This is a genomic window from Amycolatopsis granulosa, from assembly GCF_011758745.1.
GTDB classification, from domain to species: domain Bacteria; phylum Actinomycetota; class Actinomycetes; order Mycobacteriales; family Pseudonocardiaceae; genus Amycolatopsis_E; species Amycolatopsis_E granulosa.
Genome location: NZ_JAANOV010000001.1, coordinates 2,190,472 through 2,305,814 on the forward strand (window position 1 = coordinate 2,190,472; position 115,343 = coordinate 2,305,814).

The 115,343-nt window shown below is 69.8% G+C and carries 101 protein-coding genes, 2 tRNA genes and 3 rRNA genes (1 of these 106 running past the window's edge); 31 read left to right on the forward strand and 75 right to left on the reverse strand.

Features of this window, described 5'->3' with window-relative positions:
- A protein-coding gene (locus FHX45_RS10570) for a response regulator transcription factor (protein WP_167099445.1) crosses the window boundary here: on the forward strand, positions 1-221 show its end. It extends 424 nt beyond the left edge of the window; 221 of the gene's 645 nt are visible here — the last part of the coding sequence; its start codon lies beyond the left edge, outside the window; its stop codon occupies positions 219-221.
- Positions 222-225: 4 nt separating this feature from the next.
- On the opposite strand, the gene FHX45_RS10575 is transcribed toward FHX45_RS10570, so the two are convergent.
- A complete protein-coding gene (locus FHX45_RS10575; protein ID WP_167099448.1) occupies positions 226-597 on the reverse strand; it encodes a cupin domain-containing protein in 372 nt (123 codons plus the stop codon).
- A gap of 78 nt (positions 598-675) precedes the next feature.
- Between FHX45_RS10575 and FHX45_RS10580 the strand changes: the two genes are divergently transcribed.
- The 3 genes from FHX45_RS10580 to FHX45_RS10590 all read left to right on the forward strand — a co-directional run bounded on the left by FHX45_RS10580 (position 676) and on the right by FHX45_RS10590 (position 2,825).
- Entirely contained in the window at positions 676-1,131 is a 456-nt protein-coding gene (locus tag FHX45_RS10580; protein ID WP_167099451.1) for a MarR family winged helix-turn-helix transcriptional regulator, read from the forward strand.
- Between the two features lie 94 nt (positions 1,132-1,225).
- Positions 1,226-1,444 (forward strand): hypothetical protein, encoded by a 219-nt coding sequence (locus FHX45_RS10585; protein ID WP_167099454.1) that lies wholly within the window; start codon positions 1,226-1,228, stop codon positions 1,442-1,444.
- Positions 1,445-1,541: 97 nt separating this feature from the next.
- Complete coding sequence (locus FHX45_RS10590) at positions 1,542-2,825, forward strand: acyltransferase family protein (protein ID WP_167099457.1); 1,284 nt, start codon at positions 1,542-1,544, stop codon at positions 2,823-2,825.
- Here the strand turns inward: FHX45_RS10590 and FHX45_RS10595 are convergent.
- From FHX45_RS10595 to FHX45_RS10625, 7 genes are all read right to left on the reverse strand, one after another.
- Positions 2,815-3,705 carry an amidohydrolase family protein gene (locus FHX45_RS10595; protein WP_167099460.1) on the reverse strand — a complete coding sequence of 297 codons (891 nt, stop codon included), beginning with the start codon at positions 3,703-3,705 and terminating at the stop codon, positions 2,815-2,817. The two genes, FHX45_RS10590 and FHX45_RS10595, sit on opposite strands and share 11 nt — an antisense overlap.
- A complete protein-coding gene (gene smpB / locus FHX45_RS10600; protein WP_167099463.1) occupies positions 3,706-4,182 on the reverse strand; it encodes an SsrA-binding protein SmpB in 477 nt (158 codons plus the stop codon).
- A 40-nt stretch (positions 4,183-4,222) separates the two neighbouring features.
- Positions 4,223-5,119: a permease-like cell division protein FtsX gene (gene ftsX / locus FHX45_RS10605; RefSeq protein WP_167099466.1), complete on the reverse strand. Its 897-nt coding sequence runs from the start codon at positions 5,117-5,119 to the stop codon at positions 4,223-4,225.
- 46 nt (positions 5,120-5,165) lie between these two features.
- On the reverse strand, positions 5,166-5,855 hold the full coding sequence (gene ftsE / locus FHX45_RS10610; RefSeq protein WP_167099469.1) for a cell division ATP-binding protein FtsE: 690 nt from the start codon (positions 5,853-5,855) through the stop codon (positions 5,166-5,168).
- A 63-nt stretch (positions 5,856-5,918) separates the two neighbouring features.
- Positions 5,919-7,022, reverse strand: coding sequence for a peptide chain release factor 2 (prfB, locus tag FHX45_RS10615; protein WP_167099472.1), 1,104 nt, complete (start codon positions 7,020-7,022; stop codon positions 5,919-5,921).
- Between the two features lie 79 nt (positions 7,023-7,101).
- Positions 7,102-7,602, reverse strand: a complete 501-nt coding sequence (locus FHX45_RS10620; protein WP_167099475.1) for a helix-turn-helix transcriptional regulator — start codon at positions 7,600-7,602, stop codon at positions 7,102-7,104.
- Between the two features lie 150 nt (positions 7,603-7,752).
- Positions 7,753-7,829 (reverse strand) — tRNA-Met (locus FHX45_RS10625).
- A 339-nt stretch (positions 7,830-8,168) separates the two neighbouring features.
- On the opposite strand from FHX45_RS10625, the gene FHX45_RS10630 reads away from it, so the two are divergent.
- The 4 genes from FHX45_RS10630 (at position 8,169) to FHX45_RS10645 (ending at position 12,941) form a co-directional block, all read left to right on the forward strand.
- Positions 8,169-8,948 (forward strand): glucose 1-dehydrogenase, encoded by a 780-nt coding sequence (locus FHX45_RS10630; protein ID WP_167099477.1) that lies wholly within the window; start codon positions 8,169-8,171, stop codon positions 8,946-8,948.
- A gap of 45 nt (positions 8,949-8,993) precedes the next feature.
- The gene (locus tag FHX45_RS10635; protein ID WP_167099480.1) at positions 8,994-10,535 is read left to right on the forward strand and encodes a sugar ABC transporter ATP-binding protein; all 1,542 of its coding nucleotides are present in this window, start codon (positions 8,994-8,996) and stop codon (positions 10,533-10,535) included.
- A complete protein-coding gene (gene mmsB / locus FHX45_RS10640; protein ID WP_208405875.1) occupies positions 10,532-11,767 on the forward strand; it encodes a multiple monosaccharide ABC transporter permease in 1,236 nt (411 codons plus the stop codon). The genes FHX45_RS10635 and mmsB overlap by 4 nt, the downstream gene beginning before the upstream one ends.
- A 73-nt stretch (positions 11,768-11,840) precedes the next feature.
- A complete protein-coding gene (locus tag FHX45_RS10645; protein WP_208405876.1) occupies positions 11,841-12,941 on the forward strand; it encodes a substrate-binding domain-containing protein in 1,101 nt (366 codons plus the stop codon).
- A gap of 71 nt (positions 12,942-13,012) precedes the next feature.
- Here the strand turns inward: FHX45_RS10645 and FHX45_RS10650 are convergent, their stop codons facing one another.
- Genes FHX45_RS10650 through FHX45_RS10665 form a run of 4 tightly spaced genes read right to left on the reverse strand, consistent with a single transcriptional unit; the run spans position 13,013 to position 18,721 of the window.
- Positions 13,013-13,750, reverse strand: a complete 738-nt coding sequence (locus FHX45_RS10650; protein ID WP_167099483.1) for a lipoate--protein ligase family protein — start codon at positions 13,748-13,750, stop codon at positions 13,013-13,015.
- 53 nt (positions 13,751-13,803) lie between these two features.
- Positions 13,804-15,171 (reverse strand): dihydrolipoyl dehydrogenase, encoded by a 1,368-nt coding sequence (gene lpdA, locus FHX45_RS10655; RefSeq protein ID WP_167099486.1) that lies wholly within the window; start codon positions 15,169-15,171, stop codon positions 13,804-13,806.
- A 40-nt stretch (positions 15,172-15,211) separates the two neighbouring features.
- Positions 15,212-16,498: a dihydrolipoamide acetyltransferase family protein gene (locus FHX45_RS10660; RefSeq protein WP_167099489.1), complete on the reverse strand. Its 1,287-nt coding sequence runs from the start codon at positions 16,496-16,498 to the stop codon at positions 15,212-15,214.
- A 42-nt stretch (positions 16,499-16,540) separates the two neighbouring features.
- Positions 16,541-18,721 (reverse strand): alpha-ketoacid dehydrogenase subunit alpha/beta, encoded by a 2,181-nt coding sequence (locus FHX45_RS10665; protein WP_167099492.1) that lies wholly within the window; start codon positions 18,719-18,721, stop codon positions 16,541-16,543.
- Between the two features lie 113 nt (positions 18,722-18,834).
- Between FHX45_RS10665 and FHX45_RS10670 the strand changes: the two genes are divergently transcribed.
- On the forward strand, positions 18,835-19,344 hold the full coding sequence (locus tag FHX45_RS10670) for a VOC family protein (RefSeq protein ID WP_167099495.1): 510 nt from the start codon (positions 18,835-18,837) through the stop codon (positions 19,342-19,344).
- Between the two features lie 15 nt (positions 19,345-19,359).
- Positions 19,360-20,043: an FCD domain-containing protein gene (locus FHX45_RS10675; protein ID WP_167099498.1), complete on the forward strand. Its 684-nt coding sequence runs from the start codon at positions 19,360-19,362 to the stop codon at positions 20,041-20,043.
- 64 nt (positions 20,044-20,107) lie between these two features.
- Here the strand turns inward: FHX45_RS10675 and FHX45_RS10680 are convergent, their stop codons facing one another.
- The 13 genes from FHX45_RS10680 to FHX45_RS10740 form a co-directional block, all read right to left on the reverse strand.
- A complete protein-coding gene (locus FHX45_RS10680; protein WP_167099501.1) occupies positions 20,108-20,950 on the reverse strand; it encodes a mycofactocin-coupled SDR family oxidoreductase in 843 nt (280 codons plus the stop codon).
- A complete protein-coding gene (locus FHX45_RS10685; RefSeq protein ID WP_208405877.1) occupies positions 20,950-21,864 on the reverse strand; it encodes a TIM barrel protein in 915 nt (304 codons plus the stop codon). The genes FHX45_RS10680 and FHX45_RS10685 overlap by 1 nt, the downstream gene beginning before the upstream one ends.
- Positions 21,861-23,321 (reverse strand): NAD-dependent succinate-semialdehyde dehydrogenase, encoded by a 1,461-nt coding sequence (locus FHX45_RS10690; protein ID WP_341771422.1) that lies wholly within the window; start codon positions 23,319-23,321, stop codon positions 21,861-21,863. Before FHX45_RS10690 ends, FHX45_RS10685 begins: the two co-directional genes overlap by 4 nt.
- A gap of 52 nt (positions 23,322-23,373) precedes the next feature.
- A complete protein-coding gene (locus tag FHX45_RS28595; RefSeq protein ID WP_208405878.1) occupies positions 23,374-24,624 on the reverse strand; it encodes a M24 family metallopeptidase in 1,251 nt (416 codons plus the stop codon).
- Positions 24,625-24,634: 10 nt separating this feature from the next.
- Positions 24,635-25,606: a zinc-dependent alcohol dehydrogenase gene (locus FHX45_RS10700; RefSeq protein ID WP_167099504.1), complete on the reverse strand. Its 972-nt coding sequence runs from the start codon at positions 25,604-25,606 to the stop codon at positions 24,635-24,637.
- Positions 25,607-25,653: 47 nt separating this feature from the next.
- Positions 25,654-26,541 carry an NAD(P)-dependent oxidoreductase gene (locus tag FHX45_RS10705; RefSeq protein WP_167099506.1) on the reverse strand — a complete coding sequence of 296 codons (888 nt, stop codon included), beginning with the start codon at positions 26,539-26,541 and terminating at the stop codon, positions 25,654-25,656.
- Positions 26,538-27,635, reverse strand: a complete 1,098-nt coding sequence (locus FHX45_RS10710; protein WP_167099509.1) for a zinc-dependent alcohol dehydrogenase — start codon at positions 27,633-27,635, stop codon at positions 26,538-26,540. The genes FHX45_RS10705 and FHX45_RS10710 overlap by 4 nt, the downstream gene beginning before the upstream one ends.
- Before the next feature lie 114 nt (positions 27,636-27,749).
- Positions 27,750-28,487 (reverse strand): glucose 1-dehydrogenase, encoded by a 738-nt coding sequence (locus FHX45_RS10715; protein WP_167099526.1) that lies wholly within the window; start codon positions 28,485-28,487, stop codon positions 27,750-27,752.
- Between the two features lie 62 nt (positions 28,488-28,549).
- On the reverse strand, positions 28,550-29,347 hold the full coding sequence (locus FHX45_RS10720; protein ID WP_167099528.1) for a glucose 1-dehydrogenase: 798 nt from the start codon (positions 29,345-29,347) through the stop codon (positions 28,550-28,552).
- Positions 29,348-29,392: 45 nt separating this feature from the next.
- Entirely contained in the window at positions 29,393-30,388 is a 996-nt protein-coding gene (locus FHX45_RS10725) for an ABC transporter permease (RefSeq protein ID WP_167099530.1), read from the reverse strand.
- On the reverse strand, positions 30,385-31,449 hold the full coding sequence (locus tag FHX45_RS10730) for an ABC transporter permease (protein ID WP_167099533.1): 1,065 nt from the start codon (positions 31,447-31,449) through the stop codon (positions 30,385-30,387). The genes FHX45_RS10725 and FHX45_RS10730 overlap by 4 nt, the downstream gene beginning before the upstream one ends.
- Positions 31,446-32,942, reverse strand: coding sequence for a sugar ABC transporter ATP-binding protein (locus tag FHX45_RS10735; protein ID WP_167099536.1), 1,497 nt, complete (start codon positions 32,940-32,942; stop codon positions 31,446-31,448). Before FHX45_RS10735 ends, FHX45_RS10730 begins: the two co-directional genes overlap by 4 nt.
- A gap of 122 nt (positions 32,943-33,064) precedes the next feature.
- Complete coding sequence (locus FHX45_RS10740) at positions 33,065-34,159, reverse strand: substrate-binding domain-containing protein (protein WP_167099539.1); 1,095 nt, start codon at positions 34,157-34,159, stop codon at positions 33,065-33,067.
- A gap of 529 nt (positions 34,160-34,688) precedes the next feature.
- Between FHX45_RS10740 and FHX45_RS10745 the strand changes: the two genes are divergently transcribed.
- Complete coding sequence (locus FHX45_RS10745) at positions 34,689-35,720, forward strand: LacI family DNA-binding transcriptional regulator (protein WP_167099542.1); 1,032 nt, start codon at positions 34,689-34,691, stop codon at positions 35,718-35,720.
- A gap of 102 nt (positions 35,721-35,822) precedes the next feature.
- On the opposite strand, the gene FHX45_RS10750 is transcribed toward FHX45_RS10745, so the two are convergent.
- Together FHX45_RS10750 and FHX45_RS10755 are read right to left on the reverse strand one after the other, a co-directional pair.
- Positions 35,823-35,899 (reverse strand) — tRNA-Met (locus tag FHX45_RS10750).
- Between the two features lie 81 nt (positions 35,900-35,980).
- Positions 35,981-38,959 carry a UPF0182 family protein gene (locus FHX45_RS10755; RefSeq protein ID WP_341771424.1) on the reverse strand — a complete coding sequence of 993 codons (2,979 nt, stop codon included), beginning with the start codon at positions 38,957-38,959 and terminating at the stop codon, positions 35,981-35,983.
- 163 nt (positions 38,960-39,122) lie between these two features.
- Here FHX45_RS10755 and FHX45_RS10760 point away from each other — a divergent pair, with 163 nt between their 5' ends.
- On the forward strand, positions 39,123-39,680 hold the full coding sequence (locus FHX45_RS10760; RefSeq protein WP_167099548.1) for a PPA1309 family protein: 558 nt from the start codon (positions 39,123-39,125) through the stop codon (positions 39,678-39,680).
- Between the two features lie 110 nt (positions 39,681-39,790).
- On the opposite strand, the gene FHX45_RS10765 is transcribed toward FHX45_RS10760, so the two are convergent.
- Positions 39,791-40,798, reverse strand: a complete 1,008-nt coding sequence (locus FHX45_RS10765) for a YlbL family protein (RefSeq protein ID WP_424923833.1) — start codon at positions 40,796-40,798, stop codon at positions 39,791-39,793.
- A 251-nt stretch (positions 40,799-41,049) separates the two neighbouring features.
- Between FHX45_RS10765 and FHX45_RS10770 the strand changes: the two genes are divergently transcribed.
- Positions 41,050-42,432 (forward strand): zinc-dependent metalloprotease, encoded by a 1,383-nt coding sequence (locus FHX45_RS10770; protein WP_167099554.1) that lies wholly within the window; start codon positions 41,050-41,052, stop codon positions 42,430-42,432.
- Positions 42,433-43,163: 731 nt separating this feature from the next.
- Here the strand turns inward: FHX45_RS10770 and FHX45_RS10775 are convergent.
- Positions 43,164-43,733 carry a M48 metallopeptidase family protein gene (locus tag FHX45_RS10775; protein WP_208406886.1) on the reverse strand — a complete coding sequence of 190 codons (570 nt, stop codon included), beginning with the start codon at positions 43,731-43,733 and terminating at the stop codon, positions 43,164-43,166.
- A 166-nt stretch (positions 43,734-43,899) separates the two neighbouring features.
- Here FHX45_RS10775 and FHX45_RS10780 point away from each other — a divergent pair, with 166 nt between their 5' ends.
- The 3 genes from FHX45_RS10780 (at position 43,900) to FHX45_RS10790 (ending at position 47,745) form a co-directional block, all read left to right on the forward strand.
- Positions 43,900-45,012 (forward strand): TOMM precursor leader peptide-binding protein, encoded by a 1,113-nt coding sequence (locus tag FHX45_RS10780; RefSeq protein ID WP_167099559.1) that lies wholly within the window; start codon positions 43,900-43,902, stop codon positions 45,010-45,012.
- On the forward strand, positions 45,009-46,355 hold the full coding sequence (locus tag FHX45_RS10785) for an AarF/UbiB family protein (protein WP_167099562.1): 1,347 nt from the start codon (positions 45,009-45,011) through the stop codon (positions 46,353-46,355). Before FHX45_RS10780 ends, FHX45_RS10785 begins: the two co-directional genes overlap by 4 nt.
- A gap of 448 nt (positions 46,356-46,803) precedes the next feature.
- Entirely contained in the window at positions 46,804-47,745 is a 942-nt protein-coding gene (locus tag FHX45_RS10790) for a hypothetical protein (RefSeq protein WP_243868987.1), read from the forward strand.
- A 183-nt stretch (positions 47,746-47,928) separates the two neighbouring features.
- Here the strand turns inward: FHX45_RS10790 and FHX45_RS10800 are convergent, their stop codons facing one another.
- From FHX45_RS10800 to FHX45_RS10820, 5 genes are all read right to left on the reverse strand, one after another.
- Positions 47,929-49,011 carry a methyltransferase domain-containing protein gene (locus FHX45_RS10800; RefSeq protein ID WP_167099567.1) on the reverse strand — a complete coding sequence of 361 codons (1,083 nt, stop codon included), beginning with the start codon at positions 49,009-49,011 and terminating at the stop codon, positions 47,929-47,931.
- 483 nt (positions 49,012-49,494) lie between these two features.
- Entirely contained in the window at positions 49,495-49,644 is a 150-nt protein-coding gene (locus FHX45_RS10805) for a hypothetical protein (RefSeq protein WP_167099569.1), read from the reverse strand.
- Between the two features lie 503 nt (positions 49,645-50,147).
- The gene (locus tag FHX45_RS10810; RefSeq protein WP_167099572.1) at positions 50,148-50,549 is read right to left on the reverse strand and encodes a WhiB family transcriptional regulator; all 402 of its coding nucleotides are present in this window, start codon (positions 50,547-50,549) and stop codon (positions 50,148-50,150) included.
- Positions 50,550-50,658: 109 nt separating this feature from the next.
- On the reverse strand, positions 50,659-50,895 hold the full coding sequence (locus FHX45_RS10815) for a hypothetical protein (RefSeq protein WP_167099574.1): 237 nt from the start codon (positions 50,893-50,895) through the stop codon (positions 50,659-50,661).
- A 482-nt stretch (positions 50,896-51,377) separates the two neighbouring features.
- Complete coding sequence (locus tag FHX45_RS10820) at positions 51,378-53,441, reverse strand: UvrD-helicase domain-containing protein (protein WP_167108733.1); 2,064 nt, start codon at positions 53,439-53,441, stop codon at positions 51,378-51,380.
- An 80-nt stretch (positions 53,442-53,521) separates the two neighbouring features.
- Between FHX45_RS10820 and FHX45_RS10825 the strand changes: the two genes are divergently transcribed.
- Positions 53,522-54,253, forward strand: a complete 732-nt coding sequence (locus tag FHX45_RS10825) for a DUF4191 domain-containing protein (RefSeq protein ID WP_167099577.1) — start codon at positions 53,522-53,524, stop codon at positions 54,251-54,253.
- A gap of 49 nt (positions 54,254-54,302) precedes the next feature.
- Here the strand turns inward: FHX45_RS10825 and FHX45_RS10830 are convergent, their stop codons facing one another.
- Positions 54,303-54,782, reverse strand: coding sequence for an RDD family protein (locus FHX45_RS10830; protein WP_167099579.1), 480 nt, complete (start codon positions 54,780-54,782; stop codon positions 54,303-54,305).
- Between the two features lie 162 nt (positions 54,783-54,944).
- On the opposite strand from FHX45_RS10830, the gene glnA reads away from it, so the two are divergent.
- Positions 54,945-56,369: a type I glutamate--ammonia ligase gene (glnA, locus tag FHX45_RS10835; RefSeq protein WP_167099582.1), complete on the forward strand. Its 1,425-nt coding sequence runs from the start codon at positions 54,945-54,947 to the stop codon at positions 56,367-56,369.
- Between the two features lie 187 nt (positions 56,370-56,556).
- Here the strand turns inward: glnA and FHX45_RS28600 are convergent, their stop codons facing one another.
- From FHX45_RS28600 to FHX45_RS10885, 10 genes are all read right to left on the reverse strand, one after another.
- A complete protein-coding gene (locus tag FHX45_RS28600; protein ID WP_208405879.1) occupies positions 56,557-57,156 on the reverse strand; it encodes an HAD-IA family hydrolase in 600 nt (199 codons plus the stop codon).
- A gap of 226 nt (positions 57,157-57,382) precedes the next feature.
- Positions 57,383-58,291: an NAD-dependent epimerase/dehydratase family protein gene (locus tag FHX45_RS10845; RefSeq protein ID WP_167099588.1), complete on the reverse strand. Its 909-nt coding sequence runs from the start codon at positions 58,289-58,291 to the stop codon at positions 57,383-57,385.
- A 19-nt stretch (positions 58,292-58,310) separates the two neighbouring features.
- Positions 58,311-59,162: a class I fructose-bisphosphate aldolase gene (locus tag FHX45_RS10850; protein ID WP_167099590.1), complete on the reverse strand. Its 852-nt coding sequence runs from the start codon at positions 59,160-59,162 to the stop codon at positions 58,311-58,313.
- Position 59,163: 1 nt separating this feature from the next.
- Complete coding sequence (gene dhaL, locus FHX45_RS10855) at positions 59,164-60,369, reverse strand: dihydroxyacetone kinase subunit DhaL (protein ID WP_167099592.1); 1,206 nt, start codon at positions 60,367-60,369, stop codon at positions 59,164-59,166.
- Positions 60,366-61,367, reverse strand: a complete 1,002-nt coding sequence (locus tag FHX45_RS10860; protein WP_167099594.1) for a dihydroxyacetone kinase subunit DhaK — start codon at positions 61,365-61,367, stop codon at positions 60,366-60,368. Before FHX45_RS10860 ends, dhaL begins: the two co-directional genes overlap by 4 nt.
- 21 nt (positions 61,368-61,388) lie before the next feature.
- The gene (locus tag FHX45_RS10865; protein ID WP_167099596.1) at positions 61,389-62,375 is read right to left on the reverse strand and encodes a sugar ABC transporter substrate-binding protein; all 987 of its coding nucleotides are present in this window, start codon (positions 62,373-62,375) and stop codon (positions 61,389-61,391) included.
- A gap of 24 nt (positions 62,376-62,399) precedes the next feature.
- A complete protein-coding gene (locus FHX45_RS10870) occupies positions 62,400-63,365 on the reverse strand; it encodes an ABC transporter permease subunit (RefSeq protein ID WP_208405880.1) in 966 nt (321 codons plus the stop codon).
- 68 nt (positions 63,366-63,433) lie between these two features.
- Positions 63,434-64,990, reverse strand: a complete 1,557-nt coding sequence (locus tag FHX45_RS10875) for a sugar ABC transporter ATP-binding protein (protein WP_167099600.1) — start codon at positions 64,988-64,990, stop codon at positions 63,434-63,436.
- A 158-nt stretch (positions 64,991-65,148) separates the two neighbouring features.
- The gene (locus FHX45_RS10880) at positions 65,149-65,868 is read right to left on the reverse strand and encodes a helix-turn-helix domain-containing protein (RefSeq protein ID WP_167099602.1); all 720 of its coding nucleotides are present in this window, start codon (positions 65,866-65,868) and stop codon (positions 65,149-65,151) included.
- A 38-nt stretch (positions 65,869-65,906) separates the two neighbouring features.
- Entirely contained in the window at positions 65,907-67,031 is a 1,125-nt protein-coding gene (locus FHX45_RS10885; RefSeq protein ID WP_167099604.1) for a substrate-binding domain-containing protein, read from the reverse strand.
- 224 nt (positions 67,032-67,255) lie between these two features.
- Here FHX45_RS10885 and FHX45_RS10890 point away from each other — a divergent pair, with 224 nt between their 5' ends.
- A complete protein-coding gene (locus FHX45_RS10890) occupies positions 67,256-68,233 on the forward strand; it encodes a substrate-binding domain-containing protein (RefSeq protein WP_167099605.1) in 978 nt (325 codons plus the stop codon).
- Positions 68,234-68,257: 24 nt separating this feature from the next.
- Positions 68,258-68,659, forward strand: a complete 402-nt coding sequence (locus FHX45_RS10895) for a nuclear transport factor 2 family protein (protein WP_167099607.1) — start codon at positions 68,258-68,260, stop codon at positions 68,657-68,659.
- A gap of 100 nt (positions 68,660-68,759) precedes the next feature.
- Here FHX45_RS10895 and FHX45_RS10900 read toward each other — a convergent pair whose 3' ends face one another.
- From FHX45_RS10900 to FHX45_RS10935, 8 genes are all read right to left on the reverse strand, one after another.
- A complete protein-coding gene (locus FHX45_RS10900) occupies positions 68,760-69,185 on the reverse strand; it encodes a thioesterase family protein (RefSeq protein WP_167099609.1) in 426 nt (141 codons plus the stop codon).
- 57 nt (positions 69,186-69,242) lie between these two features.
- Positions 69,243-72,221: a bifunctional [glutamine synthetase] adenylyltransferase/[glutamine synthetase]-adenylyl-L-tyrosine phosphorylase gene (locus FHX45_RS10905; RefSeq protein ID WP_167099612.1), complete on the reverse strand. Its 2,979-nt coding sequence runs from the start codon at positions 72,219-72,221 to the stop codon at positions 69,243-69,245.
- Between the two features lie 39 nt (positions 72,222-72,260).
- The gene (locus FHX45_RS10910) at positions 72,261-73,010 is read right to left on the reverse strand and encodes a type 1 glutamine amidotransferase (RefSeq protein WP_167099615.1); all 750 of its coding nucleotides are present in this window, start codon (positions 73,008-73,010) and stop codon (positions 72,261-72,263) included.
- 87 nt (positions 73,011-73,097) lie between these two features.
- Positions 73,098-73,214: ribosomal RNA gene (gene rrf / locus FHX45_RS10915) — 5S ribosomal RNA — on the reverse strand.
- Positions 73,215-73,284: 70 nt separating this feature from the next.
- A 23S ribosomal RNA gene (locus FHX45_RS10920) occupies positions 73,285-76,403 on the reverse strand.
- 286 nt (positions 76,404-76,689) lie between these two features.
- A 16S ribosomal RNA gene (locus FHX45_RS10925) occupies positions 76,690-78,214 on the reverse strand.
- Together the 16S, 23S and 5S rRNA genes form the textbook arrangement of a ribosomal RNA operon.
- A gap of 375 nt (positions 78,215-78,589) precedes the next feature.
- Positions 78,590-79,933 (reverse strand): glutamine synthetase family protein, encoded by a 1,344-nt coding sequence (locus tag FHX45_RS10930; RefSeq protein WP_167099618.1) that lies wholly within the window; start codon positions 79,931-79,933, stop codon positions 78,590-78,592.
- A gap of 9 nt (positions 79,934-79,942) precedes the next feature.
- A complete protein-coding gene (locus tag FHX45_RS10935) occupies positions 79,943-81,301 on the reverse strand; it encodes an MFS transporter (RefSeq protein WP_167099621.1) in 1,359 nt (452 codons plus the stop codon).
- On the opposite strand from FHX45_RS10935, the gene FHX45_RS10940 reads away from it, so the two are divergent.
- Positions 81,300-82,250 carry a GlxA family transcriptional regulator gene (locus tag FHX45_RS10940; RefSeq protein ID WP_167099624.1) on the forward strand — a complete coding sequence of 317 codons (951 nt, stop codon included), beginning with the start codon at positions 81,300-81,302 and terminating at the stop codon, positions 82,248-82,250. The genes FHX45_RS10935 and FHX45_RS10940 overlap by 2 nt on opposite strands.
- Positions 82,251-82,267: 17 nt before the next feature.
- Positions 82,268-82,960, forward strand: a complete 693-nt coding sequence (locus FHX45_RS10945) for an LppX_LprAFG lipoprotein (protein ID WP_167099628.1) — start codon at positions 82,268-82,270, stop codon at positions 82,958-82,960.
- Here the strand turns inward: FHX45_RS10945 and FHX45_RS10950 are convergent.
- Both FHX45_RS10950 and FHX45_RS10955 read right to left on the reverse strand, forming a co-directional pair.
- The gene (locus FHX45_RS10950; RefSeq protein WP_167099630.1) at positions 82,957-84,510 is read right to left on the reverse strand and encodes an alpha/beta fold hydrolase; all 1,554 of its coding nucleotides are present in this window, start codon (positions 84,508-84,510) and stop codon (positions 82,957-82,959) included. The two genes, FHX45_RS10945 and FHX45_RS10950, sit on opposite strands and share 4 nt — an antisense overlap.
- Before the next feature lie 22 nt (positions 84,511-84,532).
- On the reverse strand, positions 84,533-86,089 hold the full coding sequence (locus FHX45_RS10955) for an alpha/beta hydrolase (RefSeq protein WP_167108736.1): 1,557 nt from the start codon (positions 86,087-86,089) through the stop codon (positions 84,533-84,535).
- 156 nt (positions 86,090-86,245) lie between these two features.
- Here FHX45_RS10955 and secA2 point away from each other — a divergent pair, with 156 nt between their 5' ends.
- Together secA2 and FHX45_RS10965 are read left to right on the forward strand one after the other, a co-directional pair.
- Positions 86,246-88,567, forward strand: coding sequence for an accessory Sec system translocase SecA2 (gene secA2 / locus FHX45_RS10960; protein WP_167099634.1), 2,322 nt, complete (start codon positions 86,246-86,248; stop codon positions 88,565-88,567).
- Between the two features lie 115 nt (positions 88,568-88,682).
- A complete protein-coding gene (locus tag FHX45_RS10965; RefSeq protein ID WP_167099637.1) occupies positions 88,683-89,261 on the forward strand; it encodes a DinB family protein in 579 nt (192 codons plus the stop codon).
- Between the two features lie 70 nt (positions 89,262-89,331).
- Here the strand turns inward: FHX45_RS10965 and FHX45_RS10970 are convergent, their stop codons facing one another.
- On the reverse strand, positions 89,332-89,865 hold the full coding sequence (locus FHX45_RS10970; RefSeq protein ID WP_167099639.1) for a methylated-DNA--[protein]-cysteine S-methyltransferase: 534 nt from the start codon (positions 89,863-89,865) through the stop codon (positions 89,332-89,334).
- A complete protein-coding gene (locus FHX45_RS10975) occupies positions 89,862-90,275 on the reverse strand; it encodes an SRPBCC family protein (RefSeq protein WP_167099642.1) in 414 nt (137 codons plus the stop codon). Before FHX45_RS10975 ends, FHX45_RS10970 begins: the two co-directional genes overlap by 4 nt.
- Before the next feature lie 72 nt (positions 90,276-90,347).
- Between FHX45_RS10975 and FHX45_RS10980 the strand changes: the two genes are divergently transcribed.
- The 3 genes from FHX45_RS10980 (at position 90,348) to panB (ending at position 93,299) form a co-directional block, all read left to right on the forward strand.
- On the forward strand, positions 90,348-91,055 hold the full coding sequence (locus FHX45_RS10980) for a maleate cis-trans isomerase family protein (RefSeq protein WP_167099645.1): 708 nt from the start codon (positions 90,348-90,350) through the stop codon (positions 91,053-91,055).
- Positions 91,056-91,219: 164 nt separating this feature from the next.
- The gene (locus FHX45_RS28025) at positions 91,220-92,329 is read left to right on the forward strand and encodes a helix-turn-helix domain-containing protein (protein WP_243868996.1); all 1,110 of its coding nucleotides are present in this window, start codon (positions 91,220-91,222) and stop codon (positions 92,327-92,329) included.
- Positions 92,330-92,438: 109 nt separating this feature from the next.
- Positions 92,439-93,299 carry a 3-methyl-2-oxobutanoate hydroxymethyltransferase gene (gene panB, locus FHX45_RS10990; RefSeq protein ID WP_167099648.1) on the forward strand — a complete coding sequence of 287 codons (861 nt, stop codon included), beginning with the start codon at positions 92,439-92,441 and terminating at the stop codon, positions 93,297-93,299.
- 72 nt (positions 93,300-93,371) lie between these two features.
- Here panB and FHX45_RS10995 read toward each other — a convergent pair whose 3' ends face one another.
- The 7 genes from FHX45_RS10995 to FHX45_RS11025 form a co-directional block, all read right to left on the reverse strand.
- Positions 93,372-94,247, reverse strand: a complete 876-nt coding sequence (locus tag FHX45_RS10995; protein ID WP_167099651.1) for a cytochrome c oxidase assembly protein — start codon at positions 94,245-94,247, stop codon at positions 93,372-93,374.
- Positions 94,244-95,197, reverse strand: coding sequence for an undecaprenyl-diphosphate phosphatase (locus FHX45_RS11000; protein WP_167099654.1), 954 nt, complete (start codon positions 95,195-95,197; stop codon positions 94,244-94,246). The genes FHX45_RS10995 and FHX45_RS11000 overlap by 4 nt, the downstream gene beginning before the upstream one ends.
- 51 nt (positions 95,198-95,248) lie before the next feature.
- On the reverse strand, positions 95,249-96,055 hold the full coding sequence (locus FHX45_RS11005; RefSeq protein ID WP_167099656.1) for an ABC transporter permease: 807 nt from the start codon (positions 96,053-96,055) through the stop codon (positions 95,249-95,251).
- Between the two features lie 10 nt (positions 96,056-96,065).
- Complete coding sequence (locus FHX45_RS11010; RefSeq protein WP_167099659.1) at positions 96,066-96,923, reverse strand: ABC transporter permease; 858 nt, start codon at positions 96,921-96,923, stop codon at positions 96,066-96,068.
- Between the two features lies 1 nt (position 96,924).
- Complete coding sequence (locus FHX45_RS11015; protein ID WP_167099663.1) at positions 96,925-98,130, reverse strand: ABC transporter substrate-binding protein; 1,206 nt, start codon at positions 98,128-98,130, stop codon at positions 96,925-96,927.
- 64 nt (positions 98,131-98,194) lie between these two features.
- Complete coding sequence (locus FHX45_RS11020; protein WP_208405881.1) at positions 98,195-99,271, reverse strand: ABC transporter ATP-binding protein; 1,077 nt, start codon at positions 99,269-99,271, stop codon at positions 98,195-98,197.
- Positions 99,272-99,276: 5 nt separating this feature from the next.
- Entirely contained in the window at positions 99,277-100,698 is a 1,422-nt protein-coding gene (locus FHX45_RS11025) for an aminobutyraldehyde dehydrogenase (RefSeq protein ID WP_167099666.1), read from the reverse strand.
- Positions 100,699-100,829: 131 nt separating this feature from the next.
- Here FHX45_RS11025 and FHX45_RS11030 point away from each other — a divergent pair, with 131 nt between their 5' ends.
- Together FHX45_RS11030 and FHX45_RS11035 are read left to right on the forward strand one after the other, a co-directional pair.
- Entirely contained in the window at positions 100,830-101,573 is a 744-nt protein-coding gene (locus FHX45_RS11030) for a FadR/GntR family transcriptional regulator (RefSeq protein ID WP_167099669.1), read from the forward strand.
- Between the two features lie 34 nt (positions 101,574-101,607).
- Positions 101,608-102,336, forward strand: coding sequence for a cache domain-containing protein (locus FHX45_RS11035; protein ID WP_167099671.1), 729 nt, complete (start codon positions 101,608-101,610; stop codon positions 102,334-102,336).
- Here FHX45_RS11035 and FHX45_RS11040 read toward each other — a convergent pair.
- Genes FHX45_RS11040 through FHX45_RS11050 form a run of 3 tightly spaced genes read right to left on the reverse strand, consistent with a single transcriptional unit; the run spans position 102,323 to position 104,870 of the window.
- Entirely contained in the window at positions 102,323-103,096 is a 774-nt protein-coding gene (locus FHX45_RS11040; RefSeq protein ID WP_167099673.1) for a helical backbone metal receptor, read from the reverse strand. The genes FHX45_RS11035 and FHX45_RS11040 overlap by 14 nt on opposite strands.
- A complete protein-coding gene (locus FHX45_RS11045; RefSeq protein ID WP_167099675.1) occupies positions 103,093-103,470 on the reverse strand; it encodes a DUF4326 domain-containing protein in 378 nt (125 codons plus the stop codon). Before FHX45_RS11045 ends, FHX45_RS11040 begins: the two co-directional genes overlap by 4 nt.
- Positions 103,467-104,870 carry an RNB domain-containing ribonuclease gene (locus FHX45_RS11050; protein WP_167099677.1) on the reverse strand — a complete coding sequence of 468 codons (1,404 nt, stop codon included), beginning with the start codon at positions 104,868-104,870 and terminating at the stop codon, positions 103,467-103,469. The genes FHX45_RS11045 and FHX45_RS11050 overlap by 4 nt, the downstream gene beginning before the upstream one ends.
- A 124-nt stretch (positions 104,871-104,994) precedes the next feature.
- On the opposite strand from FHX45_RS11050, the gene FHX45_RS11055 reads away from it, so the two are divergent.
- Positions 104,995-105,957, forward strand: coding sequence for a nucleotide-binding protein (locus FHX45_RS11055; RefSeq protein ID WP_167099679.1), 963 nt, complete (start codon positions 104,995-104,997; stop codon positions 105,955-105,957).
- 20 nt (positions 105,958-105,977) lie between these two features.
- On the forward strand, positions 105,978-106,370 hold the full coding sequence (locus FHX45_RS11060; protein ID WP_167099681.1) for an SCO5389 family protein: 393 nt from the start codon (positions 105,978-105,980) through the stop codon (positions 106,368-106,370).
- Positions 106,371-106,414: 44 nt separating this feature from the next.
- On the opposite strand, the gene FHX45_RS11065 is transcribed toward FHX45_RS11060, so the two are convergent.
- From FHX45_RS11065 to FHX45_RS11100, 8 genes are read right to left on the reverse strand one after another with little or no spacing between them, the layout of a single operon-like run.
- Positions 106,415-106,612 carry a hypothetical protein gene (locus tag FHX45_RS11065; protein WP_167099683.1) on the reverse strand — a complete coding sequence of 66 codons (198 nt, stop codon included), beginning with the start codon at positions 106,610-106,612 and terminating at the stop codon, positions 106,415-106,417.
- A gap of 39 nt (positions 106,613-106,651) precedes the next feature.
- Positions 106,652-107,626 (reverse strand): hypothetical protein, encoded by a 975-nt coding sequence (locus tag FHX45_RS11070; protein WP_167099686.1) that lies wholly within the window; start codon positions 107,624-107,626, stop codon positions 106,652-106,654.
- 13 nt (positions 107,627-107,639) lie between these two features.
- Complete coding sequence (locus tag FHX45_RS11075) at positions 107,640-108,638, reverse strand: C40 family peptidase (RefSeq protein ID WP_167099688.1); 999 nt, start codon at positions 108,636-108,638, stop codon at positions 107,640-107,642.
- 3 nt (positions 108,639-108,641) lie between these two features.
- Entirely contained in the window at positions 108,642-109,238 is a 597-nt protein-coding gene (locus FHX45_RS11080; protein ID WP_167099691.1) for a hypothetical protein, read from the reverse strand.
- A gap of 5 nt (positions 109,239-109,243) precedes the next feature.
- The gene (locus FHX45_RS11085) at positions 109,244-111,304 is read right to left on the reverse strand and encodes a magnesium transporter (RefSeq protein WP_167099694.1); all 2,061 of its coding nucleotides are present in this window, start codon (positions 111,302-111,304) and stop codon (positions 109,244-109,246) included.
- Complete coding sequence (locus FHX45_RS11090) at positions 111,301-114,180, reverse strand: ATP-binding protein (RefSeq protein ID WP_167099697.1); 2,880 nt, start codon at positions 114,178-114,180, stop codon at positions 111,301-111,303. Before FHX45_RS11090 ends, FHX45_RS11085 begins: the two co-directional genes overlap by 4 nt.
- Before the next feature lie 10 nt (positions 114,181-114,190).
- Positions 114,191-114,646: a hypothetical protein gene (locus FHX45_RS11095; protein WP_167099700.1), complete on the reverse strand. Its 456-nt coding sequence runs from the start codon at positions 114,644-114,646 to the stop codon at positions 114,191-114,193.
- Between the two features lie 18 nt (positions 114,647-114,664).
- On the reverse strand, positions 114,665-114,931 hold the full coding sequence (locus tag FHX45_RS11100) for a hypothetical protein (protein ID WP_167099703.1): 267 nt from the start codon (positions 114,929-114,931) through the stop codon (positions 114,665-114,667).
- Positions 114,932-115,343: the final 412 nt, after the last annotated feature.

Here is a 115,343-nt window from a genome sequence, read left to right on the forward strand (position 1 = left end):
GACGGAAGAACCCGCTGGACGCGCTCACCGCGCGGGAATCCGAGGTGCTCGGGCTGATGGCGCAGGGCCTGTCGAACTCGGCGATCGCCGCCGCGCTGGTCGTCTCACACGGCGCCGTGGAGAAGCACATCGGCAACATCTTCGCCAAGCTCGGGCTGGAAGCCAGCGCCGAGGAGCACCGCCGGGTCCGCGCCGTCCTCACCTACCTCGGCCGGGCCTGACCGCTCAGCTCGCCCACGGCGGCACGACCGTGGTGCCGCCGACCCGGCCGACCATTCCCGCCGACGTGCACACGATGGCGCACGCCGGTTCCGCGCCGGGGTTGTCCAGCCGGAACAGGGTGTCCGGGGGCACGATCATCGCATCCCCCGGCGTGAGCCGGTGCGTCTCGCCGCCGAGGACCACCTCCAGCGCGCCGGAGTGGAGTACGAAGACCTCCTCGCGGCTCACCGAATGCTCCTCACCGGTAACGCCCGCGGCGAGCTCCAGCGACCAGACAGCCAGCTGGACGGCTCCGCGGCTGGGCACGGCGAGCGGCCGGAACACCGCGCCCGCGCGCTCGAACCGGGGCGCTTCCGCCAACGCGGCAACAGGCATCACGACCTCCAAGTAGTCAAGTAGCTTTACCAGCCATAAGGTAAAGCAGCTTGACCGTATAGTCAAGGAGGTTGACCATTGACCGCCGGGGACATGCCGGGGCTGCTCGCGCTCACGTTCCGCGCGCTGATGGACGAGATCCACGCGCACCTCGCCGAGGAGGGATTCGCCGACGTCCGGCCCGCACACGGGTTCGCTTTCCACTTCCTGTCCCACCGCCCCGCCACCGCCGTCGAGCTGGGCGAGCACCTCGGTATCACCAAGCAGGCCGCCGTCCAGCTGGTCGACGAGCTCGCCGCCCGCGGGTACGTCGAGCGCCGCCCGCACCCGACCGACCGGCGCAGCCGTCTCGTCGTCCTCGCTCCCCGGGGCCGGCAGTGCGTCGATCGGGTGGTGGCGTTGTCGCAGGCCGCCGAAGCGCGGTGGGTGGACCTGATCGGCGCCGACGCGTTCGCCCGGCTGCACCAGGGGTTGTCCGCGTTCGCGACGGAGATGGCGCGGCATCGGAGCGTCACCGTGCGCCCGGTGTGGTGAACCGCTCCTCACCCGTTCTGACGGCGGCGCCGGGTGGGCACCCTCACCTACCATGGGCGGACATCGCCGTCGTTTCCCCGATGAGGAGGGCTCCATGGCCGAAGAGAACGTCCGGTTCTTCGGCGGGCCCCTCGACGGCCGGGTGCAGACGCTGGACGACCCGGTGAGCGGCACGATCGTGCGGCACGTCCACCTGCACGAGGGCCCCAAGATCGAGACCTTCTACCAGCTCGGCTACACCCCGGAGTCCGGTTGGGAGTACCGGCTGTGCGGCCTGCCGGCCACCGAGGTCGGCGAGGCCCGCGAGCGGTAGGTGGGGCCTGCCCCACCACGATCCTGCACCTGACCCCCCGAAGAAGACGGCGGTCTGCCCGGCTGTGCCGGAAACCCGTGCCGACCAGGCTTTACCCATGCGACAGAGCCTGCGGCAGGCCCCAGCGGGAGCCCGCGACACCTTCCTCGACGTGGTCCGCGCGACCGCGATCCTCGCGGTCATCGGACAGCACTGGCTCATGCCGGTGCTCAGCTACGACCACGGCACCCTGGCCACCGGGAACGCCCTCGCCACCCCGGGCTGGTGGGCGCTGACCTGGCTCTCGCAGGTGATGCCGATGGTGTTCTTCGCCGGTGGCGCGGCGAACCTGTTGTCCCTGCGGCGCGCCGCGTCGACCCGGGACTGGCTGTCCACGCGGCTGAAGCGGCTGCTGATCCCGGTCCTGCCGCTGTTCGCGGTGTGGCTGCTCGCCCCGGACCTGTTGCGTGATCTCGGTGCACCGGAGCAGCCGGTGCAGATCGCCGGTGCGATCGCCGGGCAGCTGCTGTGGTTCCTGGCCGTCTACCTGATCACCGTCGCCGCGACGCCGCTCATGCTGGCCGCGCACCGGCGCTGGGGGCTGGGCGTCCCGCTGGCGCTGACCGGGCTCGCGGTGATCGTCGACATCGGACGGTTCGAGGTGTTCGGCCCGCTCGGGTACGCCAACGCCGTGTTCGTGTGGCTCGCCGTGCACCAGCTCGGCTTCCACTACGCCGAGGGCCGGCTCGCGACGCTGAGCCGGCGGGGCGCGGCGCGGCTGGCCGTCGCCGGGTTGGGCGTGACCGCGCTGGCCGTCGCGTTCGGTCCGTATCCGGGAAGCATGATCGGCATGCCGGGGGCGCCGGTGTCGAACATGAGCCCGCCGACGGCGGTGCTGATGAGCCTCGCGGTCGGGCAGATCGGGTTCTGGCTCGCGCTCAAACCGACCCTGACCACGCTCGCCGAGCGCCCGGCGGTCGCCGCCGTGCTGCGCTGGAGCGGCCCGCGGTTCATGAGCCTGTACCTGTGGCACATGCCGGCGCTGGTCGTCGTCGCGGGTGTCGCGGTGCTGGGCTTCGGCTACGCGACACCGGAGCCGGGCAGCACCGGCTGGTTCGCCGTCGCTCCGATGTGGGTGGGCGCGGCCGCCGTGGTGCTCGCCGGACTGCTGAAGGCGTTCGGCCGCTTCGAGACCCGGCCGTCCCCCGGCAGTGCGGTCGCCACCGGGCAGCTCGCGGCCGCGACCGCGCTGGCCTCCGGCGGGCTGCTCGGCCTGGCCGCACACGGGTTCACCCCGCCCGCGCACGGCGGCTCGCTCGCCGGCCCGCTGCCCTGGGTCGCACTGGTGCTGGCCGCGCTGCTGCTGGTGAGCAAGCCGGTGCGGGTGGCCGTCAGAGGTTGAGCAGTTTCGCGGGAGTGTCGTGCAGGACGGCCCGCAGGAAGTCGTCCCCGAGGCGGTCGTCGGCAGCCCAGCCGGCGACCGCCCGCAGCTGGGTGGCGTAGGAGTACGGGATGTTCGGGAAGTCGGTGCCCAGCACGACCCGGTCGGCGATGTCCACCAGCCGGTCCGTCCAGTGCGGCGGCAGCGGCATCAGCGACTCGGTGAACGGGACGCCGACCATGGTGGTGTCCAGGTGGACGCGCGGGTACCGCTCGACCAGCGCGAGCGCCTCGTCGTACTCGGGCATGCCGGCGTGCGCGAGCACCGCGGTCAGGCGGGGGTGCTTCGCCAGCACCTCGCCGAACACGTCGAGCCCGGTGTGGGCGCCGCGATGGGGACCGTGCCCGGCGTGCACGACGACCGGCACCCCGGACTCGGCGAGCGCACCCCACGCCGGGTCCAGGAGCTCGTCGCGCGGGTCGTAGGCACCCACCTGGACGTGCGCCTTGAAACAGCGGACGCCGCCTCGCAACGCCTCGGCGACGTAGCCGGCCGCCGACGGTTCGGGGTAGAACGTGGCGGTGGGCACCGCGGCCGGCACGCGTTCGGCGAACTCGCGCAGCCACCCGTTGAGCCATTCCGCCATGCCCGGCTTGTGCGGGTAGGCCAGCGGCGCGTACCGCAGGACGCCGAACGACTCCAGCAGGGCGACGCGTTCGTCCTCGGACACCCGGTACCGGATGGGCCAGTCGTAGCCGGTGCGCTCCCGCATGGTGTCGAAGTACGCCCAGACCTTGACCAGCATCCGCTCGGGCAGGAAATGCAGGTGCAGGTCGACGAGCCCGTCCAGGCCGAGGCCGCGCACCCAGGCCGGGATGTCCTCGTCGCGCTCCGGGCCCACCTAGCGGCGGCCCTTCAAGGCGCGGCCCACGGCCCGGCTGATCTCCCGCTGGGCATCCCGCTTGGCCAGGTCCTGGCGCTTGTCGTAGGCCTTCTTGCCCTTGGCGAGCGCGAGCTCGACCTTGACCTTGCCGTCCTTGAAGTACATCGACAACGGGACGAGCGACAGCCCGCCCTCCTTGGTCTTGCCGATCAGCTTCTCGATCTCGCCACGGTGCAGCAGCAGCTTCCGCTTGCGCCGCGACTCGTGGTTGGTCCACGTGCCGTGCTCGTACTCGGGGATGTGGACGTTGCGCAGCCACACCTCACCGTCGTCGACGGTGGCGAACGCGTCGACCAGCGAGGCGCGGCCCGCGCGCAGGCTCTTCACCTCGGTGCCCACCAGCGCGATCCCGGCCTCATAGGTGTCCAGCACCGCGTAGTCGTGCCGCGCGCGGCGGTTCGACGCGATCACCTTGGAGCCTCGTTCCTTGGGCATAGTTCCAGGTTATCCCACACGTCCTGGCCCGGGCACGGCGTTAATGCCGGACGTAGAGCCGCAGCGTGACGTAGCCGGTGGTGGCCGAGATGATGATCGACGCGAGCAGCAGCCACGGCGCCACCACGATCACGTCGAGCACCTGGACGTTCGGGATGATGCCGCCGGTCACCGACAGGATGCGGTCGACGAACGCGAACTTCGCCGCGATCAGGCCGCCCACCGCGATCGCCCAGCCGACGACCCCGGTGACGACCGCCTCCAGCAGGAACGGCAGCTGGGTGTACCAGCGCGTGGCGCCGACCAGCCGCATGATGCCGACCTCCTTGCGGCGCGTGAACGCCGAGATCTGCACCGTGTTGGAGATCAGCAGCAACGCCGCGAGGGCCTGGATCAGGGCGACGACGAACACCCCGTCGCGGACGCCGCCGAGGACGCCGAAGAAGCGGTCCAGGAACTGCTTCTGGTCGTCCACCCGGGACACCCCGGGCCGTGCGCCGTACTCCTGCGTGATGACGTCGCTGCGGCTCGGGTCCTTCAGCTTGACCTGCAGCGAGGCCGGCAGCGCCTCGGGGCGGGCCGACTGCACCAGGATCGGGTTGTCCTGGAACAGCCGCTTGAACCGCTCGTACGCCTGGTCGCGGTTTTCGAACACGACGGACTCGACGGCCGGATTGCTGTTCAGGTCGGCCCGCAGTCCGCGGCAGGGGTCCTGGGTGCAGGTCTTGTCGTTGGCGCTGACGTCCTGCGTCAGGTACAGCGACACCTCGACGTCGGCCATGTAGTTGACCTGCATCTTGTCGATCGTCCGCACGATCAGCAACCCGCCGCCGAGCATGCCGAGCGAGATGGCCGTGGTGATGATCATCGCGATGGTCATCGTGATGTTGCGGCGCAGGCCGGTGAAGACCTCGCTGAACACGAAACTGGCACGCATCGGGGGGTTGGTTCCTCAGGTCGGGGGCAGGCGGGGGTGGGAGCGACTAGCGGCCGACGCCGTACACGCCCCGGGCGTCGTCACGGATCACCTTGCCGAGCTGGAGCTCGACGACCCGGCGTCGCATGGAGTCCACGATGGAGTGGTCGTGCGTGGCCATCAGGACGGTGGTGCCGGTGCGGTTGATCCGCTCCAGCAACAGCATGATGTCCTGGCTGGTGTCGGGGTCGAGGTTCCCGGTGGGCTCGTCGGCCAGCAGCACCAGCGGCCGGTTGACGAACGCGCGGGCGATCGCCACGCGCTGCTGCTCACCGCCGGAGAGCTCGTGCGGCATCCGGTCGGCCTTCCCTTCCAGCCCGACCAGTTCGAGGACCTCCGGCACCACCTTCTTGATGGTGTGCTTCGGCTTGCCGATGACCTCGAGCGCGAACGCGACGTTCTCCGCGACGGTCTTGTTCCCGAGCAGCCGGAAGTCCTGGAAGACGCACCCGATGGTCTGCCGCAGCCGGGGGACGCGGCGGCGGGCCATCTTGGCCACGTCGAAGTTGGACACGAAGACCCGGCCCTTGCTGGGGACCTCCTCGCGCAGCAGCAGGCGCAGGAACGTCGACTTGCCGGACCCGGAGGGCCCGATCAGGAAGACGAACTCGCCCTTGTCCACGTCGACCGACACGTTCTCGAGCGCGGGACGTGTCGATGTCTTGTAGACCTTGGAGACACTGTCGAGCCGAATCACGGTGCGCCATCCTACCCATCGGCCCCGTCAAGCCCCGGTTGGCCTATTGCCACGGCGTGGCGATCACGCAGCGTTGACCTGCTTGCGCCACCGGATCCCGGCCTCGAGGAAGTCGTCGATCTCGCCGTCCAGCACGGAGCTGGGGTTTCCGACCTCGTGCTCGGTCCGCAGGTCCTTCACCATCTGGTACGGGTGCAGAACGTAGTTGCGCATCTGGTTGCCCCAGCTGGAGCCGGAGTCCTTGAGCGCGTCGAGCTCCGCGCGCTCCTCCTCCTTCTTCTTCAGCAGCAGCTTGGCCTGGAGGACCTTGAGCGCGGCGGCCTTGTTCTGCAGCTGCGACTTCTCGTTCTGGCAGGACACGACGATGCCGGTGGGCAGGTGCGTGATGCGGACGGCGGAGTCGGTGGTGTTGACGCTCTGCCCGCCGGGGCCGGAGGAGCGGAACACGTCGACCCGGATGTCCTTCTCCGGGATCTCGACGTGGTCGACCTCCTCGACCTCGGGCAGCACCTCGACGTGGGCGAACGACGTCTGGCGGCGGCCCTGGTTGTCGAACGGCGAGATGCGGACGAGCCGGTGGGTGCCCTGTTCGACGGAGAGGGTGCCGTAGATGTAGGGGGCCGCGACCTTGAAGGTGGCCGACTTGATGCCGGCCTCTTCGGCGTAGGAGATGTCGTAGACGTCGGTCGGGTAGCCGTGGCGCTCGGCCCAGCGCAGGTACATGCGCAGGAGCATCTCGGCCCAGTCGGCCGCGTCGACCCCGCCGGCCTCGGCGCGGATGGTGACCACCGCGTTGCGGTCGTCGTACTCGCCGGAGAGCAGGGTGCGGACCTCGAGGGCGTCCACCTCGCGCGCGAGGCGGGTCAGCTCGGAGTCGGCCTCGGCCTTGCTGGCGTTGTCACCCTCGGCCTCGGCGAGCTCGTGGAGCACCTCGAGGTCGTCCAGACGCTGGCGCAGGTCGGTGACCCGGCGCAGCTCGGCCTGCCGGTGGGACAGCTGGCTGGTGACCTTCTGCGCGGCCTCCGGGTCGTCCCACAGGTTGGGGTTGGACGCCTGCTGTTCCAGGTCAGCCACCTGGGCGCGCAGGCCGTCGAGGTCCATGACGGACTCGACCTGCGTCAGCTTGCCGGCGAGGTCCTTCAGGTCGGCTGCGAAGTCACCACTCACAACCTTCAAGGTTACGGCACGAGGCGCGGCCGGTTACGGGAACCGGCCGCTAGGACCTCGTGGGCGCCGGTCAGAGGGCTCAGAGGGCGTTGACCGCGTCGACCAGCTTCAGCGCCCCGCGGACGCACTGCTGGCGGTACTCGGCGGTCGCCTTGCTGAGGGGGTCGTCGGCCGCCTTGACGGCGGCCCTGGCGTCGTCGAGTTCCGCCTGGTAGGCAGCCCTCGCCGTGTCGATCAGGGCGCCGCGCTGCTTGGCGGTGAGCGAGCCGGCGTGGACGAGGCGCAGGATCAGCGGGCTGCGGAAGTGGTCGGGGCCGGCCTCCGAGGCCAGCCACGCCTTGAACGCCTTCTTCCCGGCGGCCGTGATCACGTACTGCTGACTGGAGCGCGGACCCTGCTTGCCGAGCCGGACGAGCCCTTCCTGGGCGAGGGCGGGCAGCTCACGGTAGACCTGGCTGCGGGTGACGCTGAAGAACGCCCCGAACCGCTCCTCCGCCGCCGCAACCAGCTGCCCCCCGGTGGCCGGACCGTCCTGGAGCAGGCCGAGCAGTGCCGCTGCTGTTGCATTGAGTTCAGACACCCCTCCACGGTGCCACTCTTCCGCGGATCTGTCCACTGTGGTCAAGGACAATGTCCACAAAGGCCATTACCTTCCCCCGTCCGGCGCAACCGGCGGTCGCCCAGGCGCACGAAAAACGGCCCGGTTCAGATGAACCGGGCCGTTCTCCACTGGTAGCGGGGACAGGATTTGAACCTGCGACCTCTGGGTTATGAGCCCAGCGAGCTACCGAGCTGCTCCACCCCGCGTCGTAGACACCACTATACACACCCCGGGCACCCCCTTCGCGCCACCCCCGACGATCCCGAGTGGACGCCTCCGGCACCGTGCGGCCGCACCGTGCCCGAGCGCCGCCGCCGGACGGGAGCGGCGCACCGGCCATTCCTCGCCGCGACCCGCGGCTGGTCCGGGTCTGGACCCTGCAACCGATTGCAAGGCGGTCTCGCCAAGCGCTGTCGCACACCTCGCGCGTCGGAGCATGCGCGCTGAGTTGACGGGCTCTTGTGACGCTTGACGCACCATCAGACGCCCGCTTATGGTTCTGCAACCGATTGCAAGCAACATCGACGAAACACAAGGAGACCGCAGTGACTGCTCGTCTGACGGATCGCACCATCGTGGTGACCGGAGCCGCCCGTGGCATCGGCGCCGGTATCGCGCACGCGATGGCGGCCGAGGGCGCGAACATCGTCGTGGTGGACCTCCTGGCCGAGGAGGCCGCGGAGACCGCCGAGCGCATCGTCAAGGACGGCGGGAAGGCGGTCTCCATCGCCGCCGACGTCACCAACCGCGAGCAGGTGCGCGCCGCGATCGACCTCGCCGTGTCGGAGTTCGGCCGGCTCGACGCCATGTTCAACAACGCCGGCGTCAACGACCCGCGCAACTGGCTCGACATCGACAAGGACAACTGGGACTTCATCACGGGCATCAACGGCTGGGGTGTCGTCGTCGGAACCCAGGAGGCGGCGAAGCAGTTCATCGCGCAGGGCAGCCCCGGCAAGATCATCAACACGGCCTCCATCGCCGGCCGCCAGGGTTACGCCGCCATCGGCCCCTACTGCGCGTCGAAGGCCGCGGTGATCTCCCTGACCCAGTCCGCCGCCCGCGCGCTGGCCCCGCACGACATCACCGTGAACGGGTTCGCCCCCGGCGTCGTCGACACCCCGCTGTGGGTCGAGCTCGACAAGGCCCTGGACAACATCGGCAAGCCGGAGCTCAAGTTCGCGGGCATGGCCGCCGACATCCTCCTCGGCCGGCCGAGCCAGCCCGCCGACATCGCGCCGACCGCCATCTTCCTCGCCGGCCCGGACTCGGACTACATCACCGGCCAGATCATCCCCATCGACGGCGGCATGATCCTCGTCTGACGAGGACGTCCGGCCCCACTTCTCGCCTTCGGAAACGGACAGTCCATGACCACCTCACCACGGCCCGTGCTCGAGATGCGGGGCATCACCAAAGCGTTCGGCAGCGCCCTCGCGCTCGGCGGCGTGTCCTTCGACGTGCTGCCCGGCGAAGTGCACGCGCTCTGCGGCGAGAACGGCGCCGGCAAGTCCACCCTGATGAAGGTCCTGAGCGGGGTCTACCCGCACGGGACCTACGACGGCGAGATCTGGTTCGAGGGCGAGCTCCTCCAGCTCAAGGACCTGCGCGACAGCGAGCGCCACGGCATCGTCATCATCCACCAGGAGCTGGCGCTGAGCCCGCACATGTCCGTCGCCGAGAACATCTTCCTCGGCAATGAGCTGCGCGGGCGGTTCGGCCTGATCGACTGGAACAGGACCAAACGCGAAGCCGCGGCTCTCCTCGATCGGGTGGGTCTGCGCGAGGACGTCAGCGCTCCCGTCTCCGGACTCGGCGTCGGGAAGCAGCAGCTGGTCGAGATCGCCAAGGCGCTGTCGAAGGAGGTCAAGCTCCTCATCCTCGACGAGCCGACCGCAGCACTGAACGACGAGGACTCCCAGCACCTGCTGAACCTGGTCGTCGAGCTGAAGAGACAAGGCATCGCGTCGGTCATCATCAGCCACAAGCTGAACGAGATCGAGCAGATCGCCGACCGGGTGACCGTCATCCGGGACGGCCGGGTCGTCGAGACGCTCGACGCCGCGGACGTCACCGAGGACCGCATCATCGTCGGGATGGTGGGGCGCGACATGGAGCACCGTTATCCGGAGCGCCCCGCCAAGCAACTCGGGCCGTGCGTACTGCGCGTCGAGGACTGGACGGTGTACGACACCGTGGACCCCACCCGGAAGGTCATCGACTCGGCCAGTTTCGAGGTACGGGCCGGCGAGATCCTCGGCGTCTGCGGCCTGGTCGGATCCGGGCGCACCGAGCTCGCCATGAGCCTGTTCGGTCACGCGTTCGGCAGCAACATCACCGGCCGAACGTGGGTCAACGGCCGCGAGGTCACGATGAAGACCGTTCGCCAGGCCATCGACCACGGCCTGGCCTACGCGACCGAGGATCGCAAGGCGCTCGGCCTCAACATGATCGACGACATCCGCCGCAACATCACCCTCGCGTCCTTGAACAAGGTTACCACACGCGGACTCCTCGACGAGCGCAAGGAAATCGGGGTGGCCAAGGGTTTCCGGGACTCCATGAACATCAAGGCCCCCTCGGTGTTCGCGGAAGCCGGCCACCTCAGCGGCGGCAACCAGCAGAAGGTCGTCCTCAGCAAGTGGATCTTCGCCGATCCCGACGTCCTCATCCTCGACGAGCCGACCCGCGGGATCGACGTCGGCGCCAAGTACGAGATCTACAACATCATCCACGAGCTGGCCCGCAACGGTAAGGCGATCCTCGTCGTCTCCTCCGAACTCCCGGAGCTTCTCGGAATCGCAGACCGAATCATGGCCGTATGTGAAGGCCGCATCACCGGCGACCTCCCTGTCGAAAGCGCAAACCCGGAAAGCCTGATGCGGCTCATGACCCTGGAGAAAGCACGATGAGCGCGACCCTGTCCAAAGACGAGCAGAGCACGCCGGCGCCCCTGGTGGGCCTCGAGGAGCGCCGGCGCGTGAACCCGCTCGTCGCCGCCCTGTCACGCAACAGCATGTTCGTGGCCCTGGCCGCGGTGATCGTGGTGTTCACCCTCACGACTGACGGCGTCATCGTGCGGAACCAGAACGTCTCCAACGTCATCGTCCAGAACGGCTACATCCTCATCCTCGCCATCGGCATGGTGATGGTGATCGTCGGCGGGCACATCGACCTGTCCGTCGGCTCCCTGGCCGGATTCGTCGGCTCGGTGTCCGCGGTCCTGATGGTGAACCACCACGTGCACTGGGGACTCGCGGTCGTCCTATCCCTGGTCATCGGCGCGGCCGCGGGAGCGTTCCAGGGGTTCTGGATCGCCTACGTGGGCGTCCCGTCCTTCATCGTCACCCTGGCCGGGATGCTCACCTTCCGCGGCCTGACGCTCATGGTCATCGGCCCGACGAACATCGGGTCGTTCCCGGCGGGCTTCACGAAGTTCGGCTCCGGCTACCTGGGCAACCCGCACCCGGGCAAGGGCGTCGACCTGCTGACCGTCATCCTCACCGTGCTCCTCGTGGCCGCCATCGTCGTGACCCGCGTCCGCGGGCGCATGGGGAAGAAGTCGCACGGCGAGCCCGTCGGTTCCCCGATCCCGTTCGCCCTCGGTCTGATCGCGCTCAGCGCGGCCGTCTTCGCCCTCGGCTGGGCACTGGCGAGCTACCGCGGTACCCCGATGGTCCTGGTCATCCTCCTCGTGCTGGCCGCGGTGTACACCCTCATCGCCAAGCGGACCTCGCTGGGCCGGTACATCTACGCCGTCGGCGGCAACCGCCGCGCGGCCGAGCTGAGCGGGATCAACGCGAAGCGGATCGTCTTCTTCCTCTTCGTGAACATGGGCTTGCTGGCCGCGCTCGCCGGCCTCGCGTTCACCGCCCGGCTGAACCTGGCGTCCTCCGCAGGCGGCTCCGGGTTCGAACTCGAGGCCATCGCCGCGGCCTTCGTCGGCGGCGCCGCCGTCCAGGGCGGCATCGGCACCATCAGCGGAGCCATCATCGGTGGCCTCACCATCGGTGTGATCAACAACGGCATGTCGATCATGGGCCTGGGTGCCCAGTGGCAGCAGGCCGTCCTCGGGCTGGTTCTTCTCGTCGTCGTCGCCTTCGACTTCTGGAACAAGAAGCGGCGCGGTCGCCAGAGCGTCTGAGCCCGCCTCCACCCGCTGCCGTTCGGGGGCGGCGCGCAGCCCTCGCTGCAAACGATTGAAAGGTACAAGGCCCGTGAAAAAGATCCTTCTGGCCGTCCTCGGCCTGGCGCTCACCGCAGCGCTCGCCGCGTGTGGCGGGGGCGCGTCCGGCTCCGGTGGCAGCGGAACCATCGGCATCCTGATGCCCAGCACCACCAACGCCCGCTGGCAGATCGAAGCCAACCAGATGACCGCCACCCTCAAGGAGCGCGGTTACGACACCTCGGTCCAATTCGCCAACGACGACGCGCCGACCCAGGTGTCCCAGCTCGAGGACATGGTCACCAAGGGCGTCAAGGCCCTCATCGTGGTCGCGGTCGACGGCAAGGCTCTCAGCGGCCCGCTTGCCGACGCCAAGGCGAGCAACATCCCGGTGGTCGCCTACACCCGGCTCCTGCAGAACACCGACGCCGCCGACTTCTACACGACGTTCGACTACAAGAAATACGGCGCGCTCAGCGGCACCGCCATCCTCCAGCGCCTGGGCATCCAGGACAAGGACGGCAAGGACACCGGCAACAAGGGCCCGTTCAACATCGAGATCGTCAACGGCAGCCCGACCGACTCGGTGGCCTACGACATGTGGGAAGGCTACAAGGCGACCCTCCAGCCCTACGTCGACAACGGCACCCTGCGCGTCCTCTCCGGACAGACCACCTTCGACCAGTCCGCCACGCTGAACTGGAACCCGGAAACCGCCCAGAGGCGCATGGAGAACATCGTCACCAAGACCTACTCCGGCGGCGCCAAGCTCGACGCCGTCTGGGTGCCCTACGACGGTCTCACCCGCGGCGTCATCTCGGCCCTCACCGGCTCCGGCTTCAGCCCCGGCAGCGACCGCTGGCCGCTGCTGACCGGTGGCGACGCCGAGGTGGACTCGGTCAAGGCGATCCTCGCGGGCCAGCAGTACTCGACCGTGTACCTGGACTACAAGGCACTGGCCAAGGGCACCGCCGACCTCGTCGCCGACAAGCTCGAGGGCAAGGGCTTCCCGAAGGCCGACACCGAGTACGACAACGGGACCACGAAGGTGCCGACCAAGCTCTTCGACCTGAGCCTGGTGCGCAAGGACGACGTGAAACCGGTCCTGGTCGACCGGGGCTTCTACACGGCCGACCAGATCGGCCTCAGGTAAAGGTCAGCAATCCGGTTGTGGGCCGTCGGCGAAGCGTCCGGCGGCCCACAACCTTGTGCGCGTTCCCAGGGTCACACGAGGTGCCGCGGCAGCTGGTGTTCCGCGGCCGCGAGGGTGCTGCTCTCGAACGGGGTCGCCGGGAGCGAGCCCCCGCCGTACGCGGCCCGGATCCGGTGCTCGACCTCGGCCACTCCGCAGCCGGGCACCTCGTCCGCGACCGAGCCGACGGTACCCGGATCGAACGGCAGGTCGAGAGCGGCGTAGACGTCGCTCAGCACGCGCCGGAGGGGCTCGGCGTCGTCGATGACGATCAGCGCGCTGAACAGCCACCCGTTGCGCACGACACGCTGCGCCGTGCCGACGAGCTTCACGACCGAACGGGCGTTGACGCTGTGCTCGCCCGCGCAGTACTCACCGGGGACGGGACCGACCCGGGCATCGACACCCAGCTCGCGGAGAGCGGTGGCGTAGCGGGCACCGAAGCGCGCGAACCGGTCGTTCAGGCCCGCCGCGGCAGGCACCTGCTGCCGCACGTGGTCGATCACGAGGGCGTTCCCGGTGTAGGCCACGGCCCGGCCGCCGACACCGCGGACGCTCGTCTCGAACCCCGCCGCGGCGGCCGACTCGACCGCGGCCCGGAACCCGGGACGGTGCGTGTCCCGGCGGCCGAACACGACGGCCGGGCCGGCGGGGCGGTAGATGCGGAGCGTCTCCGGGACCTCACCGGCAGCGGCCTGCCGCAGCAGGGCGGAAGTGACAGCGAGCTCCGCGGCCTCCGAAGCACCGGCCCTGCCGGTATGCAACCGCATACCACCCTGCCTACCAGATGATCAGGGCCAGGACACGCACCGGGCCGGGGGCCTCATCCATGGGCGTGCAGGGGCTTCCCGGACAGCGCGAGAGCGGCTTCGCCGAGCGCTTCGTTCTGCGTGGGGTGGGCGTGCACGAAACGGGCGACGTCGCCGGGGAGCGCTTCCCAGTTGACCATCAGCGCCGCCTCGCCGACCTGCTCGCTCATCCGGGCGCCGATCATGTGCACGCCGACGATCGGGCCGTCCGGCTCGCGGACCAGCTTCACGAACCCGCTGGTGCCGAGCATCTGGCTCTTGCCGTTGCCGGTCAGGCCGTACTCGAGGGTTTCGACCTCGCCGAACCGCTCACGCGCCTGGGACTCGGTGAGACCGACGGACGCGATTTCGGGTTCGCAGTAGGTGACGCGCGGGATGGTGTGGTCCTCGACCGGCGGCGGGTTCAGTCCGGCGATCTCCTCGGCCACGAAGATGCCGTGCGCGAAGCCCCGGTGCGCCAGCTGGAGACCGGCGACCAGGTCGCCGACCGCATACACGTGCGGCACCGAGGTGCGCAGCCGCTCGTCGGTCACCACCCAGCCTCGATCCAGCTCGATGCCGTTCTCCTCGTACCCCAGCCCGGCCGACACCGGCCCGCGGCCCACCGCGACGAGGACGAGATCGGCGGGGATGGTGTCGCCGTTCTCCAGGCTCACCAGCACACCGTCGCCGGTCTGCTTGACGCCGCTGAAGCGGGTGCCGGTGCGGAAGGCGATGCCACGCTTGCGGAACGCGCGCTGGAGCTGCCTGCCGATGGCCGGGTCCTCCAGCGGGACCAGCGACGGAAGTGCCTCGATGATCGTGACCTCGGCGCCGAAGGACCGCCACACGGACGCGAACTCGACGCCGATGACGCTGCCGCCGATGATGACGACGCTGGCGGGGACCTCGGTGAGCCGGAGCGCGTCGTCGCTGGTGATGACGCGGCCGCCGATCTCCAGACCGGGCAGGGTGCGTGCGGTGGAACCGGTCGCGAGCACGAGATCGGTGGCGGTGTAGCGCTCCCCGCCCACGTCCACTGTGGTCGGACCGGCCAGCTTCCCCTCCCCGGGGACCAGGGTGATCCCGCCCGCCTGCACGAGCCCCTGCAGGCCCCGGTACAGCCGGGCGACGACGCCGTCCTGGAACGCGGTGACACCGGCCATGTCGATGCCCTCGAAGGACGTCCGGACGCCGTGCGCGGAACCGGCGCGCGCGGCGTCGGCGAGCTCGGCCGCGTGCAGCAGCGCCTTGGTCGGCACACAGCCGCGGTGCAGGCAGGTGCCGCCGAGCCGGTCGCGCTCGATGAGCGCGACCGACCGGCCGAGCTGGGCGGCGCGCAGCGCGGTCGCGTAGCCACCGCTGCCGCCGCCGAGGACGACGACGTCGAAGTCGCGGGTCATGATCTCTCCTGGCCTGTCGGGGTCGTGGGTCGCGGCCGGGTCAGACGACCAGGCTCAGCGGGTTCTCGATCGCGGTGACGAGGGCGTCCATCCACTGCGCCGCGAGGGCGCCGTCAATGGCGCGGTGGTCGACCGACAGCACGAGCTGCACGGCCGTGCGGACCGCCACCTCGTCCCCCACCACGACCGGCGTGGGGCGGCCGGCACCGACGGCGAGGATCGCCGACTGCGGCGGGTTGATGATGGCGGAGAACTCCTCGACGCCGTACATGCCGAGATTCGAGATGCTGATCGAGCCGCCCTCGAGGTCCTGCTGCTGGAGCCGGCCGGCATCGGCCTGCTCGACGAACGTCTTGACCTGCGCGGAGATCGCCGAGAGCGAGGATTTCTCGACCCCGCGCAGCACCGGGGTGACCAGGCCCCGCGCGGAGGCGATGGCCACCGAGATGTCCACGCCGTCGAAGTGGCGCAGGGCGTCGTCGGTCCAGATCACGTTCGCGTCCGGCACCCGGGTGTGCGCCACGGCGACGGCCCGGATGAGGAAGTCGTTGACGGAGATCTTCGTGGGTGCGGCGTCGTTGAGCCGGGCACGGAGCGCGAGCAGCTCGTCGAGCACCGCGGTGCGCTTGACGTAGAAGTGCGGGATCTCCTGCTTGCTCTGGGTGAGCCGCCGGGCGATCGCGCGCCGCAGCCGGGTGTGCTCGACGTCGGTCCAGCCGGTCCCGGCCCCGGCAGTAGGTGCAGTCGGTGCGCTCGGTGCAGACGGCGCTGTCGGTGCGGCTGGCGCTGTCGGTGCGGCTGGGGCCCGGCTCGCTGCGGCCGCGGCGCTGACGAGGTGCTCGACGTCGCGGCGCCGGATGCGGCCGTGGGGGCCGGTCCCGGTGACGCCGTCGGGGCTGAGCCCCGCCTCTCGCAGCAGCTTGCGCGCGATCGGGCTGATGAAGGTTCGCGCACCATCGGTGGTTCCGGCCGACGGACTCGGCGGCGCCGCCGCCTCGGTGGCGGGCACGGTGGCGGGTGGCTCGGCGCTGCCCGCTGCGGTCACACCCAGCTCGGCGAGCACGGCATCGAGGTCCGTGGTGAGCTCGTCGGCACTGCCGAGCAGCGCCATGGGCGCTCCGACGTCGACGGTCGAGCCGGGCGCTACGAGAGTGCGCAGCAGGGTCGCGCCCTTCTCCGCCTCCATCTCGACAACGGCCTTCTCGGTCTCGATGACGGCGATGAGGTCGCCCGCCGCGAACTCGTCCCCCACCGTGACGAGCCACTCGGCAACGACCACCTCGGTCGCCCCGGCAGCCACCTCCGGCACCGGCAACAGCTCAGCCATGGAACAGTCCTCGTCTCTGGATCGGTAGCGGTTGGTGCGGGGTCACTCGGCGGCGATGCGCCGCAGGGCGGTGACGACCTCGTCGGTCTTCGCGATCGCGGCGCGCTCGAGCACCTTGCTGATGCTCGGCGACGCCTCGCCGCCGGTCACCCGCTCGACGGGGGCGTCCAGCCAGTCGAAGAGGCGGCGCTGGATCTCGTCGGCCAGCCAGCCGCCGTAGGAGGTGCCGATCGCTCCCTGCTCGACGATCAGGACCCGGTTGGTCTTCCGCACGCTCTCCTCGATCGTGGCCCAGTCCAGGGAAGCGCGGTCCAGCCAGCGCAGGTCGATCAGATCGGCGGAGACCTCGCCGACCTCGTCCAGCGCCTCCAGGCAGTGCCCCACCATGGAGAGGTAGGAGATGACCGTGAGGTCGGTGCCCTCCCGTCGCACGGCCGCCTTGCCGACCGGCAGGTGGTAGTCGAGGTCGTCGACCGGGCCGACACCCGTCGTGGTGTAGAGGTCGACGTGCTCGAGCACGACCACCGGGTCGTCGCAGGCGAGCGCGGTGTTCATCAGCCCGACGTAGTCGAACGGCGTGGACGGGGCGACCACCCGCAGCCCGGGCGCGGTGGTCAGGATGCCGGCCGGGTCCATCGAGTGCTGGGAGCCGTAGCCGGTTCCGGCGGCGAGCTTGCTGCGCAGCACGAACGGGACGGCGCTCTCACCGCCGAACATGTGGCGGGCCTTGGCGACCTGGTTGAACAGCTGGTCGGCGGCGACCCACATGAAGTCGGCGTACATGAACTCCACGACCGGCCGGAACCTGCCGTCGAGGGCCATCCCCCCGCCCAGCCCGGCGAAAGCGTTTTCACTGATCGGGGTGCCGAGGACCCGGCCGGGGAACAGTTCGAGGGCGCGTTTGGTGGCGCCGTTGGTGCCGCCCTTGAGGCCGTCGACGTCCTCGCCCATCACGACGATGCGGTCGTCGGTCTCCATCCGCCGGCCCATCACGTCGCTGACCACGTCGATGAACCGCCGCTCGCCGAGCTCGCCGGTGAAGTCGTCCTGGTCCTCGAACCGGAGTCCCTCCAGCTCGGCGAGGTCGCCGCGCACGCCGACGTCGACGAAGCTGGTGTCGGGCCACAGCTCCGGCCGGATGCGGCGCTGCCCCGGCTTGCCTCCGGCGACCGGCTCCAGCAGCCCGTCACCGATACCGGCCATGACCGCGTCCACCTCGGCTTTCGCCGCGTCGACCGCGTCAGCGGTGAGCAGGCCCCGCTCGACCACGGCGGCACGCAGCTGGTCGATGGCGTCGCGCTCCCGCCACGCCTTCTCCTCGGCCTTGGAGCGGTAGCCGAAGGCGGAACCGGGGAAGGCGCCGTTCTGGTGGAAGTAGCGGTAGAGATCGGCCTCGATGATCGTCGGGCCGTGACCGGCCCGCATGTGCTCGACCGCTTCGGTCATCGCCGTGTACACGGCGAGGGCGTCCATGCCGTCGACGCGCCAGCTCGGGATGCCGAACCCGGGGCCACGAGCCGACAGCCGGGTCTCCGCGGTGGCCTTGGCCACCGGCGTCGAGACGGCGTACTGGTTGTTCTCGATGAAGAAGCAGATCGGCAGCTTCCAGGCGGCCGCGAGGTTGAACGTCTCCAGGACCGAACCGATGTTGACCGCCCCGTCGCCGAAGTAGGTGACCGAGACCGCGTCCGTTCCGGCGTGTTTCATGTTCCAGGCGAAACCGGCGGCCTGCGGGACGCCGCCGCCGACGATGGCGTTGGTGCCCATCGCGCCCGCTTCGCGCCACTGCAGGTGCATCGACCCGCCGCGCCCGCGGCAGAAGCCGTCGGCGAGACCGCAGATCTCGGCGAGCGTGCGGCGGAACACCTCGTGCACCTCGGGCGTGATCTCCGGGAGCGCGCCGGGCTTGGGCTGGAGAACGTGGCCGACCGCCTTGGCGATGAACTGGTGGTGGCCGCGGTGGGATCCGTTGACGAAGTCGTCGGAGCGCAGCGGGAGGATCGAGCCGACGGCGCCGCCCTCCTGGCCCACGCTGGAGTGGGCCGGGCCGTGGATGAGGCCCTGCCCGGCGAGTTCGAGCACGTACTCCTCGAACGAGCGGATCCACTGCGCGCGCCCGAGCAGCTGCAGAAGCACGTCCGGGTCGGCGTCCGACCAGTCCCGCGCGCTGGTGGACAGCTCCACCCAGGGTGCGCCGGGGACCAGGTCCGTGTGCGTCGTCATGGTGCCTCTCCCGATCTCGTCAATGGATCCATTATCGGATCTGACGCTGGCTTCTACCGTGGAATACCTCTACCCTAAGGGGTGGAATGTATCCATTGCAAGGAAGAGGCGCGATGACCACCACGCGAATCCCGGGCGTCCGGGGCGTCGACCACTTCGGCGTCACCGTCCCCGACCTCGACCAGGCGCACACCTTCTTCACCGAGGTCCTGGGCTGCGAGTACCTGTACCGGCTGGGGCCGTACCAGCACGACGACGACTGGATGAGCGTGCACCTGGGCGTGCACGAGAAGGCGGTGATGCGACGGCTGCACTTCTACCGGCTCGGCGGCCAGGCGATCTTCGAGGTGTTCCAGTACGAGGCACCCGATCAGCGGACCGAACCGCCCCGCAACAGCGACATCGGCGGCCACCACGTCGCGATCTACGTCGAGGACCTCGACGCCGCCGTGGCGGCCCTGCACGCGAACGGCCTGACGGTCATGGGTGAGCCGACCGCGAGCAAGAACGCGAGTGAAGGACAGCGCTGGGTGTACTTTCTCAGCCCGTGGGGGATGCAGTTCGAGCTGGTCTCCTACCCCGGCGGAAAGGCCTTCGACCACAACCCTTCCGCCTTCGACTGACCGGAAGGAGTGTTCGTGACAGCGACAGGGGCCGCACGGGTCGCGAGCCAGCGCATCGCCGAGGTCCTGCGCGAGCGCATCCTCGCCGGGCAGCTCCCGCCCGGAACCCGGATCAAGCAGGACGAGCTGGCCGAGGAGCTCTCCGCCAGCCGGATCCCGGTCCGCGAGGCGCTGCGCATCCTGGAGTCGCGTGGCCTGGTCGAGGTTCGCGCCAATTCCGGCGCGTGGGTCACGCAGATGGACCTGCACAACCTGACCATCACCTACCAGATCCGGGAACGGATCGAGCCCCTGCTGCTGATGGACAGCGTGCCCCGGCTGGATCCGGCCGTGGTCGCGCGGATGCGCGAAATCCAGGCGGAGATCGAGACGAACGACGACCTCGAACGGTTCATGGCGCTCGACCGCGAACTGCACTGGGCGACCTACGCCGGCAACCGGACTCCCTACCTGGCGACCATGGTCGAGCGGCTGTGGGACACCACCCAGCACTACCGGCGCGAATTCGCCCGCCAGATGGGCGATCGCGGCACCTGGGCGGTCAACACCGAGCACCGGCTGCTGATCGAGGCGATCGCCAGCGGCGACACCGCCAGCGCGTCGAACGTGCTCGCGCTGCACATCCAGCGCACCCGGGTGGAGCTGGCACGCAACCCCGAGTTCCTGGCGTCGATCGGGCACGAGACGGCGCGGTCCTGACGCCCGGGCGTGACCGCGTGGTGCGGTTGCGGTGCGGGCGGCACCGCAACCGCACCACGCGCGGTCAGGCGGTGAACCGGGCGCTCCACCCGGCGTTGACGTCGATCGTCGAGCCGCTGATGTAGCGCGACTGGTCCGAGGACAGGAAGAGAACGGCGTTGGACACCTCTTCGCTGTCCAGACGGCCGGCCGGAATGGTGTGCACGGCCCAGTTCACGTACGACGTGACGTCGTCCTCGGTCGCGTCCGGGTTGTCCGGGAAGAACATCGGCGGCAGGGTGCCGTTGTTGATCATCTCGGTGCTGATGTAGCCGGGGCAGACGGCGTTCACCCGCACGAAGTGCGGGCCGAGGTCGACCGCGGCCGCCTTGACGAGCCCGATGACACCCCACTTCGAGGCGATGTAGGCCGGGTTGTTGGCGGTGCCCACCTTGCCGACGCTGGAGGAGATCCCGACGATGGACCCGCTGCGCTGCTCGACCATCTGCGGGGACACCGCCCGGATGGTGTTGAAGACGCCGGTGAGGTTGACGTCGATCGTGTCCTGCCACTGCTGCGCCGTCATGGCCTGGACGGGTGTGTAGGAGTCGATGCCGGCGTTGGCGACGGCGATGTCCAGACGCCCCCACCGCTCGACGATCTCGCCGACGGCCCGCTCCATCTCCGGCAGCGACCGGACGTCGGCCTCGATCGCGAGGCACTCGCCGCCCGCGGCGTTGACGAGCTTCTCGGTCTCGGCGATGTCACCGGGGCGGTTGATCGCGTAGGCGGTGTGGTCGAAGGATCCGGTGAAGTCGCAGAAGGCGACCTTCGCGCCGGCGCGGGCGAAGGCGAGCGCGTGTGAGCGGCCCTGTCCCCGGCCGCCGCCGGTGACGAACGCGACCTTGCCGTCGAGGTGGTACGTCATCAGTTCTCCTCGGTGTCTGCTCGTGCGGCGGCGATGCCGGCTTGCACGATCGGGCGGGCCGTGCTGATGGCCCGGGTGAGGGCTTCGTCGATCGGGAGTGCGCGGTGCTCGCGCGAGATGATCTCCACCCCCCACCCGCCGGTCCAGCCGGCGCGGGTGAGCGTCTCGACCAGCCCGACGAGGTCGAAGACCCCTTCGCCGCACAGCCGGCGGTGGTGGATGGTGTCCTCGAACAGCGTGCCCCGCACCGTGGCGTCCGCGTCGTCCAGTTCGGCACCGAAGAGGATGTCGGGGGTCAGTGCGGCTTCGAGCTCGGCCAGGGTGGTACCCGCCCGGAACACGTGCCAGCTGTCCACGATCACACCACAGCCGGGATGCCCGACCGCGCGGGCCAGCTCGGCCGCGGCCGGGACGCTGCCGATCAGCGAGAACGGCATGCCTTCGATGGCGATGCGGGTGCCGCGGTCGACCGCCTGCGCGGACAGCTCGCGCAACGGCTGCACGAACGGCGTCAGGTCCTCGGCCGGATCACCGTAGGTGGTCGCGACCTTGATGTGGTTGGCACCGAGCTGTTCGGCGGCGTCTAGGAGCAGCTGCCGGGTCTCGTCGGAGCGGGCCCGGCGGGCGTCCGTGGTCCACCAGTCGGTCAGGAGCTCGACCTCGGTCTGGGCGATGCCCGCCTCGGCGATCAACTCACGCAGCGCGCGGAACCCGATGGTGTCCCGCACTTCACGCAGATCGTCCTGGGCGATGCCGATGCCGTCCCAGCCGGCCGCGGCGACCGCCCGGACGCGCTCTTCGATCGCCAGCGGGCTGCGCTCGTCGGCATCCATGGGCGCGACGTTGCCCGCGCTCGTCCAGCAGGTGGCGATCATCGCCGGCTGCGGACCCGATGTGTGTGCGGTCGTGGTCACCAGTCCACCGCCACGTACTTGCTCTCGGTGAACTCGAGCATGCCCTCGTGGCCGCCCTCGCGACCGAGACCCGACTGCTTCGTGCCACCGAACGGGGCGGCGGGGTCGGAGACCACCGGACGGTTCAGCCCGACCATGCCGGAGTCGAGGCGCTCGGCGACCCGCATCCCGGTGCGCAGGTCGCGGGTGTAGACGTAGGACACGAGACCGAACTCCGTGCGGTTGGCCAGTGCCACGGCCTCGTCGAGGTCGTCGTAGGCGACCACGGGTGCGACCGGGCCGAAGATCTCCTGGGACAGGATGTGGGCGTCCTGCGGCACCCCGCCGAGAACGGTTGGCGTGTAGTAGTAGCCGACCCGGTCCGGCGCGGACCCGCCCGCGACCGGTACCGCCCCGGCGTCCAGCGCCGACTGGACGAGCTCGGCGACCTTGTCCCGGGTCTTCGCGTTGACCAGCGGGCCGACCTTGGTGCTCTCGACCAGCCCGGGACCGACCTCGAGCGGCTCGACCGCGGCCGCGAACCGCCGGGTGAACTCCTCGGCGACGGCGGAGTGGACGATGAACCGGTTCGCGGCGGTACACGCCGAGCCACCGTTGCGCAGCTTGGCCACCAGCGCACCGGCGACGGCTTCGTCGAGGTCGGCGTCGGGCAGCACCAGGAACGGTGCGTTGCCGCCGAGCTCCATGGACGCGGAGACGACCGTCCGCGACGCGTGGCCGAGCAGGACGCGGCCCACCTCGGTGGAGCCGGTGAAGGAGACCTTGCGGACCAGGTCGTGATCCAGCAGCGTCGAGCTCACGTCGTTGGACCGCGTCGACGGAACGATGTTGACCACACCGTCGGGGACGCCGGCCTCGGCGAGGATCGCGACGATCGCCAGCGCGGTCAGCGGCGTCTCGGACGCGGGCTTGAGGATGACCGAACAGCCGGCGGCGAGGGCCGGGCCGATCTTGCGGGTCGCCATGGCGGCGGGGAAGTTCCACGGCGTGATCAGCAGCGACACCCCGATCGGCTGGCGCAGCACGACGATCTTGTTGGTGCCGGCGGGAGCGTGCTCGACCACGCCGGAGAGGCGGACCGCCTCCTCGGAGTACCAGCGGAAGAACTCGGCCGCGTAGGCGACCTCGGCCCTGGCGTCCGGCAGGGACTTGCCGTTCTCCAGCACGATCAGGCGGGCCAGCGCCTCGGCGCGCTCGGTCATCAGGTCGAAGGCACGCCGGAGCACGTCGCTGCGGAACCGCGGGCTGGTGGCCGTCCAGCGGCCCATCGCCTCCTGCGCGACGTCCACGGCGGCGACGGCGTCCGCGACCGTGCCGTTCACCACCTCCGCGATCACGTCTTCGGTTGCGGGGTTCGTGACTTCGATGACGCCGTCGCCATCCGCCGGCTTGCCACCGATGACGGGCCCCAGTGGGATGGGTCCGAGCACCTTGATGATGTCGTCGAGATCGTTCACAGCTGTCCTCTTCTGTGGTGTTGCGCGGGAGTGATCGGGCGGCCGGGGCTTCCTAGTACGGGTTGGTGACGACGAGGTCCTGGGCGGGGAACAGGGTCAGGACCTGGGGACCGTCCTCGGTGATGACGATCTCCTCCTCGATCCGGGCGGCGGAGAAGCCGTCGGTGGCCGGGCAGTAGGTCTCGAGCGCGAAGACCATGCCGACCTGGAGCTCCACCGGCTCCTTCATCGAGTTGAGGCGGGAGATGATGGGCCGCTCGTGCAGGCCGAGGCCGAGGCCGTGGGCGAACTGCAGGCCGAAGGCCTCCATCTCGCTGCCGAAGCCGAACTCCTCGGCCGCGGGCAGCAGGGCCGCTACCTCGTCGGTACCCACGCCGGCCCGGATGCCCTCGATGCCCCGGTCCATCCACTCCCGGGCCTTCTTGTAGGCGTCGCGCTGGGCCGGGGTGGAGCTGCCGACCGCGAAGGTGCGGTAGTAGCAGGTCCGGTAGCCGTTGTAGGAGTGGATGATGTCGAAGAACGCCTGGTCGCCGGGCCGGATGAGCCGGTCGGTGAAGTTGTGCGGGTGCGGGTTGCACCGTTCCCCGGAGATCGCGTTGACGGCCTCGACCTGATCGGATCCCATCTCGTAGAGCCGCTTGTTCGCGTGGGCGACGATCTGGTTCTCCCGCACGCCGGGCTTGAGCATCTCGACGATGTCCTGGTAGACACCGTCGACCATCGCGGCGGCCTGGTTGAGGAGCATGATCTCGTCGGCCGACTTGATGCACCGGGCGTCCAGCATCAGCTGCTGGGCGTCGACCACGCGCAGGCCCTGCCGTTCCATCTCGAACAGGAACGGCGGCTCGACGATGTCCACCCCCACCGGCATGTCCGCGACCCCGGCCTCGACCAGCATCGACTTGATCTCGGCGACCGCCTCGGCCATCAGGCCGACCGAGGGTGCGACGGCGCCTCGGAAGCCGAGGAACCCGGCGCGGTAGTTCTCCTCGGGAACCCACCGGGAGTACTTCTTGTGGTGCTTGACCGCCGACCCGAAATCCCACAGGACCGGGTCCTTGTCGCGGGCCAGCAACGCGTACCGGATCATCTTGTCGCCCAGGGCGCCACCGATCCAGGTCTGGGTGGTGTACCGGATGTTGTAGAAGTCGAAGAGCAGGAACGCACCGCACTCGCTGCTCGCCAGCGCGGCTTTCGCGCGGTCCAGGCGGTAGCGGCGGAGCCGGTCGAAGTCGACGCGCTCCTCGTAGTCGACGCCCATGTGCCCGGGCGCCGGCAGGGGCTGGGGTGCTTGCGTGGTCACTGGAGATCCTTCAGACGGCGGGGTTGTGGATGTGGACCTTGATGTTGTTGCGGTCCTTGGCGGCTTCGAGCGCGGCCAGCGAGTCGGTGAGCGCGAACCGCTTCGACACCAGCGCGGAGAGGTCCACGGGAAGGCGCTCGACGAAGCGGATGGTGGCGTCCCAGGAGGTGCCGAAGGAACCCATGCAGCCACGGATGCGCAGTTCCTTGCCCATGATCAGCCCGAGCTCGGCCTGGGCGATCCCGCCCACGTTGATGCCGACGTAGTTGAGCTGTGCGTGGTAGGCGGCCATGGTCAGCGCGCTCGCCTGCGCCGCCGTGTTGCCGGAACACTCCACGACACCGGTGGCGCCCCGGCCGCCGGTCAGCTCGAGCACCTGCTCGGTGGCGTCGCCGGCCAGGGGGTCCACGACGTCCTCGGCACCCAGCGTCCTGGCCAGCTCGCGACGGCCGGCGTCGGGTTCGACGACGATGGTCCTGGCGCCCTTCGCGGACGCCGACGCCGTGGCCAGCAGGCCGATCGGGCCGGCGCCCAGGATCGCCACGATGTCGCCGCCGTCGAACTCCCGGGTGGCGCCGTAGGCGACGATGAACGGCTCGATCAGCGCGGCGACGGTGTCATCGATCGTGTCCGGGATGCGGTGCAGCCAGGCGGCGGGCACGGTGAAGTACTCCGCGAGCGCGCCGTCGTGGGTGAACCCGAAGTGCTCGTCGGCCGCCACCGAGCACTCGCCGACCACCCGGTCACCGACGGCGAACGTGGTCACGGCCGAGCCGATCTCGGCCACCCGGCCGTGCCACTCGTGGCCCGGGACGAGCGGGAACTCCAGTGGCAGCACGTAGTTGCCCGCGAGCAGGTCGAAGTCGGAGTGGCAGATGCCGACGGTGACCATCTGCACCAGCACCTCCGACGGGCCCGGTGCCGGTCGGTCGCGGTCGAGGACCTCGGCGACGCCAGGGGCGGTGTAGACGAGCGACTTCATGAGTTTCCCCTTTCCCCGGTGGGAAGACGTGCGGTGTCCGGCTTCGGTCAGCCGGCGGACGGGGGCGTGCCGCGGAGGTACTCCGCCAGGCCGGACTCGTCCAGGTCGGCGTACCCGGCGTCCACGGCCTCCCGCAGCAGCCGCCGGTTGGTCTCGGCCTGCGGCATCGGCGCACCGGCGTGATCCGCGACCTCGAGCGCGAGCCGGAGGTCCTTCTCGGCCAGGGCCAGCCGGAACGCGACCGGCGTCTCGTCCGGGCGTTCGTAGGCGGCTTGCCGGTACTGGACGAACGGGGCCGCGACGGCGCTGTTGAGGAACACCTGGTACGCCTGGGTTCGCGGGATGCCGGACTTCTCGGCGAGCACGAGCGCCTCCGAGACCGCACCGTTGAGGCTGTGCACGATGGAGTTGACCGCGAGCTTCATGATCGCGCCCCGGCTGCTCTCCCCCAGGTAGACGACCAGCCGGCCCATGCCGGTCAGGATCGGGCGCGCCCGGTCCACGATGTGCTCGTCGCCGGCGGCCATGATCGTGAGTGCGGCCGCGGTCGCGGCGGCGGTGCTGCCGGAGACGGGAGCATCCACGAAGTGGGCGCCGGCTGCGGCCACCTCGTCGCGCAGCGCGAGCACCGTGCGGGGCGAGACGGTGCTCATGTCGATCGCGATGGCGCCGGGCCGGAGGCCCGCGAGGATGCCGTCCGGGCCGCGGTGCGCGTCGAGAAGGGCGGCGTCGTCGGCGAGCATGGTGATCACGAAGTCGGCGCCGGCGGCCGCGGCGCGGGGCGTGTCCGCGGCAGTCGCGTTGTTCTCGCGGGCGAAGTCGGCGGCCTTGGCGGCGGTCCGGTTCCACACGCACAGCTGGTGACCGGCCTTCGCGAGGTTCGCTGCCATCGGCAGCCCCATTCGGCCGAGGCCGAGGAACGCTACGGTGCTCATGCTCCGGCCACCATCCGGGTCTCGCGGGTTGTCGTGGCGTGCGGGTCGATGAGGGTCTTGATGCGGGTGCTGCGGCGCTCCACCAGCGGTTGCAGACCTTCCGGGACGAGCTGGTCGAGTGAGAGAGCGATCGGTGCGAGGTCGGTCCACGGGTCGGGCCGGGACGCCAGCAGCTCCAGCGCGGTGGGCATGTCGGTGGCGAAGACGTGCGCGTTGGTGCCGATGAGCTCGTGCTCGATCAGGCTCAGCGTCCGGACGTCCCACTCGACCGGCCGGCCCTGCAGGCCCACCAGGACGAGACGGCCGCCGCGAGGCAGGATCGACAGCGCGGTCCGCAGCCCGGCCGGGGTCCCGGACACCTCGTAGACCACGGTCGGGTCGAGGCCGAGGTCACCGACGGCGGCACGCGCCTCGTCCGGATCCCCGGTGCGCAGGACGTGCGGGGCGCCCAGCGCGTCGGCGATCTTGAGCCGCTGCTCGTCGATGTCGATCACCAGCAGGTGGTCGGTGACCGACTTCGCCGCGAAGGTCAGGAAGGCGCCGATGCCACCGGCGCCGACGATCACGGCGTGGTCCGCGCCGGTCAGCCGCCCGCGGCGCATCGCGTGCACGGCGATCGACATGGGCTGGGCCAGTGCGGCGGCGTCCGGGGTGAGGCCGTAGGGAGCGACCTGCAGGCAGTTCGCCGCCGGGGTGGCCACGTATTCGGCGAGCGCGCCGTGGCGCTGCAGGCCGACGGTCGTGTACCGCTCGCAGAGGTTGGTGCGCACGCGGCGGCACTGGACGCACTCGCCACAGGCGATGCCGGCGCCGGAGACGACGAGGTCACCGACCGCGAAGCCGGTGACCTCCGGGCCCACCTCGCGGACGACACCGGAGAACTCGTGACCGGGGATCATCGGTCCGATGTGGCCGGAGACCGGGTGCTGGTCGTGGACGGGGAACATGTGCGGCCCGCTGTGGTATTCGTGCGCGTCGGTTCCGCAGATGCCGACCGCCCGCACCTCCAGTACCAGGTCGCGGGGTCCGCAGGTCGGTTCGGGGACGTTCTCGATGCGGATGTCGTCCCGGTCGTGGAAGACGGCGGCTCTCATGTCGATGTACTCCTGCAATCGTTTGCACGCGCGGCCGGGTCAAGGTGCGCCGGCGGTGGTGGCTGCGGGTGGGTGACGGGTGCCGCGGTCAGCCGCGGCGGACGGTGTCAGTGGTCACTGGGCGACGAAACCTCCGTCGACGTACATCTCGGCGCCGGTGACGAACTTGGACTCCTCGCTGGCGAGGTAGACCGCGGCGTGCGCGATGTCGTCGGGCTCGCCGGGGGCGCCCATCGGGGTGGCGGCGACGAACCCCTCGGTCGCCCAGGCGGGCTGCTCGGCCACCATCGGGGTGGCGATGATGCCGGGGTGGATCGAGTTGACCCGGACACCGCGCGTGGCGAAGGTGACGGCCGCGTTCTTCGTCAGGGTGCGGACGCCGCCCTTGGCCGCCTGGTAGGCCGGTGCGACGTCGTGACCGACCACCCCGGAGATGGACGACACGTTGATGACCGACCCGCTTCCGGCCTCGAGCATGCGCGGGATGACGGTGCGCATGCCCAGGAAGCAGCTGGTGAGGTTGAGGTCGACGACGCGGCGGAAGAGATCCACCGAGGTGTTCTGCAGGGGCTCGAAGCTGATCACCGCGCCGGCGTTGTTGACGAGGACGTCGATCGGCTGACGTCCCCAGGCCTCCTCGACCACGCGGTCCCAGGCGTCGGCGTCGGTGACATCCATCCGGCTGAAGCGGGCGCCGTTCCCGAGGTCCTGCGCGGCGCGCTGTCCCTCGGGCTCACGGATGTCGGCGATGGTGACGATCGCGCCCTCGGCGATGAAGCGTTCGGCGATCGCCCGGCCGATGCCGCGTGCGCCGCCGGTGACCAGTGCGTGCTTGCCGTTGAGGCGGGACATCGATTCCTCCGGTTCGGGATCAGAGCGGGACTGGCGGGATGCGCGGGGCTCGGCCGGGACGGTCACGTGAAATCGAGGCCGCCGTTGACGTTGATGCACTGGCCGGTCACGTAGGAACCGGACTTCGAGGCGAGCCACATGATGGCGCCGGCCATGTCGGAGCCGTAGCCGTAGCGGCCGAGCGGGATCGTGTCGAGCTCGATCTGCTTCATCTCGTCGAAGGTGATGCCGCGTTCCTTCGCGTCGGACTCGACGAACGCCCAGTGCATCTCCGTGGCCGCGAGGCCGGGGCAGAGCGCGTTGACGTTGATTCCGTGCTTCGCCAGTTCGAGGGAGAGCGACATGGTGAGGGTGTGCACCGCGTTCTTGCTGGCGCCGTAGGCGGCGGAGCCCGGGTGGCCGACCTTGCCGAAGTAGGACCCGGTGTTCACGATGCTGCCGCCCTGCCCCTGGGCGATCATCTGCCGGCCGGCGTGCTTGCAGCCGTGGAAGATGCCCTTGTAGTTGACGGCGAGCAGCTTGTCGACGTCACTCATCGCGGTGTCCACGACGTCGGCCGGGGTGACGTGGATGCCGGCGTTGTTGGCCATGATGTCGAGCCGTCCGAACTCCGCGACGGCGGCGGCGACGACGGCCTCGACCTGTTCCTCGACCGAGACGTCGACGACGCGGGAAGCGACCTTGACGTCCGGGTACTCCTTGGCGATGCGCTCAGCGGTGGCGTGCACCTCCTCCCGCACGTCGGCGAGGAGGACGTTCACCCCCTCCGCGGCCAGGGTCTCGGCGATACCCTCCCCGATCCCCCGGGACGACCCGGTGACGATCGCGTTCTTGCCTGCGACGCTGCGAAACTCGCTCACTGTCGTTGTCCTCGCACTCTCGTTGTCGTGGGGTTGGCGGGCGGCTCAACCGGCCCGGGAAAGCGGTGAGGTGCTGGTGCGCTTGAACGTTCGCGCGAACCAGCGCTTGGTGGCGGCGGAGTCCTTGATCAGCTCGACGGCGAGGACGACCAGGACGAGCACGCCGATCGCGAAGTTCGCGACGTACACGGCGCTGCCCTCGATGCTCAGCCCGCTGACGATGAAACGCAGGGTGAGCGTGCCGGCCGCGATACCGAGGACGGTGCCGCGGCCACCGCGGAGGCTGACGCCGCCGATGAGCGCGGCGGTCACCCCGGGAAGCAGCAGATCGGCGAACTCGGTCGGCGAGGCGGAGCCGGATTTGAGGCTGAGCATGGCGCCGACGAGCGCGCCCATCGCCCCGGACATGCCGAACGCGATCAGCAGGGGGCGCCACAGCGGGATCCCGGCGGCGAGTGCCTCCACCCGGCCGCCACCGACGGCCCCGATCTCCTTGCCCCACCGCGTGTAGGAGAGGAACAGGCCGGTCAGGACCAGCACGACGATGGTGAGGATGCTGAAGGGCGAGAAGATGTACAGCTTCTTCGACACCAGGTCGGCGATGTCCAGGTCGGGCACGATGATCGTCTTCGAGTCCGACAACAGGTAGGCGACGCCGCGGAAGGCGACGAGCGTGCCGATGGTGAAGACCAGCGAGTTGATCTTCAGCCAGAAGATCGCGATGCCCTGGGCCACACCGAGAACGAGGCCCACCGCCAGTGCGGACAGGACGGCGACGTAGATGCCGTGCCCGGCCTGCTTGACGGCGATCACGCCACCGAGTGCGGCGACCGACGCGATCGACATGTCCAGTTCGCCGGCCATGACCGTCAGGCCGACACCGAGCGCGATGAGACCGAGGAAGGCGAACCCCTCCATGACGGTGAACATGTTGCCGGTCGAGGAGAACACCGGGAAGGTGATCGCGAAGTAGGCGAAGACGATGACCGCGACGCCGAGCCGGACGGCGAGGTCACTGTCGATCTTCTTGGGGATGGTCATGCCGACCGCCTCCGTGCGAGTGCGTAGGTGCTGACGGCGATGACGACGGCGAGACCTTCGACGGTGATGCGCACGCCGAAGCTGTAACCGCGAAGCGCCAGCAAGTTGGACACCATGGCGATGAAGATCGCGCCGAGACAGGTTTGCCACATCGACCCGCGTCCGCCCTGCACCAGGGTTCCGCCGACCAGCACCGCCGCGATCACCTCGGTGTTGAAGTCGGGGAACTGGTTGACGATCCCGCGGCTGGTCTGCGCGGCCGCGAACACGCCCGCGAGCCCGGCGGCGACGCCGGAGATCGTGAACGCGGTCAGCGACGCGAGCTTGACGTTGAGGCCGCTGGCCTTCGCGGCGTGCCGGTTGGCGCCGACGAGCGTCATCTGACGTCCGGTCCGGGTCCGGATCAGCACGATCGAGAAGACGACGGTGAGCAGGATCAGCGCCCAGGTCTGGACGGGCACACCGAGCGGCCGGCCGGTGCCGATGAACAGGGCCGTGTTGTCCTGGATGTTGACCTGCTTCTGGTCGGTCATCACCGACGCCAGGCCGAACAGGGCGGCGCCGGCGCCGAGGGTGGTGATGATCGGGTTCGCTCCGGCGGCCACCACCAGTCCCTGCGCGATGCCGACGACGGCGGCCAGGAGCAGGGCGAACACCACGCTGAGGAGCCAGCCGATGCCGGTGTTCATCAGCATCGCGAAGCTGACCGCGGTGAACGCCGCCGTCTGCTCGACCGACATCGAGAAGTAGTTGCCGGACATCGTGATGAAGGTCATGCCGAGCGCGGCGATGCCGACGACCGAGGCCGCCCGGACGATGTTCAGGATGTTCTCGGTGGTGAGGAAGGCCGGGGTCGCCAGCGCACCGGCCACGAGGACGGCGACCGCGATGACGACGATGACCACGACCGGCAGGGTGCGCTTGTTCGGCACCCAGCGCGGCGCCCTGGCGCCACCGGTCCCGGCGGTACGGGAGGACCGCGCCCCGGGCGGGCCCGGCGGCACCGGGGCCGGCTCGGTGTCCGGCTCGGCCAGATGGGCGTTGCCGTGTGGAACGGTCATGACGCGACCTCCTCGCGCGCACCGGCGGGGTGCGTGATGTCTGCAGTGAGCTGGGCGTAGTCGACGTCCTCGGCGTCGCGGAAGGCGACCAGGCGCCCGCGGTACAGCGAGCCGATCCGGTCGGCGAGGCCGAGCACCTCCTGCGCGTCGGAGGAGGCGAAGAGGATGGCCAGGCCCTCGTCGGCGAGCTTGCGCAGGTGCCGGTAGATCTCGGCACGGGCGCCGACGTCCACTCCCCGGGTCGGCTCGTCGATGAGCAGCACCCGGGGTTCGATACCCAGCCACTTGCCCAGGACGATCTTCTGCTGGTTGCCGCCGCTGAGCGTCGAGGCGAGTGCCTTGAGGCGCTTGGTGTCGAAGCTGAACGCCTGGGCGATCTCGGTGCCCATCCGGCGCTCGCGGGAACGGTTGAGCCATCCGCCCGGCGTGACCTTGGCCAGTGAGGCCGAGGTCAGGTTCTCCGACACGGGGCGGATGCCGAACATCCCGTCGCGCTTGCGGTCGCCGGAGCAGTAGGCGATACCCGCGCGGATGGCGGCGTGCTGGTTGCTGGGTTTCACCGGCGTGCCGGCCAGCGTCACGCTCCCGCTGTCGCTGTGCCGCGCGCCCGCGATCGCCTCGAGCAGCGGCGTGGCACCGCTGCCCACCTGGCCGGCGAGACCGACGATCTCCCCCGCGCGCACCTCGAGGCTGATCGGCTCGGCGAGGCCCGCGGCGGCGATCCGCGATACGGACAGGACGGTCGCGCCGAAGGTACGCCCGGCAACTCGATCGGGGAACATGTTCTCCAGGCGGCGGCCGAGCATCTTGGTGATCAGGCCGTCGACGTCGAGGTCGGCTGTCTCGAGCGGTGGGCTGCTCTCGCCGTTGCGGAACACGGTGACCCGGTGCGCCAGCTCGAAGATCTCACCGAGCCGGTGGGTCACATAGATGACCGACCGGCCTTCGGCGGCCACGCTCTTCACGACGGCCTTGACCCGCTCGATCTCGGTGTCGGACAGCGCTGCCGTCGGCTCGTCGAGGATCAGGATGCGGGCATCGCGAGCGATCATGCGCGCCACCTCGACCAGCTGCTGCTCGGCGACGGAGAGCGTGCCGGCCTGGGCCTGCGGGTCGACGTAGTCCAGGCCGACCGTCTTCAGGTGCTCCCTGGCGCGGGCGGCGAGCCGCCGGCCGCTCCAGTTCTGCCCGCTGCCCGCGTTGCCGAGGAACACGTTCTCGGCGACCGTCATCGTGGGCACGACGCTGAGTTCCTGCTGGACGACCGCGACGCCGACCTCGGCGGAGCGGCGGGACGAGTGGATGTCGACCTGCTCGCCGTTGATGCGGATCTCACCGCTGTCCGGCCGGTGGATGCCGGACAGCATCTTCACCAGGGTGCTCTTGCCGGCACCGTTCTCACCGGCCAGCGCCATCACCTCGCCGGCGCGGAGCTCGAAGTGCACGCCCTTCAGCGCGTGCACCGCGCCGAAACTCTTGGTGATGTCTGTCATCCGCAGATAGGGCTCTGTAGACACCGGATTCCTCGCATCTCGTGTGGAACGTTGGGGGGCGCCCGGAGGCGGTGGCCCGTCGACGGGACGGGCCACCGCCACGGCATCGATCCGGTTCGGCCTCAGTACGTGCAGAGGTCGGTCATCTTGTGACCCCACAGACTGGTGGACTGCACTTCGTTGGAGTGGACCATCGGGTTCGGGATGAAGTTGTACCGCGAGACGGAGTCGACCGTCGGAGCCTTGTCCGGGGAAGCTTCCGGACGAGCCTCGCCGTCCTTGACCTGCTTGGTCTTCAGGTAGGTGTTCACCACGTCGACCGTGTACTGCCCCTCCAGGCTCGCGGCCTGGAGACCGGTGCCGAACTGCTTGCCGGCCTGGAGGTTGCTGAAGTCACCGTGGCAGTTGCCGCCGACCACCGCGACGTTCTTGCCGGGCTGGTAACCGGCCTCCTCCAGTGCCTGGATGGCGCCGTCGGCGAGGGCGTCGTTCTCGGCGTAGACGATGTCGATGCCCTTCGCCTTGTTCGCCGCGATCAGCTGGGCGCCGATCTTGTAGCCCGTCGTCTGGTCGAAGCCGGCCGGAGCCTCGGCGATGACCTGGATACCGGATCCCTCGATGCGCTTCTGGAAGCCCTTCATGCGGTCCTCGGTGGCGCCGTAGCCCGCGGGGAACGTGACCGCGATGGCGTTGCCACCGGCGGAGTGCAGCGGAACGCCGGACTCCTTGAGCTTGTCGCGGGCCTGGACGGCCAGCTGGCCGGACACGTCACCGTTCTGGGTGTCGTCCACACCGGCGTAGGCCACGATGTATTCGAGTCCGCGGCTGTCGGGGTTCTGGTTGGTCTGGAAGGTCGGGACGTCGCTGTCGTGCAGCTTCTTGAGCGAGGCGAGTCCGGCCGCGTTGTCCACCGGCCACCAGATGTAGGCGTCGGGCTTCGAGCCGCTGCCCAGTTGCTGCTGCACCTGCGTGTCCTGCTCGGGCTGGCTGAACTGGTTTTCCAGGATCTTGATGTCGATGCCGAGCTTCTGGGCCTCGGCCCGGGCTCCGCGCTGCCACTCGGCGAGGTAGTTGTCCGAGCCCGGCGGCATGAAGACGACAACGCTGCGTGCGTGGTCGCCGCTGCTGGCGGTGCCCGCGTCGCCGCAGGCGGCGAGCGTCGCACCTGCCACTGCGAACGCGAGGGTCAACCCGAGGGTGCGGCTGTTCTTGATCACTTGCTTCTCCCGTGCCTTGCGACTGCGCCCTTGCAATCGTTTGCAACATCAGTCAGAAAAGAGCCGTGGCGTCCAGCTCGACATGCGGTACTCGATCGGCGCCTGGTGTGGAGTTGTGTCCCGGAAACCGAGGGAACCAGGTCCGGACGCTGGTGGCTGCCGACCTCTCGTTCGCTCGCTGCAATCGATAGCAGGGACGGTAGGTCGAACCGGGCGCCGGTGTCAAGGGTCACAGGTGAACAGCAGCGGAACCGGCTGGCCAGGCGGGTTTCGGGCACCCCGGCACGCTCACCGCGGGACCAACACGACCCGGGTCCGACAGTGCTAACGATTGCCGCTCCACGGTGGGGCAGCACCGGGCCGGCGGTACACGGATACCCGCGCAGTGCCGCGCCCGCGCGGCCTTCGCCCGGTTCCCCGCCGACGTGTACCGCATCCGATGACGCGCTGCTATCGTTTGCGAGCATGGGTGGACTGAATGGTTGACGGCGCCGACCGGCGGCGCGACGCACGACAGGCGGGGGCGGCGATGAGATCGCGTGACGCGGGTCCGACGCTCAAGGACGTGGCCGCACTGGCCGGTGTCCATCCGACGACCGCCTCACGCGCCCTCGACCCGGCGAAAAGCCATCTGGTCAGCGAGGAAACGCGGCAGCGGATCCGGCAGATCTCCGCCGAGCTCGGCTATCAGGTGAACGCGATGGCGCGAAGTCTGCGCACCGGTTCCAGCGGCCTGATCGGGATGGTCGTGGCCGACGTGTCCAACCCGTTCCTGCCGCCGATCCTGCGGGCCATCGAGCACGTGATCCGCCACGAGGGCTTGATGCTCCTCATCGCCGAAACCCACGACGACTCGCGCACGATGCAGGAAATCCTGGGGCACTTCGCGCGCCGTCGCGTCGACGCGATCATCCTCAGCGCCGCTCACCAGGGAGATCTCGAAGTCGTCCGCGCGGCCGCCGCGAGCACTCCGGTCGTCCTCGCCGTGCGCAGCGTGGACGGCGGCAAGTTCCCGACGGTGACGCACGACGACCGGCTCGGCGGACGGCTCGCCACCCAGCACCTCGTCGAGCTGGGCCATCAGGACGTGGCCCAGCTCCGCGGACCGGAGGACGTGTCGTCGTTCAGCGGCCGCTCGGCGGGCTTCTACTCGGTGCTCGCCGAGACAACCGCCCGCGAGGTCGGTTCCGGCCTGGTGGCCGCCAGCCCGACCGTCGAGGAGGGACGCCGGCTGACCGCGGAGTTGCTGGCGGCCAGGGGCGACCGGCCGACCGCGATCTTCGCCCACAACGACCAGATGGCCGTGGGCGCGATGGACGCTCTGCGCGAGGCCGGCCTGAGCTGTCCCCGCGACATTTCCATCGTCGGGTACAACGACGCGCCGCTGGCGGACCACATCGATCCCCCGCTGACCACCATCAGGCTGCCCGCGGCGGAGCTGGGCAGGCGGGTGGCACGCCTCGCGCTGGAACAACTGTCCGAGGAGCCGGTCGACACCTCGACGGTGCGCCTGCCACCGGAACTCGTCGTCCGCCGCTCGACGGCGCCGCTCACGGCCTGACCCCGGACCGGAGCCGGGCGGCGATGTCCGCGATGCCCGCCGGGCAGGCACTCGCACACATGCATCAGGCGCGGACCCCGAGCCGGGATCCGCGCCTGAACGTGGTAGCGGGGACAGGATTTGAACCTGCGACCTCTGGGTTATGAGCCCAGCGAGCTACCGAGCTGCTCCACCCCGCGTCGTGAGAATCAGTTTACGCGGTGGTGCCGAGGGCGTGCACACCGGGTGCCGGAAGCGGTTCCGGCACCCGGTCGGCCGCGTCAGCCACCCGGTTGGGGCGGCGCCGAGCTGGTCTGGCCGGCCTTGGCGTTCTCGTAGGCGCGGGTCGCCGCGTCGAGCGCGGCGAGCGCCTGCCCCTGGGCGGCGAAGTCGCCGTTCTGCTGGGCCTGGTGCAGCCGGGTGAGGGCAGACTGGATGTCGGCGACGGCCTGGTCGAGGGCCGGGTTGCTGCTCGCGCCACCGGCGGCCGGCGGCGTTGTCGACGTCGACGGGGGCGTGCTCGGCGACGGGGCGGTGGTCGGGCTCTGCTGGGTCGGCGCGGTCGCCGCCTGACCGGCCTGGTCGCCGAACACCTGCTTGAGCGCCTCACCGATGGTGGGGGCGAACCCGACCTTGGAGCCGTAGGACACGAGCACACGCGCCAGCTGCGGGTAGCTGTTCTGGTTGCGTTGCTGGATGTAGACGGGCTCCACGTAGAGGAACCCGCCGCCCACCGGCAGGGTGATCAGGTTGCCGAAGATCACCGTGACGCTCTGGTTGCTGAACAGGGTGCGCTGCTCGGCGAACCGCGAGTCGCTCTGGAACCTGTTCTGCACCTGGACGGGTCCGTCGACCTGACTGTTGCCGGATGCCGTCGTCGGCAGCCGGAGCACCTTGATGGCGCCGTAGTCCTTCGGATCCGAGGACACCGTCATCCAGGCGGCCAGGTACTGCACCTGGAGCGCGGTGAGCGGACTGGTCAGCTGGAACGTGGTGCCGTTCTGGCCGGGCGCCTGGGCGAGGACGTAGTAGCCGGGCTGGTTGGCCAGGCCGGAGGCGCCCACGTTGGTGCCGCCCTCCTGGGTCGGGTCCTGCGGCACGTTCCAGAAGGTGTTGGTCGTGTAGAACTCCTGCGGATCCGTGACGTGGTACTTCGTCAGGAGCTCCCGCTGGACCTTGAAGAGGTCCTCGGGGTACCGGAAGTGCGCGCGCAGATCCGGTGTGATGTCGCTGCTCGGCTGGACCACGCCGGGGAAGACCTGCTCCCACGCCTTGAGGACCGGGTCCTTGTCGTCCACCGAGTACAGGGTGACGGAGCCGTTGAACGCGTCGACGGTCGCCTTCACCGAGTTCCGGATGTAGTTGATGTTGTTGTTGGCCTGCCGGGCGACACCCGCGAGGCTGTCCTGCGTCGCCGCGCCCAGCTGCGTCTGCTCCGAGTAGGGGTAGTTGTTCAACGTGGTGTAGCCGTCGACGATCCAGACGATCTTGCCGTCCACGACCGCCGGGTACGGGTCGCCGTCCACGGTCAGCCACGGCGCGACCTTGCTGACCCGGTCCCGCGGGTCGCGGTTGTACATGATCTTCGAGCCGTCGCCGATCGCGTCGGAGAAGAGGATGTTGCGCTCGCCGTACTTCGCCGCGAAGGCCAGCCGGTTGAACCAGTTGCCGAGGTTGACACCACCGCTGCCGTCGTAGCGGTAATTGCTGCTGCTGGCGCTGTCGTACTCGCCGGGCGCCTTGCCCTGCTGGCCACCGACGATCGCGTAGTCGTTGGTCAGCTCGCCGTAGTAGATCCGCGGCTGCTGCACGGCGATGCCGGGCGCGGTGGGGTTGGCCGGGTCGATGCCGGCGCCCGTCGGGTTCTGGGTGTCGCTGGTGACCGCGATCGGGTAGCCGCCGTCGCTGTTCGCGCCGCTCACCGCACGGTCGATCGTGTTGGCCGGAGCCGCCACGAAGCCGTTGCCGTGGGTGTAGACCATGTGCTTGTTGATCCAGTTGGTCTGGTTCCCGGTGAGGTTCGCGGTGTTGATCTCACGGGCGGCGACCACGTAGTCCTGGGTCTTGCCGTCGATCGAGTAGCGGTCCATGTCCAGCTTCGCCGGGAAACCGTAGAAGTTCTCGCGGCCCACGCGCTGGGTGAAGGTCGGGGACAGCACGTTCGGGTCGAGCAGGCGGATGTTCGGCACGGTGGTGGTGTCCGCGCTGATGTCCGCGGCGGTCGCCTGCCCGGTGCCCGGGTAGTCCTCGTACTGCACGTTGTTCAGCCCGAACGCCGCCTTCGTCGCCGCCATGTTGCGGCTGATGGAAAGCGCTTCCTTCTGGTTCGCGTTAGGCTTGACCGAGAACTGCTCGAGGATCGCCGGCCAGGCGACACCGACCAGGACGCCGGACAGGATCAGCAGCACCAGCGCGATCGCGGGCAGCTGGATGTTGCGCAGGAACGCACCGGCGAAGAACGCGACCGCGCAGATCGCGGAAATGCACAACAGGATCAGCTTCGCCGGCAGCACCGCGTTCAGATCCGTGTACGTGGCGCCGTAGAACAGCGGCGCGTTGCGGTCGGAGAACAGCAGGTTGTAGCGGTCGAAGAAGTACTCGACGGCCTTCAGCAGCACGAACAGCCCGGCGGTGACCGCGAGCTGGACCCGGGCCGAACCGGCGAGCTGCCCGCCACGGCCGGCGAGCCGGATCCCGCCGAAGAGGTACTGCGCGATGAGCGCGCCGACGAACGAGATCGTCACCGCGACGAACAGCCAGCCGAGCAGCCACTGGTAGAACGGCAGCGTGAAGGCGTAGAAGCCGAGGTCGTTGCCGAACTCGGGGTCGGTCTGGCCGAAGCTCGTGCCGTGCAGGAACAGCTGGATGCGCTGCCAGTCGCCCTCACCGGTCGCGCCCGCGATCAGACCGGTCACCAGCGGGATGCCGATGCCGAACAGCCGGATGCGGCCGACCACGGCCGAGCGGTAGCGCGACAGCGGGTCATCGGCGCCGGAGACCGGGACGAACACCGGGCGGGTGCGGTAGGCGATCCACAGGCTGAGCGCGAGCGACCCGCCGACGAGCAGCCCGATCGCGAAGAACAACACGATGCGGGTGACGACCACGGTGTTGAACACCTGACGGGCGCCCACCTCGCCGAACCACAGCCAGTCGACATAGGTGTCCAGCAGACGCGCGCCCAGTAGCAGCGCCAGAACGATCACCGCGGCGACGATCAGCAGTACCCGGCTGCGACGGGACAGCTTCGGCAGGCTCACTGGGGGCCGACTGGCCACTGCGCACGCTCCTGTTGTCGTGGTCCGCTGGCGGGGCACCGGTCACGCACGACACCCCTGAACCCCTAACTCTAGGAGGCCCGCTCCGGGTTCCCCGACCGGCCCGAATCGGACGCCTTCGGCGGTCACCTGCCACGATGAGCAGATGGGATCGGAGAGCAACCCCGCCGCGCGCCCGGCGGTCGCCGCGCTCGCGCGTGAGGTCGAGGAGTTCGTGGCCGCCGCCGGGTGGGACCAGGCGCCGCAGCTGTTCGCGTTGGTCCCGACCGCCTCGTTGCTGCGCGAGCAGCCGGAGCTGGCCGGGCAGCTCGACCCGTCGAGCGCGCTGACTCCGGTGGCGCAGGAGCCGCTGCCGGAGGGCGACCTGGCGGAGGCGCTGGGCCGGATCGCCTGGCCGGAGGCCGTGACGGGCTGCGCGCTGGCCCAGGAGATCGTGGTGCTGCCGCCGAGCGTCGAGTCGGAACTGTCCGGCACCGGCGACCTGGACCGGCTGCGCCAGGCCGCGGCGGACCATCCGGAGAGGACGGAGGCGCGGCTGGTGGCCGCGGTGCTGCGGGACGGGCCCAGTGCGTGCGTCATGCGCCTGCGCGGCTACGCCAAGACCGAGGACGCCGAGGACGCCGAGCCGGCCGACCAGGTCATCGAGCACCCGGACCTGGCGCCGAACCTCCTGGACGCGCTCCGCGCCACGCTGGCCCCCTGAGGAGCGCTGCGCTCGTCACGAAGCCCCGTCCACCGGCGACCGATCGGTTGATCGCCTCCAGCGGCCGGCTAGGCCGGTCCCGGCGGAATTCCCGCCCGCCGGGGCGCGGGTCAGCAGGACGGGGTCGGCTGCCCGGCCTTGAGCGCGTCCAGCGCGGCGAGCGCGCTGTCCAGACTGGTCACCTTGACCAGCTTGAGCCCGTCCGGATCGGCGGCGGCCGCCTCGGCGCAGTTGGCCTCGGGCGTGAGGAACGCGGTGGCACCGGCCTCGCGCGCGGCGACCAGCTTGAAGGAGATCCCGCCGATCGGCCGGACGGCACCCTTCTCGCTGATTTCGCCGGTGCCCGCCACGTGCTCACCGGCGACCATGTCGCCCGGCGTGAGCCGGTCGACGATCGCCAGCGCGAACATCAGGCCGGCCGAGGGGCCGCCCACGTCCTGCAGCGAGATCTTCACCTCGAACGGCACGTCGGCCCGGTCGATGGGCTGCAGGCCCATGAAGCCCTGCTTCTTGCTCGGGTCCGGGTTCGCGGCCAGCGTGATCTGCTCGGTCCGCGGCGGCTCGGTGCCGTGCTGGAAGGTGATGGGCACGGTCTGGCCGGGCGCGGTGTCGGCGACGGCGGCGGTGACGTCGTCCTCGGTGCTGATGGTCCGGCCGTTCACCGACAGCAGCCGGTCGCCGGGCGCGAGGACCCGGCTGACCGGGGAGTTCTCCACGATGGTCTGGGCGAGCACCTTGATCGGGTAGCCGAGGTGGCGCAGCGCGGCGACCTCGGCGTTGCTCTGCGAGTCCTGGAACTGCTGGACGTTTTCCTGCTGGACCTGCTCGTTGCTCTCGCCCGGCCGGAAGTACTCCTCGCGCGGCGCGAGGGCGTACCGGCCGCTGACCCACAGCCCGAGGGCACCGAAGAGGCTGATCTGGTCGTTGAGCGACACGGTGGTCATGCGCAGCTCGCCCGCGGTGGGATAGGTCCGCTGCCCGTCGATCTCCACCACCGGCACGCCCTTGACCTGGCCGAGCGTGTCGTAGGTGGGGCCGGGGCCGATCGCGACGTAGGGCACCTGGACGAACGCGCCGATGAGCCCGAACACCAGAATGAGCGCACCACTGGCCACCACGGTCCAGCCGCGTCTGGTCAGGCCGGCGCGATCGCGCGGCCGCGTGGCGCGGTGCGCGTCACGGGCCTCGCCGTCGCCGGGCTTGGTGCCGGTCGCGGCGCCGGGAGCAGTGCTTTCGTCGCGGGACTCGCTCACGGCCCACAGCGTACGGTGAGCGGCCCGGACGCCCGATCACCAGGCCATGATCGCGGGGAGCGAAATCGGACACCACTGGCGCGGTCGGGGCTGCTCCGGCCGCGTACGGTGGGGGTATGAGCAACCTCCCGTTCGGCTTCGGGCCCCCGGATCCCGACAAGCCCGGCGACAACGGGCCGTCGGAGGGCGGCCAGCAGTCCGGTGCCGACGCGTTCAACCAGCTCGGCCAGATGTTGAGCCAGCTCGGGCAGATGCTGAGTCAGGCAGGCAGTTCGTCGGGTCCGGTGAACTACGACCTCGCCAAGCAGATCGCGCTCCAAAAGCTGAGCGGGAGCGCGGGCGGCACGATGGGTTTCGCCTCCAGCGGCGACGCCGACAGCGCGGTGCGCGACGCGGGTCACCTCGCGGAGCTGTGGCTCGACGCGGCGACGATCCTGCCCGCCGGCGCGTCCGTGACCACGGCGTGGTCGCCGCGCGACTGGGTGCACAAGACGCTGCCGACGTGGCAGCGTCTGTGCGATCCGGTGGCCCAGCAGGTGTCGGGTGCCTGGGTCGAGGCGCTTCCCGAGGAGGCGAAGCAGGCGGCGGGGCCGCTGCTGTCGATGGTCGGTCAGATGGGTGGCATGGCCTTCGGCTCGCAGCTGGGCAACGCGCTCGCACAGCTCGCCGCGGACGTGCTGACCTCGACGGAGGTGGGGCTGCCGCTGGGCCCGGAGGGCACCTCGGCGCTGCTGCCCGCGAACATCGAGAAGTTCACCGAGGGCCTGGAGCTGCCGAGCAGCGAGGTGCTCGTGTTCCTGGCCGCGCGGGAGGCCGCGCACCAGCGGTTGTTCTCGCACGTGCCGTGGTTGCGGCAGCGGCTGCTGGCGACGGTGGAGGAGTTCGCGCGCGGCATCAAGGTGGACACGTCGGCGCTGGAGCAGCTGGCCGGCCAGGTGGACCCGTCCAATCCGGCGAGCATCGAGGAGGCCCTGTCGTCGGGGCTGCTCGAGCCGCAGACCACGCCCGAGCAGCAGGCGGCGCTGAACCGGTTGGAGACGCTGCTCGCCCTGGTGGAGGGCTGGGTGGACGTGGTGGTCGCCGAGGCGGTCGGGGATCGTCTCCCGGGAGCCGGCGCGCTGCGTGAGACGCTGCGCCGGCGCCGCGCGACGGGCGGTCCGGCCGAGCAGACGTTCGCCACGCTGGTGGGGCTGGAGCTGCGCCCGCGACGGATGCGTGCGGCGTCGGCGCTGTGGAAGCTCGTGGGCGATCAGCACGGCGTCGACAAGCGGGACGGCCTGTGGTCGCACCCGGACCTGATGCCGACCGCCGAGGACCTCGACGACCCCATGGAGTTCTCCGAGCGCCTCGGAAAGCCCGGCGAGCTGGACGACATGGACCCGATGGCGGAGCTGGAACGCACCAAGCCGGAGGCCAAGACCAAGCCGGAGACGAAACCGGAGACCAAACCGGACGCCGCCGAGGACGACAGCCCCGAGGACGACGAATCCGGCCACTGACGCCGCAGCGGCTCCACCGTCCGCATGAGCGCCCGCCCGTGTGGACGGTGGCGGCCTGCCACGTTTTCCCGTCCGAGGCCATCGATGCTGCTGACCTCAGGCACCTCGACCCGCGGGACTGCCCGCCGGCTTCGCCACCGCTGTCCGCCGCGCCCGTCCGACCAGCAGCGGGCGTGCACCCGCCCGCGATGGCGGTGTTTCGGCACCCACCAGTCCGGACCAGGCGCGCCGCCACCAAACGGCTGTTGCACCCTTCGCGCGGCTCCTCCTCGCGAAGCCTTCCGGCAGCTTCTTCGTGACACCCTTCCCGCAGCTGTAGCTGATCCGCCCCGGCGGCGGCGACCGCACACACCCCGCACAGCGGCCCAGACAGGCTGTGCAGACGAGCTGTGGCAGCACAGGCGGCCGAGCACAGGCCCGGGCACCGACCGCCCAGCCCAGGCCGCCCAGCACCGGCCTGGGCGTTTCACCAGCCGTTCTCCGGCCGGCTGAGCAACCCGAGGCGCCCCAGGCCGGTATCGCGCCACTCACCTCGGCATTCGCCCTGGGACCGAAGCACGCCGCAGGCCCTCCCGCCCGTCCCAGTGGCGCGGAAACTCGCCCGCCGCACCTGGTGACGGCTCCCCCAAGGGCCCCCCGCCCGCTCCGAGAACGCTGCCGCCCCCCCACCCGGACACCCACCCACGCCCGCCGCACCTGCTCGGCGGACCCACCCAGCCCGCGTGACCTGCTCACTCCTCGTCCAGTTCGCTGATCCCCCATCCCGCGGCCGTGGAGAGCCCCTCGAGGTAGCCGATGGCCCGCTCGGTCTTCGGGTACCGCCGCACCAGCTCCCAGAACTCCGCGTTGTGAGCCGCCACCCGCAGGTGTGCCAGCTCGTGCACCAGCACGTAGTCGAGCACCCACGCGGGCACGTTCTGCAGCCGATCGCTCACCCGGATGGTCCGATCGGCAGGTGTGCAGGACGCCCACCGGGTGCGCATGGGCGGCACCCAGCGGACACTCGCGGGCAGTGCCTGCCGGCCGAGGTATCGCGCCGACAGCTGGGCACAGCGCGCGAGCAACGCCGCGTCCGATTCGCGCGCCGGAGACGCCCGCCGGGTCTCCGTGCGCTGGAGCTTGCGCTCCATCTCGGCCACCCAGTGTTTCTCCTCGGCTCGGCTCATGCTCGCCGGGATGAGCACCACGAGGGTGTCGCCGTCCCGGTAGGCGCTGACCGTTCGCCTTCGTCGTGCACTACGTCGTACTTCCACCTTGAGCTGCGGGTTCGATGACTGCCCGGTGTTGTCCCGGTTCCTCAGAGAAGGCACCCGTGCGTTCGCCACTCGTCCACGGTAAAGCCACGGACCGACAACCTGGGAGGGTCAGCTTCCCGAAGGCCCGAGTTATCCACATCTCAGCCACCCTGTGGATAACTCGGGTACGCACTTAGCGAAAACTTAGCGACGGTTCGCCACCCTGTGCTGCATGACGGACACCGTGAACAGTCAACGCCCGGTCTTCCTGCCCGAACGCCCCTGGCTGCGGCCCGGTCTCGAGGTCTTCGACCGCGGTCCGGGCGAGCTCCAGATCGGGCTCGATCCGCGCCACGCGATGCTCGGCAAGGGCCTGCCACCGGACGTGGTCCGCGCACTGCACCACCTCGACGGCAACCTCCGGCTGGAGAGCCTGCTCGCGCTCGTCGACGGCGAACACGTCGAGATGCTCAGGGACCTGCTGACCCGGCTGACCCGGCTCGGGCTGGTCGAGGAGGCGTGGCCGCCTTCCGCCTACAGCCGCACGGTCAACGAGGCAGGCCTGTGGTCGCTGTCCGCGCGGCAGGGCCACGGCGAGACGGTGGCGCGACGCCGACACAGCGCCGTCGTCCTGTTCGGCTCCGGGAGGCTCACCGTCGCGATGGCGGTGCTGCTGGCGTCGGCAGGGGTCGGACAAGTCCGCGTCGAGGCCGAGGGCGCGGTGACCGAGCACGACACCGGCAGCGGCTACACGGACGCCGACATCGGCCGGGCTCGTGCCGCGGCTGCCGCCGACGCGATTCGGCGGGCGAACCCGGCGACCGTCACACGGCGCCTGCGTGACGGGCGGTTGCCGGAGCTCGCCGTGCTCGCCGATGCCGTGGTCCCCGCACCCGAAGTGGTCCGCCAGCTGATGCACGAGAAGGTGCCGCACCTGGCCGTCCGCGTCCGCGAGGGCATCGGGATCGTCGGGCCGCTCGTCCATCCGGGCAGGAGCAGTTGCCTGGGCTGTGCGGATCTGATCCGCCGGTCGATGGACGATCGCTGGCCGGTCGTGGCCGGTCAGCTGGCCGGCCGCAGCCAGCCGGCGGACCTGGTGACAGTCCAGGCGACGGCGGCTCTGGCGGCCGGCCAGGTCCTGCGGGCGCTGGGGCCGGCCGACGGGGTGCCGCCGGGCTGGAACACGACCATGGAAGTCGACCCCTACGAGAACACGATCTATCACCGTCCGTGGTTGCCGAACCCGGTGTGCACCTGCGGTGCCCGCCCAGAGCCGCAGGTCAGCGCCGCTCCTGCGCCGATGGCTGCGGAGATCACGGTCGACAAGGCAGAATCGAAGGAGTGACCGACTTTCCGGAAGCGACCGACGACCGTGCCGATCCCGGGATCCCCCGCCGCACCGCCGCCCGCGCTGCCAAGCTCGCGAGTCTGCCCCTGGGCATCGCGGGCCGGGCGGTGGGCGGCTGGGGGCGCCGGCTGACCGGTCAGAGCGCGGAGGAAGTCAACGCGAACCTGTCCGCGAAGGCAGCGGAGCAGCTGTTCGAGGTGCTGGGCACGCTCAAGGGCGGCGCGATGAAGTTCGGCCAGACACTGAGCGTGTTCGAGGCGGCAGTGCCGGACGAGTTCGCCGCCCCGTACCGGGACGCGCTGACCCGGCTCCAGGCGGCCGCACCGCCGATGCCCGCCCGGCAGACGCGCCGAGTGCTGGCCGAGCAGCTGGGCCGGTCGTGGGAGACGCGGTTCCGGGAGTTCGACGAGGTACCCGCCGCGGCGGCCAGCATCGGCCAGGTGCACCGCGCGGTGTGGCATGACGGGCGCGTCGTGGCGGTGAAGGTGCAGTACCCCGGCGCCGACGAGGCACTGCGCAGTGACCTGCGGCAGTTGCAGCGGTTCAGCAGGCTGTTCCAGGCGTTGCTGCCGGGCACGGAGGTCAAGCCGCTGCTGGCCGAACTGTCCGCGCGCATGGACGAAGAACTCGACTACCGCGGCGAGGCCGACAGCCAGCGCGAGTTCGCGAAGGCTTTCGACGGCGACGAGAACGTCCTGGTACCGAAGGTCGTCGCCAGCGCCCCGAAGGTGCTCGTCTCCGAGTGGATCGACGGCACCCCCCTTGCCAAGATCATCGCCGGTGCCGACGCCGAAACCCGCAACCACGTCGGCGCGCTGCTGGCCGAGTTCCACTTCTCGTCACCGGCGCGAGCGAAGCTCCTGCACTCGGACCCGCACCCCGGTAACTTCATGCTGCTCGACGACGGCCGCCTGGCCGTGATCGACTTCGGAGCCGTGGCCCGCCTGCCGCAGGGCATCCCCCGTCAGCTGGGCGAGATGACCCGTCTCGCTCTGGACCACCGCTCGGACGAGCTCATGGAGCTGCTCCGCTCGTCCGGTTTCATCCGTCCCGGCACCGAACTCGACGCCGACGACGTGCTCTCCTACCTGGCACCGTTCACCGAGCCACTCGCGACCGAACGCTTTCACTTCACGCGTCGCTGGATGCAACGCCAAGCGATGCGCGTCGGCGATACCCGCGGCCGCGATTTCCGCACCGGCCGGTCCTTGAACCTGCCACCGGAGTATCTCCTGATCCACCGCGTGACCGCCGGTTCGACGGGGATCCTCTGCCAGCTCGACGCCGAGATTCCTGCCCGCGGCATCGTGGAACGGTGGCAGCCGGGTTTCGCCGAATAGGCCGGAAACCATCCGCTCCGCCTGTCACCGCCATCGGGGTCTCCACACGCCCGTGAGCCCTGTCGTTCCTCGTCCGTCTCCCCGCCACGTGCGCCGCCACACAATTCGGCCGGCCACGACCTGCGCTTGCTACCTCATGAGCACCACCTGATCACTCGCTACCCAGCACCTGTGTTGCCACTGCCACCCGCTCTCACATCGCGCAGGTTCGCCAGAAGTCGCTCCTCCTCTCGATTCCGCCGCCCGCCGGTCCACGCCCGCACTCGCCGTCACCGCCGACTGCAAGCATGCCGGAAAGAACGGACGACGCAATCAAAGCGGGGCTGCACGCGGGTAGTTGTCCACAATTTCGGCGACAACCGCACGAGATCGCCAGTCATACCACGAAGTTGTCCACAGTTTTGCGCTGTGTCTTCCGGGGATTACGGCACCGCGTCAGGCTGTGGTCATGACCGAAACCATCAGTGCTCCCGCAACGGGAGAACCGGCGCACAGGGATGGAGTCACCACCAGCACCCATCTGCGCCGGGCGGGGCTGAGCCAGCACGCCATCTCATCCCGGTGCCGACCCGGCGGCCCCTGGCGGCGTCTTCTGCCGGGAGTGATCCTGCTCAGCAACCGAGAGCCGAGCCGGGATCAGCAGTTGCGCGCGGCCGTCTACCACGCCGGTCCCGATGCGGTCGTCAGCGGCACGGACGCCTTGCAGGCACAGGGGATTCCGCTGTCACCGTCCCGGCGCGTCCACGTGCTGATCCCGATCGGCAGGCGCCTCGCCTCACACGAGTTCACCTGGCTCGACCGCACTTCACGCGTGCCCGATCCGGTCCTGGTGGACGGCATTCCGTTCGCCCCGCCGGCCCGGGCCACCATCGACCTGGCTCGTCACGAAACCGATCCGGACAGGTTGCGGCGCCTGCTCACCCTGCCGGTCTACTACGGCCTGTGCACCGCGGAGCAGTTGCGCAACGAGCTCGACGCCGGCAATCAACGAGGATCATCAGCCGTACGCCGGACACTGCTCACGCTCGGCTCCCTCCGCGACACCTACCAGCAAGGTGTGGCACGGGAACTGCTCGGTGGTGTACCACTGCCACCGCCGATCTGGAACGTGACCGTGTGCGACTCGGCGGGAGGGCGGTTGGGTCTGGTCGACGCCTGGTGGGACGAAATTGCGATGGGCTGGCTCCTCGATCAGGCCGCGCCTCGTTCGGACCATTCCGTCGCGAGCCACCTGCCGCTCACCGGCGCAGGGGTGGTCCTCGTCCGCACCCCTGCCAATCGGCTGCGCGGAGATGCGACGGCGGTGGCCCGGGAGCTCACCAGCGCCTTCGGAGCGGCGGCTCGTCGCCGGAGGCCAAGGGTTCAGGCGCTGCGGGAGGTGGCGGCATGAGCGGTGCTCACCAGTACTCGGACGGCAGCTTTCCCTCGATGTCCCGCACATGTTCACGTGCGCAACGCGGGCAAAGCCAGCGCAGGGCACCTCCGTCCCGGTCGCTGACCCAGGCCAAGGCATCGAGGGGATCCGCATCTGCTTTGCGTGAAATCCCGCATCGCGAGCAGACCACGGGCTCGGTCATGGCCGGAATCCGAAGTGGACCGTCTGCGTACCGAGCACGTAGAGATCGTCCCGCTTGCCCAGGTAATGCGGCCCGGCGGGGTCGAGAAGACGACGCAGGACGTCCCGATCTTCCTGTGTCACGAGATCGTCACCGGCTGAACCCAGCCATTCGATGTGTTCGAGCACGTAGTTCCGGACCGTCTCGTCCGGCGGCGCGGGCCGGTCGATGAGGTGGCTGAACGAGCCGACGCGTTCCAGCCCCGCCTTGGCCAGGGCGATGTTCCAGCCGTAGGGCATTCCGACCGCACCCGGCATGCCGGCACGCATCTGTCCGAACCAACGATCACGAGCCGCCAACAGGCGACGCTCGAGCCCCGGTTCTCCGATCCCGAGATCCCAGGGCAGGCAATAGGTGGGTGGGCTGCCCTCGACCAGGGCGAGCATGCCACCCGGTTTGAGCGCAGTGGCGAGGCCGGACACGCCGGCTTGTTGATCAGGGAGGTGATGCACCATCGCAGCGGCCCAGACCAGATCCGCGGCCGGGACGAGCCGACCGAGGCCGGTCGACGCGACATCGGCGTGCACGCGCTGGATCCGAACCTGGCCGGTGAGCGCGGCAGCGGAGACAGCGTCGACCCCGGGGTGAGCACGCCCCACCGTCGCGGCCACGACGGCGCCGTCAAGCCCAGCTCGTGCGTGCTCGGTCCCAGTACGTTCCCGGGCGGGCACGTCCGGAACCGTGCCGGCACGACCGTCTTGGGACGTCCCCGGCGAGTTGTTCGACGGCGTCGACAAATCCGGATTCACTCGGAGACGTTCGACGGCCGCCTCGGCAACGGTCTCGGCGACGTCGAGCAAAGCGGGTACTGCGTCGACCAGAACGAGCGTTCCGCCACCGCGGCGCGCGAGCTCCGCGGCGAACGCGGCACTCATGCCGCCCGCTCCGCTGCCGGCATCAACGACGACCGGCTGGTCATCGAGCTGCTCGACCAGGCGGGCCGCGACCTCCGCGTAAACCGGTGCGTGGAGGTCGTCGGCATGGCGCAAGGCCGGAATTCGCTCGGTCCAATCGATGTCGTCGTGCGTGTGTGCGCCCATACGGGCCATTCAACACCTACGGCGGGCCCTGTGAGTGGACATAGGATTCCTTGGTGGCGGACAGGAGACCTGACACATCCGCGGACAGTGGTTTTCCTGGCTGTGGTCTCGGGATGTGGCCGTGATTGGGGGTGCCTTGAAGGTTCGCGGTTACGCGGGCGGCACAGGGCGTGTTCGGAAGCGTCGATCAGCAGGGTGGCGACGGTGTCGGCCGATAGGGATCGTCCGGTGAACAGTAGGTCGAAGGCCTCGAAGGTGGTGTCGAGCCAGAGCAGGTGAGCAGTCTGCTCGATGGTGCCCTCGTCGCGGAGCGCGCCCTGGTCGTGGAGCCGTCGGGCTAGGTCGTTCATGCCCTGGGCACGGCCGCCTTTCAGGCGGCGGAGTGTGCCGCCGACGGCTTCGGCGTCGAGTTGTGGGATGGAGAACAAGGCACGCAGCACGTCCCGGTGCGCGGCGTACATGTGCACCTTGCCGACGGTCCCGTCACGGAGTCCACGCCGGGGCGTCGGGTTGCAGGATGGCGGTGACCATGTCGGTGAAGCCGACGCGGTGGAGCAGGTCCATACCGAGCGCGTCGAACAGGCCCGCGCGTGATCCGAAGCCAGCCACGATGACGGTGGCCCGCTCGTCCATGACGCGCGGACGGACTCGAAGTACTCGAGAACCACCTGCTGCATGCTGCGCGCACGCTATATGCCTACTCAATCGCGCGCCGGAGGTGAACTTCGTGGGCGGGCAGCGCTGCACCGCCCCGCAATCGCGGTGACGGCCGGAAGCAACATCCCCGTCCCGGGCCGAGGTCGAGGACGGGAACGCACCAACGCGGGGAGCCCGGCAGCGTGCGGAGGTTCCTCCACCTCCGCACGCTGCCGGGCGTGGGAATCGCTAGGCGCGGTACCGTCCTGCGCGCCGGGATGCCCAGCGTGCTACTCGGTCCCAGCGGCGTGCAGCGCGTGGGTTGTTGCGCATCGGCCGCGGGCGGACGTCGAGGTGCAGGTCCTGTATTCGCGCTCTCGCCAGTTCTTCATTGAGCAACATTCGGGTCATCTCCTTGGTCATGCGCGCGACCCCGGCGCGGGGGCGGGGCGTGCTCGGATGCTTCGTCCAGCTCGTGAGGACGAATGGGGCTTCAGTACTCATGCGGCTGCGCTCTGCTGGTCAATGCGGTTGACGCGCTCGACGCGCTTCTCCGCGACGGGCGTTTCCACCGGGTTCTTACGAGGACGACCGCGCGGCCGCTTACGGGCGACCACGACACCGCGCTCGAAGATCTCGCCTCCCCAAACCCCCCAGGGCTCCCGCCGGGCGAGCGCGCCGGACAGGCACGCACTCCGGATCGGGCAGTCGGCGCACCGGCTTTTGGCCAGCTCCAGATCCGCCGGTGACTCCGCGAACCACAGGTCGGCGTCACCCGACCGGCAGGGCAGGTCCGCATCAGGCAAGGCCACGGCGTCGAAAAGCTCACCGATCCCGGATCCCGGAAGGGTGAGTTCGTCGGTTAACGCCTTCTCTGACGCGAAGGCGATTGCCGATGACATCCCGTTCTCCTTTGTGTAGTAACGGTTTTGAGGTGGTACAAAAACACGAGGGCCGCGGATCCGAAACTCGGTTCCGCGGCCCTCGTGAGCCTGTCTCCCTGACGGGGGGTCAGAGTCTGAGCTCCGGCGGAGCCAGCGGAACGTGGAGTCGGGTCTGCTTGACGGTCGGGACGTACACCGGCTTGCCGGCGGACACACCGGTCCCGTCGAAACGGTCACGCGGCCGGGCGAGAACCGGCACTTCGACGCCGGCCATGCCAGCGCCCCAGCCGTTCCCGCACGCCATCACCGAGCGGGCAAAGGGCAGAGCGGCGCCAGGGTTCGTGACCGTGGTCGAGATCTTCACGTCCCAGCACCTCCTCTCATCCTTCGCTCATCGCCGGTGGGCAATGGGCGGTCGCTTCGCGGGCACTCTTCACCCGCCCATGCAGGCTATTGCCCCTGCCGGATCTGGGGCAACTCATTTTCCGCAGAACTTTCCCCGGCGACGAAGATCGTCGTTGAGCAGCGGTTCCCCCGCACGAAGCAGCCCTTGGACGCGGTCAACCATGCGCCCGCTGCGATGCCCGAGTAGGCGAAACCGCCCGTGCCTCCTCCGGCGCACCGAGCGCGCAGGCTGTGTCGGTGAGCACAGCACGGCGACCGCGCACACCACCGCAACCGCGCCGCGCAGCACTCACCGAGTGGCGGCGAGCGTACCCACTGCCAGGAACACGTCTCGCGCCCCATCTGTGGACCGCGCGCTGGCCGCGCTGCTCTAGGACCACAACGCGAGCCGCTCAGGTGCCAGTCCCGATCGGGCCCGTACGACCGCTACCCCGGGAAGGATCAGGAGCGCTGTCGGCGCAGCAGGGACAGCACCTCGTCGCCGAAGCGTTGGACCTTGGTGGGGCCGATGCCGGAGATCGAGACCAATCCGCGCGGGTCGTCGGGGCGTTGTTCGGCGATCGCGATCAGCGTGGCGTCCGTGAAGACGACGAACGGGGGCACCTTCAGCTCCCGCGCCCGCTCCGCCCGCCACTCCTTCAACCGGTCGAGCAGGCCCTCGTCCAGGTCCGACGGGCACCGCGCGCAGCGGCCGAGCTTGACCTCCAGCGTGTTCGCGAGCTGCTCGCCGCACATGCGGCAGCTCGGCTTCGTCCGGGTGGCCGGTTGCCTTCGCGGCACCCGGGCCGCCGGGTGCTCCTCGGGCACCAGCCCGTACAGGAACCGGCTCCGTCGCCGGTGCCGACGCCCGCCCGGGTGCCGCGACAACGACCACGACAACCACAGGTGCTCCCGCGCCCGCGTCACCCCGACGTAGAACAGCCGCCGCTCCTCCTCGATCGCCGCGTCGTCACCGTCCGCGCGCTGGATCGGCACCGTGCCCTCGGCCAGCCCGACCAGGAACACCGCATCCCACTCCAGGCCCTTCGCCGCGTGCAGCGACGCGAGCGTCACCCCCTCGACGGTCGGCGGGTGCTGCGCCGCCGCGCGCTGCTCCAGCTCCGCGACATAGCGGCCCAGCGACACGTCCTCGACCGTCGACACCAGCTCCTCCGCCAGTTCGACCAGCGCCAGCAGCGCGTCCCACCGCTCCTTCGCCGTCCCGCCCGCCGGCGGCTGTTCGGTGAGCCCGACCCGCGACAGCACCGTGCGGACCGCCGGCACCAGCTCCCCCGGTGGCGGGTCGCCCGCGGCCGTGCGCAAGGCCACCATCGCCTGCCGGATCTCGCGGCGCTCGAAGAACCGCTCCCCGCCACGGACCAGGTACGGGATCCGCAGGTCCGTCAGCGCCTGCTCGTAGACCTCCGACTGCGCGTTCACCCGGTACAGGATCGCGACCTCGCTCGCCGGCACCCCCGAGTCGAGCAGCTGCCGCACCCGCCCGGCGACCGCACCGGCCTCCGTCGGCTCGTCGTCGAACTCCGCGAACCGCGGCTCCGGACCGTCCGGCCGTTGCCCGATCAACGTCAGCCGGGAGCCCGCCGGACGGCCGCGCGCGGCACCGATCACCTTGTTGGCGAGTGCGACGACCTGCGGTGTGGAGCGGTAGTCCCGCTCCAGCCGGACCACCGTCGCCTCCGGGAACCGGCGGGTGAAGTCGAGCAGCGGCCGTGGCGAGGCGCCGCCGAAGGAGTAGATGGTCTGGTTCGCGTCGCCGACGACCGTGATGTCGTCACGGCCTCCGAGCCACGCGTCGAGCAGCCGCTGCTGCAGCGGCGTGACGTCCTGGTACTCGTCGACCACGAAGCACCGGTACCGGTCGCGGAACTCACGCGCGACGTCGGCGTTCTCCTCCAGCGCGGCCGTGGTGTGCAGCAGCAGGTCGTCGAAGTCGAGCACGCGGGCCGCGTTCTTGACCTCTTCGTACTTCCGGTAGACCTCGGCGACCTGCGCGGCCTGCACGGGGGTGTCCCGCTGCAGGCGGGCGGCCTGCGCAGGGTAGTCGTCCGGGCTGATCAGCGACGCCTTCGCCCACTCGATCTCGTTCGCGAGGTCCCGCAGGACCTCGGTGTCGCTGCTGATCCGCGAGCGCTGCGCCGCCTGGGCGACCAGCCGCAGCTTGCCGTCGAGCAGGTCCCACATCCGGTCGCCCACCACCCGCGGCCAGAAGTAGCGCAGTTGACGTCGGGCGGCCGCGTGGAACGTCAAGGCCTGCGCGCCGTCGACCCCCAGCGCCCGCAGCCGGGTCCGCATCTCCCCCGCAGCGCGCGCGGTGAAGGTGACCGCGAGCACCTGACTCGCGGCGACGTGCCCGGTCGCGATCAGGTGCGCGATGCGGTGGGTGATGGTGCGGGTCTTGCCGGTGCCGGCGCCGGCCAGGACGCAGACCGGTCCGCGGGGGGCTGCGGCGGCGGCACGCTGCTCGGGGTCCAGCCCGTCCAACAGGCCCGTCGGGGACTTCGTCACACGTGCGCTACCCACCCCGGCATCCTCGCAGAGGGGACCGACAGGATCGCGCCGCCCCGCCCGGCCGTATCCTGGTTCATATGGCGGGAAAGCAGGACAAAGAGGCTGCCAAGCAGGCCAAGGCGGAACGGCGCGCCGAGAGCAAGGCCAAGCGCGGCCAGATCTGGGAAGCGTTCAAGATGCAGCGCCGGGAGGACAAGGCGCTGATCCCCTGGTTGCTCGGCGCGTTCCTGGTCGTGGTGGCCGTGTTCGTCGTGGCCGGGCTGCTTCTGAAGATGCTGTGGGTCCTGCTGCCGCTGGGCATCGTCCTCGGCGTGATGGCCGCGTTGATCATCTTCGGCCGCCGGGTCCAGCGCACCGTCTTCGGCAAGGCCGAGGGCCAGCCCGGAGCCGCGGGCTGGGCGCTGGACAACCTGCGCGGCCGCTGGAAGGTGACCCAGACGGTGGCCGCCACCACGCAGCTCGACGCCGTGCACCGCGTGCTCGGCGGGCCGGGCGTCGTGCTCGTCGGTGAGGGCGCCCCGCACCGCGTGCGGAACCTGCTCACGCAGGAGAAGAAGCGCGTGGCCCGGCTGGTCGGCGACACCCCGATCTACGAAGTCGTGGTCGGCAACGACGAGGGCCAGGTCCCGCTGCGGCGCCTGTCCGCGCACATGATGAAGCTGCCGCGCAACCTGCGTCCCCCCCAGGTGGACGCACTGGAGGCCAAGCTCGCCGCGCTCGGCAACCGCGGTGGGGCGGCGATGCCGAAGGGCCCGATCCCGCAGGGCGCGAAGATGCGCAGCGTGCAGCGCGTCATCAAGCGCCGCTGACCGCTGACACGAGGAAGGCCCCGGCCCGCCGGCCGGGGCCTTCCTCATGTCAGCGCATCCGGACGACCACCGTTCCGGTGAGCCGGTCGAGCCAGCTGCGGCCGTCGGCGTTGCGGATCGCGGCAGGGATGATCACGAAGGTGAGCGCCGCGCGGACGATCGCCCGGGGCACGCCGACCATCTGGGCGCCGTCCAGCCGGGCGACGCGGATCCCGGTCGCGAACATGCCCGGGGTGAAGCCGAAGAACGACGCCGGCACGACCGTGACGACCGCCCACACCCCGATCGACCACAGGTTGTAGGACTGCATCGTGGCCGTGTCCTGCAGGTCCGGCCGGATGAACAGGGACGTCAGCAGGGACGCGACGATCAGGTCGATCACCAGCCCGAGCAGGCGGGAGCCACCGCCGGCGACCGAACCGGCCCCCTGCTCGGGGAGCCCGAGCCGTTCCCCGCGCCAGCGCGGAGGGTCCTCGGCGTCCGCGCCCGGCCGGGGTGCGGACAACCATTCACCGGTCCATCTCGCCACCCGACCAGGGTAGGCCGGTGGCGTGCGCCACTGCCGCCCGGTCCGCCGGGACACCCGTTAACATCCGCGAAACATACGGGTGACGGTCGGGCAACACCGTTCTCCTAGCGTGAGCCGAAGAGAGTACTGCCCCCGGCAATGCGTATGAAGGAGTTACAGAGGGTGACCACTACTCCAGACGATATCCAGCGTCTCATCGCCGATGAGAACGTGCAGTTCGTAGACGTCAGGTTCTGTGATCTGCCGGGTGTGATGCAGCACTTCACCGTCCCCGCGAAGGCTTTCGACGCCGACGCGTTCGAGGAGGGCCTGGCCTTCGACGGTTCCTCGGTGCGCGGCTTCCAGTCGATCCACGAGTCCGACATGCTGCTGCTGCCCGACCCGGAGACGGCGCGGATCGACCCGTTCCGCAAGGAGAAGACCCTCTCCCTCAACTTCTTCGTGCACGACCCGTTCACCCGTGAGGCGTACAGCCGGGACCCGCGCAACATCGCGCGCAAGGCCGAGCAGTACATCGCCGAGTCGGGCGTGGCGGACACCGTGTACTTCGGCCCGGAGGCCGAGTTCTACGTCTTCGACTCCATTCGCTTCTCGTCCTCGGAGAACGCCTCGTTCCACGAGATCGACTCCGTCGAGGGCTGGTGGAACACCGGCCGCGAGGAAGAGGGCGGCAACCGCGGGTACAAGACCCCCTTCAAGGGCGGCTACTTCCCCGTCCCGCCGGTCGACCACTTCGCCGACCTGCGTGACGAGATCAGCCAGCGGCTGATCAACTCCGGTTTCGAGCTGGAGCGCGCGCACCACGAGGTGGGCACCGCAGGCCAGGCCGAGATCAACTACCGGTTCAACACGCTGCTGCACGCCGCCGACGACCTGCAGCTGTTCAAGTACATCGTGAAGAACACCGCGTGGAACGCCGGCAAGACCGCGACCTTCATGCCGAAGCCGCTGTTCGGCGACAACGGTTCGGGCATGCACTGCCACCAGTCGCTGTGGAAGGACGGCCAGCCGCTGTTCTACGACGAGTCCGGTTACGCCGGCCTGTCGGACATGGCCCGCCACTACATCGGCGGCATCCTGGCCCACGCCCCGTCCCTGCTGGCGTTCACCAACCCGACGGTGAACTCCTACCACCGTCTGGTGCCGGGCTACGAGGCGCCGGTGAGCCTGGTGTACTCGCAGCGCAACCGCTCGGCCTGCGTCCGGATCCCGATCACCGGGTCCAACGCCAAGGCCAAGCGCATCGAGTTCCGGTGCCCGGACTCGTCCGGCAACCCGTACCTCGCGTTCGCCGCGATGATGATGGCCGGCCTGGACGGCATCAAGAACAAGATCGAGCCGCCGGAGCCGATCGACAAGGACCTCTACGAGCTGCCGCCGGAGGAGGCCAAGGACGTCAAGCAGGTCCCGGCCAGCCTCGACGAGGTGCTGAACAACCTGGAGGCCGACCACGACTTCCTGACCGAGGGCGGCGTGTTCACGCCCGACCTGATCGAGACGTGGATCTCGCTCAAGCGGGAGACCGAGATCGACCCGCTGCGGCTGCGCCCGCACCCGTACGAGTTCGCGCTGTACTACGACGTGTGATCCGAGGTGGCGCGCTGAGCTGCTGGAACGCGGTCAGCGCGCCGCTCGGGCGCGTTACCTCGCGCTTCCATGGCCCGCCGGCACCGCGCCGGCGGGCCATGGCACGTGACGGCCAAGAGCGGTCGAAGCCGGGCCGCATTCGCGCTGACCAGCGGAAACGACCAAGAGTGTCGCGCCAATGAAGCGGCTAGGTCACCTGTGCCGAAATCGTCGCCTCAAGTTCGGCTACTGCCTGTGAATTGTTCCGGTACAGCACGGCGTGGAGGCCGGCCTCGCGGGCTCCGGTGACGTTGACCTCGAGATCGTCGAGGAAGATCGTCTCCTCGGGAGCGACACCGAGCCGGGTACAGGTCAGCTGGTAGATCCGCGGATCGGGCTTGTTCATCCCAACCTCGTGCGAATAGACGAGGTCGTCCACGAGCGCGGGAAAATCGTAAGCCTCCTGCTCACGCTCGCGCGCACCGACGAAGCTGTTGCTGAGGATGCCGGTCCGATACCGGGGCCTCAGCCCCCGCAGGTACTCGATCAGCTCGTCGTTCCCGATACCGAGATATTCACTCCACATCTGCGACATCATCAGCTCGACTTCCGCACCGGAGAGATCCAGCCGGTCTCCGATCGAACGATGAACGTGGTCTTCGGAGACACTGCCGACCGAACCCCCGGCCCACACGTCGGCCAGACGCCGCCCGATCTCTCCCGGGGAAAGCCCCAGCTTCGACTCCCAGTTCCAGGTGAAGGTCATCTCCTGGGTGATCTCCAGTACCCCGCCGATGTCGAACACCACCGCACGTATCCCCATTGCCGCAAGCTAAACCCGGGCACGCTTCACGACAACAGCGAACCGGCTGCGCGCACGGCTTCGGCGAGCCTGTGGATCTCGCGTTCACCGGACAGGAACGCGCTGCGTTTTCGGCCTGTCGAGAGCGCCCGGCGGGCGCTCTCGACAGGTAGACCTCCGCCACACGCGAAAAGGACTCGGCTGCCCGCGAATCGTCCCGGGCAGCGGCGTGTCAGGCCAGCGACTCCGTGATCCACTCGGTGACCGACGTGTGCCGTGGCCGCCAGTCGAGCTCCGCACGGGGCGCCACCCCGCGGACCCGGCTGTTGGACCCCAGCGCGTAGACGGCGGGCTCGTAGCCCCATTCCGCGATGGCCGACTCGATGTCGAGGGGCTCGGGCCCGGGGAGTCCGAGGGCACCGGCGATGGTTTCGGTGATCTCGCGGAAGCTGGCCTCCCCGTTCTCCACGAAGTAGAACGAGCCGGGAGCGGCACCGTCCAGCGCGCGGAAGTAGAGATCGCAGACATCCGCCAGGTGCACGTTGGACCAGATATTCGCGCCGGGGCCGATGTGGCGGACGACGCCCGTCCGGCGGCTGGTGGCGACCAGACGCGGGATCTGGACGCTGTCGGCGCTCAGTCCCAGGCCGGTCCCGTAGATCATGGAGTTGCACAGGACGACCGACCGCACGCCGCGGTTCGCGGCGGCGAGGACCGCGCGGTCGATCGCCACCCGGGCCGCCTTGTCCGGTGCCGGCTGCCACCCGGCGCCTTCGGCCACGTCGGCTTCGGTGTAGACCTCCTCCTGCGGTTCGCCGGCGGTGGCCTCGCCGACGATGCTGGAACCGCTGGTGTGCAGCAGGGGTTTGCCGGAGCCCGCGAGTGCGGTGACCAGTGCGGTGACGGCGCCCGCGTGGTCGCTGTCCGCCGCGTTGATCACCGCGTCGGCGGCTCGTGCCTCCCCGGCGAGAACGTCGGGCCGGTCGAGGTCGCCGAGAACCGGATCGACGCCCCGCGCGCGGAGGGCGGCGACCGTGCTCTCCGAGCGCGTCAGGCCACGAACGTGGTGCCCGGCTTCCACCAGTTGCACGGCGAGCGAGCCGCCGAGGTAGCCGGTCGCTCCGGTGAGGAAGATGCGCATGAACGTGTTGCCCCTCGTGTCAGTGTCGGCTGTCCGGCTCGGTGCCGGACAGGATGTCTCGCGCGGTCTGCAGCGGCGTCTCCGGTTCGTGCACCAGTGTCATGAGCGCTCGAACCATCCGCCGCGGATGGGGATGGTGGATGATGTTGCGGCCGTACACGATGCCCGCCGCACCCTGCCGCATGATCTGCGCCGTGCGTTCCAGCAGCTCATCGTCGGGAGCGCGGCCACCCCCGCGCACGAGGACCGGCACCGACGTGGCGACCTCGACCACCCGGTGGAACTCTTCCGGATCGGTGCACGGATCGGCCTTGATGACGTCGGCACCGAGCTCGGCGGCCTGGCGGACCAGCGCCATGATCTTCACCAGGTCGCCGTCGACCTGGTAACCGCCCCGCGAGTTGGGCGCCATCACCAGCGGCTCGATCATCAACGGCATGCCTGCCCGCTCGGTCGCGCGCTTGAGCCGGGATATGTTGCGAATGCACTGGTGGTGCAGTTCGGGCTGGTCCGGCAGCTGCATCAGGTTGACGACCACGCAGACCGCGTCCGCGGCCACCGCGATGTCCACGACCTCGTCCACCAGCGTCGAGAACGGGTGCCGCGGCAACGTCGAACCGTACACATTGGACACGTCGGTGCGCAGCGCCAGTGCCGGACGGCGGCGCCCGCGCAGCCCGTCGAGGTGGCGCACCATGCCCGGGGTCAGCTGGATGACGTCCGGTTCGGCCTCGGCGAGGGTGTGCACGGTCGTGCGCATGTTCTCGATGCCACCGAGGAAACTGGGTTCGTCGACCATGCCGTGGTCGATGGCGACGTCGAGGCAACGGCCGCTGGCGTTGAACATCCGGTCCAGTCGTGGGGTGACCATGTCAGCGCGCGTCCTCCGGCGGGTAGACCGAAACCATGTCCGGCGGCAGGTCGAGCAGCGGGCAGTTGCCGAGTTCGTAGATGAAGTCGAGCTTGGGTTCGGTGCCCAGGTAGTAGTGGACGTCGGTCTCGAACTGCCCGGTCTGCAGCACACCGATCCCCTTGTCGCGGAATCCGGCGAGCACGCGGTCGATGTCCTCGTCGGGGATCTGTTCCTTGATGTGGTGCAGTCCCTCGCCCTTGCGGGCCAGGTGGTCCTCGTAGATCGTCGGCCCGTACACCGGCTGGATGATCTCCAGCTGCATGTCGCCGATCCAGGAGATCGCGATCAGGAACTTGAACGGTTCGGTGACCTCCTGATCGGCGACCTTGAGGTACTTCATGGTCTCTTCGGTGAACGTGAGGACGGTCCACGGACCGATGCCCAGGTTCTCCACCCAGGACCGCATGCTCTTCTCGAGATCGCGGGTGATGAAGGCGATCTGGTAGATCTTGCGGCGCTTGTTGAGTTCGGTGAGTTCGGCGTTGTTCATCGGTTGCCTTCCGTGTCGAGAGGTGGACGACGTGAGGTGGTCGTCCGCCCAGTCCGCCATGGCCGTGAAGATCAGCGCGGTGGACAGGGCGCCCGGGTCGGGGTGGCCGAGGGATCGGTCTTTCAGGCTGACGGCCTTGCCGAACCGGGCGAGGTAGTTCCTGGTGCGGTCCGCGCCGTCGGCAGCGGCCTCCGCCGCACGGCGCACCGCGGTGCGGAGGTCGTGGCCGGCCGCGGCGCTTTCGGCCAGCGCGCGGGCGGCTGGTTCGAGCGCGTCCACCATGGTCTTGTCCCCCGGTGCCGCACCACCGCGCTCGGTGATCTGGGCCAGGGACCGGGCGAAGTGGTCGGCGAGCCCCGCGACGTCGATGTGGCCGGCTGCCGCGCGGTCAGCTGCCCCGGCGCGGAACAGGAGCCCGAAGATGACCCCGGATGCACCACCCATGCTGCGGAGGAGAGCGTTCCCCGCCGTGGTGAACACCGCGTGCACGTCGTCGAAGGTGGCGCCGGCGAGCGCGGCGCGCGCGGCGGTGAAGCCGCGGGTCATGCCGAGGCCGTGATCACCGTCCCCGACCTCGCGGTCCGCCTTGCTCAGCTCGGGCTCGGCGGCGATGACCCGGTCGGCCACGTTCACCAGCATGTCCCGCAGCTGGCCTGCGGCGAGTTCGGTCGTCATGATCCGTTCACCCCGTGGAAGAACGAGGTGCGGGCGGGCGCGTCGTAGTGCGGCCGCAGTTCGGGGGGCATGGCGAACACGCTGAGCGAGAAGCCGTGCATTTCCTGGCTGGTGGCGAACTCTCCGACCTGCGTGTCGTGGATCGCGACTCCGCGCTCGGTCAGGTTCTCCACCGCCCGCCGTGCCGCGATGAACAGTTCGGCGCGAGTCGTCGCGCCGAGTCCGTTGACCAGCAGGCACACCGGGTCTCCGGCGGGGACCGGACGGTCGGCGAGGACCAGGTCGAGCATCGCGTCCACGGTGTCGTCGGCGGTCATCAGGTCCGCGCGGCGCACCCCGACTTCGCCGTGCATCCCCATCCCGATCTCCATCTTCCCGTCCGGCAGCTCGAAGGTCGGCCGGCCGGTACCGGGGACGATGCCCGCACCGCTGGCCACACCGATGCTGCGGGTGCAGTCGGCCGCTTGCTGGGTGAGCGCACGAACGCTCTCCAGCGGCAGCCCGGCTTCGGCGGCGGCGCCGGCGATCTTCGCGGCGAAGAACCCGCCCGCGATGCCCCGCCGGTCGGCCATCCGGTCGGGCCCGGCCGCGGCGACGTCGTCGGCGATCCGGACCGTCTCGACCTGGTGCCCGTCCTCGCGCAACAGATCCGCCGCGAGGTCGAAGTTGAGCCGGTCGCCGGAGTAGTTGCCGTACAGGAAAAGCACGCCGTGTCCACTGTCGACGGACTTCGCCGTGGTCACGATGCTGTGCGGGTCGGGAGCAGCGAAGACGTCGCCCTGGCAGACCGCGTCCGCGAAACCCGGACCGAGGTATTCCAGCCAGACCGGCTCGTGCCCGCTGCCACCGCCCGAGACGATCGCGACCTTCCCGGTTCGCGACCGCCGCCGGATGGCGAGCGCGCCGGGCACCGCCTCGAAGTCCCGGCCGTGAACGGCGAGGAACCCGTCGAGGGTCTCCCTCGCCACCGCATCCGGTTTGTTGATGAACTTCCGCATGGTTTCTCCGAAACTGCGTCGTCAGCCCGCGTGGGTCGCCAGGTATTCCTGGACGGGGGCGGGGTTGTCGTGGGTGAAGGCGGGGCCGGGCGTGTAGTGCTCGTACGGTCCGGTGTTCTGTCCGCTGTGGATCTGCTCGGCGATCTTGATCACCTCGCCCGCCCAGGACGCGGCGTCCTGGCCGGTGGTTTCGACGACGGTGCCGGCCGGGTCGAGCAGGAGCTGTCCGACGGTCGGGTTGATGCCGATGCCGAAGACGACCGCCTTGCCGGTGAGGCCGCGTGCCCTGATGGCGTTCGCGGCGGCGACCACGCCGTCCTCGTTCTCGGCGAGGAAGACGTCGACGTCGGGATGCGCGGCGAGGATCGAGGTGGCCACCGGTGTCGCCTTGTCCACGACGAATCCTTCCTGGGCGGCCGCGACGTCGATGTCCAGGCCGGCCAGTCCCTGGTCGAGTCCCTCGCGCCGTTGCTTGCACACGTCGTAGGTCTCGCACGTCAGGTAGGCGATGGTGGCCTTGCCGCCGAGCTTGGTCCGGATGTAGTCGGCTGCCGCGGCGGCGGTGGTGGCACCGAGCTTGCGCTGGTCGTTGGTGACGAAGGCCCGGGTGAGCTGCTGGTCGTCCGGCGCGTTGAGGCAGGTGTTGTAGCAGATCACCGGAACACCGCTGGAGTTCAGGCGGCGCAGCGCGGCCAGTGATCCGGTGGGTGAGACGACACTGGCGATGACCATGTCCACCTTGCGTGTCCCGCACGCGGTGAGGACCTGGTTCTCCTTGGCCGAATCGTTGCTGACGTCCTGGACGTCGAACGTCATGCCGTGCTGGGCGCCCTGGTTCTGCAGGGCGGTGGTGAACTCGGCGAACGTGCCGGTCGGGAACAACGTGGTGACACACGCGGTGAAGCGGTTGCCGCCGCCGGGGGCCGACGTGCACCCGACGAGCACGAGGAGGCCGGCGGCGAGCACGATCGCGGCTGTCCGCCGTGCCGCGGTGAATCGGCGTTTCATGATGGGAAGTCCTTTCTCACCCGGCTAGTTCCGGCCGGTACCGATGAGCCGCCGGGGCCGCGACGACGGCTTGATGGCGCTGACGAGTACGGCCAGCAGCACGATGGCGCCGTTGGCGACGTTCTGCGCGTAGCTGTTGACACCCAGCAGCACCATGCCGTTGTTGAGCACGCCGATGAACACCACGCCGAGCAGCGTCCCGACCATCGAGCCGCGACCGCCGTAGAGGTTCGCGCCGCCGACGATCACGGCCGTGATGACCTCGAACTCGACACCCGTGCCGATGGTGGGGTTGCCCGCGCCCAGCTGGGACGTCTGCAGCAGCCCGGACACCGCCGCGAGCAGTCCGGTGGTGGCGAACAGGGTCGTCCGCACGGCGCGCACCGGGATCCCGGACAGCCGCGCGGCTTCGGCGTTGCTGCCGATCGCGTAGACGCTGCGGCCGAACGTGGTCCGCTTGGCGATCAGCCAGAAGATCAGGAACAGCGCCAGGAAGATCACCGCGGGAACGGGCACGCCGAGCACGGATCCGTTGCCCCAGGTGGCGAAGCCCGGATCGGTGATCGGCAACGGGACCGCGTCGGTGATCAGCAGTGCCAGGCCGCTCAGCGCCGAGAAGAGCGCGAGGGTCACGATGAAGGACGGCATGTTCAGCACGGCGCGCACGAGCCCGGCACCAGCGCCGATCAGCGCGCCGAGCACGCACACGGTGACCGCGGCCAGCCACATCGGCCAGTGCTGGTGCACCACGAGGACACCGAACAACGACGAGTTGAACGCGATCGCCGAGCCGACGCTGATGTCGATCTCGGCGGCCACGATCACCAGCGTCATGCCGAAGGCGATGATCCCGGTGAACGAGAGCTGCCGCGCCACGTCCAGCAGGTTGCTGCCGCTGAGGAAGTTGGGGGCGGCGAAAGACAGCACCACGACCAGCGCGACCAGCGCACCGAGCAGGCCGAGGTGATCGCCGCCGACGCGACCGGTCACCCGTGCCAGTGCACCTCGCGGTGGAGCGGGCTCGGAGGCGGGCCGGGTTGCGGTGGGTGCGGGGGTGGTCACTGCTGTCCTCCCATCGCCAGGGCCATCACCGAGGGCAGCGCGGTGTCCGCGACCTCCGGTTGCGCCACCACGTGGCCGTCGCGCAGGACGAGCAGCCGATCGCACACTTCGAACAGCTCCTCCAGTTCGGAGGAGACCATCAGGACCGCGGCTCCGGTTGCCGCCAGATCCCGGATGAGCTGGTAAATCTGGTCCTTGGCCTCCACGTCGACCCCGCGGGTCGGCTCGTCGAGCAGGAGCACGCGGGTACCGGCGTTCAGGAGCTTGCCGAGGACGACCTTCTGCTGGTTGCCGCCGGAGAGGGTGCCGACCGCGGTGCGCAGCGACGGTGTCTTCACCGAAAGGCGCGTGCAGCTGGCGGTCGCCGTCCGGCGTTCGCGCCCGGCGGAGAGCAGGCCGCGCGACCGCACGGCGGGCAGGGACGCCATCACGAGATTGGCCGAGACGCTCATCCCCAGTGCCAGTCCCTCCCGCTTGCGGTCTTCCGGAGCGAGCCCCACTCCGGCGCGTATCGCCTGCCGGGGGTTGCGCGGCCGGAACGGCTGCCCGTCGAGCCGCATCGACCCGCTGGCCGGCGTCGTGAGGCCGGACAGGCAGCGGAGCAGCTCGGTGCGCCCGGACCCGAGGAGCCCCGCGATGCCGACGACTTCGCCTTCCCGCAGTTCGAACGTAACGTCGCGCACCTTGTCCGCTGTGGACAGTCCGCTCACCGAGAGCACGGTGCGCCCGGCCGCGGCGGTCGTTCGCGGGCGGTGGGAGTGGATCGCGCCTCCGGTCATCATGTCGACGATCTGCGCGGTGTTGGCCTCGCTGATCGGCCGGGTGGCGACGTGCTGCCCGTCGCGCAGTACCGTCACCGAGTCCGCGACCCGGGGAATTTCGTCCATGCGGTGCGACACGTACACCACGGACAGCCCGTCGGCGGCCAGCCGGCGCACCAGCTCGAGCAGGGCCGCGACCTCGGCCGTGGCCAGCGAACTGGTGGGCTCGTCCAGGATCAGGACCTTGCCGCCGTAGGACAGCGCCCTGGCGATCTCGACCATCTGCTGTTGCGCGACGCTGAGTGCGCCGACCTTGGCCTTCGGGTCGATGGCGACGCCCAGGACACCGAGATGCCGCTGCGCGTAGGCGGCCATCGCGGCCGGGCTGATCAGGGGCCCCCGGGTGCCGGCCTCGTGCCAGCGCCCCAGCAGCAGGTTCTCGGCGACCGTCAGCTCGGGCACCAGGCTCAGTTCCTGGTGGACGGTGGCGATGCCCGCCGCCCGTGCCTCGGCGGGTCCGGCCGGCTGCACCACCTGGCCGTCCAGCTCGACACGCCCCGCATCGGCACGCAGCGCACCCGAGAGGATCTTGACGAGGGTGGACTTCCCGGCCCCGTTCTTGCCCAGGAGGGCCCGAACCTCACCGGCCGCCAGGTGGAAGTCCACACCGTCCAGGGCGCGGACACCCGGGTAGTTCTTCACCAGTCCCCGCACGGCCAGGCGCACCGGGCCGCCGCCCGCTGCGTCCGCTCGGCAGACCGACCCAGACGGGTCATCCACGGAGGGCTTCATGCCCTGCTCCTTCCAGCTCATCCCGCCACGTCGCGGGCGACTCGGCGTCGCGTTCGAAATTTCGTCGCGTCGGCCGAATTACTGAACAGTGAAATGGGCTGGGCAGGTTCTGTCAAGAGGCAGAGCGGAGTAGCAGCCCCAGGAGAAGCCCGGGAAACTCAGTCCTGGATCAGCTCGGCGAGCCGGCGAGCGAGCAAGCGCACCGGCTCGGCGTCCTCGTCGGGGTCATGGACCTGGTCGAGATCGACGACGGAGCCGACGGCCGCCACACAGCCGGTCAGGCCACCGACGACGGCCGCGGTGCCGGCCAGCTGCATCTCGCCGAGCTCCGCGTTGGAGGCGTAGCCGCGCTGCTGGGCCAGCGTGACCGCGGCCGTCAGCTCGGCGAGCCGGAACGGGTGCCCGCTCGGCGATTCGGGCACCCGCCCGCGGTGCATCCGTTCGACCACATCGACCGGCAACGCGGACAGCAGTGCGCGCCCGGTGCCGGTGGACCAGGCCGGCATGCGCATGCCGGGCTTCAAGGTCAGCGCCAAGGGACGCACACCGGGCCGGACGGCCAGGTAGGCCACGTCGAGATCCGCCAGCACGGCGAGCACGACGGTACGGCCGCGCAGGCCCGGCGCCTGGGCGCACGCGCGCGGAAACACCTCCAGCAGCCGGCTACCGCCGACCAGCCCGCGGGCGATCCGGCCGATCGCCGGGCCGACCTGCACGCCACCGTCGAGATCGCGGGTCAGCATGCCCAGGTCCAGCAGGACCCCGCAGATGTCGGCCAGCGAACTCTTGGGGGCGTCCAGCCGGCGGCTGAGTTCCGCCACGCTCACCGTTTCGTCCTGCGCGGCGAGTTCCCGCAGAACCCGGGCCGCGCGACGCACGGCGGGCGAACCGCTCCGACCCTCTGCTTGCGCCATCGTCATCCCCACGGCTGGTAGTCGGCGAGAGTGTCCCTGGTGATCAACTTCGTCGGCAGGAGCCTGCGCTTCCCGTCGGCGAGCGCGTCACCGGCGTGCGCCTGGGCGGCGTACTGGACGGCCAGCCGGCCGAGGCGCGCGGGATCCTGCGCCGCGGTCGCCTGCCACGGCCCGCCACTCCCGATCGCCTCGACCGCGACCGCGGCGCCGTCGATGCTCACCAGCGGAACGGCGACACCGAGGTCCGTCATCGCGGCCAGCGCGCCGGCGGCCATCGGATCGTTGATCGCGAAGATCGCGCTCAGGCCGGGATGGCGGGTCAGCAGCCGGCGCGCGATGTGCTCGCCCGAGGCCACAGAGTGATCGCCTCGCTGACGGGCGACGATCGTGATGTCCGGGTGGTCGCGCAGCGCCCCGAGGAACCCGACGATCCGGTCCGCGACCGCGGTCACCGGCTGACCGTCCACGATGGCGACGCTTCCCCGTCCGCCCAGCAGACCGGCCAGATGGCTGCCCACCAGGTGCCCGGCCTGCACGTTGTCCGTGGTCACGGTCGCCCGCGCGCCTTCCGCACCGACGTTGACCGCGACCACGGGGACACCGGCAGCCTGCGCCTTGGCCACGACCTCGCCGACGGTGGTCGAGTGGACCGCGTCCAGCACGATCGCGTCGAGCCCCGCCGCCACGAACTCCTCGATCTGCCGGACCTGGGCTTCGGCATCTTGCTCGGCGTCGACCGCGACCACCTCGGCACCGAGCTCACCCGCCGCCTGCCGGATTCCCGCGATCTCCACCGCGTAGAACGGGTTCAGGCTGTTCGGGACGGTGACGCCGAGCGTGCCGAGCAGCGGCGGACGGGCCGCCTGGGCGGCGGCGAGCTCCGCGACCGCGAGGCCGAGCGTGTACCGGCCGCCCAGGTCCTGCGCGAGCAGCCGCTCCTCCATCAGAGCCTGACAGATCCCGAGGAGGCTGCTCTTCGGCAAGGCCAGGCGCCGGGCCAGGTTCGCGAGCGTCGCCGGACCGTTGCGGGCGAGGTCGTCGAGGACCGCAACCGCGCGGCTGACAGCAGGCACCCGGGAAGCGAGGTCGACAACCGGCCCCTGCTCTCCCTCGCTCGCCTCGGCCACACCAACCTCCCCACGCCCGTCCGCGCGAGCACTTGACACCGACACCCACGAATGTATCTTGTTCACAATACCGCGTTCTCGGCCGAAATATCGACCGACGCTCGATCTCCCTCGGCTCTGCCCTCCCGGAACCGGCCAGGCAGAGCGAACACCGCTGGGCAGCAAACCCCTGGGCCAAGTTCCGCTGCCCGAATCCGACCCGATCCGGCCCGACGGAGACGACGATGTCCCGAACCGCCCGCACGCTCGCCGCCACCCTACTCACACTCACCGCGATCACCACCGCCTGCGCACCCGGCACGGGAAGCCATGCCCGGCCGAAGATCGGTGTGGTGGAACTGTTCTCCAACCCCTTCTTCGCCGAAGCCCGAGCCGGAATGGAGAAGGCCGCCGCGGAAGGCGGTGCCGACCTGGTCATCAACAACGCGAACGCGGACTCCGCCAAGGAAGCCGGCTTCGTCACCACCTACCTCACCCAGAAGGTCGACGCGATCGTGCTGTCCGCGGTGTCCCCCACGGGTTCCCTGGCCACCCTCCACCGCATCAAGGCCGCCCACGTGCCCGTCGTCTGCTACGACACCTGCGTCAACCCACCGGACGACCAGCAACTCGTCGACGCCTTCGTCACCAGCGACAACCGGGGCCTCGGCGCGACAACCGGCCGCCAGGCGGCCACCTACATCAAGGACGAGCTGGGCGGGAGCGCCAAGGCCATCATGCTCACCTGCGAAGAGTTCGACGTCTGCAAACAGCGGCGCGCCGGGCTCGACGCGGAACTCGCCGGAGCCCACCTCGATCTGCTCGCCGAGCAGGAGGGCTACCAGGTCGACAAGGCCACCCCCATCGCCAACTCCATGCTGGCCGCACACCCCGACACCCAGGTGATCATCGTCGAGAACGAGGACGCCATCCTCGCCGCGGCCACCGCCGTCAAAGCACGCGGACTGACCGGGAAAGTGGCGATCTTCGGCATCGACATCGACCCGCAAGTGGCGCTCCTGATCACCCAACCCGCGACCGACGTGAAGTGGACCACCGGTCAATCCCCGTTCGACATGGGTTACCAAGCGGTGCAAGCCGCCATCGCGAGAGCACACGGCCGGCCGGCCGGCGACTTCTACCACTACACCCCATCACCCACGTTCTCCTCGGCGGACCCGGCCAGTGCCCGGAACTACCTCGATTCGCACCACACCAATTGAGCGCTACCAGGAAGGCGACATCGCATGAGCAATCCCGACAACGAAAAGGTCGTTCGCCAGTTCGTCGACGCTCTCAACGACGGCGACCTCACCACCATCGCCGACGTCCTCGCCGACGAGGCGAGCTGGCACCTGCACGGAACCCTGCCCGTCGCGGGTCACTACGAGGGACGTGACGCGGTCCTCAACGACTTCCTCAGCCAGGGGCTCGGGCTGTACGAACCGGGCAGCCTGAAGATCGAACTCACCAGCATCGTGTCGGACGGTCCCACCGTCGCCATCGAATGGCACGCCACCGGGCGCAGCGCCAAGGGAAACCCCTACGACAACGAATACGCCCTGTTCTTCCACCTGACCGACGGCAAGATCACCGCGATCCGCGAGTACTGCGACACGCTGCACGTCAACGACGCGCTCTACGGCTGACCGGACAGTGACCTGGGCCGCGTCCGTACACAATGGACGAGATCCGGGCGCCCTGATCACGGGCACGGCCGGTGGCTACCCACCGGCCGTGCCCGCCGCCTCAGTCGGCGGTGAAGACCGACAGGTCCACGCCGGCCCGTTCGAAGTGTCCACGCGGATCGTCGACCAGCTTGCGCCGCCGCAGGTCCATCAGTCCCAGCGTGCAGGTGATCTCGGCGGCGAGGGTGCCGTCCGCCTTGTGGAGGTCGTTGGTCATGTGGAACGTCTTGCCGGTGCCGAACTTCGCGGCGCAGCCGACGTACACGGTCTCACCGGCCCGGATCTCCCGGCGGAACACGATGTGCGACTCCAGCAGCACCGGCGCCAGCTGCTGTTCCCGCAGCGCCGCGCCCCCGGCCTGATCGAGCGCCTCCGTGCGGGCGACCTCGCCGTAGGAGTGGTAGACGGCGTGGTTGAGGTGGCCGAGCGTGTCCAGCTCGTAGTGCCGGACCTTGATCTCCACCCGGAACGGTTCGCGCTGGGTCACCAGCCCACTGTAAATCGCTGTCGCGCGGCGGTCAGTGGTCCTGGGACGTGCGCCACGTCACGGCTCGTAGAAGAGCCGTTCGACGACGGCGTGCGCCCGCCGGGTGATGCGCCGGTAGGAGTCGAGGAATTCGCCGGGGTCGTCGTCGGCGGTGTAACCGAGGACGCGGGCAACGGCGGCGAGGTCCCGTCCGGAGCTCGGCACCTGGTCGACGGCCTTGCCGCGCACCAGCATCGCCGCGTTGCGCACCCTCGTGGCGAGCAGCCACGCCTCGGTGAGCGACGCGGTGTCCTCCGGATCGGCCAGCCCCGCGTCGGCCATCGCCGCCAGCGCCCCCGGCGTCGACGTGGTGCGCAGCTCCGGGACGTCGAACGCGTGCCGGAGCTGGAACAGCTGCACGGTCCACTCCACGTCCGCCAGCCCGCCGCGGCCCAGTTTGGTGTGCAGCGTCGGGTCGGCTCCGCGCGGCATCCGTTCGGTGTCCACCCGGGCCTTCATGCGCCGGACCTCGCGAGCCCGGGACGCGTCGAGCCCGCCGTCCGGGTAGCGGATCGGGTCGATCATGGTGATGAACCGCTCCCCCAGCTCCTCGTCACCGGCGACGAACCGGGCACGGAGCAACGCCTGCGTCTCCCACACCTCGCCCCAGCGGGCGTAGTAGGCGCGGTACGAGTCGAGGGTGCGCACCAGCGGCCCGCCGCGTCCCTCCGGTCGCAGATCGGCGTCCACCTGCAACGGCGGGTCCGCGCTCGGGGCACCGAGCATCTTGCGCACCGTCTCGGCGACCGAGGACGCGTACCGGACGGCGTCACCGTCGGACACGCCCTCGTCCGGCTGGCACACGAAGAGAACGTCGGCGTCCGAGCCGTAACCCAGCTCGGCACCGCCCAGCCGGCCCATGCCGATGACCGCGAGTGTGGCAGCCTCGCCGCCGAGCTCGGCGCGGCGTTGCCGGATGGCCGCGGTCAACGCGCTCTGCAGGACCGCGACCCACACCGAGGACAGCGCCTCGCACACCTCACGCACGTCCAGCAGCCCCAGCAGGTCGGCCGCCGCCACCCGGAGGACTTCGTGGCGCCGCAACGAACGGGCCGCCGCGACAGCTGCCTTCAGCCCGGGTTGCCTGCGCACGGTCGCACGCAGCGACTTCGCCACCTCGGCGGGGGCGCGACCGGTCAACCGGGCCGGATCGCCGAGCAGCTGCAGGACCTCGGGCGCGCGGACGAGCAGGTCGGGCACCAGCTTCGACGTGCCCAGCAGGGACGCCAGCCGCTCGACGACAGCGCCCTCGTCGCGCAGCACCCGCAGGTACCACGGCGTGTCCTCCAGCGCCTCGGACACCTTCCGGTAGGCGAGCAGGCCACCGTCCGGGTCCGGGGTGTCGGCGAGCAGGTCGAGCAGGACGGGCAGCAGCGCACGCTGGATCGACGCGCGCCGCGACACCCCGGCGGTGAGGGCTCGGATGTGCTGCAACGCGCCGTCCGGCGCCGCGTACCCGAGCGCGGCCAGCCGCTGCGCGGCCTGCTTGGTGGTCAGCCGCAGGTCCTCAGTGGACACGTTCGCCACGGATTGCAGCAGCGGCCGGTAGAACAGCTTCTCGTGCAGGCGGCGGATGCGCTGCACGTGCCGGCGGAACTCGACGAGGAGGATGTCCCCCTCGCCACGGCCCATCTCGGGGCGGACGCCGATCGCGCGGCCGAGCACCCGCAGTTCGGCGGAGTCGTGGAAATCGGGGAACAGGTGGGTGCGGCGGAGGCGGCGCAGCTGCAGCCGGTGTTCGACGGTCCGCAGGAACTCGTAGGACATCTCCAGCTCGGCGGCGTCGCTGCGGCCGACGTACCCGCCGGCACCGAGCGCGGTGAGCGCCTCGACGGTCGACGGCGATCGAAGACTGGGGTCGGCTCGGCCGTGGACCAGCTGGAGCAGCTGGACCGCGAACTCGACGTCCCGCAGTCCGCCCCGCCCCAGCTTCAGCTCGCGCTCGGCCAGTTCGGACGGCACGTGCCCCTCCACTCGGCGGCGCATCTGCTGGACGTCGGCGACGAAGTTCTCCCGTTCGGCGGCCGCCCACACCACCGAGGTGACCATCTCGGCGTACTGGTTGCCGAGGTCCGCGTCCCCGGCGACCGGGCGCGCCTTGAGCAGTGCCTGGAACTCCCAGGTGCGGGCCCACTTCTCGTAGTAGGCGGTGTGGCCCTCGAGCGTGCGGACGAGCGCCCCTTGCTTGCCTTCGGGCCGGAGCGCGGCGTCGACCTCGAAACACGCCTTGCCGACGACCCGCATCATCGTGCTGGCCAGCCGGGTGGCGAGCTGCAGATCGCCGTCGCCGACGAAGATCACGTCGACGTCGCTGACGTAGTTCAGCTCACGGCCGCCGCACTTGCCCATGGCGATGACGGCCAGCCTGGTGTCCCCCAGGCCCTGCGGGGCCTGCTCGGCCTGCGCGATCTCCAGGCCGGTGGCGAGCGCGGCCTCGGCGAGGAGCGTGAGCTGCTGCGCGACCTCGGCGTAGGCGGGCCGGTCGAGACCGGCTTCGACCAGGTGTCCGAGGTCGGTGCCGGCGATTTCGAGGAGCAGGCCGCGGTAGGCGGCGCGGAGGGCGGTCTCGGCCGGGGCGCCGGTGCGGATCTCGCCGTCGTCGCGGACCGCATCGAGCATGGCCTCGGCGTAGCAGTCGGCTTCGGTGCACTTGTCGGCCGCGAGGCGTGTCCACTCGTCCGGGTGGCCGACGAGGAAGTCGCCGAGGGCACTGGACGTGCCGAGTACGGCGACCAGCCGGCCGCGCACGGCGCGGTTGTCCCGCAGCGCCTCGGCGAGCTCCGCCCAGTTCCGCTCGTCGGCTTCCCGGATGCGGTCGAGGCTGCGCAGGGCGAGGTCGGGGTCGGCGCTGCGGGAGAGCGCGACCAGGATGTCCAGGGCCTCCCGGGCCGGCCCGGCGTCGGTCCACCACCCGGCAGCGCGGAGGTGTTCCTCTGCTCGATCGTCGGTGAAGCCGTAGCGCGCAGGGGACCCGGCCCCTCGTGACTGCTCTGCCATCACCGTCCACCGTAGCCGGGTCGCGGGGGAAACCGTTGATCACGCGAACGGGAGCGACGCCGGTGGGGCGGGCTCCAGTGCGCCGCGGGCGAGCTGGACGAACCGGGTCGCGAACGGCTGCCAGGTCTCGGCGATGTCGGCGTGGTTGCGGTCGAGCGTCTCGATGTCGAACACGTCGGCCGGGCGGGTCGCCGCCATCCGTGGTGCGTCCCGTGCCCAGGCTCGGACGGCCGCGGTGGTGGTTTCGATGTGGAACTGGAGGCCGTAGGCGCTGCGGTGGAGCCGGAACGCCTGGTTGGGGTATCGCGGAGCGGATGCGAGGAGGACGGCACCGCGGGGCAGCCGGGTGATGACGTCCTCGTGGAAGTGCATGACGTCCTGCATCAGCGGGAGGTCGGCGAAGAGGGGGTCGCTCCACGCGGCGTCCTTCTTCGCGACGAGCGCCGCACCGACCTCGGGGCCGGATTCGCCCACCTCGACCCGGCCACCGGCGCCGACCGCGAGGAGCTGGGCTCCCAGGCAGATCGCGAGGGTGGGCACGTTCGTCCGCGCCGCATTGGCGAGGAGCGTGCGGACGTCGGCAAGCCACGGGTGCCGGGTATCGTCCTCGGCGCCCATCCCGCCGCCGAGGCACACGACGCCCTGATGCTCGTCGAGGGTGGTGGGAAGGGAGTCCTGTGGCAAGCTCCGGATGTCCAGTTCCGCGCCGGCCTCGGTGAGCCAGTCGGCGAGGGCCCCCGCCGGATCCGTGGGATCGGGTTGCAGGACCAGGAGGCGCGCCGTCGTCATGTCCGCCAGCATAAGGGCACAAAAAGGCCCAGGGGCCCGGGAGAACGTGAAGTTCTCAACCGGGCCCCTGGGCTTTTGTGAAGTTGTGTTCGGCGGTGTCCTACTCTCCCACACCCGCGGGGGTGCAGTACCATCGGCGCTGGCAGGCTTAGCTTCCGGGTTCGGAATGGGACCGGGCGTTTCCCTGCCGCCATGACCACCGAAACTCTCCGAAACAACACCCGTTGCCTGGGTGTGGTGTCTCAGAGTTGCAGAGCGGATGCGTAGCAGCTTTGTGGGCAAGTCCTCGGCCTATTAGTACCAGTCCACTCAAAAACACATTACTGTGCGTCCATGTCTGGCCTATCAACCCAATCGTCTCTTGGGGGCCTTAACCCACAAAGGGGTGGGAGACCTCATCTAGGAACAGGCTTCCCGCTTAGATGCCTTCAGCGGTTATCCCTTCCGAACGTAGCTAACCAGCCATGCCACTGGCGTGACAACTGGCATACCAGAGGTTCGTCCGTCCCGGTCCTCTCGTACTAGGGACAGCCTTCCTCAAGTCTCCTACGCGCGCGGCGGATAGGGACCGAACTGTCTCACGACGTTCTAAACCCAGCTCGCGTGCCGCTTTAATGGGCGAACAGCCCAACCCTTGGGACCTACTCCGGCCCCAGGATGCGACGAGCCGACATCGAGGTGCCAAACCATGCCGTCGATATGGACTCTTGGGCAAGATCAGCCTGTTATCCCCGGGGTACCTTTTATCCGTTGAGCGACATCCCTTCCACCAGGAGATGCCGGATCACTAGTCCCTGCTTTCGCACCTGCTCGACCCGTCAGTCTCACAGTCAAGCTCCCTTGTGCACTTACACTCAACACCTGATTGCCAACCAGGCTGAGGGAACCTTTGGGCGCCTCCGTTACCTTTTAGGAGGCAACCGCCCCAGTTAAACTACCCACCAGGCACTGTCCCTGAACCCGATCAGGGCCCTAGGTTAGATTCCCAATCCGACCAGAGTGGTATTTCAACAATGACTCCACCCGAACTAGCGTCCAAGCTTCACAGTCTCCCACCTATCCTACACAAGCCGAACCGAAAACCAATACCAAGCTATAGTAAAGGTCCCGGGGTCTTTCCGTCCTGCCGCGCGTAACGAGCATCTTTACTCGTAGTGCAATTTCACCGGGCCTGTGGTTGAGACAGCCGGAAAGTCGTTACGCCATTCGTGCAGGTCGGAACTTACCCGACAAGGAATTTCGCTACCTTAGGATGGTTATAGTTACCACCGCCGTTTACTGGCGCTTAAATTCTCAGCTTCGCCCCACAAGGAGACTAACCGGTCCTCTTAACGTTCCAGCACCGGGCAGGCGTCAGTCCATATACATCGTCTTACGACTTCGCATGGACCTGTGTTTTTAGTAAACAGTCGCTTTCCGCTGGTCTCTGCGGCCAACTCACCCTAGCCCGCAAAGGGGCTTCAAGTGCTTTGGCCCCCCTTCTCCCGAAGTTACGGGGGCATTTTGCCGAGTTCCTTAACCACAGTTCACCCGACCGCCTTAGTATTCTCTACCTGACCACCTGTGTCGGTTTGGGGTACGGGCCGCACATGTTCTCGCTAGAGGCTTTTCTCGGCAGCATAGGATCACCCTACTTCACCTCAACGGCTACGCATCACGTCTCAGACACATAAGCAGCGGATTTACCTACCACTCGTCCTACACGCTTACACCAGTACAACCACTCACTGGCGGAGCTACCTTCCTGCGTCACCCCATCGCTTGACTACTACCAGCTCAGGCCCCACGCAGACCAACCTCAACCCGAAAGTCTCAGCCAGCCCGGGTGGTTAGTATCACCAGCCTCGTCATGGGCGAACATACGCGGGTACGGGAATATCAACCCGTTGTCCATCGACTACGCCTGTCGGCCTCGCCTTAGGTCCCGACTTACCCTGGGCAGATTAACTTGACCCAGGAACCCTTGGTCATCCGGCGGCAGAGTTTCTCACTCTGCATTCGCTACTCATGCCTGCATTCTCACTCCCACACCCTCCACCACTCGCTTCCACGGTGGCTTCCCCGGATGCAGGACGCTCCCCTACCCAACAACACCACTACACAACACTCACAAGGAGCGAAGTGGATGTACATGTGTCATTGACACGGCTTCGGCGGTGTACTTCAGCCCCGCTACATTATCGGCGCAGGACCACTTGACCAGTGAGCTATTACGCACTCTTTCAAGGATGGCTGCTTCTAAGCCAACCTCCTGGTTGTCTCGGCGACCCCACATCCTTTCCCACTAAGCACACACTTAGGGGCCTTAGCCGGTGTTCTGGGCTGTTTCCCTCTCGACGACGAAGCTTATCCCCCGCCGTCTCACTGCCGCACTCTCACGTGATGGTATTCGGAGTTTGGTTGACTTCGGTAACCCGGTAAGGCCCCTAGGCCATCCAGTAGCTCTACCCCCACCACGAAACATGCGACGCTGCACCTAAATGCATTTCGGGGAGAACCAGCTATCACGGAGTTTGATTGGCCTTTCACCCCTACCCACAACTCATCCCCCAGGTTTTCAACCCTGGTGGGTTCGGCCCTCCACGAGGTCTTACCCTCGCTTCAGCCTGGCCATGGGTAGATCACTCCGCTTCGGGTCTAGACCACGCGACTCACACGCCCTATTCAGACTCGCTTTCGCTACGGCTACCCCACACGGGTTAACCTCGCCACGCAGCACTAACTCGCAGGCTCATTCTTCAAAAGGCACGCCATCACAATCTCACGATCGCTCTGACGGCTTGTAGGCACACGGTTTCAGGTACTCTTTCACTCCCCTCCCGGGGTACTTTTCATCTTTCCCTCACGGTACTAGTCCGCTATCGGTCACCAGGAAGTATTTAGGCTTACCGAGTGGTCCCGGCAGATTCACAGCAAATTCCACGAGCTCGCTGCTACTCGGGAACACCAACACACCACACCAACACAGCTTTCGCGTACGGGACTCTCACCCACTCCGGTCCACCATCCCAGGCGGTTCCACTAGCCATGCAGCACGATGCCAGAAGTGTCAGCTCCTGGAAGTCAGGTCCCACAACCCCGCACACACAACCCCTGACAGGTATCACATGCGCACGGTTTAGCCTCCTCCGCTTTCGCTCGCCACTACTCACGGAATCACTAAGTGTTTTCTCTTCCTACGGGTACTGAGATGTTTCACTTCCCCGCGTTCCCTCCACGCACCCTATATATTCAGATGCGGGTAACACCTCATAACAGGTGCTGGGTTTCCCCATTCGGACACCCTCGGATCACAGCTCGGTTGACAGCTCCCCGAGGCTTATCGCAGCCTCCCACGTCCTTCATCGGCTCCTGATGCCAAGACATCCACCATGTGCCCTTAACAACTTGACCACAAAGATGCTCGCATCCACTCTGCAATTCTCAAACACCACACCCAGAAACAACACACGTGTTGCCTCAGGACCCAACAGCGTACCCATGAGCACCCACCGATCCGGCCAGCCATGCCGTTCCACACTCCCCGAAAGAAGCAGTACTAAACCATCACCACACCATCACGATGAGCATCAGCCAGCCGTCCACAATTCCTCGAGCAACCAGACAGCGCCACAGGCGGACACTGAGCCTGGCCACCCCACTCACCGAAACCGGTGAGCGGATGTGTTGTGCTCCTTAGAAAGGAGGTGATCCAGCCGCACCTTCCGGTACGGCTACCTTGTTACGACTTCGTCCCAATCGCCAGTCCCACCTTCGACCACTCCCTCCCCGCAAGCGAGGTTGGGCCATGGGCTTCGGGTGTTACCGACTTTCATGACGTGACGGGCGGTGTGTACAAGGCCCGGGAACGTATTCACCGCAGCGTTGCTGATCTGCGATTACTAGCGACTCCGACTTCACGCAGTCGAGTTGCAGACTGCGATCCGAACTGAGACCGGCTTTAAGGGATTCGCTCCACCTCGCGGTATCGCAGCCCTCTGTACCAGCCATTGTAGCATGTGTGAAGCCCTGGACATAAGGGGCATGATGACTTGACGTCATCCCCACCTTCCTCCGAGTTGACCCCGGCAGTCTCCCGCGAGTCCCCGCCATTACGCGCTGGCAACACAGGACAAGGGTTGCGCTCGTTGCGGGACTTAACCCAACATCTCACGACACGAGCTGACGACAGCCATGCACCACCTGCACACCGGCCACAAGGGGGCCGACATCTCTGCCGGTTTCCAGTGCATGTCAAGCCCAGGTAAGGTTCTTCGCGTTGCATCGAATTAATCCACATGCTCCGCCGCTTGTGCGGGCCCCCGTCAATTCCTTTGAGTTTTAGCCTTGCGGCCGTACTCCCCAGGCGGGGCGCTTAATGCGTTAGCTACGGCACGGACAACGTGGAAGTCGCCCACACCTAGCGCCCAACGTTTACAGCGTGGACTACCAGGGTATCTAATCCTGTTCGCTCCCCACGCTTTCGCTCCTCAGCGTCAGTATCGGCCCAGAGACCCGCCTTCGCCACCGGTGTTCCTCCTGATATCTGCGCATTTCACCGCTACACCAGGAATTCCAGTCTCCCCTACCGAACTCAAGCCTGCCCGTATCCACTGCAGGTCCGGAGTTAAGCCCCGGATTTTCACAGCAGACGCAACAAGCCGCCTACGAGCTCTTTACGCCCAATAATTCCGGACAACGCTTGCACCCTACGTATTACCGCGGCTGCTGGCACGTAGTTAGCCGGTGCTTCTTCTCCAGGTACCGTCACTTACGCTTCGTCCCTGGCGAAAGAGGTTTACAACCCGAAGGCCGTCATCCCTCACGCGGCGTCGCTGCATCAGGCTTCCGCCCATTGTGCAATATTCCCCACTGCTGCCTCCCGTAGGAGTCTGGGCCGTGTCTCAGTCCCAGTGTGGCCGGACACCCTCTCAGGCCGGCTACCCGTCGTCGCCTTGGTAGGCCATCACCCCACCAACAAGCTGATAGGCCGCGGGCCCATCCCGTACCGCCGAAACTTTCCACCCACCACCATGCGGTGCCAGGTCATATCCGGTATTAGACCCCGTTTCCAGGGCTTATCCCAAAGTACAGGGCAGGTTACCCACGTGTTACTCACCCGTTCGCCACTCATCCACCCAGCAAGCTGGGCTTCAGCGTTCGACTTGCATGTGTTAAGCACGCCGCCAGCGTTCGTCCTGAGCCAGGATCAAACTCTCCAACAATGCTAGAAAATCGATCCGGCTATAATTCATAGCCTCAAAGGAACCCACAAAGGGTTCTAGCTAATCAAACTGGCTTTAGCTCATCAATACACTGTTGAGTTCTCAAACAACACGAAGCTGCTGCTTCTTCAAAGCTTTTGTTGGTTGTCGCGGAGGGCGTCAGCAACCCTACTCGTTTAGCAGTAGTGGTTGGCGACCCACCCGCGGGCCGACCAAGAACTTTACCCGGTTCGGTTCGCGGTGTCAACCGCCCGACCCTGGCCCGTCCGCCGGGGCTTGCGGCCCCGTCGTCCCGGTCTCCCTGGCGACGAAGAGAAGATTACACGCTCTGGACCCCCCTCGAACAGGGGGGTCCCTTAACGGCATTTCCGCTGATCAGAGCACCGGCAGCAGCGTCATGAGCTCGTACGGCGTGACGGAGCGGCGGTAGGCGTCCCACTCGGCGCGCTTGTTCCGGAGGAAGAAGTCGTAGACGTGCTCGCCCAGCGCGTCGGGCAGCAGCTCGGACTTCTCCATCTCGGCGAGCGCTTCGCCGAGGTTCTGCGGCAACTGGTCGTACCCGGCCGCGCGGCGCTCCGCGTCGCTCATCGACCAGATGTCGTCCTCGGCCGCCGGCGGCAGCTCGTACCCCTTCTCGATGCCCTTCAGCCCGGCGGCGATCACGACCGAGTAGGCCAGGTAGGGGTTGCACGCCGAGTCGATCGTGCGGATCTCCACCCGGCGGGAGGACGCCTTGCCGGGCGAGTAGTTCGGCACCCGCACCAGCGCGGACCGGTTCGCCCGTCCCCAGGAGACCGTGGTCGGTGCCTCTCCCCCGCTGATCAGCCGTTTGTACGAGTTCACCCACTGGTTGGTCACTGCGGAGATCTCCCGCGCGTGGTGCATCAGCCCGGCCACGAACGCCTTGCCCGTCTCGGACAGCTCGTACGGGTCCTCCGGGTTGTGGAACGCGTTGCGGTCGCCCTCGAACAGCGACACGTGCGTGTGCATGCCCGACCCCGGCTGCTCGGTGAACGGCTTGGGCATGAACGTCGCGCGCACCCCCTGGGTCAGCGCGACCTCCTTCACCACGTACCGGAACGTCATCACGTTGTCGGCCATGGTCAGCGCGTCGGCGTACCGCAGGTCGATCTCCTGCTGCCCCGGGGCGCCCTCGTGGTGGCTGAACTCGACGGAGATGCCCATCGCCTCGAGCGCCTCGATGGCGTTGCGGCGGAAGTGCGTCGCCGTCGCGTGACTGGTCTGGTCGAAGTACCCGCCGTTGTCGGCGGGCTCGGGTTCACTGCCGTCCGACGGCAGGCTCGACAGCAGGAAGAACTCGATCTCCGGGTGCACGTAGCAGGTGAACCCGGCCTCACCGGCCTTGGACAGCTGGCGCCGGAGCACGTGCCGCGGGTCGGCCCACGACGGCGAGCCGTCGGGCATCGCGATGTCGCAGAACATCCGCGCCGAGTAGTGCCCGCCCTCCGGGGTCTCCCAGGGCAGCACCTGGAACGTCGACGGGTCGGGCTTCGCGATCATGTCCGATTCGTAGACGCGCGCGAAGCCTTCGATGGCCGATCCGTCGAACCCGATCCCGTCGCTGAACGCACCCTCCAGCTCGGCGGGAGCGACGGCCACCGACTTCAGGAAACCCAGGACGTCGGTGAACCACAGACGGACGAACCGGATGTCACGTTCTTCCAGCGTGCGCAGCACGAACTCCTGCTGGCGATCCATGGCCGCACCCTACGCACGGCGTGTTAACGGCATGTTTCGTGGTACCCGCGTTGCCCTGGCCGAGGGAATCAGCAGCGACATCACCGTGGCCAGGGCGCACAGGCCGCCCGCGATGTACCACGCGGGGTTGTAGCTGCCGGTGTGGTCGTGGATGAGGCCGGCGCCGGTCGCGGCGATCGACGCGCCGATCTGGTGGGAGGCGAACACCCAGCCGAACACGATGGGGCCGCTCACGCCGAAGCGCTCGCGGGCCAGCGCCACCGTGGGCGGCACGGTGGCCACCCAGTCCAGCCCGTAGAAGATGATGAACGCCCACATCGGCGGCTGCGTCGTCGGTGCGAACAGGTGCGGCAGCAGGATCAGCGACCCACCGCGCAGGAAGTAGTACACGCCGAGCAGGATCCGCGGGTCGAACCGGTCGGTGAACCAGCCGGAGGCGATCGTGCCCGCGACGTCGAAGAGGCCGACGACCGCGAGCAGCGAGGCCGCGGTGGTGGGCGGCATACCGTGCTCGTGCGCGGCCGGCACGAAGTGGGTCTGGATCAGGCCGTTGGTGGACGCCCCGCAGACGGCGAACCCGCCCGCGAGCAACCAGAACGTGCGTGTCTTCGCGGCCTGTCCCAGCACCTGCAGCGCGCGCCGGGCCGCTCCCGACGACGGTGGCACCTCCTCGGCCTCGGTCGCGCCGTACGCGGTCAGGCCGATCTCGCTCGGGTGGTCACGCAGGAAGATCAGCGTGATCGGCACGACCGCGAGGGCGGCGAAGGCGACCACCAGCGACGCGGTGCGCCAGCCCTGGTGCGTCGCCAGCGCGGCGAGCAACGGCAGGAACACCAGCTGCCCGGCCGCGCTCGCCGCGGTGAGGATGCCGCTCACCAGGCCGCGGTGGCGGACGAACCAGCGGGAGGTGACGGTAGCCACGAACGCCAGCGCCATCGACCCGGTGCCCAGCCCGACCAGCACGCCCCAGCACAGCAGGAGCTGCCAGCTCGCGGTCATGAACACCGTCAGCCCGCTGCCCGCAGCGACCAGGACCAGCGCGCCGACGACCACCCGGCGCATGCCGAGCCGCTCCATCAGCGCGGCGGCGAACGGTGCGGTCACGCCGTAGAGCAACAGGTTGATCGACACCGCGGACGAGATCGTGGAGGTCGACCAGCCGAACTCCTCGTGCAACGGGTCGATCAGCACGCCGGGGACGGCGCGGAACCCGGCGGCACCGACGAGCGCGACGAAGGCCGCGAAGGCGACGAACCAGGCCGGGTGTATGCGCGCGCGGGACTGCGTTGAGGTCACCGGGCCAGCTTCACCGATCACTGCGCCGCAGACGAGTGGCCGGAGCGCCAATCTGTGCAAGAATCTGGCCATGCACCGGGTGGTGGTTCTCGCGGTTTCCGAGGTGGTGGGGTACGACCTGAACATCGCCCCGCTCGTCTTCGGCACGGCGAGCCAGGACGGTGCCCAGCTCTACGACGTGCGCGTGTGCAGCCCGGACGGCCGGCCGGTGCGGGTCAGCCACGGTTACGACGCGCACCTCGACCACGGTCCGGAGGCGCTGGACGACGCCGACACCGTCGTCATCCCCGGCACCCGCGTGACCGGGCCGCGCCACGAGGGCGTCCTGCCGCCCGACCTGGCGGCGGCCATGGCCCGCATTCCGCCGTCGGCCCGGCTGGTCTCGATCTGCACCGGCGCGTTCGTGCTGGCCGCGGCCGGGGTGCTCGACGGGCGACGGGCGACCACGCACTGGGCGCACGCGGCCGACTTCCGGCGGCTCTACCCCCGGGTGGACCTCGACGAGAACGTGCTGTTCGTGGACGACGGCGACGTGCTCACCTCCGCCGGGCTCGCCGCCGGCGCGGACCTGTGCCTGCACCTCGTGCGCTCCGACCACGGCAGCGCGGTCGCCAACCACGTGGCCCGGTACTGCGTGGTGCCGCCGTGGCGCGACGGCGGGCAGTCCCAGTTCATCGAGCAGCCCCTGCCCGACGGGGACGGCAGCACCGCGGCCACCCGCGCCTGGGTGCTGGAACGGCTCGCCGACCCCCTCGACCTGGCCACGCTGGCGCGCCACGCGGGCATGAGCGTGCGCACCTTCAGCCGGCGGTTCCGCGCCGAGACCGGGCAGTCGCCACGTGCCTGGCTCATCCAGCAGCGCGTGCTGCACGCCCGGCACCTGCTGGAGACCACGGACCTGCCGGTCGACCGGGTCGCCGCCGAGTCCGGCCTCGGGACGGCGGCGTCGCTGCGCCAGCACCTCAACGCGTCGATCGGGGTGGCACCGCTGGCATACCGCCGGACCTTCACCCGCGGCTGATCGCTACCGTGGACCGCATGCTCCGCCGACGCACCGCCGGTGTTCTCGCCCTGGTCCTGGCGCTGTCCACCGCCTGCTCGACGGCGCCCCAGGAGCCGCTGCCCGACGGGCGAGCGCTCGTGGACGCCGCCGGCGTGAGCCTCGACGGGGTCCGCAGCGTCCGGTTCGACTTCAGCGTCAGCTCCACCGTCCCCGGCCTGGACATCCGTGAGGTCAAGGGATTGGCCAGCAAGGACGGCGGTCCGCACGGCACGGCGATCGGGCAGGCGGACGTGCAGGCGTCGGTCGAGCGGTTCGAGCTGGACTACGTGCTGGCCGGCGAGACGCTGTTCCTCACCGACCGGAAGGGCAGGCAGTCGCAGGTTCCGGTGCCCGCCGACTACAACCCCGCGACGCTCCTCGATCCCGGCCGCGGGCTGCCGAAACTGCTCGCCGAGGCGACCGGGCTGAAGACCGAGACCAAGGAGGACGTCCTCGGCGTCGAGGCGTACCGGGTCACCGGGAAGCTCGCCAGGGACGTCATCTCCGGGGTCGTGCCCGGCATCCAGGCCGATGTCGACGTCAAGTTCTGGGTGACGCAGGCCGAGCCGCGCAACCTGGTCCGGGTGTGGATCCAGGTGCCGCCGCGGCAGCCGAACGAGGGCGCTACCCAGCTGGAGCTCGCGCTGTCCGATCAGAACGTGCCGGTCGGAACCACCCCCGGCCGTTAGGCCGGGCAGCGCGTGCCGGGGGCCGGCTGGGTGCCGTCCACCAGGTAGTCGAGGCCGGCGACGTCCACGCACATGTCACCGTGCAGGAACGCGGTGTGCTGCGTGCCCGCCACCGTCAGCAGCCCGCCGTGGAACACGTTCGCGAGGTTGACCCCGGCCTGGTACGGGGTGACCGGGTCGCCGGTGGTCGAGATGACCAGCGGCGGCGCCGGCGGCACGACCACCGGCTGGTGCGGCTGGGACGTGCTCGGCACCGGCCAGTGCGCGCACACGTCCAGCTCGCCCTGGTCGGGACGGCCCCAGCCGAGGAACGGCGCGGCGTCGATCATCCGCTGCCGGACCGCGGCGGGATCCGCCACCGGCGCGTTGTCCACGCACCGCACCGCGTAGTAGGCGTCCTGCAGCGACGAGTACCTGCCGTCCGCGGCGCGCTCGTAGTAGCCGTCCGCGAGCCGGAGCAGGATCGAGCCGTCCCCGGCGCGCAGCAACCCGAGCCCGGTGTTGAGGAACGACCAGGACTGGCTCGAGTACATCGCCTCGACCACCCCGGTGATCGCATCCCGGTAGGACAGGTGCCTGCCGTCCCCGGTCCGCGCCGGCGCCGTGATCAGCGGCTGGACCAGGTTCTCGAACTCCGTGGTCGCCTTGGCCGGATCGCGGCCCAGCGCGCAGCCGTCGTGCCGTGCGCACTCCGTCGCGAACTGGCCGAACGCGCGGGAGAACCCGCTGCCCTGCGCGACCAGCGAATCCGGGTCGTTCTCGGCCGGATCGATGGCGCCGTCCAGCAGCAGGGCACGCACCCGGTCCGGGAACGCCTCGGCGTAGCTGTACCCGACCTGCGTGCCGTAGGAATAGCCCAGGTAGCTCAGCTTCGCGTCACCCAGCGCGGCCCGCAGCACGTCCAGATCCCGGACGACGTCACGGGTGCCCATGTTGGCGAGCATCGCCGCGCCGTGTTCGGTGCGCTGGGCGCACTTGCCCGCGTAGTCCGCCGCCTGGCCGCTCCACGCCGCGTCGGAGGTGCCCGGGGTACTGTCCCGCACCGCGTCGCGCTCGGCGTCGGTCAGGCACTGCACGCGCGGCCGGCTCGCGCCGACACCACGCGGGTCGAACCCGACGAAATCGAACCGCAGGCCGATCGCGTTGTTCACGACCGTCGGCACCAGCCGCGCGGCCGCCTCCATCCCGGAACCGCCCGGCCCGCCCGGGTTCATCACCAGCGACCCGATCCGGTTGGCCGGGTCGAGCGCCTGGTGCCGCAGCACGCCCAGGGTGATCGTCTCGCCACGCGGGTTCGCGTAGTCCAGTGGCACGGTCAGCCGCGCGCACTCCAGCCCCGGCGCGCGGAACACGTCCTGGCTCTGCTGCCCCGTCGCGTACGCCGCGCAATCACCCCACGCCAGCTTCTGCTCGTAGAAGCGGTCGAGTGCGTGGGTGTCCGCGACGGGTGACGGGGACGGCGGCGGCGCCGTGGCCTGCGTGGTGCACGCGGTCAGCGCGGTGGCCAGCAGGCCGGCGGTGATCAGCGTCCGTAGGCGGGAGAAGCGCATCTCCCACATCGTGCCAGCCCGGTCACGGAGCGGTACAGCGCGCACCCTCGGGCGGGAGCGTCCCGTTGATCAGGTAGTCACTGCCGATCCGGTCCACGCACGAGATTCCCTGCAGGAAAACGGTGTGCTGAGTGCCCTCGAAGGTCAGCAGCGCACCCTTCATCGCGTTCGCGAGGTTCACCCCCGCTTGGTAGGGCGTGGCCGGATCGTTCGTGGTGGAGATCACCAGGACCGGCGGCACGCCCGAGACGTGCGGCTCGTGCGGCTGCGACGTGTTGGGCACCGGCCAGAACGCGCACGGGTCCAGCGCGGCACCGTTGGGCCTGCCGTCGTCGAGGAACGGCGCAGCCTGGTCGTACCGGTTCTCCGCCGTCAGGATCTCGGCCCGGTCGGTGACCGGCGGATCGTCCACGCAGCGGATGGCGGTGAACGCGTCCTGGGTGTTGGTGTAGTGGCCACTGCTGTCGCGCTCGTTGTACTGGTCGGCCAGCGCCATCAGCGTCGTGCCCTGACCGTCCTTCACCTCGTTGAGCCCGGCGTTCAGCGGCGGCCACAGCTGCTGCGAATACAGGGCCTGGATCGTGCCCAGCGTGGCGTCGTCGAAGGTGAGTTCCCGGCCGTCGCGCAGCCGGACCGGGTGGTCGATCAGCGGCCGCACCAGGTCCTGGAAGGCGCGGGTGGCGGCGGAGGCGTCCGGGCCGAGGGCGCAGTCCCGGCGCGCCGCGCACCACTTCGCGAAGTCGTTGAACGCGACCCCGAAACCCCGGCCCTGCGCGACCAGCGACGAAACCTCGTCCTCGTTCGGGTCCACCGCGCCGTCGAGCACCATGGCACGCACGTTCTGCGGGAACGCCTCGGCGTAGGTGTAGCCGAGGCGAGTGCCGTAGGAGTAGCCCAGGTAGGTCAGCTTCTGCTCGCCCAGCGCCGACCGCAGGACGTCCATGTCGCGGACCACGTCGCGGGTGCCCAGGTTCGCCAGCATCGCCGCGCCGTGTTCGGTGCGCTGGGCGCACTTGGCCGCGAACTGCTTCGACTCGGCCTCCTGGCGGGCCACCCCGGCCGGCGAGCCGTCGGTGTCCAGATCCTCGGTGCGCTCCTGGTCGCGCTCGGAATCGGTCAGGCAGGTCACCTCCGGCTCGCTGGCACCGACACCGCGCGGGTCGAACCCGACCAGATCGAACCGCTTGCCGAGATCCGTACCGGCCACCTGTGAAGAGAGCCCGGCGGCCGCGGACATGCCGGACGCGCCCGGCCCGCCCGGGTTGAGCACAAGCGCGCCGGTGCGGTGCGCGCTGTCGGACGCCTTGTGCCGCAGCACGCCGATCGTGATCGTGTCGCCCTGCGGCTTGGCGTAGTCCAGCGGCACGGTCAGCCGCGCGCACTGCAGGTCGGTCCGGCCGAAGGCGGACCGGGCGTCGTCCGACGTCGCGTAAGGTGCGCAGGCGCCCCAGGTCAACGGCTGGGCGTAGAACCGGTCCAGCCCCGCGGGGACCGGCCCGGCCGGCCCGGCCGACTCCGTCGTCACCGTGGGCGCCGCGGGCGCCGGCTGCTGCGGCGAGGTGCACGCGGCGAGCGGCATCAGCAGGCAGGCGCCGAGGACGGCGGCGCGGACGGACCGGGACGTGGCTCGCTGAAGGAGGGGCACTTGCTGATCGTGCCATCCTGAGTGGGAACACAGGTGCACCGCCACCTCGTTGGCCGGCGGGTAGCGCGCGACAAGGACAGGAGACCACGGGTGCCAGCACTGATCAGCCGAATGGGCAAGCGGCTTCGCCGGCTCATCGAGCGGCCGGGCAGCGTCGAGCTGACCGGGTACGAGGCACTGCTGCCGGACATCGGGGCACTCGAACCGGAGCTGGAGAAGCTGAGCGACGCCGAGCTGACCGAGCGCGCCGGCAAGCTCCGCCTGGAGGCCGAGCTCGGCGACTCCCAGCTGGTCGAACTGTGCGCCCTCGGCCGGGAGGCCGCGCGCCGCGCCCTGGACGAGCGCGCGTTCGACGTGCAGCTGCTCGGCACCATGGGCCTGCTGTCCGGCCACGTCGTGCAGATGCAGACCGGTGAGGGCAAGACCCTGGCCGGTGCGCTCGCCGCGGCGGGCTACGCGCTGCAGGGCAAGCGGGTGCACGTCATCTCCGTCAACGACTACCTGGCCCGCCGCGACGGCGAGTGGATGAAGCCGGTGTACGACCTGCTCGGCGTGTCCGTCGGCTGGGTCGACGGCAGCCTCACCCGCGAGGAGCGGCGCGCGGCCTACGACGCCGAGGTCACCTACGGCGCGGTCAGCGAAATCGGGTTCGACATGCTGCGCGACCGGCTCGTCACGCGCGCCGGGGACGTCGTCCAGCCCGCGCCGGAGGTCGCGATCGTCGACGAGGCCGACTCGGTGCTCGTCGACGAGGCGCGCGTCCCGCTGGTGATGGCCGGTTCGGTCGACCAGGCCGTCGCCGACACCGAGGTGGCCAACGTGGTGCGGCGGCTGCGGCTGGGCCTGCACTACGAGACCGACACCGACGGCCGCAACGCGTGGCTGACCACCGCCGGCGCGTCGGTCGTGGAGAAGGCACTCGGCGGTGTCGACCTCTACAGCGACTCCGGCTCCGACCGGCTGGCCGCGGTCAACGTCGCCCTGCACGCGCACGCGCTGCTCACCCGTGACGTCGACTACCTGGTGCGCGACGGCAAGGTCGAACTGATCAACGCCTCCCGCGGACGGGTGGCCGAGTTGCAGCGGTGGCCGGACGGGCTGCAAGCCGCGGTCGAGGCGAAGGAACAGGTCGCGCCCACCGAGCGCGGCGAGATCCTCGACTCGATCACCGTGCAGGCGCTCATCGCGCGCTACCCGCAGGTCGCCGGCATGACCGGCACCGCGGTCGCGGTCGCGGAGCAACTGCGCGAGTTCTACCAGCTCGAGGTCGCGGTCATCCCGCCGAACAAGCCGAACATCCGCGCGGACCTCGACGATCGGATCTTCGCGTCGCCGTCGCAGAAGCTGCGCGCGATCGTCGGCGAGATCCGGGAGGTGCACGAGACCGGGCGGCCGATCCTCGTCGGCACGCAGGACGTCGCCGAGTCCGAGGAGCTCGCCGACAAGCTCGCGAAGGCCGGACTGCCGTGCGTGGTGCTGAACGCGCGCAACGACGCCGAGGAAGCCGCGATCATCGCCGAGGCCGGTAAGTACCGGGCGATCACCGTGTCCACGCAGATGGCCGGGCGCGGCACCGACATCCGGCTGGGCGGGGCCGACGGCCAGGACCGGGAACGCGTCGCCGAGCTGGGCGGCCTGCACGTCATTGGCACCGCGCGGTACCCGTCCAGCCGGCTGGACGGTCAGCTGCGGGGCCGGTCGGGCCGTCAGGGCGACCCGGGCAGCGCCGTGTTCTTCGCGAGCCTGAACGACGAGCTGGTCGTCTCCAACGCGCCCGACGTGCCGGAGGACATCACCGCCGACGACGAGACGGGCGAGATCACCGACCCGGCGGCCAAGCGGCACATCGACCACGCGCAGCGCGTCGCCGAGGGTGTCGACCTGGAGATCCACCGCAACACCTGGCGCTACACCCGCCTCATCGAGCACCAGCGGCGCGAGCTGCTGGACCACCGCGACAAGCTGCTGCGCACCGACCTGGCCGCCGAGGAACTCGCGGGCGAGAAGCACTACGACGAACTGGTCGAGAAGGCCGGCGAGGAGCAGGCGAAACAGATCTGCCGTGAGATCATGCTGTTCCACCTGGACCAGCTGTGGTCGGACCACCTGGCGTTCCTGACCGACGTGCGGGAGAGCATCCACCTGCGGGCGCTGGCCCGGGAGACCCCGCTGGACGAGTTCCACCGCATCGCGATCCCCGAGTTCCGCAAGATCGTGCCGGCGATCCGCGAGCGGTCGGCCGAGACGCTCGCGGACGCGGAGATCGGCGAGGACGGGATCGACCTGGGGGCATCGGGAGTGCGCCGGCCCAGTTCGACGTGGACGTACCTGGTGCACGACGCGCCCTTCGACGCCGGCTTCGAGGAAACGCTGCGGCAGGTGCGCAGCCTCTTGCGGCGCAAGAAGAACTGAACCGGCGGACGAATCCCCCGCGGCTGTTCCGGCGCGGGAAATTGTCGGACCCGGGTGGGACGATCCCTCCAGGTGCCGGAACTCCTCCGGCTTCCCGTGGAGAGGATTCGTTGACATGCCTGGAAAAGTCCGTCCCGTCGCCGACGAGCGCGACGGCCTGCTCGCCTTCCTCGCCCAGCAGCGGTACGTCCTGCGCCTGACCGCGCACGGGCTCACCGACGAGCAGGCCCGGCTGGTGCCGACGCGAAGCGCATTGAGCGTCGGTGGCTTGATCAAGCACGTCACGAGCACCGAACGAAGCTGGATGGCGGCTGTGCTCCACCGGGAGAAACCACCGGAGCGGCCAACCACCCTGTGGTGCGCGGATTTCCGGCTCGGCGACGGCGAGACACTGGGTGATGTGCTGGCCGCGTACGACGACGCGGCCCGGTCGACGGAGGACATCGTCGCGGGGGTGGCGGATCTGGGGCAGGCGGTCCCCGTGCCGCGGGAGGCGCCGTGGTTCCCGGACGAACGCGACGCGTGCTCGGTGCGCTGGGTGCTGCTGCACCTGATCCAGGAGACGGCACGGCACGCCGGGCACGCGGACATCGTCCGGGAGCACATCGACGGTGCGACGGCCGTGCCGTTGATGTCCGCGGCGGAGGGGTGGCCGGTCACGCCGTGGCTGCAACCCTGGCGGCCCGGCGGTTGACGTCGCTTCGCGGTGCGGCGTTCCCGCGCCACCGGTTCACCGGGCGCGGTGCTCCGATGGCCGGGCGCGGTCAGAAGAGGGTCGGCTGGACGTCCGCACCTTCGATGATCAGCATCTGGCGCTTGGTCTCGACGCCGCCGCGCGCGGAGAACCCACCCATGCGGCGGCCGGCGGCGAGCACCCGGTGGCAGGGCACGACGATCGGGAACGGGTTGTGCCCCAGTGCCTGGCCCACCGCCTGTGCTGAGCCGGGCATGCCGAGCCGGTGGGCGATGTCGCCGTAGGTGAGGGTTCGTCCGGGCGGGATGGTGCGCGCGATCTCGTACACCCGGCGGTTGAACTCCGGCACGCCCTGGTAGTCGACGGTGATGCCGAGGAGGTCGCGGCGCTCGCCGTTCAGCAGGGCGACGATGTCGTCGATCGCCGCCTGGACCTCCGCCGGCGGCGTCGACTCGGCAGCCTCGGGGAACGCGGCACGCAGGCGCGCCCGCATGGCGGCGGGATTACCGTCGGGCAGGTGGACCGCCGTCACCCCGTGCTCGCCCCAGGCGAGGCCGCAGTGGCCGATCGCGGTGCCGAAGAGCGTGTAACCGAGTGTCGTCATGGTGTCCCCTCAGGCCGCCGGGCCTCGAGCGTCTTCTTGATGGCGGCGGTGCCCTGTTCCATGAAAGCACCGGTGCGCTCGGCGAGGGTGTCCGGGAGGAGATCGGCGACCCAGACGAACCGCGTCCGGCCCGGTCCTTCGGCGAACACCTGCGCGGCGCCGTTGTGGTGCCGGTAGGGGCCGCCGGTGACCGACCAGACGAGACGGTGCGCGTGGTCGTCGAGGTCGACCAGCGCCTCCCGGACGACGGTGCCGTCGAAGAAGGTGACGACGCGGTCGGGCCCGTCCAGGCGGGTGTCCGTGACGAACCCGGGCGCGAGGCGTTCGTGGAGTGCGCCCCAGTCCCGCAGGGCCGCCCAGGCCGAATCGAGAGGAGTGTCGATCAGGGTTTCCGTACGAATCGAAGCCATGCGGCCAGCGTGGACCGGCGCAAGCGCGGACGTCTTGAAGATTCTTGCGGTTCCGCGCGGGTATCCGGGGCCATGGACAACCTGCGGGTCGGTGTGGTCGCGTCGTTCGACTTCACCCGGGACGACGAGATCCGGCGCTGGGTACCGGACGGCATCGAGCTGGACGTGCGCTGGACCGCGGCGGTGCCGGCGGACGACAACCTGGCGATGGTGTCCGCCCTGGCCGAACCGGCGTACCTCGCCACGCCGGTCCGGTCCCTCTGCGCGGGCGACCCGGCGGCGATCGCCTATGCCTGCACGGCGTGCAGCTTCGTCCGTGGTGCCGCGGGCGAACGCGCGCTGCGGGCGGCCATGACGTCCTGGGGCGCGCGGCACGCACTGACGACCTCGGGTGCGGTGGTGGACGCGCTGCGGAGCGTCGGTGCGCGGCGGGTGGCCGTCGTGCACCCCTATGCGCCCGCGGTCGGCCGCCGCCTGCAGGCGTACCTGACCGAGCACGGCTTCCAGACCACCAGGACCACCGGTTTCGCCTTGACCGTCGACGAGGTTCCCGCCGTCCAGCCCGACGAAGTGGCCGACCTGATCCGCGAAGGCGACACTCCCACCGCCGACGCGGTGTTCGTCAGCTGCACCGGGTTGCCGACCTACGAAACGATCACCCCGCTGGAGGCGGAGCTGGGCAAGCCGGTGATCACCGCCAACCAGGCCACGATGTGGGCGCTGCTGCGCGCGGCAGGTACGAAGGCAACCGGTCCCGGTCAGCGGTTGCTCGCGAGCTGACGCCGTTTCGAGCTTCGACCTGCGGAGCTGACGTGCGCCGGACCGGGCTGTGCGGGCCGACAACCGGCGTGCCACGAACTCTCCAGGATGCGCGTGGCCGCTGGGCAGGGCCGCTCCTGCTCGCGTGACCCGGGATTGTCGTACCGCCGCGATAGCTTCGGCGGATGGTGGCCGTTTCGTTGATCGCCGCGCAGCCGGGGTTCGTGGTGCGTGTTGTCGAATGCCGCGGCGGGCATCGCGGGTGGTCCGAGCCCGAGGAGCGCAGCCGGCCGGAGCTGGTGCTGGTTCGCGGGGGATGGTTCCGCCGCCGTACGCGAGCCGGGATCGTCGATGCGGACCCGACCCTCGGGTACCTCGGTCTGCCGGGTGAGGAGGAAACCTTCGCGCACCCCGCGGGCGGCGACGTGTGCACCGCCGTACGGTTCACGCCGCAGCTGTGGGACCAGTTGTTCGGCGGACGGCCGCCTGCGGGCTCGAGCGTGTACATCGACGCCGCGCTCGAACTCGCCCACCGCAGGTTCGTGGCGGCGACCCGGCAGCCCGACGTGGAGTACGCGCTGTCCGAGCACTTGCTCGAGCTGGTCCGCACCGCACTCCAGGACCTATGCACCACACCGGACAATGTGCGCGCCCGCCGCGGTGAACACCACAGCGGGTTCCGCAAGCCCGGCGATCCCGGGACACGCCACGGGCCGGACACCGGCGGCAACGGAGAATCCGGCGCCGCAGCCGAAAATCCCGGCAACCCGCCCCCTCCCCAGCCACCGCACCCCACCCCACACGACGCCCACCACAACCCCTCCGGGCACCCCGCCGCCGCAACGCGGGGCACCGGCAACCCATCCGTGGCCGGTGGGGCGCCGGACACTTCCGGAGGCGCGTCCCGCCACTCGGAAGCTGCGGCCCGTGCCCACCGTCCGGCCGGCGCCCGTGATCGGGACCTGGCCGGCGAGGCGCGGCTCGCCATCGTGGCGGGCGATCCGGCCGCGGGCAGCCTGCTGTCGCTGGCCGGGGCGCTCGAGGTGTCGCCGTTCCGGCTGAGCCGCGCCTTCAGCCGCGAGGTGGGCGTGTCGCTCACCCACTACCGCAACCGCGTGCGCGTCAGCCGCGTGCTGGCGCGGCTGGAAGCCGGTGCGGCGGATCTCGCGGATCTCGCCGCCGAGCTCGGGTTCGCCGACCAGGCCCACCTCACGCGCACGGTCCACCGGTACGCCGGACACCCACCGGCACATGTGCGGCGCCTGCTCGGCACCGGCACGACCACGGCGGTGTGAAGCTCATCGCAGGCCCTTGGGGCGCTCGTCCGGTGGTGTCACGCTGGGGCTCCCAGATCCACGACCCGGGGACCCGACGAGGGCCTCGAGGGAAGGACGGTCGACGACGATGTCCACCACCAGCGGCGAGACCGCGGCTCCGTACGGCTCCGGCCCGGCTCCCGGCGCCACCGCCAAGCGGGTCCGCATCCCCCACCTGCAGGAACTCAAGCGCCGCGGCGAGCCGTGGCCGATGCTCACCACCTACGACATGTACACGGCCGAGCTGTTCGACGAGGCGGGCATCCCCGTGCTCCTCGTCGGGGACTCGGCGGCGAACAACGTGTTCGGCTACGACACCTCGCTCCCGGTGACCGTCGACGAACTGCTTCCGCTGGTCCGCGCTGTCACGCGCGCAGCCAAACGGGCACTCGTCGTCGCGGACCTGCCGTTCGGCTCCTACCAGCTGTCCCCCGAACAGGCGCTCGCCACGGCCGTGCGGTTCATGAAGGAAGGCCGCGCGCACGCGGTCAAGCTCGAAGGCGGCCGCCGCTTCGCGCCGCACGTCGAGGCCCTCACCGCCGCGGGCGTGCCCGTCATGGGCCACATCGGCTTCACCCCGCAGAGCGAGCACAACCTCGGCGGCTACCGCGTCCAGGGCCGTGGCGAGGCCGGTGCGGGGCTCATCGCCGACGCGCTCGCCCTGCAGGAGGCCGGGGCGTTCGCCGTGGTGATGGAAATGGTGCCGGCGGAGGTGGCCAAGCAGGTCACGTCCGAGCTGACGATCCCGACGATCGGCATCGGCGCCGGCCCGGACTGCGACGCCCAGGTGCTGGTGTGGCAGGACATGGCCGGCCTGCGCCGCGGTAAGGCGCCCCGCTTCGTGAAGCGGTACGCCGACGTCGCGGGTGTCCTGTCCGGCGCCGCGACCGCGTTCGCCGACGAGGTCCGCCGAGGCGAGTTCCCAGCGCCGGAACACGCCTTCCACTAACGACACCGACGGCACTGACGGCACTGACGGCTCCCGGGGCGCGGCGGACGACGCCGCGCCCCGGGAGCACGGTCACCGTTCGCGTTTGAAGCGTTCGGCCAGCACCGGGTCGTTCTCCCACCAGAGGCCCTCCCGCGCGGGCTCTTCGTCCTCGATCTTCGCCTGTCGTTCGTCCGCGCGCAGCCAGCGCAGCAGCAGCACAACGACGAACGGCAACCCCGCCAGGTCACCGCCGATCCACAGGATCCCGGCGCCGATGATCTGGTCGGTGCGCGCGTCCGGGCCCCAGGTGCGGCCCAGCGCCTCGTAGTACCCGGCCGCCCGCAACGGGCCCAGCCACAGCACCAGCCCGAGCGCCGCGTCGACGACGACCTCGGTGAAGCTGATGGCGAACGACACCAGGTGGTGGTCCTCCCGCGGGGTCGGGTCGACCCGCAGCCGCGTCCAGAAGTAGACGAACCCGCACCCGAGCAGCGCCAGGCGCACCAGCTCGTCGACCGCCGCGTGCCGCAGCGTCAGCTCGTACAGCGGCGACAGGTAGATCACCAGCGGCGGCACGATCAACAGCACCGAGATCACCAGCGGGAAGGTCAGCGCCCGCGCCACCCGTCCGCGGCCCCACCGCCGCAGCCGGCGGCTCGGCACCACCGCGAGCAGCAGCGTGACCGGCGCTCCCAGCGCGAGCAGCAGCGGCGTGATCATCAGCAGCACCACGACCTGCACCGCGCGCGGCCAGAACAGGACGTCGTCGTAGACGCCGAGGGACGAGCACGTCACCAGCACCACGGTGGCCAGCCCGGCCAGGAACGCCACCGTCCGGGAACGGGGCCACGGACGCGCTCGACGCGCCGCCCACAGGTAACCCGCGGCGAGCACCACCACGAACACCAGCGCCGGGACGTCGGCCGTCCACGCGCTGATGATCCGTTCCCCGGACAGCGGGCTCATGCCACGAAATACACCAGACTTCCGATTCCGGCGACCACACAGTAAATCGCGAACGGGGTCAGCGTCCGGGTTTCAAAATAACGCGTCAGGAACCGCAAGGCCAGGTATGCGGCGACCCCCGCCACCAAACTGCCGACCAGCGCTGGGCCGAGCGACGCCTGGTTGTCCGCCGTGAACAGCGACGGCATCTTCAGCACGCCCGCCGCCAGGATCACCGGTGTGGCCAGCAGGAACGCGAACCGCGCGGCGTCCTCGTGGGACAGTCCGCGCCGCAGCCCGGCCACCATCGTGATGCCGGACCGGCTGATGCCCGGGAACAGCGCGAGGATCTGCGCCGCGCCGATCAGCACGGCCTCCCCCACGCCGAGCCGGGCCAGACGCCGGTCGGCGGCCTCCTCGGCCCGCACGACCCGCAGCGGCATCGTGGCCTCGGCGGAGAAGTCGCGGGTGGTCTCCGACGCCTCGGGCGCCGGCGCGACCGGCACCGGCCGCCGCCCGGCACGGGCGAACCGTTCCACCGCCAGCAGCACGACACCGTTGAGCGTCAAGAAGATCGCGGTGGGCACCGGTTTGCCGAGGAAGTTCCGCAGCGCGCTCTCCAGCAGCAGACCGGCGATCCCGACCGGGATGGTGGCGAGCACCAGCAGCCAGGCGAGCCGCTGGTCGGCGTCGACCACCTCCCGGTCGCGCACCGAGGTCCACAAGCCACGCACGATGCGCACCCAGTCGCGCCGGTAGAACACCACGAGCGCCAGCGCGGTCGCCACGTGCATCGCGACGAGCACCGCCAGGTATGGCGAATCCTTGCCCATGCTCAGGTCACGCGCCCAGGAACCGCCCAACCAGGCCGGGATCAGGATGCTGTGTCCCAGGCTGGACACCGGGAACAATTCCGACACACCTTGCAGAGCGCCGACGACAATTGACTCGAAATACGTCACAGCGGACACCGCGGACCTCTTTTCCGACCGCCAGAAGCGTCCGCCAAAATACCTGAGGCGCTACAGCCGCCCGCCGCTGGCCGTGTCACCGGACAACCGCTGCGCGAGGTACACCGGCACCGTCGACACCACGATCAGCACCGCGGCGACCACGTTGACCACCGGCGCCTGGTTGGGCCGGAACAGGTTGTCCAGGATCCAGATCGGCAGCGTCTGCAGCCCGGCGCCGAGGGTGAACGTGGTGACGATGATCTCGTCGAAGGACAGCGCGAACGCCAGCAGCCCCCCGGCGAGCAGCGCCGACCGCAGCATCGGGAACGTGACCAGCCGGAAGGTGGTGATGCCGTCGGCGCCGAGGTCCATCGACGCTTCCTCGAGGTTGCCGCCCATCCGGCGCAGCCGCGCGACGACGTTGTTGAACACCACCACGATGCAGAAGGTCGCGTGCGCCACGATCGCGGTGAACAATCCGAGGTCGACGCCGAGGATCGTGCGGAACGCGTTGTTCAGCGCGATGCCGGTGACGATGCCGGGCAGCGCGATCGGCAGGATGATCAGCAGCGACACGGTGTCCTTGCCGAAGAACCGGTACCGCTGCAGCGCGAACGCCGCCATCATGCCGAGCACCAGCGCGAGCACGGTGGCGGCGAGTCCGGCTTCCAGGCTGGTCACCAGCGCCCGGAGCACGCCCTCGTTCTGCGCCGCGCGGCCCCACCATTCGAAGGTGAAGCCGGACGGCGGCCAGCCGAACGTGGTGTCGGAGTTGACCGAATTGAGCAGGACCACGACCAGCGGCACGTAGATCACGGCGAGCCCGAGCACCAGCCCGGCGAGCAGCACGTACTTGGTCTTCTTCGAAAGCATCATCTTCGACCGCCTACAGGTTGTCCAGCGCACCGGTGCGGCGCACCGCGGCGAGGTAGACGAGCATGATCACGACCGGCACGGTGGCGACCGTCGCCGCGAAGGGGAGGTTGTTCGCCGCGCCGATGTTGTCGTAGACGACGTTGCCGAGCATCTGGTTGGCGCCGCCGACGATCTTGACCGTGATGTAGTCGCCGAGGGTGAGCGAGAACGTGAAGATCGAGCCGGCCACGATCGCGGGGAACGTCAGCGGCAGCACCACCGACCGGAACGTCCCCCACGGCCGCCCGCCGAGGTCACCGGACGCCTCGACGAGCGAGTTCGGCAGCCGGTCCAGTCCCGCGTAGATCGGCAGGATCATGTACGGCAGCCACAGGTAGGACAGCGTGATGACGGTCGCCGCCAGGCCGTAGCCGGGGGTGGCGCCGAAGAGCCACCCGATCAGCCCGTTGCCCGACAGCATGATCCGCCACGAATACGCCTTGACCAGGTAGCTGGCCCACAGCGGGGTCATCACCGCGATCACCAGCACCCGTTGCGCACGCGGGGACGCGAACTTGGCCATGTAGAAGGCCATCGGGAACGCGATCACGGCGTCGATCACGGTGACCGCGACCGCGATGCCGAGCGTGCGGACCGTGATCGTGCGGTAGACCTCGTCGCGGAACAAGGTGGCGAAGTTGTCCAGCGACCACTCCGTCACGACCTGGCCGGTGAACGTGTCGGTGTGCCAGAAGGCGGTGACGAACAACGCCGCCAGTGCGCCGAGGTAGGCCAGGCCGAGCCAGAGCAGCGGCGCGCTGAGCAGCATGCCCAGCCGCAACCTGGGTTTGCGGTAGAGGAATCCCGACACACTGGCGGCGATGCTCATGTCAGCCCTTGATCTCCGTCCACGCGCGAGTCCACTCGCCGTAGTCCTTGCACTTGACGTCGGTACGGCCGTCGATGCACTGCGTGATCGGCGTGGTCCAGTACCAGATCCGGCTCGCGTAGGCCGCGTCACCGGCGTGGTAGACCTCGCAGTGCTTGGCGTCCGCGGTCATCGAGCACGCCTTCGGGTTGGCCGGCGCCTCGCCGAAGTACTCGGCGACCTTCGCGTTGGCCTGCGGGCTGACGATGTGGTCGAGCCACTTGTAGGCGCAGGTCTTGTGCGGCGACTTCGCCGAGACCATCCAGGTGTCCGACCAGCCGGTCGCCCCCTCGGTGGGCAGGGTGGACTGCACCGGCGCGCCCTCGGACTGGGTCAGGTTGACCGTCACCTGCCAGGCGGTGCCGATGACGGCGTCGCCGTTCTTGAGCGCCTGGCTCTCCTTGAGGTAGTCCGACCAGTACTCCGACACCAGCGGGCGCTGCTGCTTGAGCAGGTCGACCGAGGCCTGGAACTGCTTGTCGTCCAGCGCGTAGGGGTTCTTGATGCCCAGTTCCGGCTTGGTCTTCATCAGGTACAGCGCGGCGTCGGCGATGTAGATCGGCGAGTCGTACGCGATGACCTTGCCCTTGTACGGCGAGTTCGGGTCGAACATGGTGGACCACGAGTTCGGCGCCGGGCTGACCTTGTCGGTGCGGTAGGTCAGGACGTTGGCGCCCCAGCCGTGCGGCACGCCGTAGGAGACGTTGTTGACGCTGTTCCAGGGCTTGCTCTTGAGGAAGTCGTAGATGTCGGCGTAGTTCGGCACCAGGCTGGTGTTCACCGGCTCGACGTCCCCGCCGGCGATGAGTCGCAGCGACGCGTCACCGGAGGCGGAGATCACGTCGTACTGGCCGGTCTTCATGAGGCTGACCGCCTCGTCGGAGGTGCCGAAGGTCTTGACGTTGACCTTGCACCCGGTCGCCTGCTCGAACGGGGTGACCCAGTCGACGTTCGGGTCGTTGGACCCGTTCTCCGCGTAACCGGGCCACGCCAGGATGTTGAGCGCGCCCTCGGGCTGGCCGAGCTGGGACAGGGCTTCGAGCTTGGGCGGGGTGAACCCCCCGCCGCCCGCGCTGGACGAGCTGGTGCTCGACGTCCCGCAGGCCGCCAGGGCGGTGCCCGCGCACATCACCCCCGCGATCAGGCGCAGGGTCCGGCTGTTGCGCATGGATTGGCTCCTTCGGTTTTTTCTGAGCGGTGGAACGGAAGTCGCACGGCCGCGGGCCGCTTGCTCACTGGTCGTTGATGCGGAAGTTGTGTTCCCGCCGCCAGGACAGGCGGACCCGGTTGTCGGCGAGTTCGAGGGGTGCGCCGGCGTTCTGCCGGACCACCGACAGCTGCCCGCCGACGTCGAGCGCGACGACGTAGCGGACGGTGGCGCCGGCGTAGGAGGTGCTGGTGACCGTGCCGGTCGCGCTGACCTCACCGGACGCGGCGGGCTGGGAGAGATCGGTGTCGATGCGGATCTTCTCCGGCCGGATGCTGAACACGCCACGCGTGCCGAGCACCGCCTCGGCGCCGTCGCCGGACAGCAGGTTCGACGTGCCGACGAACCCGGCGACGAACGCGGTGGCCGGCTTTTCGTAGACCTCGCTCGGCGTGCCGACCTGTTCGATGCCGCCGGTGTTGAACACCGCGATCCGGTCGCTCATCGTCAGCGCCTCGTCCTGGTCGTGGGTGACGAAGATGAACGTGATGCCGACCTCACGCTGGATCTGCTTCAGCTCGCTCTGCATGGCGTGCCGGAGCTTCAGGTCCAGTGCGCCGAGCGGTTCGTCGAGCAGCAGCACCTTGGGCCGGTTGACCAGGGCGCGGGCCAGCGCGACGCGCTGCCGCTGGCCGCCGGAAAGCTGGGTGGGTTTCCGGCTTTCGAACCCTTCCAGGTGGACGGTCCGCAGTGCCTCGCGGGCGCGTTCGCGGCGCTGCGCGCGCGGCACCTTCTTGACCCGCAGCCCGTATTCCACGTTCTGCTGCACGGTCATGTGCGGGAACAGCGCGTAGTCCTGGAACACGGTGTTCACGTCCCGCGCGAACGGGGCCAGCCGTGTCACGTCGCGGCCGGCCAGTTCGACCGTGCCGGACGTGGGCAGCTCGAACCCGGCGATCATGCGCAGCACGGTGGTCTTGCCGGAACCGGACGGTCCGAGCATCGAGAAGAACTCGCCCTGCGCGATGTCCAGGTCGACGCCTTCGACGGCCACCACGGAGCCGAACTCCTTGCGCAGGCCGCGCAGGCGGATCGCGCTCGTGGCCGTCGCGCGGGCGGCGGTCTTCTCGGCGGTCAGGGAAGGTGCTTGGTTGGGCGACATAGTCCTCACCACGCCGTCATGACGTGCTTGATCCGGGTGTAGTCCTCGAGCCCGTACAGCGAGAGGTCCTTGCCGTAACCGGACTTCTTGAACCCGCCGTGCGGCATCTCGGCCACCAGCGGGATGTGCGTGTTGATCCAGACGCAGCCGAAGTCGAGCTTCGCGGACAGGCGCATCGCCCGCCGGTGGTCGGTGGTCCACAGCGACGACGCGAGCCCGTACTCGACGCCGTTGGCCGCGGCCAGCGCCTCGTCCTCGCCGCCGAACCGCTGCACGGTGATGACCGGGCCGAACACCTCGTTCTGCGAGATCTCGTCATCCTGCCGGACGCCGGAGATCACCGTCGGCTCGAAGAAGTAACCCTCGTCGCGGGCCGGTTTGCCTCCGGTGTGGACGGTCGCGTGCGCGGGCAGCCGCTCGACGAACCCGGCGACCTTCGCGAGGTGGCCGGCGCTGTTGAGCGGACCGTAGAGCACGTCGGGGTCGTCGGGCAGGCCGGTTCTGGTCGCCTCGGCGTGCCGGGTCAGCGCGGCGACGAACTCGTCGTGGACGTCGTCGTGCACCAGGACACGGGTAGCGGCCGTGCAGTCCTGGCCGGCGTTGAAGAACCCGGCCGTGGCGATGGTCTCGGCCGCGTTCTCCAGGTCGGCGTCGGCGAAGACGAGCACCGGGGCCTTGCCGCCGAGTTCCAGGTGCACCCGCTTGAGGTCGCTGGCGGCGGCGCCGGCGACCTCGATGCCGGCGCGGACCGAGCCGGTGATCGACACCATCGCCGGGATCTCGTGCTCGACCAGTGCCCGGCCGGTGCCGCGGTCCCCGCAGACCACGTTGAGCACGCCGGGCGGCAGGAACTCCGCCGCGATCTCGGCGAGCAGCACCGTGGACGCCGGGGTGGTGTCGGCCGGCTTGAGCACCACCGTGTTCCCGGCCGCGAGTGCGGGCGCGATCTTCCAGATCGCCATCAGCAGCGGGTAGTTCCACGGCGTCACCTGCGCGCAGACGCCGATCGGTTCGCGCCGGACGTAGGAGGTGTGGCCGGTCAGGTACTCGCCCGCGGCCCGGCCCTCCAGCGCGCGGGCGGCCCCGGCGAAGAACCGGAGCTGGTCGACGATCATCGGGATCTCTTCGGCCGTGATGACGGCCAGCGGCTTGCCGGTGTTCGCCGACTCGACGCGCACGATCTCGTCGGCCCGCTGCTCGACCGCGTCGGCGATCTTGAGCAGCGCGACCTGGCGCGTGCCGGGCGTGGTCTCCCGCCACTCCTCGAACGCCCGGGCCGCGGCACGCAGGGCGCGGTCCACGTCCTGGGCGGCGCCGACCGGGGCGGTGCAGTACGGCCGTCCGGTGACCGGATCGATGATCTCGGCGACGGCTCCGTCAGCGGAATCCGCGGGTTCGCCGTCGATGAAGTGCTTCAGCTGATGCACGGGCAGGCTCCTGGCTCGGCGGGGGCGGTGCGGGTCGGTACCCCGATGGCCGGAAAACATATAAGACCATATTTCATAGGACAAGGTCTTCAGGCAGGATTGTTGCGGCGCTACCCGAAAGAAGGAGGCCGATGCGCAGGCCGTTGACATCCCCCAGCGCGCGATCGGTGCTGTTCGCGCCCCTGGACCAGACCGGGCGGGCCGAGCTCGTCGCCCGGCGCCTGGTGGACGCGATCACGCTGGGTGTCCTCGCCGACCAGGAGCAGCTGCCGAGCGAGGCGGAGCTGGCCGAGCAGTTCGGGGTATCGACCGTGACCGTGCGGGAGGCACTGGTGGCGCTGCGGCAGCAGGGTCTCGTGCAGACCAGGCGTGGTCGCGGCGGCGGCAGTTTCGTCTGCGCACCCCCCGAGGAGAACGACGAGACCTGGCGCGCGCGGCTGCGCGAGGTCTCGCTGAGCGAGCTGCGCGACATCGGCGACGACTACGTGGCCATCGCGGGCGCGGCCGCCCGGCTGGCCGCGGAACGCAGCTCGGCCGAGGACATCGCCCGCCTCCAGCTCGCCGCCGAGGACCTCCACGGCGCGGTCGGCACCGCGGCTGCCCGCGCCGAGCGGCAGTTCCACCTTGAGGTCGCCGCCGCGTCCCAGTCCCCCCGGCTCACCCACCAGGAGATCCGGCTGCAAAGCGAACAGGGTGCTCTGCTGTGGCTGCCGCTCGGCCACCACGATCCGGTGACGGCGTGCACCGAGCACCGGGCCATCGCGCTGGCGATCGCGCAGGCCGACGGCGACCGGGCACGCATATTGACCGAGCAGCACATCCTCGACACCATCGACCGATTGGGTGAGGTGCATCTTGACCTACTCGGGTCCTAAGCTTCGACACCTCGACTACTTCAGGGACGGCACCGTGAACGACACGCTGGCCGGCGAGGGCATCGCCGAAGAGGTGTCCGGCATCGTCGAGGACGTTTTCGCGCGGCTCGCCCCGGTCGTCGCCGCGGCCGGCGCGATCCTCGGGCGGACCGGCCCGGTCCGCGCGGCCGACCTGGACGCGCTGCGCCCGGACGTGCAGGCGGCCCTGGGCGGGCGGATCGTCGGCGCCGGGTTCATCGCGGCCCCGGACACGCTCGCCGACCAGCGCTTCGGCTTCGAGTGGTGGACCTGCACGCCCGGCGGCCCGCCCGCACAGCTGTTCATCAGCCTCGACCCGGGCAGCGACCACTTCCTCGACTACACGCGGCAGTCCTGGTTCACGGTGCCGCGCGACTCGGGCCGCCGGCACATCACCGGCCCCTACGTCGACTACCTCTGCACCGACGAGTACACGCTGACGTTCACCGTCCCGGTCCTGCGGAACGGCACGTTCGCCGGGGTGGTCGGCGCGGACGTGTTCGTGCACGAGTTCGAGCGTCTGCTGCTGCCGAAGCTGCGCCGCGTCGACGGCCGCGCGGCGGTGATCAACGCGCAGGGCCGGGTCATCGCGGCGAACACCGCCCGCCAGGCGACCGGTTCCCTGGTGCGCGACCCCGACATCGCGTCCTGGTGGAACGCCGGGGCGCAACCGGTGCACGAGGCCGGCACCCTGCTGCTGCGCTGCGGGGACGCGCCGATCGCCCTGCTCGTCACCAGGCGCTGAACGCGGCCTCCAGAGTGCGGTGGGCGTCCACCAGCGACGGCCCGTACCAGGTCAGGTACCGCCCGGAGACCAGCACGAACGGCACCTCCGGGAACGCCTCCGGGCCGTCGTTGTCGGTGAACAGGTACGGCTCGTCGGGCAGGACCAGCAGATCGGCCTTGCCCTCGGCGAACCGCGACCGCAACTCGTCGATCTTCGGCCGCGGGTACCGGTCCTCGTGGCCGGCGTAGACGTTTCCGACACCCAGCCGGCGCAGCACGTCACCACCGAAGGTGTCCCGCCCGAGCACGACCCACGGTTTGCGCCAGACCGGCACGATCGCGCGGACGCGCTCGGGCCGCGTGTCCCGCCACAGGCTTTCGGCGGTCACCAGCCAGTCCGGTTCGGACACCTCCAGCCCCTGGGTCAGCAGGCGGCGCAGGGAGGCCAATGCCTGCGGGACGGTCTCCGGAGCCGCCATCACCCACACCGGGATCCCGTTGGCGCGCAAGCGTTGCACGTCCTCCGGCCGGTTCTCCTCGGAATTGGCCAGCACGAGATCCGGGCGCACCGCGAGGACCTCGTCCACCTTGGGGTACTTCGACCCGCCGACGCGGGACACCTCGAGCGACTCCGGATGCGTGCAGTAGTCGGTGGCCCCGGCGATCCGGCCGGGCGCACTCACCTCGACCGCCTCGGTCAGCGCGGGCACCAGGGAGACCACGCGGCGCGGCACACCACGCACCGGCACGTCCGCGCCGAGGTCGTCGAACAGGGTCATCGCTTTCCTTCGAGGTGCTCCAGCAGGACGTCGCCGTGGCAGGGCAGCGGCGCGCACCAGCAACCCAGGGCCCGGCCGGCCAGCTCGGGCAGGCGCGCCAGCAGGTCCGGCTGCCCGGCCAGGTATTCACGGTAGTGCCGCACCATCGCCTCCCGGTCGTGCTTGGCCTCCTTGACGAACGGGTTCGCGAAGTCGGACTCCGGCCACGAATGCCGGTTGCCGCGGTGTCCGATGTAGGTGATCAGGTCGTGCTCGACCAGCCACGGCACGAGGTGTCGATGCGGCCCGGACTTGCGGACGTTCACCAGCACCGCGTGACCGTCCCGGACGCGCCGGGCCAGTTCGCGCTCCTCGTCGGTCCACTCGCCGGTCATGCGCGCTCGAACGACACCTTCCGCTTGTCGGCGTCCACCGCGGTGAGCCGGACGGTGATCCGCCGCCCCTCCGGCAGGTTCTCCCCCGCGCACCGCGCCATCACCGGCGGGTCGGCGAGCATGATCTCGGCACGGTTGTCCTCCGCCCGCAGCACGACGGCCTTGAAGGTGTCCCCGGCGCGGCCGGCGAGCATCCAGGCTTCGACCTGGTCCAGGCATGCCTTTTCGACGCGCGCCGCGAGCAGGTCCGACGCGTTCATCAGTCCCGGCAGGGCGGGCAGTGCCTCGCGCGCCCACGCCGGAACCGGCTCCCCGGCGGACACCGCCAGGCAGATTTCGGCGGCGAACCGGTCGGCCAGCCGCCGGATCGGGGCGGTGACGTGCGCGTACGGGGCGCCGATGCCGGCGTGTGCGACCGTCTCGGGCAGTTCGCCGTCGAAGGCGGTGTACCCGGCACCGCGCAGCAGCCGGGTGGTGTCGGTGTACAGGGCCATCGACTCCGGTTGCGCCGGGTCGAGTCCGGCCAGCAGTTCGGCCACACTCGTGCCGGCGGGCCAGTCGATGCCGAGCGCGCGGGCCGAACCACGCAGCCAGAGCAGCGTCTGCGCGTCCGGATCCGGCAGGGTGCGCAGCAGGCCGATCCGGGCGTCGATCATCATCCGCGCCGCGGCCATCCCGGTGAGCAGGGAGATCTCCGCGTTCCAGGCTTCCAGCCTGGTGCGGGGCCGCATGCCCAGCACCCACTCGCCCCCGTTCGCGCCGATGGCCCGGTCCGGCAGCTGCGGTTCCACCGCGCCCCGGCGGACCGCCAGCTCGCGGCGCAGCGTGCCCAGCTCCGGCAGGGCGGCGATCGACGGGTGCGGGGCAGCCGGGTCCTCGGTCGCGTAGTCGAGCTGCTCGGTGGAGCGGACCAGGGCGCGGCGCACGTTCGCCTGCGTGAGCTCGCCGTCCCGGTCCAGCTCCAGCGTCCACAGCACGGCGGGACGTGCCTCGCCGGGCAGCAGGCTCGCGGCACCTTCGGACAGCACGGGCGGGTGCAACGGCACCGTGCCGTCCGGGAGGTAGAGGGTCTGCCCGCGGCGACGCGCCTCGCGGTCGATCGGGCCGCCCGGCGTCACGAACGCGGCCAGGTCGGCGATCGCGTAGTGCACCCGGAAGCCACCCGCCCGCCGCTCGATCAGAATGGCCTGGTCGAGGTCCTTCGCGCCCGGCGGATCCAGCGTGACCAGGGGCAGGTCCGTCGCGTCGGCGCGACCGGCGGCGAACTCGGACGGGTCCATGACCATGCTCTCGGCCTCGGCGAGCACGGCCGGGTCGAAGTCCTCCGGCAGCTCGAACTCGGCGCGCAGCCGGGCGAAGCCGCCGTCCGCCGAGTTCGTGCCGGTCACGACGTGGGACACCCCCCAACCCTAACCCGGTACGCGCGCATCGGTCGCCCGATCGTGCTTGCGCCGGATGGGTGTATCTTGCCCGCACACTGACGAAAACCGATATCGTTTTCATCAACGGAAGGGTGCGCACACTGTGAAAGTCGCCTTCGTCGGCAAGGGCGGCAGCGGGAAGACCACGCTGACCTCGCTGTTCGCCGGGTACCTCGCCGGTTCCGGCTGCCCGGTCCTGGCCATCGACGCCGACATCAACCAGCACCTGGCCGTGGCACTGGGCGCGTCCGCCGAGGAGGCGGCCGCGCTGCCGGCGCTCGGCGAGCACCTCACCCTGATCAAGGACTGGCTGCGCGGCGACAACCCGCGGATCACCGGCGCCGGCGCGATGATCAAGACGACTCCGCCCGGCCGGGGCTCACGACTGCTGCGGCCGTTCGAGGACAACCCGGTCTTCGCGGCCTGCTTCCGGGACGTCGCCGGCGTCCGGCTGGGCGTCACCGGCCGGTTCTCCGAGGACGACCTGGGCGTCGCCTGCTACCACTCCAAGGTCGGCGCGGCCGAGCTGCTGCTGAACCACCTGGTCGACGACGCCGGCGAGTACGTCGTGATGGACATGACGGCGGGCGCCGACGCGTTCGCCTCCGGCCTGTTCACCCGGTTCGACGTGACGTTCCTGGTGTGCGAGCCGACCCGGCGCAGCGTCGGCGTGTACCGGCAGTACGCCGAGTACGCGCGCGACTTCGGGGTGCGGCTCGCCGTCGTCGGGAACAAGGTCACCGACGACGAGGACGTCGAGTTCCTGCGTGCGGAGCTGGGCACCGATCTGCTGTGCTGGCTGACCGGGTCGGCGCACGTGCGGGCCGCCGAACGCGGCCGGGCACGGCCGATCGCGGCGCTGGAGCCGCACAACCTGGACGCACTGGCCACGCTCCGGTCCACTGTGGATTCCACGCAGCGGGACTGGGCGAAGTTCCACCGCCAGGCGGTCGAGTTCCACCTGCGCAACGCCCGGTCGTGGGGCAACGAGCGCACGGGCGAGGACCTGGCCGCACAGGTGGACCCCGAATTCGTGCCCGGCCCGCCCGCGCTGGCCGGGGCCTAGTGGAAACCGGAAGGAGCACGATGTCCCTCGATGTACCCGCCGACCTGCTCGCCCGCGCCGAATCGGGTGCCGTGACCGATGACGAGTTCGTCGCCTGCGTGCGCGACTCGCTGCCCTACGCGTGGCAGGTCGTCAGCCAGGTGGCCGCCGACCTCGCGGCCGGCACCGCCGGCTTCGCCGGCCACGCGACCCCGCCGCCGAGTGAGCAGGAGCGCGGCCAGCTGCTGCGGGCGCTGGCGTCCGACGCCATCCGCGGCGGGCTGGAGCGGCACTTCGGCATGAAACTGGCCTTCCAGAACTGCCACCGCGTCGCGGCGTTCCGTCCGGCGGCAGTGGACAGCGACGACTACCGGGAGTTCATCTCACCGGCCGGTCAGCTGCGCAACCAGAGCCCCGAGCTGCGCGACTGCTGAACGGGTCGAAGCGGCCCCGGACCGGACCCGGTCCGGGGCTCTTCTCATTTCCACCTGGCGTCTTCCTCATCGGCCTTGCGGGTCCGCTCGCGCGCGATCTCGAGCGCCCGTTTCGCCGTCGCCTCGTCGGGATAGGGGCCGAGGAGGTCGATGGACCGCGACCGCTCGAGGTGTTCCACCTCGCCGGTGCGGGTGTTGTAGTACCAGCCCTGGTCCGGGTTCGGGTCCGTGTCTTTCGCCATGCCCCGAGCTTCGCACCCGGCGCGGACCCGCGCCAGCGGTCAGGGGCGGTAGCGGTACGGCAGCTCCGTCGGCCGGCCGGTCGGGCCGAAGTCCTGCTCCGGCTGGTCCTCCTCGAACCAGTCCCGGTTCGCCCTCGCGGGCGCCGCCGGCTCCGCATCGGCCGTGCGGCCGCCCAGGGGGATACCGGCCGCCGGAGTGGGCTGGGGCTGCGGCGGCAACGGCTCGGTGAACCGAGGCCGCTCCTCCACCGGCTCCATCGTGCGCCACGCCTGCGGGTCCGTGACCGGCCGCGTATCCGGCTGCGCGGTCGCCGGCGTGGGTAGCGCCGCACCCGGCTCGGACACCGGCGCCCAGCCGCTCTCCCGCGCCGGCCTGGCGCCCGCTTCGGGCGGCGTTCGCGGTGCCGCCAGCTTCTTCGGCGGCTCCGGCAGCGGCGGCACCTCGGGCGACGGCGTGGTCGGCGTGGTCCGCCACACCGGAGCCGGCGGGATGATCATCGGCGCGGCCCGCGGCGCTTCCGGGGCCGGGGCGGCGGCCCGCGGTTCGCGGCGGGACTGGCCGCGTGGCGGGATCGGGTCCAGGCACGGCACCAGGACCGTGGTGTTCTCCGGCTCCTCGACCTTCCGCCCGCTGCGCTCGCGGTAGATCATGTCGCCGTCGCCGTCGATCTCGACCAGGTAGCCGACCTCCGCGAGCTGCTCTTCGTCCAGGTTGACGAGCTTTTCGTAGCGCGACGGCACGGTGCGGTACACCGGCCACGACAACGACCGGTGCTGCTGGTGGAACTGCGCCAGCAGACCGGCCATCTGCTGCTGCCACGGCAACGACATCGACTCGGCCAGCGACCGCGGCAGCACGACGTAACCCTCGTCCACGCCGGGCAGCGTCTGCGACAGGTAGTCGGCCAGCGGAGTGCTGGACGCCGGCGGCCCCGAACGCGGCGGGGGCGGCGGGGCACCGAACAGATCGCCCAGCTGCGCCGGCTTCTTGCGCTTACCGAACTTCTTCGCCACCGGGAATCACCTCCTACACACCGGGCCGGACTGCCTGCGGCACGAGTTCGTCTTCGGTCCAGGAAACCTTCCGGATGTGCACCGGCACACCGTCCTGCTGCGCCTCCACGATCTTCCCGTCGCCAAGGTACATCGCGACGTGGTGAATGGTCGCCGGGTTCGAGGTGTCGTAGGCCCAGAACAGCAGGTCACCGGGCTGGGCGTCCCGCACCGGGAGCATCGCGCCGTTGTGGTACTGGTCGCGCGACACCCGGCTGAGCGTGATGCCCGCCGCCTCGTACGCCCGCAGCATCAGACCGGAGCAGTCGTAGGCGTTCGGGCCCGTCGCGCCCCACACGTAGGGTTTGCCCTGCTCCCCCAGCGCGAACTGGATGGCGGCCGACGCGGCGTTGTTCGGCGGCAGCACCAGGCCCGCGCTCTGCCCGCAGCCGACCATGTCCGCGACCTGCCCGAGGTTTTCCACCAGGTGGGCGGCCATCTGCTCCCACTTGTGGTACCGGTCCGGGAAGGCCGAACGCTCGACGTCCTGCGCCGAGGCGCCGGGACGCTGCTTGTCCCAGTCCGGCACGGCGAGCAGCACGTCGTAGAACTTGTTGATCTGGTACGGAATGTCCTGCAGCTGCGCGACCGTGCCCCAGCCCATCGACGGCCGCATCTGGAAGATGCCCAGCGAGTCGCGGTCGCCGTAGTTCAGGTTGTGCATGCCCGACTCGGTCATCCCGGCCTGGATCGCGATCTGCCAGGCACGCGGGGACAGGCCACGCTGCTTGCCGATCTCGATGATCTGCCCGACGATGAACTGCTGGTCGCCGGTGAGCCGCGCGGCTTGCGCGGCACCCTGGTCGCCACCCGGCACGCTCGGCCCGATCGCGGCATCGCAGCTGACGTTGCGGTAGGCGGCCTGCATCTGGGCCTGCTGCTGGTCGGTCACGACCTTGCTGAGCACCCCGACGGTCGCCACCCCGGCGAACAGGACGGCGGCCAGGCCGCCGGCGAGGACACCGATCCGCATGGGTCAGCTCGCCTGGTCGAAGCCGGTGACGAGCCAGCCGGCCGGGGTCTTCGCGACGGTGATCGACAGCCTCGGGCCGTCGGTGGGGACGAGCACCTCGACGGAACTGGTGTAGGACTTGGTGACCGTCGGTTCGCCGGTCACCCGGGTGGCCGGGACGTTCGCCGGGTCCACTGTGGACATCTCCGGCAGGTACTCCGCCGTCGTGAGTGGACGCAGGCCGTCCAGCCACTGGGCGTTGGTGATCCCGGCCGGGTGCGTGGACCACGCGGTGGCCCACTGCCTGGCGACCTGCAGCGCCGCCGGGTCCGGCGCGGCGGGCGTCGGCTGCAGCAGGGGCGCGGTGAGCCGGGTCGGCAGGGGTGTCGACGTGGCACCGCTCGGTGGCCGTGTCGTGGTGCCGTCGGCACCCTGCACGCGGACCGGGGCCGGCCCGGGACGGCCGGGATGGCCCAGCAGCTGCGGCACCACGATGCCGATCGCGACGATCAGCACGATGACCGCGACGGCGCTGCCGACGAGGTGGGCGGGCGAGCGCAGCGGGAAACCCCAGATGCGGCGGTAGACGGCGGCGCGGCCGCGGTTGGTCCGGATCGGCATCTACCTCACCGCACGATCCGGTCGGTGTCCCGGAGATCCTCGCGCACCTCGAGCCCGCGCGAGGGCCGGTACAGCACGTGAACCGGCTTGCCGCCGACGAGTTCCCGCCCGGCGCGGCGTGGTTCCGGCCGCTGCGCGGGGGTGGCGGACACGCCCGGCCGCGAAATGCGCGACGGGATGACCACCGGGTCGGGTTCGTCCCAGCCCCGGTCGTAGACCGGCGAGGTGTCCACGCGGCGGCTCGGCGGCTGCGCGACCGGCGGCATCCAGCCGTCGGCGCGGCGCGTGGTGCCCGGCGGCGCCGAGTAGACGAACGCGTCCGGATCGGCGCCCTGCGGGACGTAGCCGGCGTGGGCGGGCTGGTTGCCACCGCCCGAAGGCAGTCCACGGCGGGTCCGGGCGGGCAGCGCGGGGCCACCACCCGGCCACGGCGCGCCGGACCAGGCAGCCGCCGGGCGGGCGGCCATCGCACCCGCGCCGTCGAGCCGCTGCGCGGTGGCGAACACGGTCGCCTCGGGACGCCCGCGACCGGCCGACCCGGTCGGGCTGGCCACCTCGCTCTCCTCGCCCTCGCGCACGCTGTCCCAGAACTCGTCCTGCGGCGTCGGCCCCTGCTTCTTGCGGAACCGGCTGAACAGCCCCCCGCTCGGCGCCGGAATGGACGACCCGACCATGCCGACCGACATCTCGACCATCTGCCACAGGCGGCGCACCGGCCGCCCGACGAGGAAGAGCAGCACCGTCACCAGACCCGCCATGACCATCTGGGTGAGAATCGACAGCGAATTCCCCGCAGCGAAGATCGCCTGCAACAGCAGGGCGTGCACACCGGCGAGCACCGAGAGGACGAGCAGGTTGAACCCGACCGCGCCGATCAACCGGGCGACTCGGCGCAGGATGTCGTGGTGCAGGAGCGCGACGAGCCCGATCAGCGGAGCGGTCAGCACGAACAACCGGATCAGCACCTGGGCCAGGAGCACGGAAGCCTTGGCCAGCAACTGGAACAGGGCGTAGACCAGGCTCTGGCCCAGCGCGAGGAATCCCGAACCAGTCCGGCTGCCACCTTCACCCGTGAAGTACTGGGTGGCGGGACCGAGCTGAGTGGAAATGTTCTTGTAGGCGGCCTTCTTCCCGTCCACCACGCCCTGGTTGGCATCATCGCCGTTGCGGATCTGGTCCCATGTGAAGGCTTGCGCGTCGAGCAGCGGGCGCCCGAACTGCTGCGCCTGCGAGGAATCCGGGGCGCCGAATTCGCCCCGCAACCAGTTGCTGTAGATCACCTGGTTGTACAGGTCGGTCGGCAGAATCTCACGCACGATACGGTCGCCGGAGTTGTCCACGAATCCGGCCTGGATGTTCGTGCTCGTTTGCACGATGGCCCGGTCGATGGGATCGAAGTACTGCAGCATGGCCATCGACGAGGCCGCGAGCCAGACGGCCCCAAGGGCGTAGAGCCCGCGTTTGCTCACGGCCGACAGATCACCCCGCCAGATGTTGCGGAACATCATGATGGCGAGCACCAGCGCGAACAGGCCGAACAGCTGGGCGTAGATGTTGTTGTAAACCTTTTCCGCACCCGACTTGACGGCGTTGTAGATGGGGTTGAGGAGCCCGCCTTCCATCACGGTGTAGTGCAGCGAGTTGGTCGCTCCGACGATGTTCTTGCCGATGTTGAACAGCTGGTTGCCGGCCCAGGTGTCAATGGTCGTGTTCGGGCTGGTGATTCCGGACAACGGGCCGCAGTCGGTCTGGTAGACGTACCAGACGGTGCCCGCATAGCTGTAGTCGAGGTAACCACTGCCGTTCTCGCCATGACGCGCCGGCGGGTCCAGCGCGCCCACCAGCCCGGAACCGGGCCGCTCCGGATTCGGTGCGTCGCCGCAGGCTGCGGCTGACGCGGAGGGCGCCAGGACGGTCGTCTGGAAGGCCATCACCAGGACTACTCCCAGCACGGCCGTCCAGCGGGGTGGTCTCTTGCGGCGGCTGCCGCGGTTCTTCAGACCCCTGCGGAGCGCGTGCCAGCACCCGGCCAGGGCGAGCACGCTCAGGACCGTCACGAGCGTCATGCGGCGTCCCAGCCGCCGCGGTTTCCGGCACCCGCCCGCTCGCCCGCGCCGGGCACGTCCTCGGCGAGGATCTGCTCCTCCGTGAGCCCCACCTCGCGCTCGGCGGCCAGCTCGAGGTCCGGTTCCAGCTCGTCCTCGGGTGGCGGCGCCGGGACGTGCTGGTCCTCGACGGCGGGCTCGGACTCGCGGGCCCGCGAGTCGGCCGGCAGGGCGTCCTTCGAACCCGGCGTCGTGTCCAGGGCGGCGCGCAGGTGGGCCAGGTGCGGGCCGGAGAAGTCCACGCGGATGCGCTCCACTCCGCCGGCGCCGTCGCCGAAGATGAACTGCCGCGGCTCGCGGTCGCGCTCCAGGCCGCGCTGCGCGCCGGGCCGCCGGCCCAGCGAGGCGACCACCTGCTCGTACCCCACGCCGACCGGCACCTTCAGCAGCCGCAGCGCGTCGGCCTGTGCCTCGTCGTCGTCGAGGCGCCCGACGAACACCGAGTCGAGCAGTGCGACGAACCCCTGGATCTTCAGGAAGTCCGCCGGGATCTGCGAGGACAGCAGCACACGGACGTTCCACTTCCGCGAGTCACGCGCGAACCGGTTCATCAGCACGCGCCCGGTCGGGACCTCGGACAGGAAGAACGCCTCGTCGATCCACACGCCCTTGCGCAGGTCCTTCGGCTTCTCGTACACCGACCGCTGCGTCAGCCACGCGGCCAGGTTCAGCATCTCCACGCCGAGCGCCTCGGCGTCGGTCCAGTGCTCGCGGCCCACGCCGTCCTTCGGCAGCGTCAGGCCGGCCATCGTGAGCACCGTCAGCCGGTCGTCGCGCGTCTCCGAGTACGGGTCGGCGTCGCTCTCCGGGATCAGCAGCGACATGCGCTCACGCATCTCGTCGAGGAAGTCCGCGACCACCACCGCGTGCTCGTGGTGCTCGCTGGAGTCCCGCCGCAGCGCATCGATCACCTGGCCGGGGTCGGCGTCGTACCGGCCGCCGACCGCGCGCACCGCCCGCAGCAGCACGATCCGGCTCTGCGGCATGCGCGCGACCTCGTAGGGCAGCACGCCGGTGAGCACGTCGAGCACCAGCCGCCGCCGGGTCGCGCCCGCCAGCGCACGCTCACGCCGCCACGCCCGCTCCGGGTCGTCCTCGTCCATGAAGTGCTCGAGCAGCGGTTCGGCCACCACCCGGTACGGGTTGAGGATGCCGGGCTGCGCGTTCAGCAGGTTGATCGGCCGCGCGTAGGGCCGGATCTCGGGCAGGTCGCACAACCGGGACAGCGGACCGGACGGGTCGAGCAGGGTCCAGTGCGCCCCGGCCCGCAACGTCTTGTAGACGATGCCGCCGCCGAGGAACGACTTGCCGCCGCCGAGCCCGGCGACCATCGCGGTCAGACCGGATCCGTCGCGGATCTCCTGCGCCATCCACGGGTCCCACGCCACCGGGCGCCGCGTGGCGGTGCAGGTCTCGCCGAGCAGGATGCCGCGCCGGTCACCGACCTCCGCGGTCGCCGTGGGCACCGCGGCCGCGGCCCACACCACGGAACCGCGGCGCATGTAGGCCGCCGAGGACAGCGGCTCGCCCGGGATGAACTCCCGCGCCAGCGCGTACTGCGCCTCCGGGTGCTCGATCGCGATCTTCGGCTTGTACAGGTCCAGCAGCTGCTGGGCCAGCCGCAGCGCCTCGCGCTCGCTCTCGCCGGACACCGCCAGCCGCCACCACGACCGCACCCGCGTGGCCAGCGCGGTGAAGCCCGAGGTCATCTCGTCGTCGATCTCCAGCACCCGGCCGGCCTGGCGCGCCAGCGACTGCGGCGGCTCCAGCTCGTGCTCGTCGGTGTAGTGCTTGACCTGCGAGCGCACCTTGTTCATCTGGCGTTGCAGCTCGCCGGCCACCTCCTCGGGGCGGCGCACGTAGATGCGCGCCGACCACTCCACCGAGGCGGGCAACCGGTCGGCGTGCTGCACCCACGGGTCGTCGACCTCGGGGATCTGCAGGCCGTGCATCTGGCCGACGGTGAGCACCGCGAGGTGACGCTGCACGCCCGCGTTGGAGCCGGTGCGCCCCCGCACGGTGAGCGTCGGCGCGTACGGCTCGGCGTGGAAGTCCGCCGCGTCGGTGAAGCTGGCCAGGTCCTCCGGCTCCCACGCCGCACCGGGCACGGCGGGCAGGTGCCGGGGCGCGGGCAGGCCCAGCGAGCACGAGCGGTGCATCAGCCAGGACATCTCCTCGGCGTGCACCGGGCGGCCCTCCAGGCCGGACGAGCCGATCACCTGGTCCAGGTGCTCGACCTCGGAGTCCAGCGCGGCCAGCTCGGCGTCGACCGCCTCGGGCAGGATGCGGCGCAGCAACGGGGCGGCCCGCTCGACCGCCCGGTCGACCGCGCGCCGGGTCTGCACCTGGACGCCGAGGTAAACCTCCTTCTCCGCCATCGACCGGCCGAGCAGCTGCTGCTGCTCGCCGATCAGGTAGTCGTCGAAGGACAGCGCGCCGGGCACGTCCGGTGGGCGGCGGACGGCGTTGTGGACGTGCGCCTCGGCCCACATCCGGATCGGGTAGGGCCGGGTGGTGACGCGCAGGTGCAGCCACCGGCCTTGCAGTTCGGCGTACTGACCGGCGATCGCGGCGATCAGGTCACGCCGTTGCGAGTCGGAGCGGAACGACCAGCGCTGCGGCGCCAGCCGGTACCAGGCGTACACCTCGTTCCCGGTGCGCACCAGGTGCCCGTCGATGGTGCGCAGCGCGATGGACGGGGTGTAGCTCGGTATCGCCTGCTCACCGGGCAGCCGGCGGCCCTGCTTGCCGGGCGCGCGGCCCGGCTGCGGCGACCACTGGGTGGCCCCGCCCGGGTCCGGCTTCCCGGCCTTCCGGCGTCCGCCGCTTCCGAACAACCTCTACCTCCTACCGTGGCGCCGGAGGGCGTGCGCCACGCGGTCGTGCTGTCTGGTGGTGAGGATGGGCCCCCGCCGCGGCGGGGTGCCGTTTGTGCTTGGGCAGCGGCCGCTGGTTCCGCACGCGGATCTTCGTGGCCGTGACCGCACCGCCCGCCCCGGAGGTCTGCTCGCGGGGCGTTTGCAGTTCGCGCAGCCACATGGTCAGGACGGCACCGAGCGGACGCTCGTGACTGATCTTGGCGGTGATCATCCGGGTGATCAAGATCGTCAGGACGAAGGCCCACGCGGTGGAGAAGAAGCCGAACCCGAAGCCGAGCTGCCGCTCCACCGCGAGGACGAGGAGGAACACCGGGATGCCGACGCCCCACGCCACGTAGCGGGCCCGCCAGGGGAACGTCGCCTTCGGCGGCCCGAGCCAGACCGCGTCGACCCGGTAGACCTCGTCATCGGTTCGAATCCGCACGCGTGTTATCCCGCGCCGTCAGCTGGTGAACAAGCCGGCGATCCACTGGCCGACGTTGACGCCGAGCCCGCTCACCGCGAGGCCGACGATCGCGAGCGCGATCACCACACCGGCGAGGCGGCGCATGACGCCGGCGTTGTCGCCTTTGCCGCCGCCGAGCCAGAGCAGCAGCAACGCGACGGAGAGCAGGACCAGGGGGATGATGTTGTCCAGCAGCCACTGCTGAACCCCTCGGGTCCTGATCTCCTGCTGCGCCAGGTGCTGCACAACTGTCATCATGGTCATCGCGTACTCCCAGGTGCGAGGAGTGTGGGTGTCGGGTGGGTCAGCGCGGGCGGGCCCACGAGGTCGGAAAGTTCGTCCGGTCTGTCTAGCCCATCATGGCGTCACGAGCTGTGACGGTCAAAGCGCTCACTGTCGAACGGCAGTCCATTCACACCAGGCACAGTACGGCCACTTCCACTGAACTCGTCGCCCTCCATCATCGTGGCAACACCGCTCAGGGTTAACCCCCTGCACCCGGATTTCCTAGTGTGGGCATGGACTCACTCACAGGCGCAATCTCGGCTCACTCTGGGTGTGCGGTATCGCTGGTCGATGGCGCGGGGAACAGTGTGGCATGACCCGTTCGGCCGCATCGCATGTACCCGGGCGTGACGGCCCCTCCGGGCGAGTCGATCATCCGATCCGGCGAACG

Bases quoted from the DNA above. Each gene is read 5' to 3' on its own strand.
- FHX45_RS10575 (WP_167099448.1), bottom strand. From the start codon at position 597: ATGCCTGTTGCCGCGTTGGCGGAAGCGCCCCGGTTCGAGCGCGCGGGC.
- FHX45_RS10585 (WP_167099454.1), top strand. From the start codon at position 1,226: ATGGCCGAAGAGAACGTCCGGTTCTTCGGCGGGCCCCTCGACGGCCGG.
- FHX45_RS10590 (WP_167099457.1), top strand. From the start codon at position 1,542: ATGCGACAGAGCCTGCGGCAGGCCCCAGCGGGAGCCCGCGACACCTTC.
- smpB (WP_167099463.1), bottom strand. From the start codon at position 4,182: ATGCCCAAGGAACGAGGCTCCAAGGTGATCGCGTCGAACCGCCGCGCG.
- ftsX (WP_167099466.1), bottom strand. From the start codon at position 5,119: ATGCGTGCCAGTTTCGTGTTCAGCGAGGTCTTCACCGGCCTGCGCCGC.
- FHX45_RS10635 (WP_167099480.1), top strand. From the start codon at position 8,994: ATGACCACCTCACCACGGCCCGTGCTCGAGATGCGGGGCATCACCAAA.
- mmsB (WP_208405875.1), top strand. From the start codon at position 10,532: ATGAGCGCGACCCTGTCCAAAGACGAGCAGAGCACGCCGGCGCCCCTG.
- FHX45_RS10650 (WP_167099483.1), bottom strand. From the start codon at position 13,750: ATGCGGTTGCATACCGGCAGGGCCGGTGCTTCGGAGGCCGCGGAGCTC.
- lpdA (WP_167099486.1), bottom strand. From the start codon at position 15,171: ATGACCCGCGACTTCGACGTCGTCGTCCTCGGCGGCGGCAGCGGTGGC.
- FHX45_RS10660 (WP_167099489.1), bottom strand. From the start codon at position 16,498: ATGGCTGAGCTGTTGCCGGTGCCGGAGGTGGCTGCCGGGGCGACCGAG.
- FHX45_RS10665 (WP_167099492.1), bottom strand. From the start codon at position 18,721: ATGACGACGCACACGGACCTGGTCCCCGGCGCACCCTGGGTGGAGCTG.
- FHX45_RS10670 (WP_167099495.1), top strand. From the start codon at position 18,835: ATGACCACCACGCGAATCCCGGGCGTCCGGGGCGTCGACCACTTCGGC.
- FHX45_RS10680 (WP_167099501.1), bottom strand. From the start codon at position 20,950: ATGACGTACCACCTCGACGGCAAGGTCGCGTTCGTCACCGGCGGCGGC.
- FHX45_RS10700 (WP_167099504.1), bottom strand. From the start codon at position 25,606: ATGAAGTCGCTCGTCTACACCGCCCCTGGCGTCGCCGAGGTCCTCGAC.
- FHX45_RS10705 (WP_167099506.1), bottom strand. From the start codon at position 26,541: ATGAGCACCGTAGCGTTCCTCGGCCTCGGCCGAATGGGGCTGCCGATG.
- FHX45_RS10710 (WP_167099509.1), bottom strand. From the start codon at position 27,635: ATGAGAGCCGCCGTCTTCCACGACCGGGACGACATCCGCATCGAGAAC.
- FHX45_RS10715 (WP_167099526.1), bottom strand. From the start codon at position 28,487: ATGTCCCGCCTCAACGGCAAGCACGCACTGGTCACCGGCGGCGCACGC.
- FHX45_RS10725 (WP_167099530.1), bottom strand. From the start codon at position 30,388: ATGACCATCCCCAAGAAGATCGACAGTGACCTCGCCGTCCGGCTCGGC.
- FHX45_RS10730 (WP_167099533.1), bottom strand. From the start codon at position 31,449: ATGACCGTTCCACACGGCAACGCCCATCTGGCCGAGCCGGACACCGAG.
- FHX45_RS10735 (WP_167099536.1), bottom strand. From the start codon at position 32,942: ATGACAGACATCACCAAGAGTTTCGGCGCGGTGCACGCGCTGAAGGGC.
- FHX45_RS10745 (WP_167099542.1), top strand. From the start codon at position 34,689: ATGAGATCGCGTGACGCGGGTCCGACGCTCAAGGACGTGGCCGCACTG.
- FHX45_RS10760 (WP_167099548.1), top strand. From the start codon at position 39,123: ATGGGATCGGAGAGCAACCCCGCCGCGCGCCCGGCGGTCGCCGCGCTC.
- FHX45_RS10770 (WP_167099554.1), top strand. From the start codon at position 41,050: ATGAGCAACCTCCCGTTCGGCTTCGGGCCCCCGGATCCCGACAAGCCC.
- FHX45_RS10780 (WP_167099559.1), top strand. From the start codon at position 43,900: ATGACGGACACCGTGAACAGTCAACGCCCGGTCTTCCTGCCCGAACGC.
- FHX45_RS10790 (WP_243868987.1), top strand. From the start codon at position 46,804: ATGACCGAAACCATCAGTGCTCCCGCAACGGGAGAACCGGCGCACAGG.
- FHX45_RS10800 (WP_167099567.1), bottom strand. From the start codon at position 49,011: ATGGGCGCACACACGCACGACGACATCGATTGGACCGAGCGAATTCCG.
- FHX45_RS10805 (WP_167099569.1), bottom strand. From the start codon at position 49,644: ATGGACGAGCGGGCCACCGTCATCGTGGCTGGCTTCGGATCACGCGCG.
- FHX45_RS10810 (WP_167099572.1), bottom strand. From the start codon at position 50,549: ATGTCATCGGCAATCGCCTTCGCGTCAGAGAAGGCGTTAACCGACGAA.
- FHX45_RS10825 (WP_167099577.1), top strand. From the start codon at position 53,522: ATGGCGGGAAAGCAGGACAAAGAGGCTGCCAAGCAGGCCAAGGCGGAA.
- FHX45_RS10845 (WP_167099588.1), bottom strand. From the start codon at position 58,291: ATGCGCATCTTCCTCACCGGAGCGACCGGCTACCTCGGCGGCTCGCTC.
- FHX45_RS10850 (WP_167099590.1), bottom strand. From the start codon at position 59,162: ATGGTCACCCCACGACTGGACCGGATGTTCAACGCCAGCGGCCGTTGC.
- dhaL (WP_167099592.1), bottom strand. From the start codon at position 60,369: ATGACGACCGAACTCGCCGCAGGCCAGCTGCGGGACATGCTGGTGAAC.
- FHX45_RS10860 (WP_167099594.1), bottom strand. From the start codon at position 61,367: ATGCGGAAGTTCATCAACAAACCGGATGCGGTGGCGAGGGAGACCCTC.
- FHX45_RS10865 (WP_167099596.1), bottom strand. From the start codon at position 62,375: ATGAAACGCCGATTCACCGCGGCACGGCGGACAGCCGCGATCGTGCTC.
- FHX45_RS10875 (WP_167099600.1), bottom strand. From the start codon at position 64,990: ATGAAGCCCTCCGTGGATGACCCGTCTGGGTCGGTCTGCCGAGCGGAC.
- FHX45_RS10890 (WP_167099605.1), top strand. From the start codon at position 67,256: ATGTCCCGAACCGCCCGCACGCTCGCCGCCACCCTACTCACACTCACC.
- FHX45_RS10895 (WP_167099607.1), top strand. From the start codon at position 68,258: ATGAGCAATCCCGACAACGAAAAGGTCGTTCGCCAGTTCGTCGACGCT.
- FHX45_RS10905 (WP_167099612.1), bottom strand. From the start codon at position 72,221: ATGGCAGAGCAGTCACGAGGGGCCGGGTCCCCTGCGCGCTACGGCTTC.
- FHX45_RS10910 (WP_167099615.1), bottom strand. From the start codon at position 73,010: ATGACGACGGCGCGCCTCCTGGTCCTGCAACCCGATCCCACGGATCCG.
- FHX45_RS10930 (WP_167099618.1), bottom strand. From the start codon at position 79,933: ATGGATCGCCAGCAGGAGTTCGTGCTGCGCACGCTGGAAGAACGTGAC.
- FHX45_RS10940 (WP_167099624.1), top strand. From the start codon at position 81,300: ATGCACCGGGTGGTGGTTCTCGCGGTTTCCGAGGTGGTGGGGTACGAC.
- FHX45_RS10935 (WP_167099621.1), bottom strand. From the start codon at position 81,301: ATGGCCAGATTCTTGCACAGATTGGCGCTCCGGCCACTCGTCTGCGGC.
- FHX45_RS10945 (WP_167099628.1), top strand. From the start codon at position 82,268: ATGCTCCGCCGACGCACCGCCGGTGTTCTCGCCCTGGTCCTGGCGCTG.
- FHX45_RS10950 (WP_167099630.1), bottom strand. From the start codon at position 84,510: ATGCGCTTCTCCCGCCTACGGACGCTGATCACCGCCGGCCTGCTGGCC.
- FHX45_RS10955 (WP_167108736.1), bottom strand. From the start codon at position 86,089: ATGCCGCTCGCCGCGTGCACCTCGCCGCAGCAGCCGGCGCCCGCGGCG.
- FHX45_RS10965 (WP_167099637.1), top strand. From the start codon at position 88,683: ATGCCTGGAAAAGTCCGTCCCGTCGCCGACGAGCGCGACGGCCTGCTC.
- FHX45_RS10970 (WP_167099639.1), bottom strand. From the start codon at position 89,865: ATGACGACACTCGGTTACACGCTCTTCGGCACCGCGATCGGCCACTGC.
- FHX45_RS10975 (WP_167099642.1), bottom strand. From the start codon at position 90,275: ATGGCTTCGATTCGTACGGAAACCCTGATCGACACTCCTCTCGATTCG.
- FHX45_RS10980 (WP_167099645.1), top strand. From the start codon at position 90,348: ATGGACAACCTGCGGGTCGGTGTGGTCGCGTCGTTCGACTTCACCCGG.
- FHX45_RS28025 (WP_243868996.1), top strand. From the start codon at position 91,220: ATGGTGGCCGTTTCGTTGATCGCCGCGCAGCCGGGGTTCGTGGTGCGT.
- panB (WP_167099648.1), top strand. From the start codon at position 92,439: ATGTCCACCACCAGCGGCGAGACCGCGGCTCCGTACGGCTCCGGCCCG.
- FHX45_RS10995 (WP_167099651.1), bottom strand. From the start codon at position 94,247: ATGAGCCCGCTGTCCGGGGAACGGATCATCAGCGCGTGGACGGCCGAC.
- FHX45_RS11005 (WP_167099656.1), bottom strand. From the start codon at position 96,055: ATGATGCTTTCGAAGAAGACCAAGTACGTGCTGCTCGCCGGGCTGGTG.
- FHX45_RS11010 (WP_167099659.1), bottom strand. From the start codon at position 96,923: ATGAGCATCGCCGCCAGTGTGTCGGGATTCCTCTACCGCAAACCCAGG.
- FHX45_RS11015 (WP_167099663.1), bottom strand. From the start codon at position 98,130: ATGCGCAACAGCCGGACCCTGCGCCTGATCGCGGGGGTGATGTGCGCG.
- FHX45_RS11020 (WP_208405881.1), bottom strand. From the start codon at position 99,271: ATGTCGCCCAACCAAGCACCTTCCCTGACCGCCGAGAAGACCGCCGCC.
- FHX45_RS11030 (WP_167099669.1), top strand. From the start codon at position 100,830: ATGCGCAGGCCGTTGACATCCCCCAGCGCGCGATCGGTGCTGTTCGCG.
- FHX45_RS11040 (WP_167099673.1), bottom strand. From the start codon at position 103,096: ATGACCCTGTTCGACGACCTCGGCGCGGACGTGCCGGTGCGTGGTGTG.
- FHX45_RS11045 (WP_167099675.1), bottom strand. From the start codon at position 103,470: ATGACCGGCGAGTGGACCGACGAGGAGCGCGAACTGGCCCGGCGCGTC.
- FHX45_RS11060 (WP_167099681.1), top strand. From the start codon at position 105,978: ATGTCCCTCGATGTACCCGCCGACCTGCTCGCCCGCGCCGAATCGGGT.
- FHX45_RS11065 (WP_167099683.1), bottom strand. From the start codon at position 106,612: ATGGCGAAAGACACGGACCCGAACCCGGACCAGGGCTGGTACTACAAC.
- FHX45_RS11075 (WP_167099688.1), bottom strand. From the start codon at position 108,638: ATGCGGATCGGTGTCCTCGCCGGCGGCCTGGCCGCCGTCCTGTTCGCC.
- FHX45_RS11080 (WP_167099691.1), bottom strand. From the start codon at position 109,238: ATGCCGATCCGGACCAACCGCGGCCGCGCCGCCGTCTACCGCCGCATC.
- FHX45_RS11085 (WP_167099694.1), bottom strand. From the start codon at position 111,304: ATGACGCTCGTGACGGTCCTGAGCGTGCTCGCCCTGGCCGGGTGCTGG.
- FHX45_RS11100 (WP_167099703.1), bottom strand. From the start codon at position 114,931: ATGACCATGATGACAGTTGTGCAGCACCTGGCGCAGCAGGAGATCAGG.